This is a genomic window from Serratia sp. JSRIV004 (assembly GCF_019968705.1).
GTDB lineage: Bacteria > Pseudomonadota > Gammaproteobacteria > Enterobacterales > Enterobacteriaceae > Chania > Chania fonticola_B.
The window spans coordinates 4133227-4248569 of the sequence record NZ_CP074140.1; the positions used below are offsets into that span (position 1 = coordinate 4133227).

101 protein-coding genes, 7 tRNA genes and 1 riboswitch (1 of these 109 running past the window's edge) are annotated in these 115343 nt (G+C 54.8%); of the genes, 37 read left to right on the forward strand and 71 right to left on the reverse strand.

Annotation, left to right across the window (positions count from 1 at the left end):
• Positions 1–75: 75 nt before the first annotated feature.
• The gene (locus KGP21_RS19780; protein WP_094982003.1) at positions 76–1062 is read right to left on the reverse strand and encodes a DMT family transporter; all 987 of its coding nucleotides are present in this window, start codon (positions 1060–1062) and stop codon (positions 76–78) included.
• Positions 1063–1231: 169 nt separating this feature from the next.
• Here KGP21_RS19780 and KGP21_RS19785 point away from each other — a divergent pair, with 169 nt between their 5' ends.
• Positions 1232–2686, forward strand: a complete 1455-nt coding sequence (locus KGP21_RS19785; protein WP_223536077.1) for a PLP-dependent aminotransferase family protein — start codon at positions 1232–1234, stop codon at positions 2684–2686.
• On the opposite strand, the gene KGP21_RS19790 is transcribed toward KGP21_RS19785, so the two are convergent.
• The 4 genes from KGP21_RS19790 to KGP21_RS19805 are packed head-to-tail and all read right to left on the reverse strand — an operon-like array spanning position 2683 to position 6343.
• Entirely contained in the window at positions 2683–3183 is a 501-nt protein-coding gene (locus tag KGP21_RS19790) for a protein disulfide oxidoreductase (RefSeq protein ID WP_021178592.1), read from the reverse strand. The genes KGP21_RS19785 and KGP21_RS19790 overlap by 4 nt on opposite strands.
• Complete coding sequence (locus KGP21_RS19795; protein WP_223536078.1) at positions 3176–3892, reverse strand: DsbA family protein; 717 nt, start codon at positions 3890–3892, stop codon at positions 3176–3178. Before KGP21_RS19795 ends, KGP21_RS19790 begins: the two co-directional genes overlap by 8 nt.
• Positions 3892–5925, reverse strand: a complete 2034-nt coding sequence (locus KGP21_RS19800; RefSeq protein ID WP_223536080.1) for a protein-disulfide reductase DsbD — start codon at positions 5923–5925, stop codon at positions 3892–3894. The genes KGP21_RS19795 and KGP21_RS19800 overlap by 1 nt, the downstream gene beginning before the upstream one ends.
• Positions 5926–5974: 49 nt before the next feature.
• On the reverse strand, positions 5975–6343 hold the full coding sequence (locus tag KGP21_RS19805) for a copper resistance protein (RefSeq protein WP_166733032.1): 369 nt from the start codon (positions 6341–6343) through the stop codon (positions 5975–5977).
• Positions 6344–6523: 180 nt separating this feature from the next.
• Here KGP21_RS19805 and flk point away from each other — a divergent pair, with 180 nt between their 5' ends.
• The gene (gene flk, locus KGP21_RS19810) at positions 6524–7549 is read left to right on the forward strand and encodes a flagella biosynthesis regulator Flk (RefSeq protein ID WP_115158230.1); all 1026 of its coding nucleotides are present in this window, start codon (positions 6524–6526) and stop codon (positions 7547–7549) included.
• On the opposite strand, the gene KGP21_RS19815 is transcribed toward flk, so the two are convergent.
• Positions 7546–7998, reverse strand: a complete 453-nt coding sequence (locus KGP21_RS19815; protein WP_021806043.1) for a rhodanese-like domain-containing protein — start codon at positions 7996–7998, stop codon at positions 7546–7548. The genes flk and KGP21_RS19815 overlap by 4 nt on opposite strands.
• Positions 7999–8046: 48 nt before the next feature.
• Positions 8047–9162: an SLC13 family permease gene (locus KGP21_RS19820; protein ID WP_021806044.1), complete on the reverse strand. Its 1116-nt coding sequence runs from the start codon at positions 9160–9162 to the stop codon at positions 8047–8049.
• A gap of 145 nt (positions 9163–9307) precedes the next feature.
• Between KGP21_RS19820 and apbE the strand changes: the two genes are divergently transcribed.
• A complete protein-coding gene (gene apbE, locus KGP21_RS19825; protein WP_223536081.1) occupies positions 9308–10339 on the forward strand; it encodes an FAD:protein FMN transferase ApbE in 1032 nt (343 codons plus the stop codon).
• A gap of 50 nt (positions 10340–10389) precedes the next feature.
• Here the strand turns inward: apbE and KGP21_RS19830 are convergent, their stop codons facing one another.
• The 7 genes from KGP21_RS19830 to fabB all read right to left on the reverse strand — a co-directional run bounded on the left by KGP21_RS19830 (position 10390) and on the right by fabB (position 19994).
• Entirely contained in the window at positions 10390–13533 is a 3144-nt protein-coding gene (locus KGP21_RS19830) for an efflux RND transporter permease subunit (RefSeq protein WP_223536083.1), read from the reverse strand.
• Entirely contained in the window at positions 13530–14972 is a 1443-nt protein-coding gene (locus tag KGP21_RS19835) for an efflux RND transporter periplasmic adaptor subunit (protein ID WP_223536085.1), read from the reverse strand. Before KGP21_RS19835 ends, KGP21_RS19830 begins: the two co-directional genes overlap by 4 nt.
• The gene (locus tag KGP21_RS19840) at positions 14972–16228 is read right to left on the reverse strand and encodes a TolC family protein (protein WP_223536087.1); all 1257 of its coding nucleotides are present in this window, start codon (positions 16226–16228) and stop codon (positions 14972–14974) included. The genes KGP21_RS19835 and KGP21_RS19840 overlap by 1 nt, the downstream gene beginning before the upstream one ends.
• A 10-nt stretch (positions 16229–16238) precedes the next feature.
• Positions 16239–16559 carry a copper-binding protein gene (locus KGP21_RS19845; protein WP_059201355.1) on the reverse strand — a complete coding sequence of 107 codons (321 nt, stop codon included), beginning with the start codon at positions 16557–16559 and terminating at the stop codon, positions 16239–16241.
• Between the two features lie 70 nt (positions 16560–16629).
• Positions 16630–17058 (reverse strand): hypothetical protein, encoded by a 429-nt coding sequence (locus KGP21_RS19850; protein ID WP_059201356.1) that lies wholly within the window; start codon positions 17056–17058, stop codon positions 16630–16632.
• 191 nt (positions 17059–17249) lie between these two features.
• Entirely contained in the window at positions 17250–18260 is a 1011-nt protein-coding gene (locus tag KGP21_RS19855; RefSeq protein ID WP_021178606.1) for a magnesium transporter, read from the reverse strand.
• A 59-nt stretch (positions 18261–18319) separates the two neighbouring features.
• Positions 18320–18490, reverse strand: a riboswitch (M-box (ykoK) riboswitch).
• Positions 18491–18779: 289 nt separating this feature from the next.
• A complete protein-coding gene (gene fabB / locus KGP21_RS19860) occupies positions 18780–19994 on the reverse strand; it encodes a beta-ketoacyl-ACP synthase I (RefSeq protein WP_021806051.1) in 1215 nt (404 codons plus the stop codon).
• 170 nt (positions 19995–20164) lie between these two features.
• Between fabB and mnmC the strand changes: the two genes are divergently transcribed.
• Positions 20165–22186: a bifunctional tRNA (5-methylaminomethyl-2-thiouridine)(34)-methyltransferase MnmD/FAD-dependent 5-carboxymethylaminomethyl-2-thiouridine(34) oxidoreductase MnmC gene (gene mnmC, locus KGP21_RS19865; RefSeq protein WP_223536090.1), complete on the forward strand. Its 2022-nt coding sequence runs from the start codon at positions 20165–20167 to the stop codon at positions 22184–22186.
• Between the two features lie 42 nt (positions 22187–22228).
• On the opposite strand, the gene KGP21_RS19870 is transcribed toward mnmC, so the two are convergent.
• The 6 genes from KGP21_RS19870 to prmB all read right to left on the reverse strand — a co-directional run bounded on the left by KGP21_RS19870 (position 22229) and on the right by prmB (position 27010).
• Positions 22229–22510: a YfcL family protein gene (locus KGP21_RS19870; protein WP_021806053.1), complete on the reverse strand. Its 282-nt coding sequence runs from the start codon at positions 22508–22510 to the stop codon at positions 22229–22231.
• A gap of 32 nt (positions 22511–22542) precedes the next feature.
• A complete protein-coding gene (locus KGP21_RS19875) occupies positions 22543–23088 on the reverse strand; it encodes an elongation factor P hydroxylase (protein ID WP_021806054.1) in 546 nt (181 codons plus the stop codon).
• Between the two features lie 76 nt (positions 23089–23164).
• Positions 23165–23965: a sulfite exporter TauE/SafE family protein gene (locus KGP21_RS19880; protein ID WP_021806055.1), complete on the reverse strand. Its 801-nt coding sequence runs from the start codon at positions 23963–23965 to the stop codon at positions 23165–23167.
• A gap of 105 nt (positions 23966–24070) precedes the next feature.
• On the reverse strand, positions 24071–24898 hold the full coding sequence (gene mepA / locus KGP21_RS19885) for a penicillin-insensitive murein endopeptidase (RefSeq protein WP_021806056.1): 828 nt from the start codon (positions 24896–24898) through the stop codon (positions 24071–24073).
• A 9-nt stretch (positions 24899–24907) separates the two neighbouring features.
• Positions 24908–25993, reverse strand: coding sequence for a chorismate synthase (gene aroC, locus KGP21_RS19890; protein WP_021806057.1), 1086 nt, complete (start codon positions 25991–25993; stop codon positions 24908–24910).
• Between the two features lie 84 nt (positions 25994–26077).
• Positions 26078–27010, reverse strand: coding sequence for a 50S ribosomal protein L3 N(5)-glutamine methyltransferase (prmB, locus tag KGP21_RS19895; RefSeq protein ID WP_021178614.1), 933 nt, complete (start codon positions 27008–27010; stop codon positions 26078–26080).
• A gap of 182 nt (positions 27011–27192) precedes the next feature.
• Between prmB and smrB the strand changes: the two genes are divergently transcribed.
• From smrB to KGP21_RS19910, 3 genes are all read left to right on the forward strand, one after another.
• A complete protein-coding gene (gene smrB, locus KGP21_RS19900) occupies positions 27193–27723 on the forward strand; it encodes an endonuclease SmrB (RefSeq protein WP_021806058.1) in 531 nt (176 codons plus the stop codon).
• A 451-nt stretch (positions 27724–28174) separates the two neighbouring features.
• Positions 28175–30277 (forward strand): filamentous hemagglutinin N-terminal domain-containing protein, encoded by a 2103-nt coding sequence (locus tag KGP21_RS19905; RefSeq protein WP_223536094.1) that lies wholly within the window; start codon positions 28175–28177, stop codon positions 30275–30277.
• A gap of 160 nt (positions 30278–30437) precedes the next feature.
• Positions 30438–32099, forward strand: a complete 1662-nt coding sequence (locus KGP21_RS19910) for a ShlB/FhaC/HecB family hemolysin secretion/activation protein (RefSeq protein ID WP_223536096.1) — start codon at positions 30438–30440, stop codon at positions 32097–32099.
• Between the two features lie 55 nt (positions 32100–32154).
• Here KGP21_RS19910 and sixA read toward each other — a convergent pair whose 3' ends face one another.
• The 4 genes from sixA to KGP21_RS19930 all read right to left on the reverse strand — a co-directional run bounded on the left by sixA (position 32155) and on the right by KGP21_RS19930 (position 37017).
• A complete protein-coding gene (gene sixA / locus KGP21_RS19915; protein WP_021806062.1) occupies positions 32155–32637 on the reverse strand; it encodes a phosphohistidine phosphatase SixA in 483 nt (160 codons plus the stop codon).
• A gap of 406 nt (positions 32638–33043) precedes the next feature.
• Positions 33044–35212: a fatty acid oxidation complex subunit alpha FadJ gene (fadJ, locus tag KGP21_RS19920; RefSeq protein ID WP_223536098.1), complete on the reverse strand. Its 2169-nt coding sequence runs from the start codon at positions 35210–35212 to the stop codon at positions 33044–33046.
• The gene (gene fadI / locus KGP21_RS19925; protein WP_024485084.1) at positions 35209–36522 is read right to left on the reverse strand and encodes an acetyl-CoA C-acyltransferase FadI; all 1314 of its coding nucleotides are present in this window, start codon (positions 36520–36522) and stop codon (positions 35209–35211) included. The genes fadJ and fadI overlap by 4 nt, the downstream gene beginning before the upstream one ends.
• Positions 36523–36720: 198 nt before the next feature.
• The gene (locus KGP21_RS19930) at positions 36721–37017 is read right to left on the reverse strand and encodes a YfcZ/YiiS family protein (RefSeq protein ID WP_021806065.1); all 297 of its coding nucleotides are present in this window, start codon (positions 37015–37017) and stop codon (positions 36721–36723) included.
• 407 nt (positions 37018–37424) lie between these two features.
• On the opposite strand from KGP21_RS19930, the gene fadL reads away from it, so the two are divergent.
• Positions 37425–38747, forward strand: a complete 1323-nt coding sequence (gene fadL / locus KGP21_RS19935; protein ID WP_179245400.1) for a long-chain fatty acid transporter FadL — start codon at positions 37425–37427, stop codon at positions 38745–38747.
• An 80-nt stretch (positions 38748–38827) separates the two neighbouring features.
• Here the strand turns inward: fadL and KGP21_RS19940 are convergent, their stop codons facing one another.
• Positions 38828–40615 (reverse strand): flotillin family protein, encoded by a 1788-nt coding sequence (locus tag KGP21_RS19940; RefSeq protein WP_094982015.1) that lies wholly within the window; start codon positions 40613–40615, stop codon positions 38828–38830.
• A 51-nt stretch (positions 40616–40666) separates the two neighbouring features.
• Positions 40667–41293 carry an OB-fold-containig protein gene (locus KGP21_RS19945; RefSeq protein ID WP_166733048.1) on the reverse strand — a complete coding sequence of 209 codons (627 nt, stop codon included), beginning with the start codon at positions 41291–41293 and terminating at the stop codon, positions 40667–40669.
• Between the two features lie 83 nt (positions 41294–41376).
• On the opposite strand from KGP21_RS19945, the gene KGP21_RS19950 reads away from it, so the two are divergent.
• Entirely contained in the window at positions 41377–41547 is a 171-nt protein-coding gene (locus tag KGP21_RS19950; RefSeq protein ID WP_021806069.1) for a hypothetical protein, read from the forward strand.
• A 72-nt stretch (positions 41548–41619) separates the two neighbouring features.
• On the opposite strand, the gene mlaA is transcribed toward KGP21_RS19950, so the two are convergent.
• The 10 genes from mlaA to ccmA all read right to left on the reverse strand — a co-directional run bounded on the left by mlaA (position 41620) and on the right by ccmA (position 49494).
• Complete coding sequence (mlaA, locus tag KGP21_RS19955) at positions 41620–42381, reverse strand: phospholipid-binding lipoprotein MlaA (protein ID WP_021178624.1); 762 nt, start codon at positions 42379–42381, stop codon at positions 41620–41622.
• Positions 42382–42416: 35 nt separating this feature from the next.
• Entirely contained in the window at positions 42417–43631 is a 1215-nt protein-coding gene (gene ccmI, locus KGP21_RS19960) for a c-type cytochrome biogenesis protein CcmI (protein WP_021178625.1), read from the reverse strand.
• Positions 43631–44098, reverse strand: a complete 468-nt coding sequence (locus KGP21_RS19965; protein WP_021178626.1) for a cytochrome c-type biogenesis protein — start codon at positions 44096–44098, stop codon at positions 43631–43633. The genes ccmI and KGP21_RS19965 overlap by 1 nt, the downstream gene beginning before the upstream one ends.
• On the reverse strand, positions 44095–44646 hold the full coding sequence (locus tag KGP21_RS19970) for a DsbE family thiol:disulfide interchange protein (RefSeq protein WP_021178627.1): 552 nt from the start codon (positions 44644–44646) through the stop codon (positions 44095–44097). Before KGP21_RS19970 ends, KGP21_RS19965 begins: the two co-directional genes overlap by 4 nt.
• The gene (locus KGP21_RS19975) at positions 44643–46613 is read right to left on the reverse strand and encodes a heme lyase CcmF/NrfE family subunit (RefSeq protein ID WP_021806070.1); all 1971 of its coding nucleotides are present in this window, start codon (positions 46611–46613) and stop codon (positions 44643–44645) included. The genes KGP21_RS19970 and KGP21_RS19975 overlap by 4 nt, the downstream gene beginning before the upstream one ends.
• Positions 46610–47104 (reverse strand): cytochrome c maturation protein CcmE, encoded by a 495-nt coding sequence (gene ccmE, locus KGP21_RS19980; protein ID WP_021806071.1) that lies wholly within the window; start codon positions 47102–47104, stop codon positions 46610–46612. The genes KGP21_RS19975 and ccmE overlap by 4 nt, the downstream gene beginning before the upstream one ends.
• A complete protein-coding gene (ccmD, locus tag KGP21_RS19985; protein ID WP_021806072.1) occupies positions 47101–47352 on the reverse strand; it encodes a heme exporter protein CcmD in 252 nt (83 codons plus the stop codon). The genes ccmE and ccmD overlap by 4 nt, the downstream gene beginning before the upstream one ends.
• On the reverse strand, positions 47349–48086 hold the full coding sequence (locus KGP21_RS19990; protein ID WP_021806073.1) for a heme ABC transporter permease: 738 nt from the start codon (positions 48084–48086) through the stop codon (positions 47349–47351). The genes ccmD and KGP21_RS19990 overlap by 4 nt, the downstream gene beginning before the upstream one ends.
• Before the next feature lie 116 nt (positions 48087–48202).
• The gene (gene ccmB, locus KGP21_RS19995) at positions 48203–48862 is read right to left on the reverse strand and encodes a heme exporter protein CcmB (RefSeq protein WP_021806074.1); all 660 of its coding nucleotides are present in this window, start codon (positions 48860–48862) and stop codon (positions 48203–48205) included.
• On the reverse strand, positions 48862–49494 hold the full coding sequence (gene ccmA, locus KGP21_RS20000; protein WP_037375630.1) for a cytochrome c biogenesis heme-transporting ATPase CcmA: 633 nt from the start codon (positions 49492–49494) through the stop codon (positions 48862–48864). Before ccmA ends, ccmB begins: the two co-directional genes overlap by 1 nt.
• A gap of 237 nt (positions 49495–49731) precedes the next feature.
• Here ccmA and KGP21_RS20005 point away from each other — a divergent pair, with 237 nt between their 5' ends.
• The 4 genes from KGP21_RS20005 to KGP21_RS20020 all read left to right on the forward strand — a co-directional run bounded on the left by KGP21_RS20005 (position 49732) and on the right by KGP21_RS20020 (position 53485).
• Entirely contained in the window at positions 49732–50682 is a 951-nt protein-coding gene (locus KGP21_RS20005; protein WP_021806076.1) for a formate/nitrite transporter family protein, read from the forward strand.
• Positions 50683–50827: 145 nt separating this feature from the next.
• A tRNA-Arg gene (locus KGP21_RS20010) sits at positions 50828–50902 on the forward strand.
• A 483-nt stretch (positions 50903–51385) separates the two neighbouring features.
• On the forward strand, positions 51386–52681 hold the full coding sequence (locus KGP21_RS20015) for an MFS transporter (RefSeq protein ID WP_021806078.1): 1296 nt from the start codon (positions 51386–51388) through the stop codon (positions 52679–52681).
• A gap of 15 nt (positions 52682–52696) precedes the next feature.
• Positions 52697–53485, forward strand: coding sequence for a substrate-binding domain-containing protein (locus tag KGP21_RS20020; RefSeq protein ID WP_223536101.1), 789 nt, complete (start codon positions 52697–52699; stop codon positions 53483–53485).
• On the opposite strand, the gene KGP21_RS20025 is transcribed toward KGP21_RS20020, so the two are convergent.
• From KGP21_RS20025 to KGP21_RS20035, 3 genes are all read right to left on the reverse strand, one after another.
• Positions 53478–54377, reverse strand: coding sequence for a LysR family transcriptional regulator (locus tag KGP21_RS20025; RefSeq protein WP_021806080.1), 900 nt, complete (start codon positions 54375–54377; stop codon positions 53478–53480). The two genes, KGP21_RS20020 and KGP21_RS20025, sit on opposite strands and share 8 nt — an antisense overlap.
• A 366-nt stretch (positions 54378–54743) precedes the next feature.
• Positions 54744–57842 carry a multidrug efflux RND transporter permease subunit gene (locus KGP21_RS20030; protein ID WP_223536103.1) on the reverse strand — a complete coding sequence of 1033 codons (3099 nt, stop codon included), beginning with the start codon at positions 57840–57842 and terminating at the stop codon, positions 54744–54746.
• 76 nt (positions 57843–57918) lie between these two features.
• On the reverse strand, positions 57919–58818 hold the full coding sequence (locus KGP21_RS20035) for an ABC transporter six-transmembrane domain-containing protein (protein ID WP_223536105.1): 900 nt from the start codon (positions 58816–58818) through the stop codon (positions 57919–57921).
• A gap of 96 nt (positions 58819–58914) precedes the next feature.
• On the opposite strand from KGP21_RS20035, the gene KGP21_RS20040 reads away from it, so the two are divergent.
• Both KGP21_RS20040 and KGP21_RS20045 read left to right on the forward strand, forming a co-directional pair.
• Positions 58915–59505: a TetR/AcrR family transcriptional regulator gene (locus KGP21_RS20040; protein WP_037375551.1), complete on the forward strand. Its 591-nt coding sequence runs from the start codon at positions 58915–58917 to the stop codon at positions 59503–59505.
• A gap of 208 nt (positions 59506–59713) precedes the next feature.
• Positions 59714–60253: a DUF2058 domain-containing protein gene (locus tag KGP21_RS20045; RefSeq protein ID WP_021178639.1), complete on the forward strand. Its 540-nt coding sequence runs from the start codon at positions 59714–59716 to the stop codon at positions 60251–60253.
• Between the two features lie 172 nt (positions 60254–60425).
• Here KGP21_RS20045 and KGP21_RS20050 read toward each other — a convergent pair whose 3' ends face one another.
• From KGP21_RS20050 to KGP21_RS20080, 7 genes are all read right to left on the reverse strand, one after another.
• Entirely contained in the window at positions 60426–60635 is a 210-nt protein-coding gene (locus tag KGP21_RS20050; protein WP_021178640.1) for a hypothetical protein, read from the reverse strand.
• Between the two features lie 159 nt (positions 60636–60794).
• Positions 60795–61595: a molecular chaperone gene (locus KGP21_RS20055; RefSeq protein ID WP_223498152.1), complete on the reverse strand. Its 801-nt coding sequence runs from the start codon at positions 61593–61595 to the stop codon at positions 60795–60797.
• A 7-nt stretch (positions 61596–61602) separates the two neighbouring features.
• The gene (locus KGP21_RS20060) at positions 61603–62736 is read right to left on the reverse strand and encodes a fimbrial protein (protein ID WP_223536107.1); all 1134 of its coding nucleotides are present in this window, start codon (positions 62734–62736) and stop codon (positions 61603–61605) included.
• Positions 62727–65279 (reverse strand): fimbria/pilus outer membrane usher protein, encoded by a 2553-nt coding sequence (locus tag KGP21_RS20065; RefSeq protein ID WP_223498153.1) that lies wholly within the window; start codon positions 65277–65279, stop codon positions 62727–62729. The genes KGP21_RS20060 and KGP21_RS20065 overlap by 10 nt, the downstream gene beginning before the upstream one ends.
• Entirely contained in the window at positions 65245–66015 is a 771-nt protein-coding gene (locus KGP21_RS20070; protein ID WP_021806087.1) for a molecular chaperone, read from the reverse strand. Before KGP21_RS20070 ends, KGP21_RS20065 begins: the two co-directional genes overlap by 35 nt.
• Positions 66016–66067: 52 nt before the next feature.
• Complete coding sequence (locus tag KGP21_RS20075) at positions 66068–66613, reverse strand: fimbrial protein (protein ID WP_021806088.1); 546 nt, start codon at positions 66611–66613, stop codon at positions 66068–66070.
• Between the two features lie 463 nt (positions 66614–67076).
• A complete protein-coding gene (locus KGP21_RS20080) occupies positions 67077–67979 on the reverse strand; it encodes a transcriptional regulator (protein WP_021806089.1) in 903 nt (300 codons plus the stop codon).
• Positions 67980–68191: 212 nt separating this feature from the next.
• On the opposite strand from KGP21_RS20080, the gene KGP21_RS20085 reads away from it, so the two are divergent.
• Both KGP21_RS20085 and ypdK read left to right on the forward strand, forming a co-directional pair.
• Positions 68192–68638 (forward strand): hypothetical protein, encoded by a 447-nt coding sequence (locus KGP21_RS20085; protein ID WP_223499687.1) that lies wholly within the window; start codon positions 68192–68194, stop codon positions 68636–68638.
• 524 nt (positions 68639–69162) lie between these two features.
• Positions 69163–69237 (forward strand): membrane protein YpdK, encoded by a 75-nt coding sequence (gene ypdK, locus KGP21_RS20090; RefSeq protein ID WP_099782600.1) that lies wholly within the window; start codon positions 69163–69165, stop codon positions 69235–69237.
• 68 nt (positions 69238–69305) lie between these two features.
• On the opposite strand, the gene KGP21_RS20095 is transcribed toward ypdK, so the two are convergent.
• From KGP21_RS20095 to KGP21_RS20105, 3 genes are all read right to left on the reverse strand, one after another.
• On the reverse strand, positions 69306–69830 hold the full coding sequence (locus KGP21_RS20095; protein WP_021806091.1) for a cytochrome b: 525 nt from the start codon (positions 69828–69830) through the stop codon (positions 69306–69308).
• 376 nt (positions 69831–70206) lie between these two features.
• A complete protein-coding gene (alaC, locus tag KGP21_RS20100; RefSeq protein WP_021807019.1) occupies positions 70207–71439 on the reverse strand; it encodes an alanine transaminase in 1233 nt (410 codons plus the stop codon).
• Between the two features lie 119 nt (positions 71440–71558).
• Positions 71559–72101, reverse strand: coding sequence for a GNAT family N-acetyltransferase (locus tag KGP21_RS20105; RefSeq protein ID WP_223536110.1), 543 nt, complete (start codon positions 72099–72101; stop codon positions 71559–71561).
• A gap of 169 nt (positions 72102–72270) precedes the next feature.
• On the opposite strand from KGP21_RS20105, the gene KGP21_RS20110 reads away from it, so the two are divergent.
• The 3 genes from KGP21_RS20110 to KGP21_RS20120 all read left to right on the forward strand — a co-directional run bounded on the left by KGP21_RS20110 (position 72271) and on the right by KGP21_RS20120 (position 76046).
• The gene (locus tag KGP21_RS20110; RefSeq protein ID WP_223536114.1) at positions 72271–73515 is read left to right on the forward strand and encodes a DUF1479 domain-containing protein; all 1245 of its coding nucleotides are present in this window, start codon (positions 72271–72273) and stop codon (positions 73513–73515) included.
• Between the two features lie 108 nt (positions 73516–73623).
• Entirely contained in the window at positions 73624–75315 is a 1692-nt protein-coding gene (locus tag KGP21_RS20115) for a sensor histidine kinase (protein ID WP_059201425.1), read from the forward strand.
• Positions 75312–76046 (forward strand): LytTR family DNA-binding domain-containing protein, encoded by a 735-nt coding sequence (locus KGP21_RS20120; RefSeq protein WP_021807023.1) that lies wholly within the window; start codon positions 75312–75314, stop codon positions 76044–76046. The genes KGP21_RS20115 and KGP21_RS20120 overlap by 4 nt, the downstream gene beginning before the upstream one ends.
• On the opposite strand, the gene KGP21_RS20125 is transcribed toward KGP21_RS20120, so the two are convergent.
• Entirely contained in the window at positions 76047–76385 is a 339-nt protein-coding gene (locus KGP21_RS20125; RefSeq protein WP_223536117.1) for a DUF2502 domain-containing protein, read from the reverse strand.
• Positions 76386–76769: 384 nt separating this feature from the next.
• Between KGP21_RS20125 and KGP21_RS20130 the strand changes: the two genes are divergently transcribed.
• Positions 76770–77996: an OFA family MFS transporter gene (locus KGP21_RS20130; RefSeq protein WP_223498155.1), complete on the forward strand. Its 1227-nt coding sequence runs from the start codon at positions 76770–76772 to the stop codon at positions 77994–77996.
• A 58-nt stretch (positions 77997–78054) separates the two neighbouring features.
• Here the strand turns inward: KGP21_RS20130 and glk are convergent, their stop codons facing one another.
• Positions 78055–79017, reverse strand: a complete 963-nt coding sequence (gene glk, locus KGP21_RS20135) for a glucokinase (RefSeq protein ID WP_021807027.1) — start codon at positions 79015–79017, stop codon at positions 78055–78057.
• Positions 79018–79349: 332 nt separating this feature from the next.
• Here glk and KGP21_RS20140 point away from each other — a divergent pair, with 332 nt between their 5' ends.
• Positions 79350–80597: an ion channel protein gene (locus tag KGP21_RS20140; RefSeq protein ID WP_059201428.1), complete on the forward strand. Its 1248-nt coding sequence runs from the start codon at positions 79350–79352 to the stop codon at positions 80595–80597.
• On the opposite strand, the gene KGP21_RS20145 is transcribed toward KGP21_RS20140, so the two are convergent.
• Both KGP21_RS20145 and KGP21_RS20150 read right to left on the reverse strand, forming a co-directional pair.
• Positions 80594–81286 carry an aspartate/glutamate racemase family protein gene (locus KGP21_RS20145; RefSeq protein WP_021807029.1) on the reverse strand — a complete coding sequence of 231 codons (693 nt, stop codon included), beginning with the start codon at positions 81284–81286 and terminating at the stop codon, positions 80594–80596. The genes KGP21_RS20140 and KGP21_RS20145 overlap by 4 nt on opposite strands.
• Positions 81287–81355: 69 nt before the next feature.
• Complete coding sequence (locus KGP21_RS20150) at positions 81356–81814, reverse strand: multidrug/biocide efflux PACE transporter (protein WP_021807030.1); 459 nt, start codon at positions 81812–81814, stop codon at positions 81356–81358.
• Positions 81815–81913: 99 nt separating this feature from the next.
• Between KGP21_RS20150 and KGP21_RS20155 the strand changes: the two genes are divergently transcribed.
• The gene (locus KGP21_RS20155; protein WP_094982027.1) at positions 81914–82804 is read left to right on the forward strand and encodes a LysR family transcriptional regulator; all 891 of its coding nucleotides are present in this window, start codon (positions 81914–81916) and stop codon (positions 82802–82804) included.
• On the opposite strand, the gene KGP21_RS20160 is transcribed toward KGP21_RS20155, so the two are convergent.
• A complete protein-coding gene (locus KGP21_RS20160) occupies positions 82780–84441 on the reverse strand; it encodes an alpha-keto acid decarboxylase family protein (protein WP_209530283.1) in 1662 nt (553 codons plus the stop codon). The two genes, KGP21_RS20155 and KGP21_RS20160, sit on opposite strands and share 25 nt — an antisense overlap.
• A 245-nt stretch (positions 84442–84686) precedes the next feature.
• Here KGP21_RS20160 and mgrA point away from each other — a divergent pair, with 245 nt between their 5' ends.
• The gene (gene mgrA, locus KGP21_RS20165) at positions 84687–85676 is read left to right on the forward strand and encodes an L-glyceraldehyde 3-phosphate reductase (protein ID WP_209530285.1); all 990 of its coding nucleotides are present in this window, start codon (positions 84687–84689) and stop codon (positions 85674–85676) included.
• Between the two features lie 256 nt (positions 85677–85932).
• The gene (locus tag KGP21_RS20170) at positions 85933–86328 is read left to right on the forward strand and encodes a DUF2502 domain-containing protein (RefSeq protein ID WP_021807034.1); all 396 of its coding nucleotides are present in this window, start codon (positions 85933–85935) and stop codon (positions 86326–86328) included.
• A 243-nt stretch (positions 86329–86571) separates the two neighbouring features.
• Here KGP21_RS20170 and KGP21_RS20175 read toward each other — a convergent pair whose 3' ends face one another.
• Complete coding sequence (locus KGP21_RS20175) at positions 86572–87810, reverse strand: Nramp family divalent metal transporter (protein ID WP_223536121.1); 1239 nt, start codon at positions 87808–87810, stop codon at positions 86572–86574.
• A 378-nt stretch (positions 87811–88188) separates the two neighbouring features.
• Here KGP21_RS20175 and KGP21_RS20180 point away from each other — a divergent pair, with 378 nt between their 5' ends.
• On the forward strand, positions 88189–89376 hold the full coding sequence (locus KGP21_RS20180) for a NupC/NupG family nucleoside CNT transporter (protein ID WP_021178662.1): 1188 nt from the start codon (positions 88189–88191) through the stop codon (positions 89374–89376).
• Between the two features lie 138 nt (positions 89377–89514).
• On the opposite strand, the gene KGP21_RS20185 is transcribed toward KGP21_RS20180, so the two are convergent.
• The 6 genes from KGP21_RS20185 to KGP21_RS29645 form a co-directional block, all read right to left on the reverse strand.
• Positions 89515–89820 (reverse strand): type II toxin-antitoxin system RelE/ParE family toxin, encoded by a 306-nt coding sequence (locus tag KGP21_RS20185; protein ID WP_223500180.1) that lies wholly within the window; start codon positions 89818–89820, stop codon positions 89515–89517.
• 44 nt (positions 89821–89864) lie between these two features.
• Positions 89865–90092, reverse strand: a complete 228-nt coding sequence (locus tag KGP21_RS20190; protein WP_021178663.1) for a type II toxin-antitoxin system Phd/YefM family antitoxin — start codon at positions 90090–90092, stop codon at positions 89865–89867.
• 133 nt (positions 90093–90225) lie between these two features.
• Positions 90226–90301: transfer RNA gene (locus KGP21_RS20195), tRNA-Ala, on the reverse strand.
• Positions 90302–90363: 62 nt separating this feature from the next.
• A tRNA-Ala gene (locus tag KGP21_RS20200) sits at positions 90364–90439 on the reverse strand.
• 220 nt (positions 90440–90659) lie between these two features.
• Positions 90660–92075, reverse strand: coding sequence for a glutamate--tRNA ligase (gltX, locus tag KGP21_RS20205; protein ID WP_059201432.1), 1416 nt, complete (start codon positions 92073–92075; stop codon positions 90660–90662).
• A gap of 92 nt (positions 92076–92167) precedes the next feature.
• Positions 92168–92302 (reverse strand): hypothetical protein, encoded by a 135-nt coding sequence (locus KGP21_RS29645; protein WP_021178665.1) that lies wholly within the window; start codon positions 92300–92302, stop codon positions 92168–92170.
• A 56-nt stretch (positions 92303–92358) separates the two neighbouring features.
• On the opposite strand from KGP21_RS29645, the gene KGP21_RS20210 reads away from it, so the two are divergent.
• From KGP21_RS20210 to KGP21_RS20230, 5 genes are all read left to right on the forward strand, one after another.
• Positions 92359–92434: transfer RNA gene (locus KGP21_RS20210), tRNA-Val, on the forward strand.
• Positions 92435–92467: 33 nt separating this feature from the next.
• Positions 92468–92543, forward strand: a tRNA-Val gene (locus tag KGP21_RS20215).
• A gap of 38 nt (positions 92544–92581) precedes the next feature.
• Positions 92582–92657: transfer RNA gene (locus KGP21_RS20220), tRNA-Val, on the forward strand.
• Between the two features lie 33 nt (positions 92658–92690).
• Positions 92691–92766: transfer RNA gene (locus tag KGP21_RS20225), tRNA-Lys, on the forward strand.
• Between the two features lie 651 nt (positions 92767–93417).
• Complete coding sequence (locus KGP21_RS20230) at positions 93418–94353, forward strand: IS110 family transposase (RefSeq protein ID WP_059199132.1); 936 nt, start codon at positions 93418–93420, stop codon at positions 94351–94353.
• A gap of 195 nt (positions 94354–94548) precedes the next feature.
• Here the strand turns inward: KGP21_RS20230 and dhbA are convergent, their stop codons facing one another.
• From dhbA to KGP21_RS20250, 4 genes are read right to left on the reverse strand one after another with little or no spacing between them, the layout of a single operon-like run.
• A complete protein-coding gene (gene dhbA, locus KGP21_RS20235) occupies positions 94549–95307 on the reverse strand; it encodes a 2,3-dihydro-2,3-dihydroxybenzoate dehydrogenase (protein WP_059201433.1) in 759 nt (252 codons plus the stop codon).
• On the reverse strand, positions 95307–96161 hold the full coding sequence (locus KGP21_RS20240; protein ID WP_021807039.1) for an isochorismatase: 855 nt from the start codon (positions 96159–96161) through the stop codon (positions 95307–95309). The genes dhbA and KGP21_RS20240 overlap by 1 nt, the downstream gene beginning before the upstream one ends.
• Before the next feature lie 3 nt (positions 96162–96164).
• Positions 96165–97793, reverse strand: coding sequence for a (2,3-dihydroxybenzoyl)adenylate synthase (locus KGP21_RS20245; protein WP_223536124.1), 1629 nt, complete (start codon positions 97791–97793; stop codon positions 96165–96167).
• A 10-nt stretch (positions 97794–97803) separates the two neighbouring features.
• Positions 97804–99012 carry an isochorismate synthase gene (locus KGP21_RS20250; protein ID WP_179247703.1) on the reverse strand — a complete coding sequence of 403 codons (1209 nt, stop codon included), beginning with the start codon at positions 99010–99012 and terminating at the stop codon, positions 97804–97806.
• Between the two features lie 194 nt (positions 99013–99206).
• Here KGP21_RS20250 and fepB point away from each other — a divergent pair, with 194 nt between their 5' ends.
• Entirely contained in the window at positions 99207–100166 is a 960-nt protein-coding gene (fepB, locus tag KGP21_RS20255; RefSeq protein ID WP_021178670.1) for a Fe2+-enterobactin ABC transporter substrate-binding protein, read from the forward strand.
• Here the strand turns inward: fepB and entS are convergent.
• The gene (gene entS / locus KGP21_RS20260; protein ID WP_059201438.1) at positions 100153–101421 is read right to left on the reverse strand and encodes an enterobactin transporter EntS; all 1269 of its coding nucleotides are present in this window, start codon (positions 101419–101421) and stop codon (positions 100153–100155) included. The two genes, fepB and entS, sit on opposite strands and share 14 nt — an antisense overlap.
• A 160-nt stretch (positions 101422–101581) precedes the next feature.
• On the opposite strand from entS, the gene fepD reads away from it, so the two are divergent.
• Genes fepD through KGP21_RS20275 form a run of 3 tightly spaced genes read left to right on the forward strand, consistent with a single transcriptional unit; the run spans position 101582 to position 104479 of the window.
• Positions 101582–102655 (forward strand): Fe(3+)-siderophore ABC transporter permease, encoded by a 1074-nt coding sequence (gene fepD, locus KGP21_RS20265; protein ID WP_223536126.1) that lies wholly within the window; start codon positions 101582–101584, stop codon positions 102653–102655.
• 1 nt (position 102656) lies between these two features.
• The gene (gene fepG, locus KGP21_RS20270) at positions 102657–103682 is read left to right on the forward strand and encodes an iron-enterobactin ABC transporter permease (protein WP_209554864.1); all 1026 of its coding nucleotides are present in this window, start codon (positions 102657–102659) and stop codon (positions 103680–103682) included.
• Positions 103679–104479: an ATP-binding cassette domain-containing protein gene (locus tag KGP21_RS20275; protein ID WP_021807045.1), complete on the forward strand. Its 801-nt coding sequence runs from the start codon at positions 103679–103681 to the stop codon at positions 104477–104479. The genes fepG and KGP21_RS20275 overlap by 4 nt, the downstream gene beginning before the upstream one ends.
• 143 nt (positions 104480–104622) lie before the next feature.
• On the opposite strand, the gene KGP21_RS20280 is transcribed toward KGP21_RS20275, so the two are convergent.
• From KGP21_RS20280 to fes, 5 genes are all read right to left on the reverse strand, one after another.
• Positions 104623–106056, reverse strand: coding sequence for an FKBP-type peptidyl-prolyl cis-trans isomerase N-terminal domain-containing protein (locus KGP21_RS20280; RefSeq protein WP_223536129.1), 1434 nt, complete (start codon positions 106054–106056; stop codon positions 104623–104625).
• Positions 106053–106484, reverse strand: a complete 432-nt coding sequence (locus KGP21_RS20285; protein ID WP_179247698.1) for a hypothetical protein — start codon at positions 106482–106484, stop codon at positions 106053–106055. Before KGP21_RS20285 ends, KGP21_RS20280 begins: the two co-directional genes overlap by 4 nt.
• 251 nt (positions 106485–106735) lie before the next feature.
• On the reverse strand, positions 106736–110683 hold the full coding sequence (locus KGP21_RS20290; RefSeq protein ID WP_223536131.1) for an enterobactin synthase subunit F: 3948 nt from the start codon (positions 110681–110683) through the stop codon (positions 106736–106738).
• 38 nt (positions 110684–110721) lie between these two features.
• Positions 110722–110928: an MbtH family NRPS accessory protein gene (locus KGP21_RS20295; protein WP_021807049.1), complete on the reverse strand. Its 207-nt coding sequence runs from the start codon at positions 110926–110928 to the stop codon at positions 110722–110724.
• 10 nt (positions 110929–110938) lie between these two features.
• The gene (gene fes, locus KGP21_RS20300; RefSeq protein WP_094982038.1) at positions 110939–112291 is read right to left on the reverse strand and encodes an enterochelin esterase; all 1353 of its coding nucleotides are present in this window, start codon (positions 112289–112291) and stop codon (positions 110939–110941) included.
• A gap of 307 nt (positions 112292–112598) precedes the next feature.
• Here fes and KGP21_RS20305 point away from each other — a divergent pair, with 307 nt between their 5' ends.
• A complete protein-coding gene (locus tag KGP21_RS20305; RefSeq protein ID WP_037376376.1) occupies positions 112599–114896 on the forward strand; it encodes a TonB-dependent siderophore receptor in 2298 nt (765 codons plus the stop codon).
• Between the two features lie 125 nt (positions 114897–115021).
• Positions 115022–115343, forward strand: partial view of a nucleotidyltransferase family protein gene (locus KGP21_RS20310; protein ID WP_021807052.1) — the 5' portion only. 227 nt of this gene lie beyond the right edge of the window; the window shows 322 of its 549 coding nt (coding positions 1–322); the start codon lies at positions 115022–115024; the stop codon falls past the right edge of the window.

Consider the following 115343-nt stretch of genomic DNA (forward strand, 5'->3'; position numbering starts at 1 on the left):
GGATTAATGATCATTTGCTGTTTGCACCCTGTTGTTTCGCGGCCAATGGTAACAAACCGGCGCAGAAAGCCAAGCCTACTTCGCTCTTCTCAGCATCAATACCCCGCCCATCACCAGCGCGCTACCCAATAGCTGTAACTGGTTCATATTTTCTCCCAACAGGAAGTAGGCGATGACCGCGGTAAACACCAGCTCCAGCGACAGGATAAGGTTGGCCACCGCCAGCGGCAGGGTTTTCAGGCTGATATTGTACAGGCCAAACCCCAGCAGCGTTGGCCCTGCGGCCAGCGTGAGCAGCAACAGCCAGCCACTCCACTGAATGCCTTGAACTCCCTGGGATAGAAACCACAGGTCCCCCGCCATGCCGTGAAATGCCGCCAAGGGGAAAAATGTCAGCAAGGTGTTGAACAACCACTGATACACGGCGGAAAAACCGAATACGTACAGGATGGTATTCCACACCGGGTAGCGCCGCTCGCTGGCGATACGCCCGCCGAGGGTGTACAGGGTGTAACCAATGCCGGACAGCATGCCGACCATCAGCCCCAACAGATCAAAACGGCTGTTGCCCATGCTGTCGCCGTTACTGACCAGGAAGCAGCCACCCAGGCTGACCACGATCACCAGCAATTCGCGCAGGCTGAGGCGTTCGTTGTACATCATCCAGCCCAGGAATACGGTAAAACCGACCGAGCAGTAGGTCAAAATAGTCGCCACCGAAGCGCCATTGAGCGCCACCGACAGCGTCCATAAGCTGTTAAACAATGCCAACAGCAAACCGTAGCCAGCGTAGAACGGCACCTGTTCACGTCGCAGATAAGCCCATTGTGGTTTGAACAGCAGCAATAACGGTAACAACACCAAGGCCACCAGGGCCGCACGCCAGAAAGCCAGCACAAACGTCGGTAGATGGTAATACTCGGTCAGCGCGCGGATGATGATGGCGGTAAACGCCAACAGCATGGCACTGATTATGGCGATCACGTAACCCTGGTTGGTTCCCCGCAGGATCCCGCCACTGACCACAACTGGTTCTGCTACAACACCCGACGGTAACGACATAACACCCTCAAAATTCCACCGCTTAATTCTTTGGCGGAGATTTTAACGCGGCCAGATTTTGCCACCATAGCCACTTTGCTACGATGTTGTGCAGGCCACTTTTATCGGTGCCAAGCCTTGTTACTCTGGGATATAGTGAAAACAGACTTTTTTTGACCGGGCCAATTTCATGCACATTCCACTGGATCGTCAGCAGGACATTCCGCTGTATCTGCAGATCGAAGAAGCGCTGCGCCGCGCCATTCTTGGCGGCACCTTTGCCGATGGCGATAAATTGCCGTCAACGCGCAGCCTGGCCGCCGAGCTTTCGGTCAGCCGCCTGACGGTGGAAAGTGCCTACGCCGAACTGGCGGCCAAAGGATTGTTACAACAGCGGCGTGGCAGCGGCGCCTATGTCCGCCACCTGCAACCGGCCCCCATGCAGCAACGGCCAGCATCCAGCGAGCTATTCCCTGCGGATCGCTTCACCACCACCACGTCGCGGCTGGACGGTTATCCGGATATTCCTTTGCCGGAGCACATCATCAACTTTGCCGCTGGCGTCGGCAGCCCCAAGGTGTTCCCGCTGGAGGCGTTCCGCAAGATCCTGCTGTCGATCCTCAGCCGTCATGCGGAAGAGGCCTTCAGCTATGGTGATTATTGTGGTTACTACCCGCTGCGCGACACGCTAAGCCGGATCCTGACCGCACAAGGTATCCCCACCCGAGCCGAACAGGTGCTGATCACCAACGGCTCGCAACATGCCATCAGCCTGATTTTCCAGACGCTATTACGCCCAGGGGATACGGTGATTGTCGAAGAGCCCACCTATGCCGAAGCTCTGGGACTGCTGCGCCTGCACCAGATCAACATTGTTCCAGTGCCCAGCGATCGTCACGGTATGTGCGTTGAGCAACTGCCGGAGCTGATCGCCCGGCATCAGCCCAAAATGATCTACACCATCCCCAATTTCAATAACCCCACCGGGCGCTGTCTGAGCGAAGCCCGCCGCAGCCGCTTGCTGGCGTTGGCGCAACAGGCCGGGATAGTGATCCTGGAGGACGATTTTGTTGGCGATCTGCGTTACAACGGTAAAAGCCTGCCGTCACTGCGCGCCATGGCTCCCGCTGGCACGGTGATCTATGTCAGTACCTTCTCCAAAATGCTGCTGCCCAGTATGCGCATCGGTTATCTGGTGGCAGACAGCGAACAGTATCTGCAATTCTCACGGCTCAAACACGTCGACAGCTTTACCAGTTCTAACCTGATCCAGCGCGCGCTGGACGCCTTTGTCACCGTTGGCAGCTACGACAAGCAGCTGCGCCGGGCGGGAAGGATATACCGCCAGCACCGAGATGCTATGGTGGCTGCATTAAGCGAGCACCTGCCACCGGGCTGTCGGTTTGAAATCCCTGCGGGAGGGCTGTTTATCTGGCTGGAATTGCCACCTGCCGTAAGCACCACAACCTTGATGCCAATAGCCTGGCAACAGGGTGTCACCTTTGCCCGTGGCGAATGCTTTTATGTTGAGGAACAGCACGGCGCACATGGCTTGCGGTTGAATTTTGCCGCCAATACGCCGGAGTTGATTACCGAAGGGATCGCCCGGCTTTGCCGGGCGATTGTTGAGGTGACGGGGAATTAAACGCTGGCCCACCAGAGCCGCAGTTTCATGCCCCAATAGCTGGTCCAGCCGGTGGTGCTTTGCACCACCTTCCCCTGAGAGATCACCACGATGGTCGGCGTCACGCCAATCTGCCACTGCGCCGATAGCTTGCCCTGCTCATCGTTAACTACCGGCAGTTGCAGCTTCTTGGCCGCCAGCCATTGCTCAACCTGCTGGTCATTGCCCGAACGCAGCGCCACGGTCATTACGTTACCGCCGTTTGCCACCAGTTTGGCCACGTAAGGCGTGGTAAAGCGGCAAACCCCGCACCAGCTGGCCCAGAAATAGACCAATAAAGGCTTATCCTGGCTGAGCTGCGCCAACGACACCGGCTCTCCGTCCAGGGTTTCCAGCATTTGCTGCTCAAAGGTCAAGGGAGCCTGTGGAGCTCGCCACCAGTCCATGGCGAACGTCACGCCCAGCACGAGCAACAGCAGAATCAGCAGTTCGCGCGTCCAGCGCCGTAACCTAGCCATTTTTCACCTTCGCCAATTGCTGCTTCACTAACGCTTCCAGATCCTCATAAGACACCGCGCCCGGCAGCATCTGATCGCCAATCAGGGTGGCAGGCGTTCCCTGCACGCCAAACTGTTCCGCCAACTGCATATTGGTACGTAGCGAGGTCATGCTCTGCTCGCTAGGTGCCACCGGCTTAACGCCCGTTTTCTCTTGCGCTGCGGCGATGCTGGCGTTGTCATGAAAGCCTTTTTTCGCCATCAGGCGTTGATGCAGCGGCCAGAACTGTTCTGGATGCTGCTCCCAAGCCGTCAACGCCACCCGCGATGAGGCGATCGAGCTTTCTCCTTTGAACGGCAACAGCTTCACCACCAGCGCCACATCGGGATATTTGTTGACGATCTTCTCCAACATCGGATCAAACTGCTTACAGTACGGGCAGTTGTAATCGGTGAAGGCCACCAGCGTCAGCTTGGCATTCTTGGCCCCCAACCTTGGGCTGGCAGGATCGTCGAACAGGATTTTGCTATTTTGCTCAATCGCCTGACCGAGTTGCTGGCCGTTGGTTTGCTGCTGCCAAGCATTAACCGCTTCCGCCAGAATATCCGGGTTAGAGACCAGCGTTTCGCGGATCAGCTCTTTGATCCGCACTTCCTGCTCGGCGGTGAAAGGAGCCGCAGCCCAGACCGGGGTGACAATCAGCAGCAGTAACATCAGTAACTTGTTCATTATTGGTTTCCTTTGGCAGTAGACAGAGCTTGCAGTACGGCTTCGCGAGTGAGCAGCGGTGACAACACTTCGCCGTCTGGCAAGCCGGGGCCATAGATTTGGTTAAAGGGAACGGCAACGCTGCCGCGCTGTTGCAGGAAGGCCGAGATGCTTTCAGACGGGCGGCTCCAATCACCGCGCAGCGCCACTACATCATCAGCGCTGAGTGCTTTTTGCACATCGTCACGCAGCAATACGTTGTATTTATTCGCCTTGCAGGTCACACACCAGTCGGCGGTCACATCAACAAACACCCGTTTATTTTCAGCTAGTGCCTGTACGATCGCCTGTTCAGAAAGCGGTTGCCAGGCGATGTTGTCGTGCAACGGCTGTCGCCACTGGTTAGCGGTCAACGATCCCACCAGCAATGCCAAACCACCTACCACCAGCACGCTGGCCGTCGCGATCCCCGCTGACCGGGCACCTAACTGTTGCCACACCGCCAGCAATAAACCGAGCAGCAAGATGGCACCGACAATCAGAGTCGGCTTCACGCCGATATGGTTGGTCATCAGGCTAAGCAGCCAAAGCGAAGAAACCAGCATTAGCAAGCCCAGCGCCAACCTCATCCCGTTCATCCAGCGGCCAGGACGTGGTAGGCGTAACGCCAGCGCAGGCCAGGCGGCAATCAGCAACCAGGGCAGGCTCATGCCAATTCCCAGTGCCACAAACATGCCCCAAAGCACCGGCAACGGAGCCGCCAACGCAAACGCCACCGCCGTTCCCAGGAAAGGCGCCGAGCAAGGCGTCGCCAGCAGCGTGGCAAACGCTCCCTGCCAGAAATGACCGCTCAAGCCATGCCCGTTATGAGTAGCCAACTTGGTATTCAACGAGGAAGAGAGTTGCAGGTGGAACAGGCCGAACAGATTGGCGCTGAACAGCAGCGTCACCAGCACCATAAAGCCGATAAACCACGGGTTTTGGAATTGGATCCCCCAGCCCAGCGCGTGATTGCTCAGGCGCAACAGCGTCATCAGCAAGGCCAGCGCCATGAAGGACACCACGATCCCCAAGGAAGAGGCCAGAAATTGCCAACGCACGCTACGCCGATCGCGCTGTTCGACCTGCAATATGGAACCTAGCTTCATCCCCAGCACTGGCAGCACGCAAGGCATCAGGTTAAGAATGAAACCGCCCGCTAACGCCATCAATACCGCTTGCCACAGGGGGAAAGCCGCGGTGGAAGGCAATGCAAGCGGCCCGCCAATGGTCAGCGTAGCCTCCTGAGCGATCCCTCCATCGCTGATAACCAGCCGCAGCTGTTTACCACGCAGATCCGGTGCTGCGTCTCCCCAACCATCACTCACGGGAACTCGCGCTTGCAGACTCTCGCCATCACTGCTGACCGTTGGCTTGCCCAGATCGGCTCCTGCCAAGGTATCAAAGAACAGCTCAGGTTGTTGCCAGCCCGCGGTACGCTGCGCGCTAATCTGCAACTCACCGTTGTGATAACCGGCACGCAGGCTGTCCGCCAGCCCGCTGGCAATCGGCACCTGCCCCATCGCCTGAGCAAAGTCGTGATTGAACTTTGGATCAGCCGGGGTGGTGAGATCCAGTTTGAACGGATAATCGGTCAAGATGCAGACGTTGCTACAGGTGGATAAGGTAAGCGTACCCGCCAGTTGCTGCGGCGCAGCGCCCTTCAATACGATGGGCAGCGTAACCCGCTGCTGATAGCCCTGCGTCGAGATCCCCGCCACGTCAAAGCGCTGCGGCGTTGGCCAGAACCAGGTTGCCGGTGGTGGGTTGCCCTGCCAGGTGATTGCTGGCGCAATACCTCCTTCCCCTGGTGAGCGCCAGTAGGTTTTCCATCCTTTTTCCAGCTCAACAGCGAGCAGCACACGGGTTTCGTCCCCGTTGCTGGTGTCGGCACGCAGCCTGACTTGCGCATGATCGTTCTGCGGGCTTTGCAGCCAGCCGCTATCCGCCGCCTGTGTCGCAGGTAGCCAAAGCAATAACAGGCAAGCCAATGCCAGCCTGATGATATTCCACATAGTTGTTCTCCATAAATAAATTAGTCACTCGGTTTGGCGAGGGATTAACTCATTCACGGAACACGCATAATCGCAGATGCACCCTGAGGGTGGTGGGGGAAATAACGCGTACAGGAGGGAACGACAAGCGTGGAGCGATGATCGGGGTCAACAGGACCAGTAACATCCCCAAGCCAAACAGCACGTTTTCAAACATCACCGGTGGAGAGGCCAACAACGATTTGGCACTCAGCTCACAGGGGGTCGTGGTGGTGGCCTCTTCATCACCGCTGGCCACGGATTGGCTGACGCTGACAGAGGGCAGGCCAAGGGCCAGTTGCAAGGTATGCAAGCCCGCCATGCGCTGGGTAAGGCACGTCAGTACCACCAGGCAAGCCAGGGTTAAAAACCATTTTGCAATCCGCTGCCGATTTATCATCACGCCCTCAATGCCGTATCTGCGCCTATCTTAGCGGCGCAAACAGGATAAGCAACGATTGGCCTGTAAAGAAATGTCTGGCGGCGGTATTGATGGCACGAAATTACAGGTATCATAAGCGATTAAGCCTGTGCTTTTCGCCGGGTATGTCGACTTTATACACTGCGAAGGACTGGTGATATGCAACCGTTAAGTGGACCTGGCGCTCCTGGCGCAGCCGATCACCCTCCAACCGCTGGCAAAATCCCTCCTGCCGACGATCAACCGCTCTCCCCAGCCCAACGCACCCAGTTGGAAAAACTGATCGTCAAGATCATGGCCCTCAGCCCGGCCAAGTCCGCCGAGATCTGGGCCACGCTGCGTCATGAATTAGGGGCGGATAACCACAGCGAACTGTTGGCGCGCCATTTCCAACCGGCGGAGCAGCTACTGCAAAACCGCCTTGGCGTGGCACAACAGAGCCATGCCAGCCGCCAACTGCTGCAACAGCTCACCGAACTGTTGCCACAAGGCAATAACCGCCAGGCGGTCAGCGACTTTATCCGCCAGCAGTTTGGCCATACGGTGTTAAGCCAGTTGAGCCATCCACAGCTCCAGCAAGTGTTGAACCTGCTGCAAACCGGCGAACTGACAATCCCTCACCCGCAACAAACGGCCACCAGCGATCGTTCGCTGCTGCCTGCGGAACATCAGCACTTGCAGTTGCAGGTCACCAAGCTTAGCGCGGCCACCGGTGAGACAACGGCCAAACTCTGGCAGGCACTGTTCGATCTGGTCGGGGTAAAAATCAACGATCCGTTGCCCGCACGCCACTTCCAACTGCTCAGTCAGTTTATGCAGGTGAAATTGGCGCTCAGCCCGCAAACGGCGCCGACGCTGCAAAACCTGCTGGCGGTATTGAAACAGCCAGCAGACCAGCAAGAGCAGCAACAGCTCAATGACTATTGCCAGAGCCGCTTTAACGGCAACCTGAATACGCCGCTGACCCACGCACAGTTAAACGACGTGATCCAGCAGCTGTTTACCCGCCGTCTGGACAAGGCTGGCCACGCTCCGTCATTACACAGTGACGTCCAACAGCCACAGCCATTGCTTAACCCACTAATCGCCGCCCTGCCGCAGCCTTTACAGTCGATGTTCAGTAAGCCTCTGGCGCTGGTTGTCGGCGTTATCGTATTGATACTGGTACTGTGGGCGCTGTTTTAACAGCCGCACTCCGGTGCTTTATCCCGCCCCTGCATCGTACCCAGCTCAACACCGATGGCCACCGGATGGCCATCGCGTAGCCAGAAATCCAGCCCGCCAATCAGCTCTTTGACCCGAAAGCCAAGCTTGGCCAACTTGTATGCCCCCTGGGTGGAACCGTTACAGCCGATACCGTCGCAGTAGGTGACATAGACCTTGTCGCGATCGAGAGATGAGGTGCTGCTTTCATCCATTAAACGATGGGGAAAGCTCACCGCACCAGGAATGTGCCCGGCGGCGTACAACGCACTGGCACGGGTATCGATCACCACAATCTCGTTGACGCCATTGCGCAAATCTTCCGCCACATCCGCCGAGTCGGCGTAGAAGGCGAGCTTTGCCGCCAGATAATCCAGGCTTTGTGCCGCCGTAGCCGGGGGATAAGCCAATACCAATGAAGAGATGCTCATAATAGAACTCCAATGCATTAAGAGTGATGACAAAGTGCTTGAGTCAAATTAACCCAGTAGCAGCCAACCCACTAACGTAGCCCAGGCCAGGAACGGTATCGAATAGTAATGGAACTGCAGCCAGATCTGACGTTCTCCCGCCATCCGCAGGGCGATCAGGTTCGCCAGCGATCCGATCGCCAGGCCAAATCCCCCGGCGTTTACCGCATAGGCCACCAAGGCGCTGGACGGCACATAGTTCAGCAACAAAATGGTCGCCGGAACGTTGCTGATCACTTGAGATAAAGCGATCCCCAACGCATACACGCTACCATCCGCCAGCGAGGCAATCTGGTCAAACAGCGGTTGCACCGCCGGCAGTTGGGTCAGCAAGCCAATATTGATAAACATGGCGAGAAATACAAAGATCAGGCTCCAGTCAATCTGCAACAGCACCTGGCGAGCCAACAGCAGAAAACCGGCAAACACCAGTAACATGCCATACAACGGCACGTCCAAATCCAGGCAGATCAGAAAGGCCACGTACAGCGCGACACTGGCCAGCAACAGGCGCATTTGATAAGGATAAGGTTGGGTGTTCGGGGCTTTGACAATTTTCCGCGCCGGGAAACTGAACCAGGTGACCACCAGCAGGCTCAGCATCATGATAATGCCGAACGGTGCCATGCGCCCGATAAACTCCATAAAGGTCAGCGAAGACTTGCTCCACAGCAAAATGTTCTGCGGATTGCCAATCGGCGTCAGCAACGACCCGGCGTTAACCGCCAGTGCCTGGAAGATGATCAGGCGGCTTATCGGCAGTGAAGAGAGCTTTTTCAGCGTAATGGTCAACGGGATCACGATAAACAGCGCCACATCGTTGGTGAGGAACGACGACAGCACCGCAGCGGCACACACCAGAAACAGAGCCAGTGAGCGTTCACTTTGCAGGGTGTTCACGATCTGGCGGCCGATAAAATCGAAATAACCGCTCACCTCAACGCCTTTGGTCAGCAGCATCAACCCCAGCAGGGTCATGATGGTGCGCCAATCGATAAAGCCAGAGAGTACACTCAGCGACTGTGGCCCAATGGCGTACAACAACATCCCCATCAGCAGCAACGCATGCAGGAAGCGGTCATGCAAAAATGGCCTCAACAAACTGGTCACCGCATTTGAACTCATGGATTTACTCTTATTTTTCAAGCTAAGGCTGGAAAACGACGTTAGCCGAAGCTCTTGAATTACGCCAGTAAAAAAGCACGTTGCCCTTTCCATTTATCGTATTTTGTTTTATACCCGTCGTCTTTCCCTGCTTTTAGGATTTTCTATGGCCAATTCCATTGCCAAAAGGCTGCTGCTCAGCGCGGCGCTGATGCTGCTAGCCGCCTGTAACGATGCCAACACCCGCCCCCAGATCGACATCGAAGGCAAAACCATGGGGACGTTCTATAGCGTAAAGGTCAGCGGCACTATCACCGAGAGCAAACAACAATTGCAGCAGGAGATCGATGCGCTGCTGGAGCAGGCCAACGACGATATTTCCACTTACCGCCCCGATTCGGTGTTATCCCGCTTCAACCAGAGCACCTCTGCCGATCCGCAGCCCATCCCCCGTGGAATGGCCGATATCATCCTCACCGCTCAGCGCATTGGCCGTGATACCGGGGGCGCGATGGATATCACCGTCGGCCCGTTGGTCAACCTGTGGGGTTTCGGCCCGGATAAGCGGGCCGTCAAAGTCCCCAGCCAGCAGCAAATCGATGCAGCCCGTCAGCATATTGGTTTGCAGCATCTGAAACTGCTGAGCGACAGCCGGGGTGAATGGCTGCAAAAAGATCTGCCTGAGATGTATGTCGATCTCTCCACGCTAGGCGAAGGTTACGGCGTGGATCAGTTGGTCCAGTTGATGGCGCGCAAAGGCATCACCAACTATCTGGTATCGGTGGGCGGAGCCGTTTCATCACGCGGCGTGAATGGCCAGAACAAGCCTTGGCGGGTGGCGATCCAAAAGCCTACCGACCGGGAAAATGCGGTGCAGGCGCTGGTGGATTTGCAAGGTTACGGCATCAGCACTGCGGGGAGTTACCGCAACTATTTCGAACAGGACGGCCAGCGCTATTCCCACGTGATCGATCCCGTCACCGGACGGCCTATCACCCATAAGCTGGTTTCCGTTACGGTGATTGCCCCTACGGCGCTGGAGGCCGACGGTTGGGATACCGGGTTGATGGTGCTGGGTACGGAAAAAGCGCTGAAACTGGCCGAAGAGAAAGGATTGGCGGTGTATCTGATCAGCAAAACCGATAACGGATTCAACGCAGTGATGACGCCGCAGTTTAAGGCATTTTTAGTGCAGTAACCCTGTGAAATCCCCCCAGCAGGGGGGATTTACGCTCGTTATCGGTGAATTTACTCTACTTTCTCACCAGGTTTTTCATCCTTTCTGTGCAGCAGCGAATACACCGCCGGGATCACCAGCATCGATAGCAATGGCGCACTCACCATACCGCCAATCATCGGTGCGGCAATCCGCTGCATCACCTCTGAGCCAGCACCACCGCCCCACATAATCGGCAGCAAACCGGCCATAATGGTCGCCACCGTCATCACCTTGGGTCTGACGCGCAACACCGCCCCCTCGCTAATTGCCACCATCAGTTGCTGATGACTCAACGGCTGGCCCGGTTGACGATGTTTCGCCAGCGCCTGATTAAGGTACAGCACCATAATCACGCCAAACTCTGCCGCTACCCCGGCAAGGGCAATAAAGCCCACCGCCCCCGCCACCGACAGGTTGTAATCGAGCAGATACAACAGCCAGACTCCACCTATCAGCGCAAACGGCAGCGTCGCCATGATCAGCAGCGCATCGCTCACGCTGTTGAAGGTGACAAACAGCAACACAAAGATGATCGCCAGCGTCACCGGCAGCACAATCTTCAACTGGGCGCTGGCGCGTTCCAGATACTCAAACTGCCCGGACCAACTGAGGGAAACCCCGGCAGGCAGCTTCACCTGCTGCGCCACCACCTGTTGCATCTCCTCCACCGCCGATTTCAAATCGCGCCCGCGCAGATCGACATAGATCCAATCGGAAAGCCGGGCATTCTCGCTTTTCAGCATCGGTGGCCCTTCGGTGATGCGAATATCCGCCAGTTCTGCCAAAGGTACTTGCCCACCGGTCGCCGTCACCACCGGTAATTCACGCAGCTTTTGCAGCGAATCACGGATCTCCCTTGGGTAACGGACGTTGATCGGATAACGCGCGCGCCCTTCAATGGTTTCAGCGATGTTTTCCCCTCCCACCAACGTGGCAACCACTGATTGCAGCTCTTTCACCGAAACACCGTAACGCGCTGCACGCTGACGATCGATATCGATATCCACATAGCGCCCTCCGGCCAGGCGCTCCGCCAGCGCGGAAGTCACACCCGGAACCTGCTTCACCACCTGCTCAATCTGGCTGGCCGCCAGCTCGATATCGGCAATATTGCTGCCGTTGACCTTGATGCCTACCGGACTTTTGATGCCGGTCGCCAGCATATCCAGACGGTTACGGATCGGCGGCACCCAGACGTTGGCAATGCCGGGCACCTTGACCACGCTGTCCAGTTCGGCCACCAGTTTGTCCATCGTCATGCCGGGCCGCCACTGGTCGCGGGGCTTAAAGCGAATGGTGGTTTCCAGCATGGTCAACGGGGCCGGATCGGTTGCCGTCTCCGCCCGCCCGGCCTTGCCAAAGACCGTGTCCACTTCCGGTACGGTTTTGATCAAGCGGTCGGTCAGTTGCAGAAGCCGTGCCGCTTCACGGGCCGAGATCCCTGGCAGCGTCGAAGGCATATACAGCAGATCCCCTTCGTCCAACGGTGGCATAAACTCGCTGCCCAGACGGCTGAGTGGGAATAAGGTCAGCACCAACAGCAGAGCGGAAATCCCCAGGGTGGTTTTAGGCCGTGCCAGCACCGCCGCCAGCAACGGCTGATACATGCGGATCAACCAACGATTGATCGGATTGGCATGTTCGTCCGGAATACGGCCCCGGATAAAATAGCCCATCAGCACCGGTACCAGCGTGATGCCCAACCCCGCGGATACCGCCATCGCATAGGTCTTGGTGAACGCCAGCGGCGCAAACATCCGCCCTTCCTGTGCCTGTAGCGAAAACACCGGGATAAACGACAGGGTGATGATCAACAGACTACAGAACAGCGCAGGGCCAACCTCAACCGCCGCCTGCTCTGAGATGTGCCAGTAATCTTTTGAGGTGGGCTGCTGGCCGGGATGACGTTGCCGCCACTGCTCCAGCACCTTGTGCATGTTTTCGATCATCACGATCGCCGCATCCACCATCGCGCCGATGGCAATGGCGATCCCTCCCAACGACATGATGTTGGCGTTAACGCCTTGATAGTGCATCACCACAAAGGCGCCCAGGATCCCCAGCGGCAGAGTCACCATCGCCACCAGCGCCGAACGGAAGTGGGACAGGAACAAGGCGCACACCACCGCGACCACCAGGAACTCTTCCAACAGCTTGAATGACAGCGTATCGATCGCGTGCTCGATCAGTTGCGATCGGTCATAAACCGGTACAATCTCCACGCCCGGCGGCAGGGTGTGCTGAAGCTGTTGCAGCTTGGCCTTCAGCGCATTAATGGTTTCCAGCGCATTCTTACCGTAACGCATCACCACAATGCCGCCCGCCACCTCACCTTCACCGTTGAGCTCCGCCACGCCACGGCGGATTTCCGGCCCCTCACGTAGCTCTGCCACCTGCGACAGCAGGATCGGCACACCGTCGCGCGCAGTGATCACCACGTTATTAAAGTCGGCGAGTTTTTTCAGGTAGCCGGAGGTACGCACCATATACTCAGCCTCCCCCATTTCCAGCAGCGCACCACCGCCTTCCTGGTTGGCATCCTGAATGGCGCTCACCACCTGCTGATGGGTAATGTTCAGCGCCCGCATACTTTGCGGATTTAATATCACCTGATATTGCCGCACCATGCCGCCAACGCTGGCCACTTCCGCCACGTTAGGCACGGTTTTCAGCTCAAACTTGAGCGTCCAGTCCTGCAAGGCGCGTAAATCCGCCAGGCTGTGTTTACCAGTACGATCGACCAGCGCATACTCATAGACCCAGCCAACGCCGGTTGCATCCGGGCCCAGCGCCACTTTAACCTGTGGCGGCAGAGAGGACTGGACCTGGCTGAGTGACTCCAACACCCGCGAACGCGCCCAGTAAGGATCGGTACCGTCTGCAAACAGAATGTAGACATAGGCATCGCCGAACATGGAGAAGCCCCGCACCGTGCTGGCTCCCGGCACCGTTAGCATGGTGGTGGTCAGCGGGTAGGTCACCTGATCTTCTATTACCTGCGGCGCCTTGCCCGGATAGGTCGCCCGGACGATCACCTGCACGTCAGAGAGATCGGGCAGCGCATCCAGCGGCGCCTTCTGCAACGCCCATACGCCCCACCCGGCCAGCAATATCGAAGCCAGTAATACCAACAGGCGATTGCGTATCGACCAGCGGATCACGGAGGCGATCATTGGTGGCCTCCTTGCGGCATGATTTGGCTGATGTGCGAGCCGTTTTCATCCACGCTAAAATGGAACATCACCTTGCTGCCGATGCCAATCCCGGCGGGTAAGCCACCCGCTGGCAAGGTAAAATCCATGGTCATCGCGGGCCATTGCAACTCTGCGACCGGATCGTGCGACAGCGTGACGGTATCATTATCCACCGCCTCGACTACGCCCAGCGTCTGATACTGTTTTCCCCCCTCCTGCGTGGCCATCTGCGGCAAGGCGCTGCGCATGCTGGCTTCGGAATCAATCAGGAACTGGCCTGAAGTCACCACCTGTTGCCCGGCTTGCAGACCCTGTTTGATTTCTACCCAGCCGTCCTGTGCCAGGCCGGCGATAACATCAACCGGAGCAAAATGGCCGTTACCTTCCGCCACCAGCACCCGGTTGCGATCGCCACTGCCAATCAGCGCCTCCTGCGGGATAGCCAGCACCGGCTTGGCCCCGGCGTTTTGCGCCAGTTGCACCTGCAAATACATGCCCGGCTTCAGGCGCTGTTGGGGATTTTTCAGCACGATACGCGCTTTAAAGGTGCGGGTAAGCGGATCGACATTAGGCAGCAGCTCGCTTACCTCGCCAGTAAAACGTTCACCCGGCCAACTGGCGGAGCTGGCTGCTACCGCATCGCCCACCTGCAACAGCCCGGCCTGCGCCTGCGGGTAATCAATCACCATCCACACCGGATCGAGACTGGCCAACTCAAACAGGCCCTGCGTCGCGGTGACCTGCATCCCTTCCCGTGCGTCCAGCTTGTTGATAAACCCGCTCTCTGGTGCGGTAATGGTAATGCGGGTCTGGGGTTGGCCGCTGCGTTCAACCTGGCGAATGATGGCTTCAGGCATAAACTGCAATGCCAGGCGCTGGCGGGCGGCAGAGGTCAGTGCGCTATCGCCCAGTTTGCGGATCGCCAGGTATTCCTGCTGTGCAGCACTCCAGTCCGGGATCCATAGCTGTGCCAACGCTTGCCCTTTCTTTACCTGTTGCTGGCTGGCACGCACATAGAGTTTGTCTATCAGACCGTTGGCACGTGCGGCAATAACCTGCACGCCACGTTCATCGGTGGCAACGCTGCCATAGGCATCAAGCTGCAAATTCAGTTCACGCAGTTGTGCAGCCGTTGTACGCACACCCAGATTCTGCTGTTGGCGGGCGCTGATGGTGACACCACCGTCATCCTGCTGCTCATCGACATAGCGTGGCACCAGTTCCATATCCATAAACGGCGATTTGCCCGGCTTATCAAAACGCTGGCCTGGCACCATCGGATCGTACCAATACAGCACCTGCCGTTCGGCACCGCCGCTAGCAGGTTGCGCCGCAGTTCTTTCCCCGGCCAACCAGTAACCGCCCATAGCACCGCCCAATAAGGCGGCTAACAGCGTCAGGCTAAAACGCATTTTCATTACATTGCCTCCTGCACGGTGAGATAACGGATGGCTGCCCACAGCTGCGCCAATTCACGCGCAGCCTTACCGGCGCTCAGACGACTATCGAGCAAGGCCCGGCGCGCTTCCAACACCGAGGAGAGATCGCTTTTGCCACTGCGGTATTGCGCCAGTTGCAGTGCCACGCGCTGTTGTTGCAGTGGGATCGCTTGCTGCTGTTGACGCTGCCATTGCGCCTGTGCAGCCTGATACTGCGCCAACAGAGTATCTAGCTGGGCCTGATGGTCGCGGATCAATAACGTCAACTGATCGTTGGCCTCCATCGAACGGGAAACGTCGGCGGCATAGTCCTTATCCTGCCGCTGGGAGCGGAACAGCGGCAGATCGACGGTAAACATCACGCCCGCCATATTCTCATAGCCATCGGCCCGTTTGCCATACGACACCTCTATGCCCACATCAGGAATGGCGGCCACCTCGGACTGTGCCGATCGCGCCTTGGCCACATCGGCCTCACGGCTTGCCTGCACTACCTCCGGATGCTGTTTGATCGCTTGTCGCAACAGGTTGCTCTCGGCGGGCAGGCGCTCGAAACGTGGCAACGGCCCACCGATCCCCTCAACCTGCTGCCCGGTCAACTGGGTCAAGCGCGCCTGGGCGATGGTGACGTCACGCTGCGCCTCGCTGAGCCGGTCCTGCATCGCCAACAGCGTCAAGCGAGCATCGATGACGTTAGCGGCGGGCGAACTGCCACTGGCCACTCCGGCATGTTGGGCGGCGATTTGCTTTTCACTTTCTTTGAGCAAAGCCGTGGCATCTTTCAGCGTCTGCTGGCTCAACGCCAGTTCCAACCAGGCCTGTGCCGTCTGCTGCTGCAAGCGGGCACGGATTGTCGCACTGTTGGCCTCGGTTTTACCGGCCTCGGCACGCAGGGTATCCGCCTTACGCTGGCGCTTGGTACTGCTGACGTAATCCTGCATGATGCCAACCCGCTCCATGGTCATCCCTTCACGGGTAAAACGCCGGGCGTTACCACCTTGTACCGGCACGTTTTCAATGCCGAATTTCAGCTTGGGATCGGGCAGTTCCATCGCCGAATCCGCCATGTTTTGCAACGCATTCACCTGATGCTGGTTGGCCGAAAGCTCGGCGGAATAGCGCTCCGCCGCCGCCAACGATTGCTCCAACGTCAGGCCGGTTGCCTGCGCACTCGCCGTCCAACAGGCGAGCAGCAGCCAGCCCACCCGCAAGGGGTGAGAAAGTAGTCTGGACATGGTGCCCCCGTTAGTCTTGGCTGGCGCGGATGGCGGTCAGCTGATAGCCGCCGTCAACCTGACGGAAGCTGAACTCCACCGCAGTCCCGGCAGCCAAAGCAGGCAATGGCGGCTGTGGCTGAAGGAAATTCATGGTCATCGGCGGCCAGTTCAAGGCAGGGATGGCTGGGTGGGCGAGCGATACTTTCTGCTCACCCCAGGCCTTAACGGTCCCTTTAGAGTGATAGACGGCGGCGTCTTGGCTGGCATGTTGGTGATGTTGCATCTCCGCAGCGGAGACGAATGAAGAGAACATCAGAGAGATGAAAACGGCAGTGATCAGATTACGCATAACGATAGCTCCATAGAATAGACAAAAACAACTCAGGTCACCGTGCTGGACGGCAAAGCGGTTGGTTTGGCTATTCACGGAAGCGGCAGAAGACGATCTCTGCCGGTGGGCCTGCTATCGGAGGGGTTTGCCAATCGAGGCGGGAGAACTGTGCCTGGGGCTGAGGATCGGCAACCAACAGCTCACTGCTGGCAGGTATTACTGCCGCCAGGGCAAGATTACCGTGGTCTTGCTGTGCCGTATCTGGAACGCAGTGCTTTTCACACAGCGGCCCTTCGGCCTGCATCATCTCATTGGCTAGCGGATCGGCGGCCTGCATATGCATCGTATGCTGCGCGGCTGGCGCAACGGTGGTGAGTTGCAGGTTGCAGTGATGGCTGGCGATCGCCAGTTGGCTGTTGAGCAGTAGCCAGCAGACGGCCAATAGCCATGCTGTGGCCCGCTTCTTGGCGAAGCGCAACCGGTGCATAGATATTGAGATGGACGCCAAAGCCGACATGCAAAAATTCCAGAGTAAGAAACTGTGCTGAGTATATCGGCAGTAAATCGTCACAGGAACGGAATTTACACCCGCTGACAAAGCCGCCTCGGAACGATCCTATAAACTGAAAATGCTTTGATTTCAGTCAACTACGCTGCTTAAAAATCCCGTTAATCATAGCAAAAACCGGCTTTCGCCGGTTTCCATGATTAATTTAGTCCCAAGGTCCACTGGGCTATTTTGAAGTAGATGATCAAGCCGGTGCCGTCTATCAGCGTAGTGATAAACGGGGCAGAGACTACGGCAGGATCCACACCGAAGCGTTTCAGTGCCATTGGGATCACGGAAGAGACAATCGCGGCCCACAGCGTGATACAAACCAGGGTCAGGCTCACAATGAGCGTAATCTCATAGCCGATACCCATCATCCAGCCACGGAACGCCCCAGCACAGGCCAGCGTTAACGCTATCATGACCGAAGTCGTCATTTCCTTGCTCAGTACGCGCCCCAAATCGCGCATGCGAACCTCTCCCAAAGCCATCGCTCGCACAATGGTGGAGGTGATTTGCGTACCGCTGTTACCACCTGTACCCACCAATAGCGGGATAAAGAAGGCCAGGGCAATCGCCGCTTCCAATGACTCTTCAAAATGCTGAATAACCGTGCTGGTATAAGCCTCGGCGACGAACAGCAATAGCAGCCATACGCTACGTTTTTTCCATAGCTCGAAGGAGCTCATTTCAAGGTAAGGCTTATCAAGCGGCAGGCTTGCCCCTTGCAAATGGGCATCCTCGGTGTTTTCATCCTCGATAATCTGCGCGATTTCGCGCTCGGTTAAGCAGCCGACCAAACGGCCATTATCGACTACCGCCACAATATCTAAATTATTATTGTCCACCAGTTTGGCGATATGTTCACGTTCGTCCGTGGGTTTTACATGGAAGAAGGTGGTTTCCATCATATCCTTGATACGCTCGCCATGATGTTCTTCCTGCAATAAACGTTTAACAGAAAGAACGCCCACCAGTTTGGTGCCATCTTCAATAAAGATTTGTGCGGGAATATCGTCGTTGGAAAGTTGGTTAACGAATATTTTCCTGGCTTCGCCAACGTAAAGATCCTGATGCAGAACAGAGACTTTCTTGTTCATATAACGCGCGATGGCGTCGTCTTCAAAGTTGGCGTTTTGATAAAGGTCTTGCAATACAACATGTGACATTCTAGATACTCCCGATTGAAAGATGGAGTCTCATAGAGGCGACAAGACAGGACAGCAAAAGCCGATCCCCACGTCTTGGGTTTAGCACTATACAACGTATCCCCAGGGGGAAGTTACCTTAGCAATGCCTTGATTCGGCTAATGCTTGTTTTACCCTTGGTGGCCTCTCTCGATGCCATTAGAGCGGTAACTTGTGTTCGTATAGGAGCCTCGCCATAACGAGATCGTAAAGCTAGATAAAGCGTGGGCATTATGACTGGTTTGATTATTCGTATAGGAGAAATGGTAATTTCGTTGAGGTATTATTTATTTTTTGGGACAAAAATTAACCGGGTTAATTTATTATCCTGTCAGGCCACGGCTAAATTAAACGAAAAAACGCTCGCCGTTTAAGTTATCTGCTGTCAGTTTTTTGATCTGAGAAATCTTAATTTTCACTGATATAAGGTATCGCGTTAAAAACGCATAAAAAAACGGGCACCTATTACGGTGCCCGATTGAAAATATAACGCCTTAGGCTTACTTCTGCAGTTTACGCATTACCAGCGTAGCGTTGGTGCCGCCGAAACCGAAGCTGTTGGACATGACCGTGGTCAGCTCACGCTTGGTTGGCTCGGTCACGATGTTCATCCCTGCCGCCTTCTCATCGAGGTTATCGATGTTGATGCTTGGCGCAATGAAACCGTGCTCGACCATCAGCAGGCTATAAATCGCTTCCTGCACGCCCGCAGCACCCAGTGAGTGGCCGGTCATGGCTTTGGTTGAAGAGATGGCCGGAGTGTTATCGCCAAAGACTTCGCGGATCGCACCCAGCTCTTTCACGTCGCCGACCGGCGTGGAGGTGCCGTGTACGTTCATGTAGTCGATTGGAGTGTCTACGCCCTGCATTGCCATCTTCATGCAACGCACCGCGCCTTCGCCCGATGGAGCCACCATGTCGGCACCGTCTGAAGTCGCACCGTAACCGATGATTTCCGCATAGATATGTGCGCCGCGAGCCAGAGCGTGCTCCAACTCCTCAACCACTACCATGCCGCCGCCGCCTGCGATAACGAAACCGTCACGCGCTGCGTCATAGGTACGGGAAGCTTTTTCTGGCGTGTCGTTATAGCTGGTAGACAGCGCGCCCATGGCGTCGAATTCGCAGGCCATTTCCCAGCACAGCTCTTCACCACCGCCAGCAAAGACGACGTCTTGTTTGCCCAGTTGGATCAGCTCAACGGCGTGGCCGATGCAGTGTGCTGAAGTTGCGCAGGCAGAGCTGATGGAGTAGTTCACGCCGCGAATTTTGAATGGGGTAGCCAGGCAGGCAGAAACGCCTGATGCCATCGCCTTGGTCACCATGTAGGGACCAACGCCACGCAGGCCTTTGGCGCGCATACCGTCAGAACCCGCAACCTGGTTACGTGGAGAACCACCGCCGGAACCGACCACCAGACCGGTGCGATCGTTGGACACCTGATCGGCTGCCAGGCCGGAATCTTGAATCGCTTGTTCCATGGAGAGATAGGCGTAAACCGACGCGTCGCTCATAAAGCGCATCACTTTACGGTCAATCAGACCGGTAGTGTCGAGTTTGACATCACCCCATACGTGACTACGCATGCCGGAATCTTTCAGCTCCTGGGAGAAGGTGATCCCAGAGCGGCCTTCCTGCAGACTTGCCAGGACCTCCTGCTGGTTGTTACCAATGCTGGAGACGATTCCCAGGCCAGTAATCACTGCACGTTTCATTCAAGTACCTCTTCCACAATTTACATTCGGGATTTTGCAACGCACTTTAGCGTACAGATGTACGCCGAACAAGTCCGATCAGAATAATTTTGCATTATCTTTACCCAGTTTGCACCTCGGGACTACCCCCGTTAAAATCGCGCTATCCCTTGAGTTACGAGCAACCTACCGTGAGCAATGCCCCCATCCAAACCGCAGCGTTAAGCTGGAATGAACAAGGTACACCTGTTTCGAAACAGTTTGATGACGTCTATTTTTCCAACCAGGATGGGCTGGAGGAAACCCGCTACGTCTTTCTGGGGGGCAACCGCTTGCCACAACGCTTCAGCGATCACCCTCGCTCACTGTTTATTGTGGCTGAAACCGGCTTCGGTACCGGGCTGAATTTTCTGACTCTGTGGCAGGCCTTTGCCCGTTTTCGCCAGGAGACACCGGCGGCGAGTTTGCAGCGCCTGCATTTTATCAGCTTTGAGAAATACCCGTTGCAGTTGGAGGATCTGGCGGCAGCCCATGCCCAATGGCCAGAACTGGCTCCCTTTGCCGATGAGCTTCGCGCCCAGTGGCCTTTGCCGCTGCCAGGGTGCCACCGCCTGCTGCTTGCCGAAGGGCAGATCACGCTCGATTTATGGTTCGGTGACGTCAATACCCTGCTGCCGCACTTTGATGCCAGCATGAACGATCAAATTGACGCCTGGTTTCTCGATGGCTTTGCGCCGTCCAAAAACCCCGATATGTGGAGCGAACCGCTGTTTGCTACCATGGCGCGTTTTGCCCGCCCAGGCGGCAGTTTTGCCACCTTCACTGCCGCAGGGTTTGTCCGCCGTGGATTGCAGCAGGCCGGGTTTGAGGTTACCAAATGCAAAGGCTTTGGCCAGAAACGCGAGATGCTCACCGGTCAGCTACCTGCCGACACCCCGGCAAGCGTCAATCCAAGCCCGTGGTTCCTGCGCCCGGCAGCGGAGAATACCGACGATGTCGCCATTATTGGCGGCGGCGTAGCCAGTGCGCTCACCGCGTTGGCCTTATTGCGCCGTGGGGCCAGGGTGACCTTGTATTGCGCCGATGCACAGCCCGCAGAGGGCGCATCCGGCAATCGACAGGGGGCGCTGTACCCATTGCTGAATGGCCGGGGCGATGCGTTGGAAAACTTCTTCTGCGCCGCCTTCCCCTTTGCCCGGCGCCAGTATGACGCCTTGCTGCAACAGCGGGTTGAATTCGATCACCAGTGGTGTGGCGTCAGCCAATTGGCCTATGACGAGAAAAGCGCAGGCAAGATAACCAAGATCATGGCCGTTGCCTGGCCGCACACTCTGGCACATCCGGCCGACCGCGCTACGCTTAGCGCACTGAGTGGGATCGATACGGGGTTTGGTGGCATCCACTATTCGCTCGGGGGATGGCTGTGCCCTGCCGACCTGACGCGTGCCGCGATTGCCCTGGCCGAACGGCAGGGATTGGTTTGCCACTATCTGCATACGCTTTCCGATCTGAACCGCAGTGATGAAGGTTGGCAGTTGCATTTTGCTGGGGGGGCAACTCACCAACATGCGACGGTGATCCTGGCTAACGGGCACCAACTCACCACTCTGGAACCTGGTGCCGCTCTACCGGCCTATGCCGTGCGCGGCCAGGTTTCACATATTCCCACTACGCCAGTCTTAAGTGAGTTAAAGCAGGTACTGTGTTACGACGGTTATCTGACGCCGGTGAATCCCGGCAATCAGCAGCACTGTATAGGTGCCAGCTACCAGCGCGGTGAATCAAACACTGAATATAGCCAGGCAGAGCAAGAAGAGAACCGCGATCGCCTGCTGCGCTGTCTGCCAGAACAGGATTGGCCGCAAGAGGTGGATATCAGCGGCCAGCAGGCCCGCTGTGGCGTACGCAGCGCTACGCGCGACCACATGCCGATGGTGGGTGCCGTGCCAGACTATCAAGCCACTCTGGCGCTGTATGGCGATTTACAGCAGCAACGCCAGCGCGGCGAAGCAATTGCCGATGCGCCAATGTATCCGGGATTGTTTATGATCGGAGCCTTGGGCTCACGCGGTCTGTGCTCAGCGCCGTTGGCCGCGGAGATTTTAGCAGCTCAGCTGTTTGGCGAACCCTTACCGGGGGATAGCGAGATGTTGGCAGCGTTGAACCCAAACCGCATGTGGGTCAGGAAGCTACTGAAAGGACGCGAGGTATAGTTCATTTGAGGGGCCAGCGTGATGCTGTCCCCTTTAGAGCAATTACTCTGTCGGCAACGCTGTTTGATACAGGTTTTCCCACATGCCCAGCACCAGTACCTGATCCGGTGGGGAGAGTTCCCCGGCCTTGATGGCCTTGTCCAGGCTACTCTGCACCCGCACCTTGAGCTGTTCGGCGCTGTGTTCGGCATGTTCTTCCGATTCCGCCACCGCCAAAGTCAGATGACCGCGCAGGTAGCCACCGGCAAACAGTTCATCATCGCTGGCGTGCTCTACCATGTCATCAATCAGCGCCAGAATGCGCGCTTCAAATTCTGCGATCATCAAATTTCCTCGTTAACAAACAGACTCTGGCCTCAGAGATCTTCCGGGTAGGGAAAATGCTCGGCCGCCAGCGGAGGCGTATTGTAAAACGATTGCAGCGCCTGAATAAAGCGCGCAGGTCGTGTGGGTATTCCTTGCTCCAGCAATTCCAGCACCCGGGTACGGACTTTACGCTGGAAACCAATGCGATCCGGCTCGCAGTCTCCACTGAGATTGTCGCAGCTGACGTTGAACGGGAAACCCGCCGCCACGCAGAACATCCACTCCAGCGCCTGCGGATTAATCTCGACCGCTTCGAATTCACTTTGCGTCTGGGCATCGCGCCCATCCGGGCAATACCAGTAACCGAAGTCCACCAGCTTGCGGCGTTCGGCCCCGGCGATGCACCAATGGGAAATTTCATGCATGCCGCTGGCATAGTAGCCGTGTGCAAAGACGATGCGGTTATAAGGCAGCTCATCATCGGCAGGCAGATAGATAGGCTCATCGTCGCCTTTAACCAGGCGGGTATTGAACTCATCGCTAAAACACTGATTAAAGATTTCAATCAGTTGCGGATACTGGTGTGTGTTTGGCATAAAAAAACTCAAATAACCACAAAATTAAGGAGGCCATTATAGCCGATATCTCTCGGCTTGCCGCCCCTTTGAAATGTTAAAAATGCAACGCCAACCATTGCTGGATTTCCGCCCCGTGATTGTCGTACAGCAATTTGCAGCTCATGATCAGAGACACTATCACGATCATCGGCCGGATCAGCTTCTGGCCCTTGGTCAGCACCATGTGCGCCCCAAGACGGGCTCCGAACACCTGCCCAACCAACATCACCAGACCAATGCTCCAGATCACTTGGCCGCCAATAATAAACAGCACCAGGCTGGCCAGATTGGAGGTGAAGTTCAGCACCTTGGCGTGGGCAGTTGCCTTGGCCAGGTTAAAACCGCACAGCGTCACATAGGCCAAGGCATAGAACGAACCAGCTCCTGGCCCGAAGAAACCGTCATAGAACCCTACGCAGCCCCCAGCGACCAGGCCAAAGGGTAACGCCCCCAGCCGACGCTGACGATCGTTTTCCCCCAGCCGTGGCGTCAGCAAGAAATAGACACCGATACCGATCACCAGCAGCGGCAGCATCTGGCGCAGTATATCGGCACGCATATGCTGCACCAGGATCGCCCCGATCACCGACCCCACCAGCGTCAGGAAGATGGTCAGCTTCTGGGTATTAAGATCGACAGCGCGACGGCGGACAAAGTACAGGCTGGCGGAAAACGATCCCCCCACCGACTGCAATTTATTGGTCGCCAGCGCCTGCGTGGGAGGAACGCCAACGGCCAGCAGAGCCGGTACGGTCAACAGCCCACCGCCACCGGCGATCGAATCGATAAACCCGGCGAACATTGCTACCAAAAACAGTATCCCGAGCAATTCGGGACCTAACACCAGCCCATCCATAAGTCGTCTGCCTGCTTTTTTATTTGCGCACTTTTTATTTGCGCACACACTACGCCTTAAAACTCAAAAAATAAACGCCCCATTCGAGGCGTTTTTAGCAGGCTATCAGCGGTTGGCGAAGTGGCTATCCAGCAGCGCCTGACAGGTTGGCGGCAGCGGCGGCGGCTCCTTCTTGACCGGATTGGCATTCGGCTGATGCGGTTTGAACCAACTGGCCAACTCGGCACCACAGCCATCCCCCACCGGCGGCGCATCCTGATCCAGACACTCCAGGCTCCCCGCCGGGCAACGCAAGCGTACGTGCATATGCGCACGATGCCCAAACCAAGGGCGCACCTTATGCAACCAACCGCGATCGGCACCGGCATCCTGGCACAGGCGCTGTTTGATCGCCGGGTTAACGAAGATCCGCGTCACTTCGCTATCCTGCGCCGCCATCTTGATCAAGGATTCGATCTGCGGCTGCCACTGGCGATCCACTACCTGCTTGCCGTCGCCAGAGACCAGATCGATCGGCTGCGGTTTCAACAGTTGCTGAGCGCTCCAGCGTTGGCGCGGCAGCTGCAACCAGATGTCCACGTCCAAACCGGATTGGTGGCTGGCGTGGCCGCTGCTGAAGCGCCCACCGGCCGGCATGGCCATATCCCCGATCAACACCGTGCCCAGTGCTTTCTGGTTGGCCTGGCTGCTCAGGCGTTGAATAAACGCCAGCAGGTCAGGATGGCCAAAATAGCGCCGCTGGTCGGTACGCATCACCTGATAATCCGGTGAATTCAGTGGCAACGGGTGCGCCCCGATGATACAGCCATTGGCGAAACCGCCAACGGCCTGCGCAGTGCCACTGACCGGGTGGTCAATCTTTTGCCACGGCGTTAACGCCAAGGCAGAGCTGGAAGCGATCAACGCAGCGAAGCCCAGCAGCCATTTTTTCATCGTAGTCCCTTACCAGCGTGGTACGTCGGAAATCACATCACCGTTTTGCGCACGCTGGCGCAGCAGATGATCCATCAGCACGATCGCCATCATCGCTTCGGCGATCGGCACCGCACGGATCCCGACGCACGGATCGTGGCGGCCACGGGTGACCATTTCCACCGCTTCACCCTGACGGTTGATCGTACGGCCCGGCACCATGATGCTGGAGGTCGGCTTCAGCGCCAGATGGGCAATCACCGGCTGGCCGCTGCTGATACCACCAAGAATGCCGCCAGCGTGGTTGCTCTGGAAACCTTCAGGGGTGATTTCATCACGGTTTTCACTGCCACGCTTGGTGACTACGGCAAAACCGTCGCCGATTTCTACACCTTTAACCGCATTGATGCTCATCAGCGCATGCGCCAAGTCGGCATCCAGACGGTCGAACACCGGCTCGCCCAACCCAACCGGGACGTTTTCCGCCACTACGGTCACTTTGGCACCGATGGAGTCGCCCTCTTTTTTCAGCGCGCGCATCAGTTCGTCCAAGGCTTCCAGCTTGTCCGGATCCGGGCAGAAGAACGGGTTCTGTTCAACCTGATCCCAATCTTTCAGCTCGCAACTCACATCGCCAATCTGCGCCAGATAGCCGCGCACCTGTACGCCAAACTTCTGCGCCAGATATTTTTTGGCGATAGCACCGGCGGCAACGCGCATCGCGGTTTCACGCGCCGAAGAACGGCCACCGCCGCGATAATCACGCACGCCGTATTTCTGTTCGTAAGTGTAATCAGCATGACCAGGGCGGAACACATCTTTGATCGCGCCGTAGTCTTGCGAGCGCTGATCGGTGTTTTCTATCATCAGGCCAATGCTGGTGCCGGTAGTGACGCCTTCAAATACCCCGGAGAGGATACGCACCTGATCCGGCTCGCGGCGTTGGGTGGTATAGCGCGAAGTGCCGGGGCGGCGGCGATCGAGATCGTGCTGCAAATCAGCTTCTGTCAGCGGAATGCCGGGCGGCACACCGTCTACGATACATCCCAGCGCCACACCGTGAGATTCACCAAATGTGGTGACGCGGAAAAACTGCCCAATACTGTTCCCTGCCATCACGGCTCCTTACCGTTGGTTGTCATCCCGTTCGCGTGCAAACGGGGCATACAGGCCCGCACTATGGCGAGCCCAGGTTGTTGGTTAGCTGCGGTAGAGGCTGAAATGCTCTTTGCAGTCAATCAGCTGCTGTTTGGTCAGCATGAATACGCCGTCCCCGCCGTTATCAAACTCCAGCCAGGTGAACGGAATATCCGGATATTGTTCCATCAGATGTACCATGCTGTTGCCCACTTCACAAATCAGCACGCCGTCATCGCTCAGGAAGTCTGGCGCACAGGCCAGAATGCGGCGCACCAGCTTCAGGCCGTCGCTGCCTGCGGCCAGGCCCAGTTCCGGCTCAAAGCGGAACTCTTGCGGCAGGTCAGACATATCTTCCGCATCGACATACGGCGGGTTGGTGACGATCAGATCGTATTGGATCGCGGGGACGTCACGGAACAGATCGGAGCGGATCGGGATCACCTGATGTTCGACGCCGTGCGCCTGAATATTTCGCTCGGTCACGGCCAGCACGTCGGTGGAGATATCTACCGCGTCCACTTCCGCTTCCGGGAAGGCATAGCCGCAGGCGATAGCGATACAGCCACTGCCGGTACACATATCCAGGATATGGCGTGGCGGATGTGGGATCAGCGCGCTGAAGCGATCGTTGATCAGCTCACCAATCGGTGAACGCGGTACCAGCACGCGCTCATCGACATAGAACTCCAGATCGCAGAACCAGGCTTTATTGGTCAGGTAAGCAACCGGGATGCGCTCGTTGACACGGCGGATCACTCGCTCAACGATGCGGTGACGCTCGCTGGAGGTCAAGCGTGCAGTGCGCATATCTTCAGGAATATCCAACGGCAGGAACAGGCTGGGCAAGACCAATTGCACGGCTTCGTCCCACGGGTTATCGGTTCCGTGGCCATAGTAGATATTGGCGGCGTTGAAACGGCTTACGGCCCAGCGCAGCATATCCTGAATGGTGTGCAGCTCATTCACTGCTTCTTCGACGAAAATTTTGTCCAATTTGCCCTCCGGCAGGCACGATGATTCATGATTTAGCCCCGTAGTTTGCCATGAAGCCTGCGACAAATCAGCAGCAATAGCAGCGTAGCAGCATTCTGGTTGGCATTCAGTGCCAGTTTTGCGTCGACAGAAACCTTCGAGCAGGTAAACTAGCGCGATAAATGATAGGCGACGAGCGAATAATGAAGAATAAGCCCCCTCTGAGCAAAGATGAATTATTGCTCTTTAGAGAGTCGGTAGCGGGAGCAAAGAAGCTGCCGCAGGACACCATCGTCCACCCAAAACCGAAAATGAAAACCAAACAGATCGCGCCGCAGCGCCTGTTGCAAGAGCAGGTGGATGCCAGCTTTTACTTTTCCGATGAGTTTCAACCGCAGTTGGAAGATGAGGGCCCAACGCGCTATGTGCGTCCCGGCTACAGCCACTATGAGTTGAAGAAACTGCGCCGCGGAGATTACGTGCCGGATCTGTTCCTGGATTTGCATGGCTTGACGCAGATGCAGGCCAAGCAGGAGCTAGGGGCGATGATCGCCGCCTGCAAGCGTGAGCACGTGCATTGTGCCTGCGTGATGCACGGCCACGGTAAACACATCCTCAAGCAGCAAACGCCGCTGTGGCTAGCGCAACATCCGGACGTGCTGGCGTTCCACCAGGCTCCCAAAGAATGGGGCGGTAACGCAGCCATACTGCTGTTGATCGAACTAGCCGAATAGCGAAATAAAATGGCACTTGGCGGTGCCAAACAATCCGCAGTGACGGTGTCCAAAAGGGGCCATGAGTTGGGAACCACCTTGACGAAATAGCCCCTACCAATCCTGGCAAAAACTTAAGTCCCCTCCCCAGTACCCTATCCACTTAAATACACCAAACGCCTGTAAGCTGGGATTTCAAATAAAACATTTGTTTTAAATATGCTTAAAACAAAAATCATTGATGTGATTTAAAATTTACGAGAATGATCCTGTATTAACGCCAAAAAGTAGACAAGGGGAATATTGTCAGTAGAATGCGCATTTTGTTATACGTAGATAAAGCGTATACATTGTTATGCGCAGTTAATAACTGCTACAAATAGCCGCATCGCAAATATAGCACCTTAAGTTAATCAAATAATAGTATATACCACCTGCACAACTTGGGGATGATCCCTCATGGTTGACAGAAATGAAGTTAGCTGCAAAGCCTTTTTCCACCAGTTCGGCTATCAATATTGATAGCCTTTGCATTTCAAATATTATAGGAAATAATATTATGACCCTAAAAAACAAACAGAAGCCGTTTCTTGCCAAACTTTCGCCAATTTGTTTCTTTAGCCTGCTGGCCTTACAGGGAGTCACCGTTACCCAAGCCGCTATCGTTTCCGCACCAGGTGGCCCATCGCTCGGTGCCAGCTCCATCAAAGGCGGTACGGTTATCGAGATTAATAAGCCCGGCAGAGGGGGCGTTTCTCACAATATCTATAACCAGTTTGACGTAGACCGTGGTGGAGTGGTGCTAAATAACAGCGCACAAAACTCGACGACCCAGGTGGCGGGTGCCATTAACGGCAACAAGAATATGGCCAAAGGGGCCGCTAACGTTATCCTCAATGAAGTCAACTCCGCTAAAGCCAGCCAACTCAACGGGATGATTGAGGTAGCAGGCCAGAATGCACAGGTTATTATTGCCAACCCATCGGGGATTACCTGTAACGGCTGCGGTTTCATCAACGCCAATCGTGCGACCTTGACCACGGGCAAGGCCTCGGTGGCTAATGGGCGCGTCCTCGATTACGTTGTCAACAAAGGTAAAATTACCATTACTGGCGATGGCTTGCAGAGTTCCAGCGCCAACTATACCGATTTAATTGCCCACACCGTTGCCATTAACGCCGACGTGCAGGCTCAGGATCTAAGGGTCACTTATGGCCAAAACCGCGTTAATGTCGACAACACCAAAGCCACCCTGCTCTCTGCTGCTCGTCAGTCTGGCATAGGTCTTGACGTTTCCAACCTGGGCGGCATGTACGCCAACAAAATTACGCTGATCGGTACCGGGAATGGCGTGGGTGTAAATAACGCTGGCACCCTCGCCGCTTCTGTTGGTGATGTGACCATGAACATGAATGGTTCACTCACCAATAAGGGGACTATTTCTGCCCAAAAAGATCTCAGGGTGGTATTGACCCCCAGTAACAACAATACATACGTAATAAACAGCCCAGGTGGTTATCTTGAAGCGGGCAATGATATTGACATTAAAAGCTCTTACGTGAGAAACATCAAAGGGACCATGGTGGCCGATGGCAATATCAACATCGACATTTCCGCAGCCTCATCTTCAAATGTAGGGGTCGATAATGATAATGGTGAACTCAGCGCTGGAAAGGGGATTACGATTAGCACCAAAGGATCCTCAATCAAAAACAGCAGCGGTATCATCAGTGCCGTGGACGATGTCACCCTGGACGCCAAGTATGGTGTGAATAACTACGTGGGTAGAATTGTATCAGATGTCGGTGGCGTGACGGTTAATACCGCTAACACGCTCTTCAACGACAGAGGGATTATTGAGGCTAACTGCTGCGTGACGCTGAATGCCTACAAGATAAGCAGTCAATATGGCCTCATCCAAACCAAGGATGACGTTGTTATCAACGTCTCATCCGAACTGAATAACACCCAGGGTGAAATCCTGGCAGAAGGCAACATAGCTATAAAAGCGTCAGAGATTAAAAACAACTCAGGTAAAATCATGGCTCAAGAAGCCTTGAATATCGACGCCGCTCGTCTGGTTAATAGTGCTTATCACAATCCGACCCAAGAATACGGAATATTCAGCGGTGGTGACATGAACCTAAATTTAAGCTCCTCACTCAATAATGAGTATGGTGTCATCGCTTCTCAGGGTGATATCACCATTATCTCTAAGTATCTCATAGCCAATAAGCATGGGCATATTGGGAGCGATAAAAACATCACGCTGACTGCGGCCAACATTGGCAATCACAATGGCAATATGATTGCTGGCGAAAATCTGGTGGTTAATGCCTCACGTTTAGATAATGGCTCATCGGCCAGCACTGCTGGAAACATTGAGGCCGGTGATACTTTAGAGATCAACATGAAGCGCGGCCCGCTTTCCGGCGGTCAGCAGGTCGATGGCAGCTTCTATAATCAAGGGACCTTGGCTGGCAAAAACAAGATCAAGGTCAGTACTGATGGGAAATTCAGTAATTACGGCAAACTGATCTCAGACAATACTGTAGAAATCCATAGCAAGCGCTAATCCAGTGCTAATGCTGCCCCCCTATCACATCTATTCATCGCGAGATAGGTAATTACAAGCTGATAGCCATGTTAACAATGGCCATCAGCTGTTTTTCTTTTTTTACCTATATCCATACCGCGTCTGATTTAAGAAAAATCATATTAATAAGGAAGTTAACATGCGTTTTCGCTCTCCCCATGCTTGGCTATTGCTTATTCTCACCCCCTTGGTTCAGGCAGCTGAAAATGGCCAGTTTATTGAGCAGCAAATGAGCCACCAGCAGGAACAGGAAAAAGCACGCTACAACCAATTGGAAACCGTAGGTAAAGACGTGCGCTCCGCCGGCAACGCTGGACTAAGTACCCACATTGACTTTCCTGAAGAACAACCCTGCTTCACCATTCAACGGGTTGAACTGAATAAGGACAACAAGATCCCTCATTGGATACCCTTGCACAAACTGACAGAACAGGCGCAAGGGCACTGCCTGGGGATCCAGGGGGTGAAAACGCTCGCAACTGCCTTACAAAATGACCTGATTGGGCATGGCTATATCACTACCAGGGTCATGATCCCCCAGCAAAATTTGACCGAAGGGCTTCTCACCCTGGAGATCCTGCCCGGCACCATTGGCAACGTCAGGCTAACCGATGACAGCGATAAGTACGTCAACTTGCACACCACCTTCCCTGGCAGCCAAGGGGATCTGCTGGATCTGCGTGCTATTGAGCAGGGGTTGGAAAACATGCAGCGCATTCCTGATGTCGTTGCCAATATTTCACTCCACCCAGGCAAACATGCGGGTGAATCCGACCTGGAAATCAGCCGTGAACAACCCTCATTCTGGCGTTTGGGCGGTTGGCTGGATGACTCAGGCAGTAAACAAACCGGCCGCTATCAAAGCGGCCTGGCTTTATATATTGATAACCCGACCTCGATGAACGATCTGTTCTACGTTTCTGCCGGTCGTGATTTGCAGTTCCAATCGACCCGTCATGCTAATAATGGCTCGTTGTACTACTCGGTGCCCTACGGCTTTTGGTCAGTGGATTTATATGCCAGCCGCAGCGAGTATTTGCAAAATATCCATGGCATCTATACCGATTTTTCCTACCGCGGCAAGTATCGCAACCTTAGCTTAAAAGTTAATCGCCTGTTGTATCGCAACGCAAGCCAAAAAAACACGCTCAGTTTTCAGCTCCTCAAGCGTAACTCGCATTTTTACCTGAACGATACGGAACTGCAGTTACAACAGCGTAATATGGCCAACTGGAGCATTGAGTTCAATCACCGCCACTACGTCGGCCAGTCCATTGTCGACGCCATGTTGAGCTATCAGCGTGATACCGCCTGGTTTGGTGCCGAAAGACCGGTGGACAGTGCTCCGTCAAGCCGTATCCTCAACCTGGATATCAGCACCTATACGCCATTTACCGTGCAAGATCTCTCAATGAGTTATCAATCCCGCTTTCGCCAGCAATATAGCCCGGACCACCTGACCACTCAGGATCAATTCAGTATCGGTAACCGCTGGACCGTACGTGGATTTGACGGTGAAATGAATATGATGGCCAACAAGGGCTACTCCCTACGCAATGACCTGAACCTGAACCTGCCAAAACTGGAGCAGCAATTATATCTGGGTATGGATTATGGCCGGGTGAAAGGAGACGGTAGTAACGATTTTGCCGATGGTCACCTGCTCGGTAGCGTTGCCGGTATTCGAGGGAAGGTAAAAGCGGTCGGTTATGACGCCTTCGTTGGGGTGCCGCTGTCCAAGCCCGATAATTTCATCACCAGCCCGGTCAACCTCGGCTTTACGTTACAGTGGCAATTTTGATGAAGTTAATGACAAAGGGCGATGTTTATCATCGCCCTTTGAGGTGGGAACCAGCTCAGACCTTGGCCATCACCTGTGACGGGCTGACCTGCCATTCAAACTTGCCGATGCTGCCATCCTCGGACAGCTCGACATTAGCGATGGCGGAGGTCGCAAACATTGGCGGGCATTCCCCAGGGCACAGTTCGGCCACCAGATAACCCACCAGCGGTAGATGGGAAACCACTAACACCGCACCGATGCCCTCTTTCGCCAGCGCCTGCAGATAACAGCTGACCAGCCCAGCGTCGCCCCCTGGAGTCAGCTCCGGCAGCACTTCTTCACCTTCCGGCAGCGTTAACGCTTCGCGTACCGTTTCCAGCGTCTGCTCGGCCCGCAAATAGGGGCTGACCAGCACTCGTTCAATATCCACAGACTTGGTGTTCAACCAGGCCGCCATCTGACGTGACTCATCACGGCCACAAACGGTAAGAGGCCTTACCGAATCGCTGGCTGCATCGAGTGCCGCCTCTCCGTGACGCATAATCAAAACTTGCATATTGCACCGCTGTTGTTGACAAAATAACGCTATACAGAAACGCCGAGCGTGCTGTATCGCCGAGTTGCACTCAAGAACACAGGCCTGCTTCAAACGATAACGCGCCGTCTCTCTATGGCGGCCGGGCATTTTGCCTGAAAGTTCGCGTAAAGAAAACGCTGTTTTTTACAACATTTGCGCCCTTACACAAATTCATCGCTGACATAACAACCAATTCAACGGGTTAAATTTTAACCTTGTTGCTATGAAGTTTTGGGAGCGCTGAGTGAGCCACCCACCAAAGCGCTACGTTACCCCTCCCCAATCTCCCTGTACAGCTTCCGGGATTGCCCTGATTGCAAGGAGTGATGGCGATCACAGTGCGGCTCCTTCTCAAACTGTAGCGCAAACCGGGCCGCTATGCTGGTTAACTGCCTTGCGGATAGAAGCGTTCCCCCTGCTCAGCCATGCGCTGCAGGCGTTCGCAAGGAGCAAAATATTCACCGTATTGCTGTTGCAGATAGCGCAGGGTTTTTACCACTTTCTCCGCGCCTAGCTCATCCATATAGCGGAATGGGCCACCCAGGAACGGCGGGAAGCCAATGCCAAATACCGCGCCGATATCACCGTCGCGGGCGCTGCGGATAACGCCCTCATCCAGGCAACGCGCCGCCTCGTTGAGCATCATCATCACACAGCGTTGGGCGATCACCGCATGTTGAATATACGCCTTGGCGGTGATACCCAGCAGTGGATAGATGCTGCTGTCTGCGCTCTTGCGCTTCTGGCGTGCCCTGCTGCCCTCGGCCGGGTACAGATAAAAACCACGGCCATTCTTGCGCCCTTTGCGGCCGTCTTTCAGCACTGCGTCGAACGCCGCTGGAGCGGCAAAGCGTGGCCCCAGTTCCGCCGTCAGGATCGGGATAATTTTGGTGCCAACGTCGATACCCACTTCGTCCAACAGCATGATGGGGCCCACTGGGAAACCAAAATCGACCAAAGCCTTATCCACCGATTCGATCGGCTCGCCTTCCAGCAGGCAGCGCGCCGCCTCATTAATATAAGGGGCGAGAATACGGTTGACGTAAAAACCAGCGCGATCGGCGACCACGATCGCCGTTTTCCCCTGTTTGTGGGCCAGAGCAACGGTAGTGGCAATGGTTTGTTCGCTGGTAGTGGCATGCGGGATCACTTCGACCAACGGCATTTTATCCACCGGGCTAAAGTAGTGCAGACCAATAACCTGCTGCGGCCTGGCTGCCTGCGCCGCGATTTGGCCGATCGGTAATGATGAGGTGTTGGAGGCGAATACGGTATGCGGCGCGGCATACCGTTCAATATCGGCCACCATCTGCTGCTTGAGCGCGATATCTTCAAATACCGCCTCCACCACGATGTCGACCCGTTCAAAACCGCTGTAATCGGTGCTGCCGGAAATCAACATCATCTGTTTCTGACGCTCTGCCGGACGCATGCGTTTGCTACGTACCCGTTTGCCCAGCAGATCCCAGGTGTATTTCAACGCATGGTTGATCCCCTGCTCATTCACGTCTTTAATGCGCACCGGTAACCCACCGCGAGTCGCCGTGACGCAGGCAATACCTCCGCCCATCAAACCACCGCCAAGAACACCGATGCGCTGTAATTCATGGGGCTGAGCATCCCCGCCACGCTCTTTTTTCAGCGCCGTAGAGGCAAAGAACAGGCTGCGTAATGCAGCAGACTGTGGTGACATCGCCAGTTCACCGAAGGCGCGGGCCTCCGCTTCATAGCCGCTGGCACTACCCTGATCCAGACCGGTGCGCACCACCTGAATAATACGCTCCGCTGCCGGGTAGTTACCGTGGGTTTTCTCCAGGGTCTTCTTGCGCACGATGCTGAACAGCAGGCTTCTGCCTAACGGACCGTTGAGCAGGCGTTCTTGCCACGGTAACGCACGGCGCGACTTCCAGCCCTGTTTCACACGCTCAATGGCGGTTTGCAGCAGAATAGATTGCGGTACGGCCTCGTCCACCAGGCCCATACGCAGCGCCTGACGCGCGCGAACGTGTCTGCCCGTCAGCATCATATCCAACGCTTTGCTGGCACCAATCAGGCGTGGTAAGCGCTGGGTGCCACCAGAGCCAGGCAACAAGCCTAACTGGACTTCCGGCAGGCCGAGCGCCGTTTTGTCATCCAGCGAACAGACGCGGCTATGGCAAGCCAAAGCCAACTCCAGCCCGCCCCCAAGGCAAGCACCATGAATGGCGGCAACCACCGGCACTGGGAACGCGGCAATCTGTGCCAGCGTGCTCTGCCCCTTCTTCGCCAGCGTTTGTGCCTCTTGGGCCGTATGGCACGCGGCAATCATGGTGATATCTGCACCGGCAATAAAGGAATCTGGCTTGCCGGAGAGGATCACCAAGCCTTCCAGGGTGGCAAGCTGCTGCGCCTTGAGCAGCACGTCGTTGATCTGCTCAACAAACTCCGCCTTCAGCGTATTCACCTTCTCACCCGGCACATCGATGGTGATCACGCCAATATTGTCCGGGCGCAAGGTCAGATGAAATGCCGAAGGCTTGGCACGCTGTTCGTGCAATACGTTCTCGAAACTCATTTGTCCACCTCCACAATCATCGCCGCACCTAATCCCCCAGCCGCGCAGGCGGTGGCCAGCCCCAGACCGCCACCGCGCCGTTTAAGCTCGTGCAGCGTCTGGGTAATCATGCGTGCGCCGGTCGCGGCAAACGGGTGGCCATAGGCGATAGAGCCACCCAACACGTTGAATTTTTCCATATCCACTTCGCCGATCGCCTGCTCACGCCCCAGCTTCTGCTGGGCAAACTCGGTGCTGGCGAACATTTTCAGGTTGGCCAGCGTTTGTGCTGCAAAGGCTTCATGCATATCGATCAGGGTCAGATCGGCCAGGGTAATACCCGCACGATCCAGCGCCAACGGGGTAGCATAGGAAGGGCCGAGCAGCATATCCTCCCAAACATCAATGGCGGCAAAAGCGAAGCTGCGCAGGTAGCCTAGAGGCTCCAGGCCGAGTTCTTTCGCACGGGATTCGCTCATCATCAGCACCGCTGCCGCACCATCGGTCAGCGGCGTACTGTTGGCGGCCGTGACGGTACCGTGGCGGCGATCGAATGCCGGTTTCAAGCGGGCATAAGACTCCAGGCTGGAATCTTTGCGGACGTTGTTATCTTCGGCCAGCGGGGTTTTATAGGGCGGCACATAGGCGGTCATCACTTCATCGCGCAACAGCCCCTGTTCCCAGGCTTTGGCGGCCAGTTGATGCGAGCGGTGTGCCAAAGCATCCTGCTGCTCGCGAGTAATGCCATGGGTTTTCGCCATCTGTTCGGCGGTATCCCCCATGCGCAGACCGGTAGAGTATTCTGCCACGGCGGGCGGCACCGGCATCAGATCGCGGAACTTAAGTTTGCTGAACAGTTTCAAACGCTGCGACAACGTGCGGGCCTTGTTAACGTCCACCAACGTACGAGCCAGCGCCTTGCTAACGCCAATCGGCAGCACGGAGGAAGAATCCGCCCCACCGGCAATGCCAACACTGATGCTGCCAGCCATGATACTTTCCGCCACGTTGGCAATCGCCTGGAAGCTGGTAGCACAGGCACGTGAAACGCTATAGGCATCGGTGTGCACGCTCATGCCGGTGCCAAGCACAATTTCCCGCGCAATGTTCGGCGCTTCAGGCATTTGCACCACCTGGCCAAATACCAGTTGTTCGATCAGGGCGGGATCGATGCCGCTACGCGCCAGCAGCTCGCTCACCGCAGTCTTGCCAAGATCGACCGCAGGTATACCGTGATAAGCGGTAGCCTGCTTGGCGAAAGGGGTGCGCAGCCCTTGAACGATGGCGATACGGTCGCCGAGACGGGTAACCAGCGGCAATGCCTTACTCATAAACGCTCCTGAAGAGAGGCCGTCAATACAACGGACAAAAAGAGGTCTGACCTGATGAGGTCATTGTTAACCAAATGTTTACATTTGGCAAACCGGCAGAAGTGAAAACTGAGAGCGAGAGCAACTTTCTGGCAGGGGGTAAAGCGGTGCGGATACCAGCAGGGGCGCATATTACGCCCCTACGGGATCGGGTCGAGATTAACGCAGGCCGAGCTGGAAGATCATGGTTTCTGCCTGGCAAGAGAAGGTGAAATCCACATCCAGTTGCACGCCGCCGTCAACCGGTTTAATGCTACTGCTGATGTCACAAGGATCGGACTCCACGCCGCGCGCCTTTTCAGTCAGTGCTGCCAGGGTTTGCTCTGCATCTTGCTGATTGGCAAACACTCGGCTGTAGGAAGCGGTGCAATCGGTGTTATCCATCACGGTTCCGACATCGACACAGCAGCAGGCCGCAGTTTCCTGAGCGTTACATTTATTGATTGCATCTGACATAGTTGAAATCTCCTCACGGGCCGCGGTTACGCTCGCCCAAATAGCCATTTATGATCTGGCGCAAATAAACAAAATTCTGTGTTTATTTTACTCCTCGGGCTTGCCAATCACTAGCCTTACTTTTTGTAAGCATTTTAAGTGACGGAAATCACATAACTAAATCGCCACCTGGTAAAAAAACATAAGAGTTTTGTTATGTATCGGTCGTTTTTTGTTATGTGGATCTCCTTTCTGATATCAATTTGGAAATATTTCAAAAACAAACTTGCAACATCTTAACAGGTCGGACCTATAATTCAGCCACTGGTCTGATTTGTCAGATTGATAACGGACCCTACAATCGCGCGCTCCATGTTACTTTGTGTAACATTGTTTAAATAATAAACACATAAAATGAGGTTTTGGTCATGAGCCAGAAAAACCTATTCACTAAATCAGCTCTCGCAGCTGCAGTGGCAATTATTTCTTCGAACGTGTATGCCGCAGGATTCCAGCTGAACGAGTTCTCGGCAGTTGGTTTAGGGCGAGCCTATTCTGGCGAAGGCGCAGTGGCGGATACCGCAGCCTCAGCAAGCCGTAACCCGGCGACCATGATGATGTTTGACCGCCCTTCTTTCTCTGCGGGCGCCGTTTTTATTGACCCAGACGTTAACATTACCGGCACCTCACCTTCAGGCCGCAGCCTGGATGCGAAGAACATTGCCCCGACCGCCTGGGTACCCAACCTGCACTACATCCAACCGCTGAATGACCAATGGGCCGTTGGCGGTTCTGTGACCAGCAACTATGGCCTGGCCACCGAATACAACGAAGGCTACACCGCTGGCTCCGTCGGCGGGACTACCGACCTGACCACGGCAAACCTCAACCTGAGCCTCGCATACCGTCTGAACCAACAATTCAGCTTCGGTCTGGGCTTCGATGCAGTGTATGCCAAAGCCAAGATCGATCGCTTCGCCGGCGATTTACCACTGCTGCTGGCAGGCTCCGGCAAATTGCCTCCGGCGCTGGCTGGCCAGGTAGCCAGGATCCCTGCCGATACTCAGATCTCTCATCTGGAAGGTAACAAGTGGGGCTACGGCTGGAACGCTGGCATCTTGTATCAAGTAGACGACAGAAACCGTTACGGCTTCACCTACCGCTCTGAAGTGAAAATCGACTTTGACGGTGACTACCGCAGCAGCCTGCCTTCCGCCTATAACGGCCTGCTCGGGCAGTTTGGCCTGCCAATGGGGACCGACGGTAACAACGTCCCAGGTTCTCTGACCCTGAATCTGCCAGAAATGTGGGAGATCTCCGGTTATAACAAAGTGGCACAGCAGTGGGCTATCCACTACAGCATGGCCTACACCAGTTGGAGCCAGTTCCAGGAGCTGAAAGCGACAGACAGCAACGGCAAAACGCTGTTCCAGAAGCATGAAGGCTTCCGTGACGCTTACCGTATCGCGCTGGGTACCACCTACTTCTACGACGATAACTGGACCTTCCGTGGCGGTATCGCCTTCGATGATAGCCCGGTTCCGGCACAAAACCGCTCTATCTCAATCCCGGATCAGGATCGCACCTGGATCAGCGCCGGTACCACTTACGCGTTCAATAAAGACGCTTCTGTCGACGTGGGTGTGTCCTACATGCACGGCCAGAAAGTCACCATCAAAGAAGGCCCATATACCTTCGAATCGAAGGGTTCAGCCTGGTTGTACGGTGCTGGCTTCAACTACCGTTTCTAATCTGTTTTCCTGGACAGAAACGTAAAAACGGCGGGATTATCCCGCCGTTTTTTATTCTATTAACCCCATCCAGTCGTAACTCAGGAAAGGCTTACCGTCGTGATGCTGTGCTCAGTCGACGGAGCATACGACTCCGGCTTTTGTTCCGTAATTTCTTCTTGAACGACTACAGCGTCAGGCTCCGCCACCGGAGCAACTGGCTGCGCCTGCGGCAAAGCAGCGGTCAACGCCTGCAATGAACCACCGCTGATACCGATTTCCTGTAACAGGGAATCGATGACCGGTGCATGCGTGCGGTAGGCGAGCGCGGCAGACATCGCCTGCTCGGCCAGGTTGCCGCCGCCGACCGAAGCCGCCGTCGCCCCTGCGATACCGCCAGAACGGTTCAACCCATCCACCTGCATGATCTTGATGCCTTCGATGGCCTTCATCGGCTCAACGGACTTCTCGATGATCGCCGGCAGTGCCTGCAGCAGTGCCAGTTTGAACTTCAGGCTGGTCTGATCGCTGGAAAGCATGTTGACCGCTTCGTTCAACGCACGCTGGGTTTCCGCCTCTGCCAAGCCTTTCTTACGTGCGGCTTCGGCCAGTTCAATGATGGCAGCGGCCTGCAGTTCAGCGGCCTCTTTCTCCGCACGGGCTTTCAGCGTCAGTTGCATCGCCTCGGTTTCCGCCCCTTGACGGGCTTCAATCAGAGCAACCTGTTTGGCACGATCGGCTTCGGCAGTCTGGCGCGTGGTTTCCACGTTTTGCTCCGCTTTCACCGCTTCGGTCAACGCGTCATTGGCGCGCGCCTGAGCCTGGGACTGCTGCTCGGACTTGGCAGCAATGGCGATGGCCTTATCCTGTTCGGCGATTTCCGTCACTTTTTTCTGCTCGATGGCGGCCATTTCAGTGACTTTATTCTGCTCGATCTCTTTGACGCGGATTTCACGGTCCGCCTCTACCTTACGGGTCCGTACCGCCTGCTCACGCTCGATTTCCGCCTCCTGGATCTGGCGCTCGGCGGAGATGCGGCTCTGTTCAGCCTCGCGGCGGCGCTCCGCTTCGAAGGTGGCGATCCGGGAGCTTTGCTCGGCGCTGCGGGTCTTGACCTGCTGCTCCTGCTCAAGCGACATGAAGGCTTCCTGCTGCTCGATCTCCAGCTTGCGTGCCATGGCATCGCGGTTTTTCTCGCGTACGGCGACCTCCACGTCCTGCTCAACTTCGTTACGCTCGCGACGACGGCGTTCGGTTTCCTGCGTCAGCTTGGTCAGCCCTTCGGCATCGAAGGCGTTGTTAGGATCAAAATACTCTTTCGAGGTCTGGTTAAAGTTGGTCAGCGATACGCTTTCCAGCTCCAGGCCGTTTTTCGCCAGATCTTCGGATACCGTGCTCTGCACGCCCTGCACGAAGTTTTCGCGCGTATCTTGCAGGTCTTGCATGGTCATCTGCGCTGCGGTGGAGCGTAGGGCATCAACAAACTTGTCTTCCACCAGTTGGCGCAGATCTTCCGGTGACAGCGTACGCTGGCCCAAAGTCTGTGCGGCAGTGGAGATCCCTTCAATGGTCGGTTGCACGCGGACAAAAAATGCCACCACCACGTCGACGCGCATTCTGTCCTTGGTGATCAGGCTGTCGTGCATGGCACGGCTGACCTCCAGCTTCAGGGTCTTCATGTTGATTTCAACAATCTCATGAAACACCGGCAGGGAGATGGCACCACCGCTCAGCACCACCTTGAGACCGCCCAGACCGGTACGTACCAACGACTGTTCCGCCGAAGCGCGGCGATACAGACGTGAAAAAATCAGTCCGATAATCAGCAGGACGACAAAGATACCACCCGCAATCGAACCCCAAAACGTAAGACCATCACTAATTATCACTAGGGCTACCTCTCCATCAGTATTATCAAAATAATTCCGTTAAAACCGCGTTCACAGCAGGTCCGGCCAAGGGTTGGCGCTACCGCTGAAGCGAGAACCGGAGATGCGCGCCGTAACCAGCACCTTGGCTCCACGCACAAAGGCGGCGTCCGCCTCATCCGGCTCGATCAAAATATAATGGGTACGCCCGTGCTCGTCAGTCAATCTGGCTTCTGCCGGGGAGCCAGCCGTGGCCGTTGCGCCAGTCATGATTGCCATCCGGCCAATAAAGCTGTCCGTGGAAACGGCGCTGCTTTCGTCACGTGGCAAGTAGCGAGCAATGCCGCGGCCACACCAGCGTACGCTGAACACAGCGACGATAAAGGCAACGATCACCGCCAGCCACACCGGTAGTTCACCGCCTGCCAGCCATTGCAGTATCAGGCCACTCAGTGAAAAACCGCCGAGAAACAGCACGATGATGATCAGCAGCGGCAAACGCCCGATATGCAGCCAGCTCAGACCCTGGGCGAAAACGTTCTCACCCAGGGTAATATCCGGATGGGAGTCTATAGCCGCATCGAAATGGCTGGAAAGGGAAGCACCGAGAAACACCGCCAGCGTTTCCAGCACACCGATAAACAGCAGCAGGAGCAGAGCGATCAAGAAAGGGGCATTGCCTGAAGAAAGTAGGTCCATATTGGCGTTCTCCGTGCGCATCACAGCGAAAATATCGCGGCAGCAGAAAACCGGCAGGAAAGAGGGTACAAAACGCGGTAAAGATGATGCTGCAATCCGCTATAAACGTTCCTTGTGCCACACAAGCCGGTTCCCAAGCCACGGGCTCTGCCTTCCAAGTCACCAGCGGCAGTCGCCTGGCGCAGATTTTAGCATTTACTGCCGCGCCATCCCAGAAAATCATCAATAAAAATGATTATCATTTACATAAATAAAAAAGGATCCCTACACTTCCGGGATCCTTTTTCAAACGGTATTCACCACAGGATAAGTTGAAAGAACAATCCTTAGTTGGCGGAGTCGATCTCGTCCAGATCGCCCTGGATCGCCTTGGCATTCGGGTTTTCCTGCGGCTTGAGCACCCCGCCATTCGCCAGGAAGTCATGGCGTTGGAAATAGGCGTCACGCACCATCGCATAGGGATCGGAAGAGTTGCGCAGCAACCCATCGGAATCCAGCAGTTGAGCACGGGTTTCAACCCCTTCCACTACCCATTTCCCCGCCGACATCCAGAAGGTGAGATAACTCAGCACCGGATAAACGCTATCCGCCCAATCGCCACCGTCTTCACGAATAGTGAAGCTGCCGTAGACCGGTAAGTGGACATACGGGCCGTAACCTACGCCGTAGTTCCCCAAGGTGCCACCGAAGCGGCGTGGTTCTTCACGCGCCAGTTTCGGGTTAGCCATACTGGCCACGTCGATCAACCCGCCCATCCCCAACAGGGTGTTGAGGAAGAAACGGTTGAAGTGCTTCATGCCCTGATAAGGGTTACCACGCAGAAATTCGTTCACCATGCTGGCCGGCTCTTCCAGGTTGGAAGTAAAGTTGCTCAAGCCATTACGCGCAGGCATCGGGACGTAATCACGCCATGCCACCGCAACCGGGCGCAGCACGTAGGGATCCATCACGTTATAGTTGAAGTTAAACATCGCCCGGTTAAACCCTTCAAGAGGGTCGGAACGCCCTTGCGGATCGTCACCAGGCGAGCTGGCACAGCCTACCAATAACACCGTTGCGAAAGCCAGCCCAGTCAGGCGAAAGTTCATATTTATCTCCATGAAAACCCTTGGATTCTTTTTTATCAGGGAACCTGTTTATCTATCTGAACGCTGACCTGTTCCTTGCCGCTATAGGCTTGCAGCGTACTATCGCCAAACCAGTCGCCCGCCTGTGGCGTTGCCAAACCATCCTGTGACAGCCTGACGTGCACCTTCACCTTCTGCTGAGCCGAGAGCAGCCGCTCAGGCATCATGGCGTTGCTGTCATCCAATGTGAATGATAGCGGGAAACGACTCAATGGCAATTGCTTGACCGCTACCGGCACCGGGTTGGTGCCATCGGTAACCGAAACGATCAGCGTTCCTTGTTGTGGTAATGCTTTTGCCGCCTCTGGCGACAGCGTGACAGTGACGGAGAGTTTAACAGTTTCTGCGCCCACCTGAACTTTTGCTTGTTCAATACTGCGCTTTATCACTGCAACACGCTGGTCATCGGCAGGTAACAGTTTCAACATTACCTGCCAGGCACCGATCGCCTGTTGGTAATCGCCCTGCTCAAAGGAGTTGAACGCCAACAGGCTCAGTACACGCACGTTGGTGTGATCTTCTGCCACCATGGTGCGCAGCATTGCGGTGGCCTGCTTGTTGTCTTCCGGATCGCCCGAGCGCGTCAGCACTTCAGCATAGCCCAGGCGCACTTCCATATTGCTCGGATCCAGGCTGTAAGCTCGAGCAAAAGCCTGGGTCGCGGTGGTGGCATTATTCAACGCCATCCCGACACGGCCAAGCATCATCCAGTCGTTCAGGTTCCTGTCATCGTCCTGCAACGAGGTGCGTAAACCCAAGCCAAGACGGGCGATCTCTTCCATACTCAGCGGTTGGGCACGCTCATTCGCCACCCGCGCACGCAGTTCCGGCATTTGGGATTCTACCTGATGCCAGGCCATAACCTGAGCCAAACCGCCGGTTTTCAGATAAAAGCCAACCGATACCACCACCAACACCATCACGCCAGGCACTAAAGCCCAACGATTGATAGGCCGTGCAGGCTGCTCATCCGGTTGCCCAGGAATATCGTTCAGCAAGTTCTGTTGCAGCTCTTTGACCAGCTCCGGGCGTTCCGCAACTACCCCTTGATCTTCATCTTGTGCCAGCTCGTCAAGACGATCCTGGTAGAACGCCTTGTTGAGCGTATCGCGGCTGGCCGCCGTACTTTCTTTGCCTTGGCGCATCGCAGGCACGACCAGCAACGCGCTCGCACCGACCAACAGCACTATAATTATCAGCCAAAAAGCCATTAGGGTTTCTTCCTGTCAGTCTCTTTCAACAACGCCGCAAGACGCTGCTGCTCCTGCTCGGAGAATTCCTCGTTGACTACGCCCGCCCGCCGTTGACGAGTGCGCAATATCACCACCGCCCCGCCAATCAGCACAAACAGCAGCGGCCCGACCCACAAGATCAAGGTTGCTGGCGTCACCGGGGGTTCATAGGTCACAAAATTACCGTAGCGCGCCACCATATAGTCGATGACCTGCTGCTTGTCTTGCCCCTGCATCATCAGCTCATACACCTTAGTGCGCATATCCGCCGCGATGATGGCATTGGAATCGGCAATGCTGTTGTTCTGGCATTTAGGGCAGCGCAACTGTTCGGTCAACTCACGGTATTGCTGTTCCTGCTCCACCGAATTGAATTTGTAGGTATCGATAGCCGCAGCAGCACTCCAGCTTAGCAATGCCGCCACCAGTAAGGTTATCAGCCTCATGCGTCGCCCCCATATTTACGGTACAGCGGTAACACTTCCTGCTGCCAGACACGCTCGTTCATGTCCCCGGCGTGGCGGTAGCGGATAATGCCTTCACCGTCGATCAGGAAGGTCTCAGGTGCGCCATACACGCCGAGATCCAGCCCCAGCATGCCGTCGCCGTCGTACAGGCTCAGCGCATAAGGGTTACCCAACTGATTGAGCCACACCACCGCCTTCTGGCGATCATCTTTATAGTTTAGCCCGACTACTCGGATGCCTTTGGCCGCCAGAGTATTGAGATACTCGTGCTCCGCCCGACAGGTGGGGCACCAGGTCGCCCACACGTTCAACAATATCGGTTTGCCCGTGCGCAGCACCGCCTGATCGAAGGTTTTACCTGGATGTTCCAGGGATTCCAGCTTGAAGGTCGGCACCGGTTTACCAATCAGCGCAGACTCCAGCATGGTGGGATCTTCCCCGCCGGCGTTACGCGTCAGCTGTACCAACAAAGCCACCACCAACAGCAGGAACAGGATTAACGGAATAAATAACAGTTTGCGGTTCATGCCTGCCCCCCTTGTTTGGCTTCACGTTTGAGTTTTTTGCTCATGCGATAGCGCGGATCAAGAATACATAGCACGCCGCCGATCGCCATAAACACCCCACCGAACCAGATCCAGCGGACAAAAGGTTTGTAGTAAAGCCGTACGGCCCAGGAGCCATCGTCCAACTCTTCACCCAACGCGGCGTACAAATCGCGCGTCAGGCCACCGTCGATGGCGGCCTCCGTCATCATGCTGCGCGCCACGCTGTAATAACGTTTTTCCGCATGCAGGGTGGCTTCTGCCTTACCGTTGCGGGTGACATCGATAATCCCGACACCGCCGGTGTAGTTTGAACCGCGGATATCGTGAACGTCGCGGAAGATGAAGCGATAGTCGTGAATTTCCACGCTATCACCGGCTTTCATGCGGACATCACGCTCAACGCTGTAGTTTTGGCTGAAGGCGATCCCGATCACCGTGACCGCCACGCCCAGATGGCCTAACACCATGCCCCAATGACTACGGGAAAGGTGCCTGAGCCCCTGCCAGAATCCGTGGCGATGGGTGGCTCGCTCATGCAGCTCCATCAGAGTCAGCAGGATCACCCAGATGGCCATGATCAGCCCAACCACCGTCATGCCGACGATACTGTCTTGCAGCAGCCAAGGCAGCAGGATTGACAGCACCAGCGTGATCACCAGCGCCACGCCCAGGCGACGCCAGAGCTTGGTGGGTTCGTCACGACGCCAGCGCACCAACGGCCCGATGCCCAGCAGCAGCGCCAGCGGTGCCATCAACCAGGTAAACATGGTGTTGAAGAAAGGCTCGCCGATGGAAATACTGCCCAGCCCCAACTGTTTATGCACCAACGGCAACAAGGTCCCCAGCAACACCACCAGCATGGCGGCGATCAGCAGGACGTTGTTGCCCAGCAGGAAGGTTTCCCGCGAGAAGGTTTCATGCTGCACCCGGCTACGCACCTGCCCGCCCTTCACGGCATACAGCAACAGCGAGCCCCCAATCACGATCACCAGATAGGCGAGGATAAACATCCCGCGCGCCGGATCGGAGGCAAAGGAGTGAACGGAAACCAGCACGCCGGAACGCACCAGGAAGGTGCCCAACAGACACAGGGAGAAGGCCGTGATCGCCAGCAGCACCGTCCAGGCTTTGAAGGTCCCGCGTTTTTCGGTGACCGCCAGCGAGTGCATCAAAGCCGTACCGGCCAGCCATGGCATAAAGGAGGCGTTTTCGACCGGATCCCAGAACCACCAGCCGCCCCAACCCAGCTCATAGTAAGCCCACGCCGATCCCAACACGATGCCCATGGTCAGGAAGACCCAGGCCGCCGTAGTCCACGGACGCGACCAACGAGCCCAGGCCGTATCGAGCCGCCCGGCCATCAGTGAGGCAATGGCGAAGGCAAAGGCCACCGAGAAACCCACGTAGCCCATATACAGCAACGGCGGGTGGAAGATCAGCCCGATATCCTGCAACAGCGGGTTAAGGTCGCCCCCGTCGATCGGGAAACTCGGCAAGGTGCGGGTAAACGGGTTGGAGGTCATAATGATGAACAGCAAGAACCCGGCGGTGATCATCCCCATCACCGACAACACACGCGCCACGGCATCCTGCGGCATTGCACGGCTGCACATGGCAACCGCCAGTGACCAGCAGCTCAGCAGCAACACCCACAGCAGCAGGGAACCTTCGTGCGCTCCCCACGTTGCCGCAATGCGGTAATACACCGGTAGTTTGGTGTTGGAGTTGGCTGCCACATAGGAGACGGTAAAGTCATTGGTAATAAACGCGTACACCAGGCAGGCAAATGCCAGGGCGATGGCGATAAACATGCCATAGGTTAACGGGCGGGCTACCGCCATCATGCGCGTATCCTGGCGCGCCGCTCCCCATTGCGGGTAAATGCTCAGCAGCAACGAAATCGCCAACGCCAGGCACAGCAGAAAACTTCCAAGTTCCGGCATCATGACTTGTTGCCCCCGTCCGGCGAACTGCTATAGGTAGCGGCCGGGCTTTTATGATTCTCTTTCATGGCATCCGCGACTTCTGGTGGCGTATATTTTTCATCGTGTTTGGCCAGCACTTCACGCGCGTTGACCACATTACCTTCCCCCAGCACGCCCTGTGCCACTACGCCCTGCCCCTCACGGAACAGATCCGGCAAAATCCCGTTGTAGGTCACTTCGATGGCTCCGTGGGCATCATATACCTTGAAGCTCACCTGCAGGCTTTGCTGATCGCGTTTGACCGAGCCAGGCATCACCATGCCACCGATACGCAGGCGCTGGCCCACCTCCGGTTTTTCATGCTTTTCACCCTTGCCTTGCAGGATCTCGCTCGGGGTGTAGAACAGGTCGATATTGGAGCGCAAGGCATACAACATCAGCGTGGCGGTGAGCGCGACACCAATCAGTACGACAATGACCAGATAGAGGCGGCTTTTACGACGTGGATTCACTGTGATTTCTCCCGCGAGTTAACAGGCTGCGGTGTGGCCGCGGATTGCTTTGACTGTTGTGACTGGCGGATCCGCCGTTCACGCGACGCCTGGCGGCTGACTTCGGCCAGTAGCTGCTTACGCTGCCACAGGGTGTGGACCAGTAGCCCCAACAGGGAAAGCAGGGTTACGGCCACGGCCAACCAAACGTAAAACGCATAACCGCCCATGGCGAAAAACGCCTGCCAGGAACTGAATGCAGCATTCATGACTGACGCTCCTTGCTAACCAATTCGGCGACCCAAGGGCGCTGACGTTCCTGGAAAAGGATCAGATTGCGCAGGCGCATCAAGGTCAGCGTAATAAAGAACAACAGGTAACCGAAGATCGCCCAACGCAGCGGGTAACGCATGCTTGGCGCAATGCTCTGCTGCATATTGGTTGAGCCCTGGTGGAGGGTATTCCACCATTCGACCGAAAAGTGAATAATCGGAATGTTGATCACCCCTACCAGCACCAGAATACCGGCGGCTCGCCCGGCCAGGCGGCGATCGTCGAAAGCGTTATACAACGCAATGATGCCCATATAAAGGAACAGCAACACCAGCTCCGAGGTCAGGCGAGCATCCCACACCCACCAGGTGCCCCACATCGGTTTGCCCCAGGCAGATCCGGTGACCAAAGCAATAAAAGTGAACACCGCACCGACCGGAGCCATGGCCGCGACCACGGTATCGGACATTTTCATCTGCCAGACCAGGCCGATAAACGCCGCTATCGCCATCGAGCCATAAATGCCCATCGACCAGATGGCCGCCGGAACATGAATGTACATGATACGGAAGCTGTCACCCTGTTGATAATCTTTAGGTGCGAAACCGAAGCCCCACACCCAGCCGATCAGCAGACAGATGGCGCCCGCTATCCCCAACCAGGGGACAAAGCGGCCACAGACATGGTACAGCCGTTCCGGCTTGGCAAATTGATGTAACCATTTCCACATTGTCGTCATTGCTCACGGTAAGAAATCATTCAGTAACCGCTCCCTGATGGCAGAACGGCGAAAGTCTTGCGCACGGAAAAGCTCTTATAGGCATTCATCCGCGATTAAATTTCCAGCTAGTGTACGCTTACACGCAACGCAGCTGCTGTGGCAAAAGGTGCCAGCGTGATGCTGCCCGCCAGCATCGCGCCCAGGATGGCCAGGTAACCGTCGATCGGCATCCCCATCGAGGCGGCATCTATCGCCGCGGTAGCGAAAATCAGTACCGGAATATACAGCGGCAGCACCAGCAAACTCAGCAGCACACCGCCTTTGCGTAGCCCCACCGTCAACGCCACTCCGATAGCGCCAATCAGGCTCAGCGTTGGGGTACCCAGCAGCAGGGTCAGCGCCATCGCCATCCAGGTATTCACATCCAGCGACAGCAGCAGCGCCACCAGCGGGGACAGGATCAACAACGGCAATCCGGTCACTACCCAGTGAGCACACACTTTGCCTAACACCGTCATTGGCAGTTGCGTTGGCAATAACAATAACTGTTCCAAAGAGCCATCGAGGTAGTCATCACGGAACAATCGCTCCAGCGAAAGCAACGAGGCTAACAGCGCCGCTACCCAAATAATCCCCGGCGCAATACGCGCCAGCAATTGCGGTTCTGGCCCAACGCCCAAGGGAAACAGCGTGATCACGATCAGGAAGAACCACAGCGGGTTGACGATCTCGGAGCCTTTACGAAAGGCAATTTTCAGTTCCCGCCGCAGTATGATGAAGAACATCAGGCGATCTCCGCGCTGGTCTGTGTCAGGCGAATTTTCCTTACCGCCTGCCGTGTACCGGTTAAATCTTGATGCGTCGTTAGCAGCACCATACCGCCCTGTTGCGCATGTTGCTCAAACAGCGCGGTCAGCTCCAACACGCCCTGCTTGTCTATCGCCGTCAAGGGTTCATCCAGGATCCACAGCGGGCATTTGCTGAGCCAGAGCCGTGCCAGCGCCACGCGCCGCTGCTGCCCGGCGGAAAGCTGCGCCACCGGCAAATCCTCATAACCGACCAAGCCTACCTGCTCCAACGCCTGCCAGATGGCCTGACGATCGGATGACTGGCTAACCGCCTGGTAAAACTGCAAATTCTCAAACGGGGTCAGCATGGATTTAATCCCTGGCTGGTGCCCCAGAAACAGCAGGTCCAAATGATATTGCTCACGGCGATGGCGCGTATTTTCGCCCTGCCACAGCACTTCGCCTGCGTCTGGCTGCGCCAACCCGGCCAAAATACGCAGCAAGCTGGTTTTGCCAGCGCCATTAGGGCCTTCCACCTGAATAATGTCGCCCGGGCTCACCAAAAAACTCAACCTGTCAAACAGAGTTCGTTCATCTCGTACACAACTAAGATTTTTGGCTTCCAGCATGGAGGACTCATATTTTTCTTTGGGATAGCGAATCATAGCATAAGCCACAGTGCGCTCGTAGCCCGCAGCCTGGCTTGGATGTACTCCATTAGGGGTAATATTGCGCATCAGATCAAAATTGCGTAGAAAAAATCAGCAACGTTAAAATTTCGTTACTTTTTCATCATTTTTCCGGCGCACTTTCCTTCGCCCCATCAGCAACTACGCTTTAGTTATCAGCCAATAGGAGAATGACCATTGAGCACAAAACCAGATCGTCCAGCCAACAGCGATGAAAACAGCGTCAAGGTCGAAAGCGAAGAGCACGATCGGGGCAAATCCACCATTGAGGTCGATGAGGAAAAACTGCCCTCGCGCGCCGCTGCCGTGCATGAACAAATCCGCATGGAGGGGGAGAAAGAACTGGAGCGTGACTGGCTGGCGCTATTGCTGTCAGCCTTGGCCGCCGGCTTGTCGATGGGGGCTTCTCTGGCAGCTAAAGGAATTTTTCACGCACGGCTACCGGACGACCCAAGCCGATTTTTTATCGAGAACATCGGCTATACCTTCGGCTTTATCATCGTCATCATGGCTCGCCAGCAGCTGTTTACGGAAAACACCGTCACTGCAGTGTTGCCCATCATGCATAAACCGACGCCGAAGAACTTCGTCATTCTGTTCCGCCTATGGGGGATAGTGCTGTTGGGGAATCTGCTCGGCACTGGCCTGGCCGCGCTGGCATTTATCTATATGCCTATTTTTGATGAGAATACCCGTGCGGCCTTCACCAGTTTGTCACAGGAAATCATGCATAACACCCCGGGAGAGATGTTTGCCAACGGCATCCTGGCGGGTTGGATCATCGCCACGATGGTGTGGATGTTCCCTTCGGCCAGGGCTGCCAAAATCTGGGTGATCGTACTGATGACCTACCTGGTGGCGATTTGCGATCTGACCCATATCGTGGTCGGTTCCGTCGAGATCCTGTACCTGGTGTTTAGCGGCGCACTCCCTTGGCAGGAGTTCTTCTACCCGTTCGCCATCCCGACGTTGGCGGGCAATATCATCGGCGGCAGCTTTATCTTCGCGCTGATCAGCCATGCGCAGATCCGTAACGATATGAGTGACAAGGCCAAGGCAGAACGGTTGAAGGCACAACGGGAGAATCAACCCAGGAAGGAACTCACGGATAAATCAGACCGCGAATAAAACTTCTCCAACCCGTTCGCGGCACAGTAAAAGGTGGATAATCGGGAAAATGGGGCATAACGGGAGAAAACCGATTATATTTCAGGCAATCAGACCAATAGCCCCTTAAACCCAAGCGCAAAAATGGGTATACTGCGCCCGCCGTGTCCCCTTAGTTAAATGGATATAACGAGCCCCTCCTAAGGGCTAGTTGCAGGTTCGATTCCTGCAGGGGACACCAGTCCATCGTTCGCTACCCTCCGTATTAGTTCGCAAAATCCCTTTAAACCCAGTTCGCATCGGTTCATTGACGGCGGTACTCCATCGCAGGCAAATATCGGACAACATATTTTACCCATGCTGACCTTGAAACAGGTCGCAACCTCACGCATTAAAAATGCGGAAGTCGCTCAGATTTCTACTTTGTCCCGCTCAGTGATGTACCAGATAGTGCCCTGATCCACCCGTATTTAGCTTGTTCTTCCATTATCCTTGTATGAAGCTGGTCACAAAACGTGAATGATGTTTTTTGTGGGCCTTGTAGAAGGCTGCACACGCCAAGCTTGTTAACAAGCCGTTACCACTGTCACATCCAATTGTTAATGGCCATTGATGCATGATACGCATCAGTTCATGAGTTTATTGCGCTTAATTAGTTTATTTTCCTGTTCCAGTCTTCAGAAACAGACGCAACAAAAGCGTCAATAGCCAACTGGAGATAACGATGAATTCACCCAACATTCCCATGACGACTCGAGCAAGAGCCGACGCGATACTGCGTGTTACCTCTGGCAACTTCTTGGAGCAGTTTGATTTTTTTCTGTTCGGGTTTTATGCCACCTACATTGCACATACCTTTTTTCCTGCCAGCAGTGAATTCGCCTCGTTGATGATGACCTTTGCAGTATTTGGCGCAGGCTTTCTGATGCGCCCTATCGGTGCCGTGGTGTTGGGGGCATACATTGATAAAGTAGGCAGACGCAAAGGACTGATTGTTACCTTGTCGATTATGGCCGCAGGAACCTTCCTGATTGTGCTCATTCCGTCCTATCAGACAATCGGTCTTTGGGCCCCATTGCTGGTGCTGGGGGGGCGCTTATTGCAAGGTTTCTCGGCAGGAGCAGAGCTGGGTGGCGTATCCGTGTATCTGGCTGAGATTGCCACTCCGGGCCGTAAAGGCTTTTATACCAGTTGGCAGTCCGGCAGCCAGCAAGTGGCCATTATGGTGGCCGCGGCGATGGGCTTCGCGCTGAATGCAGCCATGGAAGAAAGCGCTATTCGCGAGTGGGGCTGGCGTATTCCTTTCCTGTTTGGCTGCCTGATTGTACCTTTCATCTTTTTCCTGCGCCGCAAACTGGAAGAAACACAGGAGTTCACTGCCCGTCGCACCCACCTGGCAATGCGTGACGTATTTAAAACCCTGTTAACGAACTGGCAAGTTGTTATCGCTGGCATGCTAATGGTTGCCATGACGACCACCGCGTTTTATCTGATCACAGTGTATGCACCAACCTTCGGTAAAAAAGTGTTGATGCTTAGCGCATCTGACAGTTTGCTGGTGACCTTGTTGGTCGCAATCTCTAACTTCCTCTGGCTGCCAATAGGCGGCGCCCTGTCAGATCGTTTCGGCCGCAAGCCGGTTCTGGTTAGCATGACACTGTTGACGTTGCTCACGGCTTATCCAGCACTCAGCCTGCTTGCGCAAGCCCCAAGTTTTTCCATGATGCTGACAGTACTGTTATGGCTGTCCTTCATCTACGGCCTCTATAACGGTGCCATGATCCCAGCCTTGACAGAGATCATGCCGGCCGAAGTTCGGGTTGCAGGTTTCTCGCTGGCCTACAGTCTGGCAACCGCGGTCTTTGGCGGATTCACACCGGTTATCTCTACCGCACTGATTGAGTATACCGGCGATAAAGCTTCACCTGGCTATTGGATGTGCTTTGCCGCCTTGTGCGCATTGCTGGCGACGCTATATCTATACCGCCGCAGCACGTTATCACTACAAACAGCACGTTAAATCAGGGATTACATCATGCAAAAGATCTCTCGTTCACTCCTTGCAACACTGGTGCTCTCCTCTGTCAGCGTGGGCGTACAGGCCAAAGACATTACCGTCATGATTTCAGGCGGCTTTCAAGCCGCACTGGAGAAACTGACCCCACAATTCGAAGCGAAGAGTGGCGACAAAATCATTTTGGTATCCGGCCCCTCCATGGGGAAGACTCCCCAGGCGATCCCTGCACGCTTGGCGCGCGGTGAAAAGGCCGATGTGGTGATAATGGTTGGAGGCGCACTGGAAAATTTAGAAAAGGATAATTGGATCCAACCAGGTTCACGCGTGGAGCTGGCCGACTCGCCAATTGGCATGGTAGTAAAGCAAGGGGACTCGATACCCAATATCGAGAAGACTGCAGATCTACGTAATGCTCTGCTACATGCTAAATCCATTGCCTATTCTGACAGTGCCAGCGGCCGCTATGTCAGCAGCCAGCTGTTCAAAAAGCTGGGTATTGAAGCCAAGTTGCAAGAGAAAACTTATATGATTGAACGTATTCCTGTGGCATCAGAAGTGGCAAAAGGAAAATATGAGCTGGGCTTCCAGCAAGTCAGTGAACTGCTTCCTGTTCCGGGCGTAACCTTTATTGGCGAACTGCCAGAAGGTGTGCAGTACATTACCCGCTTTGCTGGCGCGATCACCGCGAAAGCAGAACATCGTCAAGGGGGTAAAGCGCTGCTGGATTTCCTGTCTTCCGCCCAGGCTCAAAAGGTCATTCGGGCCACAGGGATGAGAACCGTGAAAGCTGAACAGCCGGTTAACTAGAGTGATACTGTTCAGTAATCAACTTTTCTAACTCGGCAGCAATATAGGACTGAATGCGTCCACTGCGTTTGATTAGGCCAACTGTACGCTTCACAATTGGATCGGTTAACTGCAGGTGGGTCAGTACCGAATGCTCTGAAGATGGCATTGACATAGCGGGCACGGCAGCAATGCCGATGCCCGCTTCAACCATACCCAGCAGAGTCGTCACATGACGAGTTTCGCAGACACTGGGGCGTTCGGGAATGATATGTGCCAACATCTGATCGAGCAGATTACGGTTTCCTGACGTCTTGTCCAACCCCACATAGTCCTGCTGATAAAATTCGCGCCAGGTGAGGTTTTTTTTACTGGCGATGGGATGATCGCGCCTGCAGGCAGCCACGTAAACATCCCCTATCAAGGGAAGGAATTCAATATTGGGTTGCAGGCTTCTCGCAAAACAGATGCCGAAGTCCGCCTGCCCACTCGTAACCGCTTCGATAACATTACCTACACTGCTATCAATCAGTTTAACGCGAACACGCGGATAGCGAGCCTGGAAGCGACGAATGACGTCGGGCATAAAATAATAGGCAGCCGAAGGCACCGTGGCAACAGTGACCAACCCCGTTCGAGTCTGACTGGCCTTATTGATATCCGCTAATACCAACTCAAAGTTCATCAATAGTTGATCTGAACGCTCGGCAAAGGTCTGCCCATAAAGTGTCAGCGTAACGCGCCGGGTGGTTCTGTCGAACAATTTTATGCCAAGCGCTGATTCCAGCTTCTCGATCCTGCGGCTCAATGCTGACGGTGAAAGGCAGATGGACTCCGCAGCAAGCCTAAAGTTACCGTATTCAACCAAAGCGCGGAAGGCATAAAGATCGTTGAGATCAAAATTAACGGGCATAACGATAGACAATCCTTTCAAAGGCGGCAAAAACTTAAAAGAGAGATGATAGCCAGTTATAGCACAACAACAACCTTTACAAGACCGAACAACACTCTCAACTGGCAGCACAAACAAAAATATCAATTTCACTTTGTTATGGTCGCAAAATCAATCAATAATACTGATTAGTTTTGAAACCTAAAATAGCAACACCATCGATAGATATAGGTTCGTTAGAATACGTATCACAACGCACGACAGCGGAAACGGCTTTGGCCTTTTGGGACTGTTCATGCCAGTAAACCAGAGCAGAATCATAACGGGGACAAAAAAGATTAACGCTGGCCATGATGGAAATATAACCATGGCCAGATACTGCCTTATCTATTTAACGTTGCCTTTTCTTTCTACCCATCCACTGACAAAGACAAAAAAGACGGGCACAAAGAATATTGCCAATAAAGTCCCACTGATCATGCCGCCAAAGACACCCGTACCTATTGCATGCTGAGTCTTATCGCTAGCACCAGTAGCAAGCATCAAGGGAACAACACCCAGCGTAAAGGCCAGAGAAGTCATAACAATGGGCCGTAATCTTTGTTTAGCCGCTAGCAATGTTGCAGTAACAGTATCCATCCCCTGCATACGTAGTTTCCGAGCGAACTCAACGATCAGAATGGCGTTTTTAGTAGAAAGTCCGATGATGGTGATCATGCCAACTCTAAAAAAGACATCATTTGACATACCAGCAATGATCACCGCACATACTGCACCAGCCAGCCCCAACGGAACCACCAACATAACGGCAAAAGGCGTTGACCAACTTTCATAGAGTGCCGCCAGCACCATAAAAACCACAAGAATGGACAGCAAAATAAGCATGGGAAACTGTAATGCAGATTCTCTTTCCTGCAGAGAGCTCCCGGCCCACTCGGCCTGGAATCCATGAGGTAACGAATCAGCCAATCGTTCCATTTCAGCCATCGCCGTGCCACTCGATTGGCCCGCCGCTGCGCTTCCCATTACCCTGAATGCAGGATATCCCTGATAGCGATTCAATTGACTTGGGGCTAAAGTCCAAGACGGGCTCACGAAAGACGAAAGCGTCACCATTTCACCGGTTCTATTTCTGACGGAGATTTTCAGTAAGTCAGTAAGCTGCATTCTATAATCGGCATCAGCCTGAACGATGACCTGCTGAACGCGGCCGCGTTCCGTGTAATCATTCACATAATAAGAACCAGCGGCGGCAGAAAGCGCCTGGCCGATCTCGTCAAAAGAAACGCCGAATGCTTCAGCCTTCTCCCTATCTATATTCAGTGCAACACTCACGCCTTGAGGTAATCCATCAATGTAGACATCGGTTAATAGTGGACTTTGATTAGCCTGTGCGACGAGCTTTTCTGCCGCTTGCTTTAATGCGGGATAACCTTTTCCCCCCCGGTCTTCAACATACAGCGTAAATCCTGATGATGTCCCCATATCTGAAATCGCTGGCGGCAACAAACTTAAAATTGTGGCATCAGGCACCTCGCCCAGTGTTGTCTGAACAAAATCGGCTTCTCCCTGAGCCGTCGAACCCTTTCTGTCTTTCCAGTCTTTTAATGTGGTGAATGCCATTGCCGTATTTGGGCCCGACCCCGAAAATCCAAATCCCAGAATAGAAATATTGCTCTCAATGGCGTTACGTGTCGCTATTGTCTGTTCAAACTGCTGTACGACTTCACGAGTCCGCTCCATAGTCGCATCTGAAGGAAGTTGCATTGAGGACATAAAATAGCCCTGGTCCTCTTCCGGAAGAAACGATGAAGGCAGTTTTTGCAACGCGAAAAACAGCAAGCCGCATAGAGCAACATAAAGCAGCATCATTCTTCCTGTACGCTTCAACACATACTTCAATCCAGATCCATAGCGAACAGATAAGCCATCAAACTTACGATTGAAGCCGTGTGAAAATCTACTCCCCAAACCTTCTTTTTGTCCATGAGGTTTCAACAAGGTAGCGCACAGTGCAGGTGTCAGCGTCAGGGCGAGAAATGCCGAAAAAAGGATGGACACCGCCATCGAGAGTGTAAACTGCCGATAAATAACACCGACCGAACCACTGGCAAAGCCCATAGGGATAAATACGGCGGTCAATACCAGGGTGATACCGATAATTGCCGGGGTAATTTCCGCCATCGCAATACGTGTCGCTTGCTTGGGCGGCAACTTTTTCTCCGCCATGAGACGTTCGACATTCTCAACAACCACGATCGCATCATCCACAATGATGCCGATAGCTAACACCATACCGAACATGGTCAGTACATTTATGGAAAAACCACTGAATAACATGATGGTCAATGTGCCCAGCAAAGCGACTGGCGCAACAATGGCAGGGATCACCGTACAGCGAATTTTGTGCAGAAAAAGCAGCATCACGAGAAACACCAGGATCATTGCTTCAACAAAGGTCTGGATGACTTTCTCGATCGAGAGTTTCACAAACGGGGCCGTGTCAAAAGGAACTGTAAATTGCATCCCTTGCGGCAGATTTGCGGACAGTTCATCAAGACGCATACGGATACCCTCGGCAGCACTGATTGCATTTGCCCCAGGGGAGAGCTGGATCGCCGCTGCAGTTGCAGGCAACCCATTCTCGCGGATCGCAAAAGCATAACTTTGTAAACCGGACTCCACTCGGGCAACATCCGCTAATCTCAATCGCGAGCCGTTGTTGTTTGCTTTAAGTGTAATATTGCGGAACTCGTCCAGTGAAGAAAGCTGTCCTTGAACCGTCAGTGGGTAGGTAACCCGCTGTCCAGAAAGGGCGGGCTCATCACCCATACGCCCCGGTGAAACCAGGATGTTTTGCTGACCGAGCGCCGTGAGCACATCATTAACCGACAGTTTATAGGTGAACAGCTTGATGGGATCCAACCAAACACGTATCGCCTTTTCGGCACCAAATAACTGAACTTTGCCCACGCCAGGCACTCGCCGCAATTCATCAGACACATGGCGTGCAAAATAGTCGCTCAAATCGGCTTCTTCATATTGCTCGGAAGGCGACGTCAATCCCACCATCATCAGAAACCCCGAATTGGCGGCTTCAACATTGACACCATTCTGACGCACCACCTGAGGAAGGCGAGGTTCGATCACTTTTATCTGGTTCTGAATATCCATTTGGGCAAGGTTGATATTCGTGCCAGGCTTGAACGTCACCGTAATGGATGCCATACCCGACGTGTCACTGGACGACTCAAAATAAAGCAGATTATCAACCCCTGCTATCTCGCGTTCGAGAAGTGAAATAACTGACGTATTCATCGTCTCTGGCGTTGCTCCAGGATAGGTTGCCGTTATCGACACACTGGGTGGTGCAACGGCTGGATATTGGGCCACCGGCAATTGCGGGATAGCAAGGCCCCCTCCCAGAATAATAAATAGGGCGATGACCCAGGCAAAAATTGGCCTATTGATAAAAAACTGGGACATTGAATGACATCCGTATTGATGATGATTTATTTAGAAATACCGTGTGTATTCCAAACATAATGAAAAGTGAGCGGCATTAGTCCTTTTCCACTATTTCAGTGTTGATCCTTTTACCAATATCTTTAAGTTGTGAATATTTTTCCAATAGCTGCGGACCATCATCAAGGCTTGTAGCAAACATCCACATATAGGTCATCACAGAATAGATATGACCAGCACTGATGCCCTTCGCCTGAGTCATCCAGACGATAGTTAGGCTAAACAACAGGGCAACCAGCCCCCCAATAGACAGATAGCCTATGGCTTCGCGATCGGATAGCCTTATGCGCAGCCTCGCAAGTGTCAAATAATGCCGTTCCAGGGAAAGCCTGGTGGCTGTACTGACAAAATCCACTTCTTTTTCAAGGCGGTTATTCAGTCTGTTATACAGTGCTTCATTTTTAATGGCATATCCTGGGAGGAAGCAGGCCAAAAAGGCCAATATGACCAGACAAGCCACACCGGCCCAAAATTCAATGAGCAGTAACATGACGGCAGCACCAATCATAGAGACCAGAGAAGTAATGAGCATCGGCAAATGCAACTCAAAGAAATCGACAAACTCTCTTGATAACGCTACGCGGGCCGCCACGGTAGAATAATTCAGCTTTATTTTACGCTGCGTCATCACCACAGAGACCGCCAGCGCGGCATAAATTCTGGCGAAAGCACGCGTATCCACACTCCTTCGTGTCGCACCAAGGCACCAGATAAATAAGATCATTACCCCATACAGCACAGCATTTAACGTCTGCCCTGCCAGGATGGCGTTGATGGACACACCTGCCAGTATTGGATAGAGCAGGTAGGTAACGTTCTCGGCAATCACCAGGAAAAAAGTCAGGGATAACTTTCTTCGGTGACGACTCGCCAGTGATTTCAGAGTGTTGGAAGCACTTCCGGCCACTGGAGGAGCGGGAATATTTCGACTGTTCATTGAAGGGGTTTCTGTTAAAATAATAATAGAGCAATCGCTCAAATGATAAGAACATGCTATTTGAGCAGTTGCTCAAAGTCAAGAAGGAGATGGGCCGTGAAATGTAAATCAGAACCGATGAGAGATAAAATTCTCAGTGCTGTTGTCGAACTGTTTATTGAAAAAGGCGTTGAGAATGTGAAAACACGTGATCTCACCGAGTCCTTAGGCCTCTCCCGTAGCCATATTTATCACTACTTTAAAAACTGGCAATCGCTATGTCTCGAAGCAGTAACAAAATTTATGCTTACGGAACTGGAAGAGTTTCGCATAATGCTTAAACCATTACCTGCCCATCAGAAATTGCAAGAATTTATTGATGGTAATATTTCTGCAACGCCTGACCCTACCAGGAAACTGTACGGGTCTCTATGGATACTCTCCACGCATAATGAATCTTATGCCAGTCTGATGCAGTCGATTTTAGAAGAGTGGCATCAGGTTCTTACCCAAATTATTCGATCCGGTATGGAAGAAGGAGCATTTCGCAGTGTTGAAGCCCCCCGCGTAGCACGACAGCTAGACGCGATGCTATTTGGCTACAGTGAATATCTGTTCACGCTACCTTCGGAGGGATCCTTAAAGCAGGCGAAGGAGGATGTTGAAGACTTCATAAAGCAGAACCTATTAATCCAGTCACATATCTAATTGTTTGAATTTCATGCATAATGTTCATTACCCATTGTCAGGTTGTTCAGGTTTATCGCCATGGCTGATGAGCACAGGTCTTGATTAGGTTGAGGGTATAATAGTCAATGCTATCAGTAATTTGCGTGGAAATTTTCCGTCCCCTGGCACAACCTCTTAGGTTAAGGGTATAATCCAAGGCATTATTTAATCGGTTTCGGAAACGAACATGGCAAAGCTAACATTACAAGAGCAGCTGCTTAAAGCTGGACTGGTCAACAGTAAAAAACTGGCGAAAGTGGAAAGAACGGCTAAAAAATCGCGGGTTCAGGCTCGTGAGGCAAGAGAGGCCGTGGAAGAAAACAAAAAAGCACAGATTGAACGTGATAAACAGTTGAATGAGCAGCAAAAACAGGCCGCCTTAGCTAAAGAATATAAAGCCCAGGTTAAGCAGCTTATTGAAATGAACCGCATCGTTATTGCAAATGGCGATATTGGCTATAACTTCACAGATAATAATTTAATTAAAAAAATATATGTGGATAAAACGACTCAATCTCAATTGATTAGTGGCCGCCTTGCCATTGCTCGTCTGATTACCGATAAGAATCCTGATGGCGAATACGCGATTATACCCGCGATCGTGGCAGATAAAATTGCGCAGCGTGATGCGAGCAGCATTGTATTAAATGCCGAGCTGAGCAAAGAGGCTAAAGATGAAGAAGATCCGTATGCCGATTTTGTCGTGCCTGACGATCTGATGTGGTAAACAAACTTTCCAGATGCTTACAGCGACCAGCCCCTAAGCAACAACGCCCCTTGAGCTCAACCGCAGGGGCATTTCGACCTATCTTTTCGTTTTCGAACTAAATCACAAAAAATCTTATTTAAATTAAAAAGTTAAATGAAAAAGCCCCGAAAACGGGGCCTTAGGGGTGAATTCAAGCTGGCTGGCTCTGCTTTTTGTAGATAGAACGGTAATGATTGAGCCGTTCGAAGAAGTTATCGCTCTGTTCACGCGACATATTACCCGCCACGCCGTTAGCATCGACTTCACGACCCTGAAACTCCAAGAATGCCACCGTAGAAGCGAGAAAATCCATGTTGCTGGTGTTCTTGGCATAGACATAGCACTTTTCCAAAGTTTCCATGATCTCCTCCTCAACGTTTTACAGTAAAGTTGACGTGCCACAAGCAGGATGACAATCGCTCGTTAAATGTGCTGCACTTCTAAGAATACTCGCAAAAGCTAAAAAATATACGCCATACGTGCTGTGTGATTAAAAAGTGGGCAGAGATCGCAGAAATACCTAGCGCGGCAAGGAAGATTGCTCCGCCTGCAAGACTCGCTCTGCCGTAACCACAGTGCCAAAGTCGTCAAGCACCGAGTAAAATACCTTCATGCCAGCATTCACCGGGCCTTTAGCCGCGGTTAAGGCAAAATCAGCCTGCCCTTTTGGGCTTACCATGCCATTTTCCGGTACCAGGGTAACGACGGCCTGCTGCTTATCGCGGCCCACCGTCATTTCTAATAATGTCTGGTGAAAAGGCGTGGGGTTGCTGACCAGCAACACCGGGTTGCCGCCCTGTTTTGCCAGGCTAAAGCGCAACTGCTCCTGCACGTTGGCCGTGTTCATCGTCTGTAATGACCGTGGCCGGTAGAATAATTTAATGCGGGTTCTGAACGCCATCTGCATCTGGCTGGCCGTATTGCTGGCCACTTTAGGCGGGATCTCCAACACGTTAAGCCAAAACACCGACTCACGATCGCTCGGCAGCGTGTGTTCCGCCCCGGTAAACAACACTCTCAGACGCTGTGCCCGCTTCCCGTCCAGGCGCAAGATCGGCGGCGCTACGGTAAACGGCGTGGCGATTTTCTCCGGTTCCGCCTCACTATCACCATTGTCCACCCAGACTTGCAGCAGCACCGCTGAGCGACCCTCGTTGGTCACTCGCAGCGTCGCTTCCTTATCCTTGCCGTTGACAATCAGGCGCGTGGCTCCCAGGTATATCTCGGCGTGGCTCAGTGGGATAAATAAGGCCATCACTGTAATCAATAGCCAACGGCCAAGCCTGCGATATTGTGGCGTGAAACCAGACATAGCTGCCATTTTTACCCTACTTATAATTGAGCGTAAAAGTGATTGCGGTGTTGGCCGTACCTGCGGTTACCGCATTACCCACCTGGAACAAGCCAGCCTGCATGGGAACCCGATAGTTGGCCTTGGCAGAACTATTATAGTTATCCAGCAGATAAATAGTGCCAAACGTCATCGGCAGGTTGTTGCCACGCAGTAACTGTATCCCGACGCCGCTAGCGCTTGAGGTAGCGTTCGGTGCAACTACACCATTGGCAGCATCCAGCACCTGTGTCGTGGCGGCAAAACTGTAACCAATGCTGGCCAAGCCCGCCGGGCATTGGTTGAACGCCAGCTCAAAGGCTTTACGCCCTGCCACCGAACCCACGCCGTTGAACTGACCGACGCTGGCCTCCGGCAGATCGACATTCACATTCGGAGTGGTGCAGGTGCCGCCACTGGCGATAGTCCCGCCGCTTTTGAACTGGGCAATCATGTAGGTGAGATCGCCCGGCAGAGCAATGCCGTTATACGTCTCTAAATGCCGCAGATAAATTGGATCGAACAAGGGAATTGCGCCAGCGGTCAGGCCGGTGGTCGTTTTCACAAACCGCACCTGAGCATCAACGCCCAAATAGAAGCGGTTACCGCTGTAGTTGACGGTAATGGTCTCAGGATGGGTCTGCTGCCCACCCGTGCCAATGGTCAACGGCTGCCAGTTGGTGGTTTTACCATTCAGGGTATAACGCCAACGGACGATATACCCCAGACCGGCTTTTACCGTGGTGTTATACAGCATGTAAGTTTGCCCATCGACCACGATGGTATTGCGCGTGGTGTAAGGCGGGTAACCCTGTACGCTAAACTGCACCGGCTGCTGGTAGGCGCTATTGGGGGTGCAGTTCCAGGCCGTGGAGTTGTAAGAGTTGATCCAAGGCCCCAGCACGTCACCCACAGCGCTGTCTTTGCCAATCTCAATGGTGGCCGTGTCGAAAAACTGATAATAACCGCTGTTACGCGCGCAACTGACCGCAAGCCCTTCGGCGCTGGTCGCTCCGCCGTAGCCAAATATCAGCAATAAGCCAAGAAGCAAGCGCTTACCCCGCAGCCGGAACCCTGCGCCGAGCCTCGGCGTGAACAAACGGACCAACGTCAGTCGTTGCTTCATTGGCATATTACCTCCAGGCGGCGATAGTCTGGTTCATCCCCAGGCGATACGGCGGGCAACTGATAGTTAAACCGGCAACTGTCTCCGGCCCCTTCCCCCCATTTCACCTCTAACTGGCCTTTAGGGTTGTTAACCCGCAGTAAGCCTTCACCAACCTGACCGATATACCCCACGCTACGCTGTTGTTCGTCGGACACGTTTGCGCCAAAGGGCAACGGATTACCCGCAACGTCTCGGGCCGTCACCAGGATCGAGTAGCCGCTTTCGGTCTCATAACGTAACAGCCCAACGGCACCGGCGGTCGGCGCGATCTTCTGGCTGGTGTATTTCAGCTCCACATCCCTGGAAAGCCCTTTCGGATCCAACTCCACGGTATTTTGACGGTAAGGGCTGAGGTAAGGGACCACCGCCTTTCCGCTGTTATCCAGGCGCAGACCGCTGTAGTTGGTGATCCTGGCCCCCTTGGCGTTTTCTGCCTCGACGATTGCCGACGTTTCCCCCAGCATCGGTGTAAACACCACTCCGCCGCTATAGGCAACCAGGCCACCGGACATATTGGCGCCATATTGTTGATAACCCTGGCCTGCGGAAACGCTGCCCCCAACGAAGGCATAAGGCGCGGCCCATGAGCCGTTGACGCCACCGCTAACGCTGTTGCTACCATTTTTATCATAGTCGTAGTTGGTAAAGGCGCTGTAGTTATACTGCCGGTCCTCTCCCAGGCTACCGGACAGCGAGTTCTGCAACCCCTGACGATCCTTTTGCTGGGTATAGCTGCTGGTCAGGTTAGGTGCGCGCGAGCTGGAACCCAATGGGATCGACAGGGTCAGCATGGCTTTGTTATCCCAGTTTCCGGTTGCCAGGTTGCGTGTCCGTGCGAAGTTAACCCCATAATTCAGCTTGTTATAATGATTGTTGTAGCTAAGCTGATATTCGCGGTCGGTCTGGTCATGATCCCAATAATCCTGCACGTTGGCATTCAACGCGACAGTCCCAAACCCCTCCGGCAACGACTGGCTGGCGTTAATCTGGAAACGATTACGTCGTTTCCAACTGTTATAGTCAGCAAAGCCGCTATCGTTACTGTCGCGATCGCGCAGCAACATGGCGTCATCCACGTTGTAATACCCAGAGCTGGAATAGCGGTAGCTGGCCAGCGTGATGTTGGTATCCACTACCGGCAAAATTTTCGCATAGGTGAGACGTACGCTCTGCCCCTGCTCGTTAGGACGGTGCTCAAACTGCGTTTGTGCCTGGGTAATATCCGCCGACAGCGCACCAAAATCGGTATTGAATGCCAAACCGCCCGAGGCCGCCGCATAGCCATCGGCACCGATCACACCGGTATACCCCGTCAGCAGGTTTGTGAAACCATGCCTCAAGGTGCCCACCGCAATGGCAGGTTCTTCGCTCACCGAGTTATTGCGATATTTCCCCGCCATCAGTGAATAGTGGGTTACACCTGGCCGCAGCAGTTCGGCAATCGAAGCATAGGTGACGGTAAAGCTGCGTTCAGTGCCGTCGGCTTCGGTCACCGTGACCAGCAGATCGCCGCCGCTGCCGGTAGGATAGAGATCGTCAATAACAAACGGCCCCGGCGGTACGGTGGTCTCATAAATCTGGCTGCCACGCTGGCTTACACGCACCAACGCGTTGGTATTGGCGATACCGCGCACCACCGGGGCAAAGCCACGTTGGGAATCGCTGTACATACGATCGTCCGAGCTGATCTGAGCGCCAATGAACCCAATGCTGTCAAAGACTTGACCGTCGGTGGTCGATTGGCCCAGCACCATCCGGCTACGCCAGCCAACCAGAGGCCGTTCCAGATAGGTTTCATTGCTTTGATAGCGAAAACCCTCGTCATCATTCCAATTGGCCGACGCCCGGTAACGCAGACGCCACACGTCCCAATTTAATCCGCCACGCAACCCCAGAAATTGGGTGGTTTGAGCAGATGAGTCGGAATGATCGGCACGGTAAGCGTTGTAGTCATATTGCAGGGTCGCCGCCGTGATGCCGTTATCCCACAGCTCAGGGCTGACATAACCACGGGCTTCATGCTGCAGCAAAGACTGCGGCGCACGCACGTCCAACCGTTGGCCACCGCTATCAAAATTGCCCTCCACGCCAGGTATCAGTTCACCCAACGCAATACACTGTTCCCCTTGCTGCAAGCGCGACAGCACCGCCTTGTCCAGTTTATCCAAGGCAATATCGAACAGGCTTAACAGTTTCAGATCGTAGCAAGGTTGAGCGATGCTGCTTTGCGGCGAAGCCAGGGAAAAGTTGACGTCCTGACGCCCTTTCCATTGGTCGTTAAGATAGAGATCGATGCGGTGAATGCCGGGAGCAACCGGGTTACCGCTGGAGAACTGGCTGACATCGACGGACGAACGCAGAAAAGACTCGTTGAACTCAATAGCCTCACTTTCATCCGCATAAGCCAACGTTATGGGAGCCAGTAAAATGGCTCCCGCAATATAAATCTGGTTGAGAAAAGAGGGCCGCCAATCAAGACTTACCACTGCCCGCCAACGTCCGCTCATTTTTGTTATCCCCACCGAAATCATCAATCAGGCTATAAAACGCTTTTAAGCCTGCTGACGGTGCCGATTTCATTCCTTGAATTTTCATCACCAACTCGCCAAAGGGTGCCACCATCCTTTCCTGCGTTTTCCCTAGATCGCCCAGTACTGGCGCACCTTTGGCGCTACGAATTTCAATCTGGCGGAAAGTAAGGTAATAAGGCGATGGGTTCTTGGCGACGATTTCATAACCCGCAGCCCCTTTGCGTAAGCTCAGATCCAGCTTTTCGTAAGCCTGAGCCGGGGTCATTGGCAGGTTATTCGGCCGATAGAACAGTTTGATGCGGGTGCGGAAAGAGAACTGCATCAGGTTGTCGCCCGCGGCTATTTTTTGGGTAGCCTTGGGTGGGATCTCCAACACATTGAGCCAGAACAGTGATTCACGGTTACTCGGCAATCCGCCGCCGGTACGTGCAATACGCAACGCCTGCCCTTTGCCCGGATCGATACGGGCTACCGGTGGCGTCAGGGTAAAAGGCACCTTGACGGTGTCGGGTTTGGATTTAACATCGCCGTTATCGATCCAGGACTGAATCAACACCGGGCTGGTCCCTTGGTTACGCAGTTGGGTAATCGCTTCACCGCTGTTTTCGTTATAAATAATGCGTGTGGCGTTGATGATCACACCAGCATCAGCGGCAACTGTCCATGTCAGCGCCAAGCTAAAGGCGGAAACGGTAAATAGAGTTCTTAACATGGCGCTGTCCTCTGAAAGGGATGAGGCTGCCCTCATCCCACGGCTGGATGTCTTACAGGTAGATGATGGTGTAATCCACCTGGGTATTAACCGTACCTGGCGTGACCGTCCCGTTCGCATAGTATTGCGCGTAATAATTCATTACGCCGCCACCGGAGCTAATATCAACGGCCAAATCGCCTTGGCTATGTGCGCTACCCGCCATGATGCTGCCCAGATTGGCGTTCAACAGCTGAACCTGGACGTTGGTCGCCGTGCCCGATGCCGAGTTGTTCAGGCGACCGGTGCTCTGTTCAACATAAGCGCCCGCTTCGAAGAAGGTGCTGGCAGTATTAAGTGTAGCCCCCGCACAGTTGGTCAGTGCGATGCTGAAAGGTGTTGCCCCTGCAGTTGCCCCAACGGCTGGCAGCGCAGAGATGGAAATGGTCGGCAACGTTACCGTGGCGTCTTTAGACTGGTTGTTGACCGAAATATCGCAAGTAGTGTCAGTAATGGTGCCATTGATGGTAATAGTGCCATCGGCTGCCAGGGCTGAGCCCGCAAAAGTCATACCGATAACAGCGGCCAGCAGGGTAGTTTTGGTGTTGTAAAATTTCATAATGATCCTAATCCGTTATAAGATAACTGTAGTTAACCAAGCACATTGCCGATTGGTGCGCCCGAGAAGCTTTACTGTCATCGGTCCGTTATTTACCATCCTGCCGTACTTGTTTGTTTCCACCGTTCTGCGATAACTTCGCAGGTTCCGTGGTGAGCGTCACCAGTCAGTTACTTAAGAACAATCCTAACCACCCGTTGACGAGAAAAATCTTAACCCACAAGCGGTATAAAAGAATCATTAACTATTAAATTGGAATTATTTAGGTTTAAAATCCAAATTTAATGTTTTTAATGGCCTGTTTTATGCGTAAAACTCTACACGGTCTCATTGTTAAGCACAAAAAACTTGTTTGTTTTATGTTCATTTCATACAAAAATTAAACAATTCGGCTAATTGTTGCCCACCCCACCAAAAAACCAGACTACTGTTGCAATGATCAGGCCCATTCTTTTACTTAGCCTTACTGCAACAACGGCAAACTGTCGTTCTCTAGCCCTGAGCAAAACTCTATTTTGTGCTCACGTACGATAGTGCAGCGAACAAAAAACAGGCGACTCACGCCAGAAATAAAAGAACGAACCTGGTTGCTGCGTACCACTAGCAGGTATTCATCTGCCCGGCATTCGGCTTTTCGTTGCTCCACATAGGACAACATGTCCTGATTCAGACTGGAGCTGGGGACCCCTGACTGCGTGGATGTCGACATAAATACCTTGCAACTCCCCGCCTTGCCAAGAAACACCTCCTGTCTGGCCAGTGAATTGGTGGCGTACATCGTAGATGCGATCCCCAGTACAAAAACCAAACCAGCAACCGTCGCGATCAGACCCCAACCAAGACGTTTTTTGTTGGCAGGAGCAGCAATCTCTACGCTTGTCGGCAGATCGGGCTCATCGTCTGCCTCGGAAGTTGAAGCAATATCATCGTCAGTCTCGGCTTCGGTTTCCAGCCCGCTCTCTAATGGCAAATAGGCCTCATCACTCACTGTCTGTGCAGGGACTAACGGGGTAAAATGTCCATCGTCTTCCTGGCTGATTTCAACCTGGATCTCGCGGCGCAACATAAACCCTATCTTCGGCACGGTGACAATCACCTCATCATCGATCCCCATCACCTTAAGCACCCGGCGCAACTTGCTCACGCATTGATTAAGGTTGTTATTGCTGGAGATCATGCCGTAGTCGTCCCACACCTTTTTGAAAATCACCTCACGTTCCACGGGTTTGCCATAGTTGGCGATCAGTAATAGCAAAAGACGTTTGGCGGGATTGGAAATAGCCGTGGGCTCGTCGGAAAAGTCGCTTGGACCCAACGTTCCGGTATCACCATCAAACAGCACACGATCGTTAAATCTGTATTTCATGTTAATCCGGATCATCATTGGGCTATAGGATAATTCTGGCATAAGTTGCTAATAAAACATCAGTCACCGTCCAAAAAAAATACTGCATAACCCTGTTTTCAGCTTGGCGGCCTACACAGCGATTATCCCCGTGCTTTAAGGACGCCAATCTCTGGCATTGTTGTCGCCAACCGGTCACAATGCGGCTCACTTCCCCCCAAGCAGGAAATATGATGCCTTGCCACTATCCCGCCCATTACGCCTTCGATAGCGAAAGCGATGCCTGGCAAATTACCCTACGGGATTTCCCCGAGCAGCAAGCCGCCTGCTACAAACGTGAGGATGTCGAACTGGAGGCGCAGGAAAGCCTGCTGACGGCTATCGCCATTGAAATGGAAGAAGGGCGCCCGGTGCCTGCGGCCTCCGCATTGCAAAGCGGTGACATCGCCCTGCATTTACCGGTGCTGGTGAAATTAAAGCTGGAACTGCACAACCATATGTTGAGCAGCAACACCTCAAAAGCACTGCTGGCACGCCAGATGGGCCTTAACGGTGCTCAGATCGATCGGTTGCTGGATGTGGCCTATGCCTCGAAGGTTGAGGCCCTTGAACAAGCCCTGTTTCTGCTCGGCTACGAAGTGCATACCAAGGTAGTGGCGATCCGCCAGCAATCAGAATAAATAGTTTGCCCAGAGAGTAAATTTTTACCGTTTTGCGCCGATAGGGTTATTAAACAACCACCGATTGCAAAGTGAAGGCTAAAAATGGAACTCAACCGTCGTCATGTCTGGGCCGCTATCCTGCTTTCTTGTCTGGTCTTCTGGGCTATTCTGATCGCCAGCGTCAGCGCCGTAGCCTGATGCCTTGTAACAAACTGTTACTTATGGCATTTATCAACCATCCCACCTCGTAGGGATGCTGCATACTGCGCCCGTTTCAACTCACTGCAGGGTAAAAAACCGACAAAAAATGTGATCAAAAACACAGTATTGAAATGGGTAGGATTTTGGGAGTACATTAGCGCCGATCCTGTTGTGATTCCTGGTTAACCTCAAGGAACTTGAATCGCAACGACCGGTAAATCGTAGCTCTGGACGTTGTTCCTTCTGATTGAAGAACCCGCCATCCGCCGCTGATTTGCCACAAAATACTCAGACAACAATCGGGATCGTTGGTTTGCGAGGACTCCACAAGGAGTTGTTACGTGAAATACTTTTTGATGGGCGTTTCATTCATGCTGGTTGCATGGGTAGGCACCTTCATGCTGATGGTTGCCTAACGGCAATCTCGCCAGGTACATTGATAAAGGGGCGCTTCTGCGCCCCTTTGTTGTTTCTGCAGCGCGAACTATTTGCCGGGCATCATCCGGCGCAGGGTGTCGTCACCGCGCACATAGTGATGATAAATGGCGGCCAAGGCATGGATGCCGACGATGAAATACCCCGTGTTTGCCAAGGTTTCGTGCACCATTTTCAGCGTGCGGCGTATGCCCGCGTCAGGCGTGATCCACTGCGGCACCTGCCAGCCCAGCAGCAACCACTGTTTGCCCCCATAGGCCAACGTCAAGAAGCCCAATATCGGCAACGATAAAAACAGCAGATACAGCACCCAATGGAGCATTTTCGCCCCTAGCGCCTGTAGTTTCGGCAAGGCCGGAGTGATCGGTGGAGTAGGATGCCGGTGGCGTAGCCCAAGGCGGATAAACATCAGCACAAATACCGATAGGCCGAAGTTAAAGTGCAGATCCTTCACCAATGCCGCGCTGTCATCCGGCACAGAGTCCTTCAGCAATATGGCACTGTAAGTCAGGATCACCATCACCAGCGTCAGCCAGTGCAGGAGGATTTGTGATTTTGCAAAACGAACGCTCATAGAGACTCCCACTAAATTCGGTATTAGCAGAGCATAGCGGATAACAACTGAAGATAACCTTAAGTAGAAGAAAAATCAGGATGGTGGGTACGTAAACATGCCCCTCACCCTAACCCTAACCCTCTCCCACAGGGAGAGGGGACCGATCGAGTGGGTCTGAAAATACGGTGGCACACCTTGGCTGGGGTGGCGATCGAGTTAGTTTTTGGTTTGCGTAACACCTTATCTTTCTTGTTTTTGCTCCCTACTTTCCGAAGCTGCGCGGACCAACCAAGCGCTCCGGCCAGCTCCCTCTCCCTGTGGGAGAGGGTCGGGGTGAGGGGCAACAGCGATTGCCTAATCTCAGGCAACACATCAGTCCCCTCAAGATGGGGTGTTATTTGGTAGGAGGAGTCGCCGTTTTAGCTGGCTTGATTAATCCATCAGCACGGAACATCGCCTTGATACCGCGCACCGCCTGGCGGATACGATCCTGGTTTTCAATCAAGGCAAAACGCACATGGGTATCGCCGTAATCGCCAAAGCCGATCCCCGGCGATACGCACACTTTAGCCTCCGCCAACAGACGCTTGGCGAACTCCAGCGACCCCAGATGCGCGTAAGGCTCAGGAATTTTTGCCCACACATACATCGAGGCTTTCGGATTCTCTACCATCCAGCCAGCTTCGTGCAGCCCTTTCACCAGCACGTTACGGCGCTGGCGATACTGCTCGGCAATGTCCAACACGCACTGCTGATCGCCTTCCAATGCGGCGATAGCGGCCACCTGCAGCGGCGTAAAGGTGCCGTAGTCGTGGTAGCTTTTAATACGTGCCAATGCGCTAACCAGCTCAGGATTCCCCACCATAAAGCCAATACGCCAGCCGGCCATATTGTAGCTTTTCGACAAGGTGAAGAATTCTACCGCAATGTCTTTGGCTCCCGGCACCTGCATGATCGAAGGCGCTTTCCAGCCGTCATAGACGATATCGGCGTAGGCCAGATCGTGTATCACCAGCACGTCATACTGTTTCGCCAGTGCCACTACCCGCTCAAAGAAATCCAGTTCTACACACTGCGCAGTCGGGTTGGATGGGAAGCCCAGGATCATCATTTTTGGCCGCGGAATACTTTCACGAATGGCGCGCTCTAGCTCACCAAAGAAATCCACGCCGTCCACCAGCGGCACGGAACGCACCTGCGCACCGGCGATCACCGCGCCATAAATATGGATCGGGTAACTTGGATTCGGCACCAGCACCGTATCCCCATGATCGAGCGTTGCCAACATCAGGTGCGCCAGGCCCTCTTTCGAGCCAATAGTCACAATGGCTTCGCTTTCGGGATCGATATCGACCTGATAGCGTTCCTGATACCAGTGCGAAATAGCACGGCGTAGGCGCGGAATACCGCGAGAGGTTGAGTAGCCATGTGTATCATCACGCTGGGCTACGGTACAGAGTTTCTCTACGATATGCGGCGGCGTCGGGCCATCCGGGTTACCCATGCTGAAATCGATAATATCTTCCCCGCGACGGCGTGCAGCCATCTTCAGTTCAGAGGTGATATTAAACACATAAGGGGGCAGGCGTTCGATGCGCGTGAAACGGCGCGGGTTGTTATCAGACATAGTTACCTCGAAGAGACGTTAGCGCCCGGACCATCCGAGCGACGTTGGCCACAGAATGGCCGAACATCGAACATAACTCAGGCTTGTCAGGCTGTCGAGCCCCTCGCATAACAATTTTTTTACCGTTCGGCAGCCGCAAATTCCGTCGCCAACAACCCCAACCGCCAGTCATTACACCACCGGTCCGCCAGGCGGAAATTGTCACGCAGCGTCCCTTCCAGTTGAAAACCACAGCTCTCCAACAGACCCCGTGAGGCTAAATTCCCCTCTGTCACCGTGGCATACACTTTGTGAAACCCGCAGGCATTGAAGGCAAAGTCCAAGATCACAGGCAGCGACTCTTTGCCATAACCTTTCCCCTGCCCTTCCGGCAGGCTGCCAAAGCCCACTTCGGCCTGCTGGCAAGAGGACCACTCAGGGCGAAACCCGGTCATTCCCACCGCTTGACCGCTGCTTTTTTCTCTCATCACCAGGCATAGCCAGCGATCGCAATGCTTATCCCATGTGGGCAAGCGTGCTTCGAAACGTTCGCGGATCTCGTGTTCCGGCAGCGGATCGGCAATGTAACGGATCACCTGGGGATCCTGGAACAGACGTAGGAATAACGGCCAGTCATCCGCGGTTAGCGATGTCAGCAGCAAGCGAGGTGTTTCCAATTTCATCAGATAAATCTCCGAAAAACGAAAAAGAGGAAGTTACGAATGAAAGATATCCCTTTATTTTCCCCTATTAAATCCAGATAATCATTAACCAGGTTACAACAAAACAGCAACTTTATAACGCTACCCTACCACTAACATCCTCGCCCACCGGCGGGCCAAGGAGAACACCATGGCTTCATTACTTATCGATGATGTGCCTACCGCAATAAAAAGCGTCAAGCAGCAGTTACGCCAGGCTTTACCCAACTATCGCGAAGTCTTCCTGGAACTGGAAGACAATATTCGCCAGCAGGTGGAGCAAATCCGTCAGGAACTGGCCAACGGCCAGGACCCGGTGCCGCAGGTGGACGCCGAAGATATTCTGCAACAACGCGTTACCGAACAACAAATTGCCCTGATTAAACAGCGCGGCGTGTGCGCCATTCGAGGCGTATTCCCACGCAGCAAAGCCGAGGCCTGGAATCAGGAGATTGGCGACTATCTCGAACGCAATAACTTCGTCGAGCGGTTAAAAAATGCCGCCGAAGATAACTACTTTGGCAAACTGGCCGCCAGTAAGCCACAGATCTACGGCATTTACTGGTCGAAGCCTCAGGTCGAGGCTCGTCAAGATCAGCGCATGCATGCGGTGCAGGTGTTCCTCAACAGCCTGTGGGCAACCGAGAGCAACGGCAAACAGCACTTTGACCCAACGCGCGTTGCTACCTATGCCGATCGTACCCGCCGCCGTCCGCCAAACTCCTCTTCACTGGGCCTTTCTCCGCATGTGGATAGCGGCACCATCGAACGCTGGTTGGATGAGAATTTCCGCTACGTCTATCGTCACGTGTTCTCCGGCAACTGGCAGCAATACGATCCCTTTGCCGCCGATGGCCGCACCGAAGTGCGCGAGATCGCCTCACCGGCGGTTTGTTCCATGTTCCGCACTTTCCAGGGCTGGACAGCGCTGACGCCGCAACATACCCATGCAGGAACGCTGAACGTAGTACCGATCGCCAACGCCATGGCCTATATCCTGCTGCGCGCCCTGCAAGACGATGTGGCGGATGACGATCTGTGTGGGGCCGCCCCAGGCCGGGCGTTATCAATCTCGGAACAGTGGCATCCCCTTTTATTAAGTGGGTTATCCCCTATTCCCGATCTGGAGCCGGGAGATACGGTATTCTGGCACTGTGACGTGATCCATTCGGTAGAAAACGAGCATAACGGCGAGTTCGACAGCAACGTGATGTACATTGCCGCCGCGCCGGGTTGCGAGAAGAACGATGCCTATCTGCAACGGCAGTTGCCAAGCTTCCTGTCAGGTAAAAGCCCGGTGGATTTTGCTGCAGATGATTTCGAAGTGGATTTCATTGGCCGCGCCACCGTTGAGCTGCTGACGCCGCTCGGCAAGGAACAGTTGGGGTTTAAATAACCCTGATGACCGCGGTGTACTCCGGCCACCGCGGTCATTGCCACGCTGTGATATACTGTGGTCTCCCGTTCGTCGCAGTGAGCCGCCGTTGTGCACCCTGTTTTTGAAATGTTGTTAGCGGTATTCGATCGTGCCGCCCTGATGTTGATCTGCCTGTTTTTCCTCACCCGCACCCGGCTGTTTCGCCAGCTGTTGCAAAAGGAAGATCATACTCCGCTGGAACTGGCCGCAGTCACGGCCATCTTCTCTCTGTTCGCCCTGTTCAGTACCTATTCTGGCATCAATGTCGAAGGCTCTCTGGTTAACGTACGGGTGATCGCCATCATGGCCGGGGGGATCCTGTTTGGCCCCTGGGTTGGCATCATTACCGGCATTATCGCCGGATTGCACCGCTATCTGATCGATATCGACGGTATCACCTCGGTTCCCTGCCTGATCACCAGCATTATTGCCGGGATCGGCGCCGGTTATATCAACCTGAAGGTGAAGAAAGGCCAGCGCTGGCGTGCCGGGATCTTGGGGGGCATGCTATGCGAATCACTCACCATGCTGCTGATCGTTGTCTGGGCCAAACCCACCGAACTCGGGCTGGATATCGTGTCTAAAATTGCCCTGCCGATGATCCTCGGCACGGTGTGTATCGGCCTGATCGTGCTGCTGGTGCAAAGCGTCGAAGACGAAAAAGAGGTGATTGCGGCACGGCAGGCCAAGCTGGCGCTGGATATTGCCCGCAAAACGCTGCCCTATTTCCGTAATATCAATAGCGAATCGCTGGCCACCATTTGCGAAATTATCCGCCACGATATTAATGCCGATGCGGTCGCCATCACCGATACCCAACATGTGCTGGCCTACGTTGGCGTGGGAGCAGAACATTACCCACTCGGGCGCGCAGGGCTGAGCCGAGTCACGCTGGAAAGCATCCAGCAGGGCAAAATCATCATCAAAAACAACCTCGAGAACCAGACCGCACCGCAGATCCATTCCCAACTGGTGATCCCGCTATGGGAAAAAGGTGAGGTGACCGGGGCGCTGAAAATTTACTACTGCCATGCCCATCAGATCACTAATACGCTGAAGGTGATGGCGGTTGGCCTATCGCAGATTATCTCCACCCAGATGGAGGTTTCGCGCATCGAGCATCTGCGCCAAATGGCGGACAAGGCCGAAATGCGCGCGCTACAAAGCAAAATCAATCCGCATTTCCTGTTTAATGCGCTGAACGCCATCTCGTCGTCGATCCGGCTAAATCAGGATACCGCCCGCCAGTTGATCATCAACCTGTCGCGTTACCTGCGCTATAACCTGGAACTGAACGACGAACTGATCGATATCCGTAAGGAACTGCATCAGATCCAGGACTATATCGCCATCGAGCAGGCGCGCTTCGGCAGTAAGCTGACGGTGATTTATGACATCGACGACGATATTGCCGTACGCATCCCTAGCTTGCTGATCCAGCCGCTGGTGGAAAATGCCATCGTGCACGGTATTCAACCCTGTAAAGGGAAAGGCGTGGTGGTGATCGCGGTGAAAGATCGGGGCGATCGCGTCAGGATTTCGGTGAAAGATACTGGCAACGGCATCGATCCGCTGGTGATCGAACGCGTTGAACGCAATGAAATGCCTGGCCACAATATCGGCCTGCTCAACGTGCACCACCGGGTTTCCCTGCTGTACGGTGAAGGATTACGCATCCGACGGCTGGAGCCGGGAACGGAGATCGCCTTCTACGTCACCAAAAACGGCAATAAACTGCATAGCGAAAACAGCCCACAACCTGCCGGGGAACAACTATGAAAGCCATCATTGTGGAAGATGAGTTTCTCGCCCAGCAAGAGCTGACTTATCTGATTAACAAACACAGCAATATCACCATCGAAGCCACCTTTGAAGACGGCTTGGACGTGCTGAAATATCTGCAAACCCATCAGGTTGACGCCATTTTCCTCGATATCAATATTCCGTCGTTAGACGGCGTATTGTTGGCACAGAACATCAGCAAGTTTGCGCATCGTCCGTCAATCGTGTTTATCACTGCCTATAAAGAGCATGCGGTGGAGGCGTTTGAGATCGAGGCGTTCGACTATATCCTCAAGCCGTATCATGAGGCACGCATCATCACCATGCTGCAAAAGCTGGAGGCATTGCATAACCGACCAGCGCAGACGCCAGAGCCTAGCGCACCGGCGAATCGTACCAGCCACAGCATTAACCTGATCAAAGACGAGCGCATCATCGTCACGGACATCAACGACATCTACTACGCCGCCGCCGATGAGAAAGTCACGCGGGTGTATACCCGGCGCGAAGAGTTTGTAATGCCGATGAATATCACCGAGTTTTACCAGCGGCTGCCGGAAGAGTTTTTCTTCCGCTGCCACCGTTCGTATTGCGTCAATCTATCCAAGATCCGGGAAATCGTTCCCTGGTTCAACAACACCTATATTCTGCGGCTGAGCGATCTGGATTTTGAAGTCCCGGTCAGCCGCAGCAAGGTCAAAGCGTTTCGCCAACTGATGCGGTTATAGTTACCAACGTGGGCCTCGCGGGCCGTGATCCCGTTGGTAATAGCGTGGTGGTGGTGGTGGCATGTGGTAATAACGTGGGCCATCACGCCATTCACGACGTGGGGGGCCGTAGTAAACCGCCCTTGGCGGTGGGCCGTAATATCCGCGTGGGCCATAATGCTCGTGCCACCAGCGCGGTTCACGCCAGCGATAACCATCCCAGTAATGGCCACGGTCATCACGATCGCCAATATGCAGCGACATTCCAGGCACATTGATGCCGACAGAAATATCCGCATGGCTCACCGCAGGCAATGAAAGCGGCAACAACGCAGCCAATAACAACAGCACTTTTTTCATCAGGTCTCTCCCAGAGCATGGAACGGGTCCATTTACCGATCACAGTAGTTCCGCACCGGTACGTTCTCTATAGGACGAAAGCCCAATTACGCCTTTCAGGCATATCCTTCACAATTACCACACAGTTTGCCGCAGCGCTTTGGCCATCTTTCTGACATATCTTTGATGTAGATCACGCCCGGCAGGCCGCATTCCAACGGCTTTTTAGCCCTTATTCGGCAACTCATGCAGCGATAACGGCATTTCATTCCTCGGCAGCGGCAGTTCATTCCCGATCCGCCATTGGCAACGATCGCCCCCTTTATAATAAGCCCATACCGCAGGGCTCTGGTTGCCTTGCTAATTTTGCCAATGGGCAACGCCAATACAGGAAGGAGACCGGCCATGAACAGCAAACCGGCAAATCGCAGCTTAATCGTTCTCGGCACCATCATCTGCCAGATGGGCCTCGGCACTATCTATACCTGGAGCCTGTTCAACCAGCCGCTGGTAGACAAGTTCCACTGGGGCCTTGGCGATGTCGCTACTACCTTCTCGATCACCAGCTTCTTCCTGGCCTTCGCCACGCTGTTCGCCGGTAAGCTGCAAGAACGTTTTGGTATTCGTAATCTGACGCTGGTTTCCGGCGTGCTGGTCGGCCTAGGGTTGATTGCCAGTGCCCACGTGCAATCGCTGGATATGATTTATCTGTTAGCGGGCGTGGTGGTCGGTTTTGCGGTGGGTATCGCTTACATCTCTACCCTGTCCAACCTGATCAAATGGTTCCCGGACAACAAGGGGCTGATTTCCGGCATCTCCGTCGGGGCGTTCGGCAGCGGCAGCCTGTTGTTCAAATACGTTAACGCCGCCCTGATTAGCGGTGCCGGTGTCTCTGCCGCCTTCTTCTACTGGGGCGTGATCGTGATGGCGCTGATTGTGCTGGGTTCCATGTTGCTCAAAGAACCGGTACAGGTTTACCAACAGGCTAACCACGGTACGCTGGGCAACGATTACACCGTGCGCCAGATGCTGGCCAGCAAAGAGGCCTATATGCTGTTCGTGATTTTCTTCGCGGCCTGCATGAGCGGCTTGTATCTGATTGGTATCGTTAAAGACATGGGCGTACAGCTGGCCGGGATGGATTTGGCCACCGCCGCCAACACCGTTTCCGCCGTAGCAATCTTCAATACCGCAGGCCGCATCATTCTAGGCACCCTGTCCGATAAAGTAGGTCGTATGCGCGTCATCAGCTTCACCATGCTGGTCACTATTCTGGCGATTGCCGCACTGAGCTTCCTGACGCTGAGCCATACGCTGTTCTTTATCTGCGTCGGCGCGGTCGCCTTCTGTTTCGGTGGCAACATTACCGTCTTCCCGGCGATTGTCGGTGACTTCTTCGGCCTGAAAAACCACAGCAAAAACTACGGCATCATTTATCAGGGCTTTGGTCTGGGCGCGCTGGCTGGGTCGTTTGTGGCCAACCACTTCGGCGGCTTCCACGCGACTTTCATGGTGATGGGTGTGCTGTCGGTGATTTCACTGCTGATTACCCTGTTTATCAAAGCGCCGAAAGCGGTTGAGCAGGAAGAAGAGTCTCACGCAGAGCCTGTGTTGGCCAAAGCCAACGGCTAAGAGGCGAGTAAAAAAAAGGGCGCTGCCAAACCGGTAGCGCCTTTTTTTATTGTGTTGATTACAGATGCATACCCAGCGTCTGCCGCAGATGAGCGCCAGCCCCCAGCAGCCCCGGTTGGGAATGGGTGATCATAAACACCGGAATTTCTCGCACGTAGTCTTTAAAGCGGCCCTTGTCTTCAAAAGCAGCGCGGAATCCGGAGGCCTTGAAGAACTCCATAAAGCGCGGCACGATGCCCCCGGCGATATACACCCCGCCAAACGTCCCCAGATTCAACGCCAGGTTGCCGCCAAACCGACCCATGATCACGCAGAACAGGGACAGGGCACGGCGGCAATCGGTACAGCTGTCCGCCAGCGCGCGCTCGGTGATATCTTTGGGTTGCAGCTTCTCCGGCAGGCGCTTGTCTGCCTTGACGATGGCACGGTACAGATTCACCAGCCCAGGGCCAGACAGCACGCGTTCCGCAGAGACGTGCCCCACTTCGCCACGCAGCACCTCCAGGATGATGTCCTCCTCTTCACTGTTCGGTGCAAAATCTACGTGACCACCTTCACCCGGCAAACTCACCCAACGACGGTTTACGTGTACCAGGTGTGATACCCCCAGCCCCGTACCCGCACCGTAAACGGCAATCGGTCTATCCTTTTGCGCTTTGCCCCCGCCAAACTGCAACACGTCATCTTCGGACAGCATCGGAATCGCCATCGAAACCGCAGTAAAATCGTTAATCACTTCCAGGTGCTTTAAGCCCAGGTTCTCTTTCATCGCTTTGATGGAGAAGGCCCAGGTGTGATTGGTCATGGCGACCCAATCCTCGGTTACCGGGCAGGCGATGGCGATACAGGCATCCTGAACCTCCAGTTGCAGCTCGGCTAGGTATTGGCGGATCACCGCTTCCAGGCTATCGAACTCCAGACCAGAATAGGTTTTCGCCTGGGCGATCTCGCCCGTCTCGACAGTGCACAGCGCCAGGCGGGCATTGGTGCCGCCAACATCACCTACGAGGGCATAGGTCATCGGTGTTTCTCCCTAAAATGAAAAATGCGAAATTGGGTACACTGTAAAATCACGCCGCCCAAACAACAATCGGCATTCTGCGGCCCGCTGCTCAATAGCGATCCAGATCACAAAAAACGTTTCAGCCAGACCCTATTTCACCGATTTATACCGTCGGTTACAGATTGGTGCAAAAAACATGAGATGAAAGCGATCGCGTGCGGCTACCATTAGCGAAATCGCTCCGTTGGAGCTATATACTATGCAAACCATTTCTCTGAGGCCTGGCGATTCTGCTGGCTTTACTCTCTGTTTTCCCTGCCAATCAGGGACGTGACAACAAGGGATCCCGCATGCTGCATCCGCGCGCCAATGCTATGTTGGCCTTCGCCCTGCCCGCGATCGTTATCGGTTCCGCCTCCAGCCTGATCCTTATCTTGCTGATGGAAAGTGCCAACGTGCTGCAGAATTGGCTGTGGGTTCGCCTCCCGGAGCTGCTCAATATCGATAGCCATTCCCCTTGGTGGACCATCGGCATGCTTACACTGACCGGTATCGCCGTTGGGTTAATCGTACGCTTCGTGCCGGGCCATGCCGGGCCAGATCCGGCTACCGAGTCGCTGATTGGTATGCCTTTGCCGCTGGCCGCCGTACCGGGGTTGGCATTAGCCTTGATGGTGGGCCTGGCGGGTGGCGTCAGTTTGGGGCCGGAAAACCCGATCACCGCCATCAATATTGCCCTGGTGGTCGCACTGGGTGCCAGGTTATTGCCAAAGGTGCCGAAGATGGATTGGATCATCCTCGCCGCCGCTGGCACGATTGGCGCAATGTTTGGTACACCGGTTGCCGCCGCTCTGATTTTCTCGCAAACGCTAGGGGGAAATAACGAAGTCCCCTTGTGGGATCGGCTGTTTGCCCCGCTGATGGCCGCTGCCGCCGGTGCCGTCACTACCCAGATGTTCTTTACCCCGAACTTTACCCTACAGCTTGATGCTTACAATGTGACCCGGCTACGCGATATCTTCAGCGGCTCGGTGGTCGCGCTGATCGCTATTGCCCTGGGGATGGTGGCGATCTGGTGCTTCCCACGCATGCACCACATGTTCCATTCGCTGAAAAACCCGGTATTGATGCTCGGGCTAGGTGGCCTGCTGCTAGGTATCCTTGGGGTCATTGGCGGAGATATCACCCTATTCAAAGGATTGGATGAGATGAAACTGTTGGTGGTCGACGGCAGTTTCACCACCAGCCAACTGCTGGTGATCACTCTGACCAAGCTGGCCGCCCTGGTGGTCGCAGCGGCGTGCGGATTCCGCGGCGGGCGTATTTTCCCGGCGGTATTTATCGGCGTCGCGCTGGGGTTGATGTTGCATCAGCATGTCCCGGCGGTTCCGGCAGCGATCACCGTTTCCTGTGCCATTATGGGGTTGGTGCTGGTGGTAACTCGCGACGGCTGGCTGAGCCTGTTTATGGCCGTAGCGGTGGTGCCAGAGCTGCACCTGTTACCGATACTGTGTATTGTAATGTTGCCCGCCTGGTTGATGCTGGCGGGCAAACCTTTGATGCTGGTAGTAAAATACCAGCCTCCACATGAAGACTAGGCCAGAGCATACTCGGCAGCGGCATGCGCATGAATGGCCGTGGTGTCGAATACTGGCACGGCGGCATCTTGTGCGCTAACCAACAGGCCGATTTCAGTGCAGCCAAAGATGATCCCCTCGGCGCCCTGCTGTTCCAACTTGGCAATAATCCGGCGATATTCATCGCGTGAAGTATCAACGATTTTGCCCAGGCACAGCTCTTCATAAATGATGCGGTGTACGATATCGCGATCGGCAGCATCCGGCGTAACCACTTCGATAGCAAATTTGTCCTGCAAACGCCCACGGTAAAAATCCTGTTCCATGGTAAAGCGCGTGCCGAGCAAGCCGATACGGCGGATATTTTGCTGGCGTACCTGCAATGCTGTGGCATCGGCAATATGGATCAGCGGCAGGCCGCTGGCCTGTTCCACCGCATCAGCTACCTTATGCATAGTGTTGGTACAAATCACAATGGCCTCGGCACCGGCAGCACGCAGCGAAGCGGCGGCCGCTGCCAGCAAACGACCAGCGCCTTCCCAATCACCTTGGTGCTGCAAGCGCTCCACTTCATGAAAATCCACGCTGTAGAGCACGATTTTGGCTGAATGCAGGCCACCAAGCCGCTGTTTCACCTGCTCGTTGATCATTCGGTAATAGGGGATGGTGGATTCCCAACTCATCCCGCCCAATAATCCCAACACTTTCATTCAGTTCTCCTTGGCTGTGACTCACTATCAACCAGACATTACCCGAGAACGACCTGACTGACGAAGCAATTATTTGCTGTGCGAACTGCTAACCTTCGCCTGGCGCGGCTCAAACCAACGCTGGCGCAGGGTATCGTAGACCCAGTTATACGCCATGGTATAAGGCAGGAAGAACAGGAAGAAACCGATCTCCAGCACAAAAGCCTGCCACAACGAAATATTGAGCATAAAGGCGGCTATCGGCAGACCAATCAGTACAAACCCGGCTTCAAAGCCAAAGGCGTGGCCAATACGCACTTTCAGCGTTCTGACCACTCGGCTCACCGGCCACAGCCGATCAAAGATCGAGTTATAGACGATGTTCCACAGCATGGCGACGGTAGATAACATGACCGCCAGCGCCCCGACCTGCGCCATCGAGCGGTTAAGCAGCCACGCCCCCAAAGGGGCACAGATCATCACGGCGATAGCTTCGAACCCCACGGCGTGAACGATACGTTCAACCAACGACTTGTTTTGCAACTGCATACTTCACCTGTTTTGTGACCGTTATTGAAAATGTCAGGTGATTATCATCGGTTTTTTGCGTAGATTAAAAATAGGTTCCATCGATAAAGTAGATACATCATGCGCTATTCCCCAGAAGCCCTACTGGCCTTTGTTGAGGCTGCCGCGTTAGGCTCGTTTTCTGCTGCCGCACGCAGACTGCGCAAAAGCCAGTCCACCATCAGCACCGCCATTGCCAATCTGGAGGCGGACCTTGGGCTGACGCTGTTCGATCGCCAGGCGCGCCAGCCTGTATTGACGGAAGCTGGCCGCAAGGTGCTGGGCCACGTGCAGGAAATCCTCGCAGCCAGCGAGCGACTCGATGCGCTGAGCATCCGCTTGGGGGACAATATCGAACCGCGGCTAACCATCGTATTTTCCGATACCTATCAACCCAACCATCACGATAACCTGCTGAAACATTTCGAGCGGCGTTATCAGGATATTGAGCTGGAATGCATGATCGCCGAAGGGGAGGATGTACTGGATCTGCTACAGACTGGCCGCGCTCACCTGGGGATGCTGGCGGTACAACCCACCTACCCCCCCGAGATCGCCGTCGCCAGGCTGCCAGAGCAGACTGAAATGGGGGTGTTTGTTGCTCATGACCATCCGCTGACCCGTCTCCCGGCCCTGACACAGGCCCACCTTGCCAGCAGCCGCCAACTTTACCTCAACACCTATACCAGTAACAACGCAACCAAACCGCGCGGGCGAACCTGGTCGGCGCCCAGTTATCTGATGCTGTTGGAGATGGCGGAACAAGGGGCGGGTTGGGCGATACTACCGCACTGGCTAGTCAAACAGTACGGGCGGCAACGTCTGACAGAGCTGAAAATGCGTGGCTGGCCGCAAACCATCTCAGTCGATGCCGTATGGTCCAAGCTTACCCCGCCGGGGCCGGCGGGGCTGTGGTTATTGGATCGCTTACTGGAAAACGCCGCCGATCAAGCCGCCGCATTACGCAATTGAATAGCCCGCGACACGCAATCGAGCAGTTCGGGTATGTCCATTTTCGGCAACACTACCTCGATAAAGGCCAGTTGATCGCTACCACCGACCTCATCAAGCGCCGCACGCAACTGCTCAGGTTCGGTGACACGCAGGCATTTCAACTGACGATCGAGCGAAAAAGCCTGCGATAACCGCGTCCAATTCCATTGCGCGATATCGTTATAGCGCTGTTCTGGCCCGTGGATGGCTCGCTCGATGGTGTAACCGTCATTATTCAGCAGCAAAATCACTGGCTTTTGCCCATCGCGCAACATGCTGCCCAACTCCTGCACGGTAAGCTGAGCGGCTCCATCGCCAATCAATAATATAACCCGACGCTGAGGCTCAGCAGTCTGCGCGCCAAATGCAGCCGGTAAGGTATAGCCGATCGAACCCCATAAGGACTGTACGATAAACCGGCACCCCTGCGGCAGCGTCAACGATGCCGCGCCAAAGCAGGCGGTGCCCTGCTCAGCAATCAGGATATCTCCCGGCTGCAAGAAGTCTTGGATTTGCTGCCAGAAACCATGTTGATCCAGACCGCTAGCTCTCGGATCCGGCAGCGCTGGCCGTTTGATCGACGGCAACGTCCATTTGCTGGCTAACGATAACGTTAGTTGGTGTAAGGCCTTCACAGCGTCCCGCATCGGGATCTGGCTGAACACCTGCTGGCCTACACGCGCCTCGAACGGCTGAATATCGATGCATTTATCCACCGGCAGGTTATGACTAAAACCGGCGGTGATGGCATCGGTGAAACGCACCCCAACGTTAATCACCACATCGGCACCCTCAATCTGCTGCTTGACCTGCGGATCGCTGGCGGCTCCGGCATAGGTTCCGGTGAAGCAGGCATGAGTTTCATTCAACACGCTTTTGCCTAACAACATTGTTGAATGGGGAATATTGACCTCATTCATCCATTGTTCCAGCACGAGTTCGGCACCGAAGCGTTCGGCCAGAAAATCCGCCAGCAGGGCAACCCGATGGGCGGCCTGCAGTTTTGCCCGTGCGGCAGCGATAAATGCCTGTAGGGAAACGTCGGACAGATTGGGTTGACGCAACACCAAAGGTGCCGGACGCGAAGCCAACGGCGCTTCAGCAACGTCACTTGGTAACAGCAGGTACACCGGGCGGCGCTCGTAGAGTGCGGTGGTCAATAGGCGATCGATTTCCGCTTCCGCATTGCTGGCCGTCAGGCTGGCCTGGGCGATGGTTACCTCTTTCGCCATACGAGCAAAATGGCCGAAGTCCCCATCCCCCAACGAATGGTGCAGCAAATCCCCGGCACGCTGTGCTCGCAAAGCCGGGGCGCCAACAATGTGGATCACCGGTAGGTACTCGGCATAGCTGCCGGCAATGCCGTTTATCGCACTTAATTCACCCACACCAAAGGTGGTCAACAGTGCCGCGGCTGGCTTACAGCGGGCATAACCATCGGCAGCATAGGCGGCGTTTAGCTCGTTGGCGCAGCCTACCCAGGTTATCTGCTGATGATCAATAACATGATCGAGAAACTGCAGGTTGTAATCTCCCGGTACGCCAAAAAAGTGGCGAATTCCAATCTGGGCTAACCGATCGAGAAGGTAATCTGCCACCGTATAGCTCTTGCTCATGATCATCACCTAGGTAACGGAAGAATGGTTAGCATTAAGTATTAGAGATTTAGCCGAAATCTCGAACTTTATCACCAGAGATGAACTGGAAACTCTGCTTTACATCTACGCACCAGCAGCATGCAGCAGGGATCATCCATAAGCAGTTTGAATAAATGGCGAACAATTAGCGTGATCTCACACTCTGACAACCCATGTGGAAGCGCATACACTGAATACCCTTCCCCGCTGTCGATGAGGATCTTATGGTTTATCAAGCTGAGTCTGCCCGCTACCAGAATATGGAATATCGCCGTTGCGGACGCAGCGGGCTGCAACTTCCGGCCGTTTCACTCGGTATGTGGCACAACTTTGGCGATAGCACGCTGTATGACAACGCACGCAATCTGGTGCATCGTGCCTTCGATCTTGGCATTACCCACTTCGATCTGGCCAATAACTACGGGCCACCGCCGGGTTCTGCCGAAGAGAATTTCGGCCGTATTCTGCATCAGGATCTCCAGCCTTATCGCGATGAGTTGATTATCTCTTCCAAAGCGGGCTACACCATGTGGCCTGGCCCCTACGGTGACTGGGGATCGAAGAAATACCTGGTCGCCAGCCTGAACCAGAGCCTGCAACGCATGCGGCTCGATTATGTGGATATCTTCTACCATCACCGCCCTGACCCGGATACGCCGCTGGAAGAAACCATGGCGGCGTTGGATTTGATAGTCCGCCAAGGGAAAGCGCTGTATGTCGGATTATCGAATTACCCGGCCGAACGGGCGCGGCAGGCATTTGCCATTCTGCAGCAGCTTGGCACTCCTTGTGTGATCCACCAGCCAAAGTACTCGATGTTTGAACGCTGGGTCGAACCCGAGTTGCTGGATACGCTGGAAGAACATGGCGTAGGGTCCATCGCCTTTTCGCCGCTGGCCGGAGGCATTCTGACAGATCGCTATTTGCAAGGCATTCCGCCTGATTCCCGCGCAGCGAGCGGTAGCCGATCCCTCACTCCCGAACAGATTACCGAAACGAAACTGCAAAAGGTTCGCCAACTGAACGCGCTAGCAGAGCAGCGTGGCCAAAAGCTTTCGCAGATGGCGCTAGCCTGGGTGTTGCGTAACGATCGCGTCACTTCCGTTTTGATCGGTGCTAGCAAAGTCAGCCAGATTGAAGATGCGGTCGGTATGTTGGCCAACCGTAAATTCAGCGCAGAAGAGATCGCCAAGATAGAGCAGATCCTGATGTAATCGCTTACAAGCCGCCGGTAGGGTATCGGCGGTTTTCTCACCGTTCTCCTCAGATAACTCCCAATCCCCGGTGTTCTCCATGGCTTTCAGAATTTGCCCAAAGGCGCGGCCGCCCCACGGCGTTAACATCTCTCAGATAAATACCTCAGGGATTTTACGCACAGCGTTAAAGAGCGAGGGATAACAACCGTTTGCATGGCCAAAACCTATACCGATGAACGTGCTTCATTATCGGTATTCGGCCAAGGGAGCCTAAATGTTTAAACCTCTGTTTACCGCAGCCATTCTGGCGGCGCTTTTCATGCCCATCGCCCACATCGCCCATGCCAGCAGCGTCAATATTGATTTGCTGCCGGGGGTCTCGCTGCAGATTGGTGACCAGGACAAACGCGGCAATTACTGGGACGGTTACGATTGGCGCGATCGCGATTGGTGGCATGGCCATCAGGGGCGTGATTTAGGGGAGCGCAGCCGCCGTGGCTACTATTGGGATGGCTATCGCTGGCGGGACCGCGATTACTGGCATAAAAATTATTACTACCATGATGGCCGCTACCGCAAGGCTGATAAATATTATTACAAACAGTATAAAAAGCAGCACCATAAGAATAAGCATCATCACAAAAACCATCATCACGATCATGATGATTGACCCCTCACCCCAACCCTCTCCCACAGGGAGAGGGAGCTGTCTGGAGCTTTTGATTAGCTCGTACTGCTTCGGAAAGTGATGTAAGAAGAAGAAAGGCTGAGTAAAGGATGCTAAGTGTTCAACATGCCCCCGGTCTATACACTCCCACAGGGCGAGGGAGCTGTTCGGTATAGTAATCAGGTGCAGAAGTCAGTCTGTAGCACGTTTAACCCCTCTACATAAGCTAGGGTGAGAGGAACGATCCTAAAGCAAGTTACTGATCAGCAGATAACCGTTGAGCCCAACCACCACCAACACAATCAGTTTACCGAGATTCTGGATTAGACGACCGTTGACCATATCCCCCATCAGTTCACGGTTGCCGGTAAACGCCAGCAGCGGCACCAACGCCAGGGCGATACCAAAGCTCAGCAGCACCTGGCTCAAAACCAGAATACGCGTCGCATCCATCCCCATCATGATGACAATAAACGATGGCATCATGGTGACCACCCGCCGTACCCAGATAGGGATATAGAAGCGGACAAAGCCCTGCATCACCACCTGCCCCGCCAAAGTGCCTACCACGGTAGAAGAAAGACCTGCTGCAACCAGGCTCAGGCCAAAAATGGTGGCCGCCGCATTGCCGAGCAACGGCTGCAACGTCAGGTAAGCTTGGTCAAGATCGGTAATGCCGCTGTGGCCGTTGAAATGGAATGCGGCAGCGGCGGTGGCCATCATCGCCAGGTTAACAAAACCGGCAATGGTCATGGCGATCGCTACGTCCAGCTTGGTGGCCGAATAACGTTCGGCTTTAGAGTCTTTACCGGCAGTCTGCGTCAGCGAGGAGTGCAAATAAATCACATGCGGCATGATGGTTGCCCCTAACACCCCCGCAGCAAGAAACACCGCGTCACCATTCGGCAAATCCGGGATCGCCATCCCTCTAATCAACCCGCTCAACTGCGGCTGAGAAAATACCAGCTCCACGATATAGGCCATTGCCACAAACAGCAGCAGGCCGCCAATCACCAGTTCCAGCGGCTTTTGCCCACGTTTTTGCAGCATCAGGATCAGGAAGGTGGCAATGCCGGTGAGGACTGCCCCCTGCAACAACGTTACTCCCAGCAGCAGTTTGAAACCGATCGCGGCACCGATAAACTCGGCCAAGTCAGTGGCCATCGCAATAATCTCCGCCTGCACCCAATAAGCCCAGACGGCCGGGCGCGGGAAGCGATCGCGGATATGCTCAGCAAGGTTTTTACCGGTAGCGATGCCGAGTTTGGCAGACAGCAATTGGATCAGCATCGCCATGACGTTGGCCCATACCACCACCCACAGCAGCGTGTAACCAAAAGAAGCGCCAGCTTGAATATTAGTGGCAAAATTACCGGGGTCGAAATAGCCGATGGCGGCGATAAAGGCAGGCCCCATCAGAGAAAGTTTGATCTTTCTGGACGGGCGGCTGGAGGAAGTATTGTTAACCGCGCGACTGTTCAGCATAGCGAAAACCCTTACTAATTTAGCTCACCTTCATCTTTACTTAAGTGATAATGATTATCAAGTGCATTTGCAGCGATAATGGTTATCTCTGCGATAGCCAAAAACGAAGGTTTTATCGAACAGATCGCATGAAATCCTGGCGTTTCCATCTACTCTAGATCACAAGGTTCAGAGCGGATCACGCTTGATAATAAAAATAGCACAAAAATGCCACGAACACGCATATTTATTAACATCTTGATCTTTGGTGCTTTGCCGTCATAGATTAGGACTATCTCCACTATGATTTTCCATATTTGCTATGAATGTCTCGTTTTTAAACTTGGCGTTACATAAAATGACAACCGAAATTCAGCCTGCCTCAAATTTGGAGCAAACATGTCCCATATTGCGCACTTTGCGTTAGCGTTAGTGGTGGTTGCAATCCTGGCCCTGTTAGTGTGCCGCGATCGTAAAAACATCCGCATCCGCTATGTTATTCAGTTGTTGGTTATTGAAGTGTTACTGGCCTATTTCTTCCTGAACTCGGAAGCAGGTTTAGGCTTTGTAAAAGGCTTTGCAGCAATGTTCGACAAGTTGCTCGGGTTTGCGGGGCAAGGGACTGATTTTGTGTTCGGCGGGATGGGTGACAAAGGTCTGGCCTTCTTCTTCCTGAAGGTGCTGTGCCCAATCGTGTTCATCTCTGCCCTGATCGGTATTCTGCAATACATCAAAGTGCTGCCGTTTATCATCCGCATCATCGGGACCGTGCTGTCTAAAGTGAACGGTATGGGTAAACTGGAATCCTTCAACGCCGTCAGTTCGTTGATCCTGGGCCAGTCTGAGAACTTCATTGCCTACAAAGATGTACTGGGCAAGATGTCAGAAAAACGCATGTACACCATGGCCGCTACCGCGATGTCGACAGTTTCCATGTCCATCGTTGGCGCATACATGACCATGCTGGATGCCAAGTATGTCGTGGCGGCACTGGTACTGAACATGTTCAGCACCTTTATCGTCCTGTCACTGGTCAACCCTTATGACACCAGTAAAGAAGAAGAGCTGCACCTCGGCAATCTGCACGAAGGCCAAAGCTTCTTTGAAATGCTGGGTGAATACATTCTGGCAGGCTTCAAGGTGGCGATTATCGTTGCCGCGATGCTGATTGGCTTTATCGCCCTGATTGCCGCGCTTAACGGCCTGTTCAGCGCCATCTTCGGCCTGAGCTTCCAGGAAATCCTGGGTTACTTCTTCTATCCATTTGCCTGGGTCCTTGGCGTGCCTAAGCATGAAGCGTTACAGGTTGGCAGCATCATGGCGACCAAGCTGGTTTCCAACGAATTCGTTGCCATGATGGAACTGCAGAAAATCGGTGCTGAGCTGTCTCCACGCAGCATGGGTATCCTGTCCGTGTTCCTGGTGTCCTTCGCCAACTTCTCTTCTATCGGTATCGTAGCCGGTGCGATTAAAGGGTTGAACGAGCATCAGGGCAACGTGGTTTCACGTTTCGGCCTTAAGCTGGTTTACGGCTCTACCCTGGTTAGCCTGCTGTCAGCGGCCATCACAGGCTTGGTTCTGGGCTAACAGCTTTAGCACCGACAAGTTCTAGTCTTAAGACGCCCGATGAAGTTTATCGGGCGTTTTTTATTTGATGCCGATAAAGCATGCGATTCTATTTTTTGAGGAGGACATAGTTATTGCTGGCATGACGCTCAGAAAATCTTACTGCCATTCAAGTATGCGGTTGAAAAGTAAGCTTGCAATGTCTTGCTTTTGGGACAACATCGCGTGGACGTAAATCCGCGTATCCTCTTTGCCAAACGTGGTGCTATAGAGCACTCGGTATCCGTCAGCTGTATTACATTCCCGGTATTTAGCGCACCCAAGAGCTAGCAATTCATCACAGACAGGACTTCCTTCAGGAAAAACACCGGTTTTCTCTTCAAACTCAACCAATGCTCTTTTTATAGCCGGTTTCGGGTCAATCTGGTGAGAGCGCAAAAAATACGCGATGGTTTGCATCGTCATTTTCGCGGTCCCTGAATAAATGAAAGTTACCGCTTTCGCAGTCATCAGAGTGAATCCAAGATTTGTTCACGGGAGAAGGTTCGCCCTAGCTCAATATCTTTCTCAGACAGCGTCATAAGCTTGAGCAAAGCAATACTTTCATCCCTGCGCATACGATCTCCGTAGGACTCGATAACATAAGCAGGAAGACCGTTTTGCGTCACAATCAAAGGTTCCGACAGATCGAGCTTGGCGGCATTTTGTTTCAGATAGCTGATAGTTTCTGTTTTCATAATGTCTCCAGCAGTAAATTATTGCCAGTAAAAGACCAAATATAGTCTATATAAAAACTGATAACAACAATTCAGTCCAGAGGTAAAGCCTTAGAATGCAAAAAGCCGACCCTTGGGTCGGCTTTTCAAATGGTGGTGGAGCTAGACGGGATCGAACCGTCGACCTCTTGCATGCCATGCAAGCGCTCTCCCAGCTGAGCTATAGCCCCACAAAAGTGGTACGCGTTAACCGTGCGTTACGGTATTCCCCAACCTTCCTGAGATAAAAGGTTGGTGGAGCTAGACGGGATCGAACCGTCGACCTCTTGCATGCCATGCAAGCGCTCTCCCAGCTGAGCTATAGCCCCAATCCACAATCACGAAATCCTGTGAACGGGGCGCATGATATGAAACCCCAGAAACCCTGTCAACGGCTAAATTGAATTCCTCGATCAAGCGCTGAAAAAGCCGCCAAATCAGCGCGTTTAATGCTAAAAAACCGCCGCTTCGGGTACAAAATAAACCGGCAAGAAAAAAGCCCCGCGAATCGCTTCGCAGGGCTTTGTCGGTTTAGCGGGCAACTAACGGTCAGGCTTGCGCTTCGCGCTCGGCAATATAAGCCAACGCCTGATCAATACGCTTGAGGGAGCGAGCCTGGCCGATAGCATGTACGGTAACGTCCATGCCCGGTGACTGGCCAGCGCCAGTGACCGCGACGCGCAGTGGCATCCCTACTTTGCCCATACCCACGCCCAGTTCGTCTGCAGTGCCCTGAATGGCGTCGTGCACGTTCTCTGGCGTCCAGTTGGTAATAGCGGCCAATTTGGCGCGTACGGCTTCCAGCGGCTGGCGTGCGACCGGACGCAGGTGTTTCTTCGCCGCATCGGCGTCAAACTCGCTGAAGTCCTGGTAGAAGTAATGGCAAGACTCCGCCATCTCCTTGAGGGTTTTACAACGCTCGCCCAGCAGTTTGACCAGATCTTTCAATTCTGGACCGTTGCGGGTTTCAATCCCCTGCTGCTCAACATGCCATGCCAGATAGACCGCCACTTCTTCCGCTGGCATATGGTTAATGTAGTGATGGTTCAACCACTGCAGCTTTTCAGTGTTGAAGGCGCTGGCGGATTTGTTGATCGCATCCAGAGTGAAGAACTCTTTCATCTCATCAATAGAGAAGATTTCCTGATCGCCATGGGACCAGCCCAGACGCACCAGATAGTTCAACAACGCCTGCGGCAGGTAGCCGTCATCGCGGTATTGCATCACGCCAACGGCACCGTGGCGTTTAGACAGTTTTTTACCGTCATCACCCAGGATCATCGACACGTGAGCATATTCCGGCACCGGTGCCCCCAGCGCTTTCAGGATGTTGATCTGGCGCGGCGTGTTGTTGATATGGTCTTCACCACGGATCACGTGGGTGATTTCCATATCCCAGTCATCGATCACTACGCAGAAGTTATAGGTTGGCGCACCGTCGGTACGGCGAATGATCAGATCGTCCAGCTCCTGGTTGCTGAATTCGATCGGGCCACGGATTTTATCGTCGAAGATGACCGAACCTTCCTGCGGGTTACGAAAACGCACTACGTGTGGCTCATCGGCAGTGTGGCTGCACTGGCTATCGCGGCAATGGCCGTCATAGCGTGGCTTCTCGCCGTTTTCCATTTGCTTCTCGCGCAGCGCTTCCAGGCGTTCTTTCGAGCAATAGCACTTATAGGCCGTTCCCTGTTGCAGCATGTCATCAATCACCGCGTTGTAGCGATCGAAACGCTTGGTCTGGAAGTACGGGCCTTCATCCCAATCCAGGTTTAACCAGTTCATGCCATCCATAATTGCGTCGATAGCTTCCTGGGTTGAACGTTCGAGATCGGTATCTTCGATACGCAATACAAACTCACCGCCGAAATGGCGGCTGAACAACCAGGAATAGAGCGCAGTACGGGCGCCGCCGACGTGCAGATAGCCGGTCGGGCTTGGGGCGAAACGGGTTTTGATTTTCATTGGGTTCACTGCCTTATTACGCAACGCGTGTCAGCGGAGTGCCGACGATTGCTCGGAATGTAAAATAGTGGACGACATTCTACCACTCCATGCTAATTCCTCAACGCCGACGCGCTATCGGCCACTACGCTTTGCGGCCCACTACGCAGGATACTGTGCAAAGAATCGTCCTGGTCGGCGATAAATATCGCATCCTGTCTAAATTTGCGGCGAACGATTGAAATCATTTTAAAAACCGTTGACTCACTTTCAACTATCCCTATAATGCGACTCCAACAAGACGGGGTGATTAGCTCAGTTGGTAGAGCATCTCCTTTACACGGAGGGGGTCGGCGGTTCGAGCCCGTCATCACCCACCATCTTGTTAACGCAGTAAAAAATGAGAACAATGAGGGTGATTAGCTCAGTTGGTAGAGCATCTCCTTTACACGGAGGGGGTCGGCGGTTCGAGCCCGTCATCACCCACCATCATTCTCTCATTGGGTAGTATCTGGAAGTCCTGAAGTGGGTGATTAGCTCAGTTGGTAGAGCATCTCCTTTACACGGAGGGGGTCGGCGGTTCGAGCCCGTCATCACCCACCATTTCAGCTTCAGAAAGCAGTACACCACATTCGTGGGTCGTTAGCTCAGTTGGTAGAGCAGTTGACTTTTAATCAATTGGTCGCAGGTTCGAATCCTGCACGACCCACCACCATTTAGAAAAAGGCGCCTTTAGGCGCCTTTTTCGCATATGTGCTCCCCACAACAGTGCCATCTCCTTCACCACATACGCAAAGAAGGGTCGTGTGGGTGAGAACCTGCGTTCAGGTTCGAGTCTCGCTTGCGAGACAACGGCGGCGGCCGGTCATCCTGCACGACCCACCGTACAGGTGCCAAATGCTCGCCCCCTGCTACTCTTTTGACCTACCTGGCAACCGCCCCCTTAGCCCACGGTGATGTCCCCTCACCCTAACCCTCTCCCACAGGGAGAGGGAACAGTCCGTGCTACCAGTAATATCGCCTTCAACCTGACTATCGGCGAACGCAAACAACCAATCATCCTGCTCGTCCCACCTTACCGGTGCCTAATGCACGCACCTGCGTCTTTTGACTTACCAAGCGCCTATTTAGGCCACTATGGTATCTCCCTCACCCTAACCCTTGTATGTTTAAGGTACTTTAATTACCCGCCCAAAGGCGGGTAGACTTTAACCGAGTTGTACCTGACGCTACAGCCCGATTCCCCTCTGGGACAACAAGCCCGTGGGAGAGCTTATGGCGTGGCGTCAGTTTTCCTGTTAACCCGAACAGCTGCCAGGGCGGCATCAGCCAGCCCGTATCTTACAAGGCCGGGAGACTTGAAATGACTGAACATGCAACCGTCGGTATCGACATTGCCAAAGACACTTTTGACGTATACATCGACCCAACTCGGCAGCTTCTGCATCTGGATAACACACCGGAAGGCCATCAGCAGTTGCTGAGTTCGCTCTCTGCCATCACCGTCAAGCTTGTCGTGATGGAGGCGACAGGCCGATATCACTCATTACTGGCCGCCACGCTTGAGTTGGCTGGGTTACCCGTGGCCGTGGTCAATCCACGCCAGGTAAAAAACTTCGCTCGTGCGCTAGGGACCCTGTACAAAACCGACCCGAATGATGCGCGTATCATCTGCGAGTTTGGCCGGAGAATGGAGCCCGAAGCCCGCCCCACACCGGATGAACAGACGCAGCGTCTGGCCGGGATGGTGACCCGCCGTCGCCAACTGGTCGATAACAGGACCATGGAGATAAACCGCTATAAAAGCTGCGATGACGTGGTGGTCTCAGCGGGCATCAAGCGGCATATCGACTGGCTGACCGCTGAAATCCGGGATGCAGATGACGATATCGACAGGCAAATAAAAGTGATGCCTCTGTGGCGGGAAAAGGCGACGTTGTTGGAGGAAGTCAAAGGTATCGGGCCGACAACGATGGCGGTGCTTCTTGCGATGTTGCCGGAGCTGGGGAGGCTGAATCGGCACAAAATAAGCGCGTTGGTTGGCGTGTGTCCCTATGCCCATGACAGTGGAAAAATGAAAGGGAAGCGAAGTATCTGGGGAGGGCGAAGCGCGGTGCGTTCAGCGCTATACATGGCGACCTTGTCAGCGGTGCGGTACAACCCGACAATCCGGGAGTTTTACGAGCGCCTGACAGGGCGTGGAAAACCGTTCAAGGTGGCGGTGACCGCCTGCGTGAGAAAGCTGCTAACCATCCTGAATGCGATGCTGCGGGATAATAAAAAATGGGTGACAAATTAATCATCACCCGTTGACTTTAAACACAGCTGCTCTCCCCAAGAAGAGGGAACAGTCCGTGCTACCAGTAATATCGCCTTCAACCTGACTATCGGCGAACGCAAACAGCCAGTCTTCCTGCAAAACTAACCTCCCCAAAAACAAAAAAGGGAGCCGAATAATCAGCCCCCTTCTTCAAATCAACCGCTCAACCCAAACTCAAGCCGCCAACGTCGCCCCACCATCGATCACAATATCCTGCATCGTGATATGGCTAGCCCGGTCAGACGCCAGGAACAGAATCGCATCGGCAATCTCCTGCGGTTGGGCAATCTTGCCCAACGGGATCCCCAACTTAAACTGGTCGGGGAAACCCTTGATCATATTGCTTTCTCCGTGTTCATCCTGCCACATCCCGCGCAGCATCGGGGTATTGGTCGAACCGGGGGAAACCAGGTTACTGCGTACACCATAAGGCGCCATTTCCAGCCCCACGGTTTGACACAGGCTGCGCATAGCGGCCTTGGAGGCGCAGTAGGCCGCCATGCCAACACGTGGCACATGGGCCGCGTTAGAGGCAATGCTCACGATGGCCCCCTGCTTCTGGCGGCGGAACACCGGCAAGGTATGACGGAACAGGTTAAAGGCACCACCTGCGTTCACCGCCATACAGGCCAGCCAGTCCGCATTGCTGGTTTCATCGGTGAGCCCCATGCGCAGAACGCCAGCCCCATTGACCAACACGTCCAACCGCTCATGTTCCGCCAATAAACGCTGGCAAACGCTCTCTACCGCATCGGCATCAGTGATATCCAGTACCTCGGTGCGGAACGGATAGTCCAGATCGCCAAAATGCAGATCGAAGCCGATAACCTCGGCCCCACTCTGTGCAAACGCCAATGCGGTTTGATAACCGATTCCCGCCCCGGCACCGGTCACCCAAACGCGTTTACCGCTAAATTCCTGTTCTCTGGCCATCAGGATTTCCTCTCGGAAAGCAACGCCCACCAGCTATCGATCGTCGGTGATTTGGCCAGCGCGATAAAATCGATATCTTCACGAATTTTACGCCAGCGGGTTGCCAACTCCATGATACGCACCGAGTCCAGACCGTAATCGATCAAGTTTTCATCATTGCCGATGTCTTCGCTATCTTCATCGAGCAATGGGATAATTTGCTGGCGCAACGCATCGATGCTGGCAATACCAGGGAGCAGATCGGCGGTAGTCACCACCCGACCACAGCGCCCGGCGGTGTAACGCAGGGCCATCAGGTGTTCCTCACGGGAGAAGTCCGCCAGACCGTCGGCCACCATAAACGGCTTGATGTTACGCATAAAGGCGTCGATAGCCGTGGTCATACAGCCAATATGCGCGTAGACGCCACAGATAATCAGCTGATCGCGCCCACTTTCTTGCAGGATCTCTTGCAGCGGCGAGCGGTGGAACGCGCTGTAACGCCACTTCACCAACACCGTGTCGTCAGCATCCGGCGCCAATTCGCTGACCACCGCCTGCTGCTCTGGATGCTTGTTCAGCCCCGGCCCCCACATATCATTCAACAAGGCACGGTCTTCATCACTTTGCTGGTTAGGCTGCGCGGTATAAAACACCGGGATACCCTGCTGCTTGCAGTAGCGGCGCAGAGCGGCGATGTTCTCGACCACCTGTTTGATCAGCGGGCTATCTTCACCCCAGAAATTGAGGAAATATTGCTGCATGTCGTGGATCAGCAGTGCTGCGCGCTGTGGCTCGAAGGCCCAGTTAACCTTGTTAACCGGCAGTTCGCTCGGCGTTGGCAACGCATAATCGTTAAGTTTAGGGATCGCCATGACTTATTCTCCTTTGGCCTGAGCCAGTTGTTGCGCTTCCAGGCGTTCACGCAGCAGTTTTTTATCGACTTTACCGACCGGGGTTAACGGTAGTGACTCCACCTGAATAAAGCGGTCGGGCAATTTAAATTCGGCCACGCCCTGCTCACGCAGATGGCGGCGCAGTACCACGGGTTTGACGGCCTCGTGAGCGATGACAAAGGCACAGCTTTTTTCACCCATCAGATCGTCCGGCATCGACACCAGCGCGGCGTTAATCACCGCCGGGTGGCGCAGCAGCAGGTTTTCAATTTCTTCTGCAGCAATCTTTTCACCACCGCGGTTGATTTGGTCTTTCTGCCGCCCTTGTACCTGCACATAGCCGTCCGCCGTCAGGCTGATCAGATCGCCGGAACAGTAGAAACCGTTCTCGTCAAAGGCTTCGGCATTATGCTCAGGGCTTTGGTAATAGCCGCGGAAGGTGTATGGCCCACGCGTCATCAAACGACCCGTTTCCCCTACCGGCAGCGGATTACCTTGTTCATCTGCCACCCACAGCTCGTCGTCCGGACACATTGGCGTGCCTTGGGTGGTGAGAATGTGTTGGTCGTCGTCATCCAGCAATGTGTAGTTCACCAGCCCTTCAGCCATGCCAAACACCTGCTGCAACTGGCAGCCGATCTCATTGCGTATGCGGGCCGCCAGGGTTTCCCCCAATTTGGCTCCGCCGACCTGCAGCAGCGCTAGGCTGGCTAACGGCTGATTGCTGCCCCACTCTTCGATCGCCTGCAACCACAGGGTAACCGCAGGCGGCACCAACGCGGTGACCGTGATCTGATGCTGTTCGATCAGTTTGAAACATTGGGCAGCCGCAGGATCGCTGGCAAATACCACCAGCCCGGCACCGTAAAACACCCCCAACACGCCCGGAGAACTCATTGGATAGTTGTGGGCCACCGGCAACGCACACAGATAGCGGGTAGCACTGTCAAAACGGCAAATCTCTACGCTGCGGCGAATGCTGTAGTAATAATCGTTATGGGTGCGCGGGATCAGCTTCGGCGTACCGGTGCTGCCACCGGAAAGCTGGAAAAACGCCACCCGATCGGCGGCCGTTGGCGTCGGTTCAAAAGCACCTGGATCCTCTTCCAGCCAAGCAGCCAACGCCTGTTCACCTTCGGCCTGATTACGCAGCCCAACCACCCGTAGCGAAGGATGCTGTTCTCTGAACGTATCCAGGAACTGCTCCTGCGCGAACAGGGCATGTTCGCGATCGGCAATCAGCAGCGCAGGCTTGATTTGACTGGCATAGGCGTTCAGTTCGCTACGTTGATGGCTGAACAGGGCATTCACCGGCACCACGCCGATTTTCAACAGGGCAAAGAACACCACATAGAATTCAACCACGTTGCCTAGTTGAACCAACGCGGTATCACCGGATTGTAGCCCGCGCCGTAACAGGGCGGCGGCTAGACGATCGGAAAGCTGTTCCAGTTGGCGATAGCTTAAGCTGCGTTGCGGGTCGATCGTGGCAATAGCGTCGTTATCTGCCTGACGGGCCAAGATGTCGGTCAACGGTCGATCGATCCAATAGCCGCGTTCGCGGTAACGGCGCGCGAACTCTTCAGGCCAGGGGGTAAAAGCAATAGTCATGGGGGACTCTCTATCCTTGATTAAGGCCAAACGCACGCAGAATGGTGCTGAGTTTGGTACCAGTTTCGTGCCATTCGGACTGCGGGGAAGAGTCCTGCACGATGCCCGCACCGGCAAACAGGCGTACCTGATTACCCTTCACGGTGCCGCAACGGATGGTGACGACCCACTCTCCGTTGCCCTCGGCGTCACACCAGCCGACGATGCCACCAAACAGCTGCCGGTCAAACGGCTCAAGCTGTTCGATGAGATCGCGAGCTGCCAGCGTTGGGGTACCGCATAATGCCGGCGTAGGGTGCAACAGGCAGGCCAGCGACAGGGCATTCTCTGCCCGGTCGGCCACTTCACCGTCGATTGGCGTCGAAAGATGCCACAGCGTGGTGGTACTGAGCAGTTCGGGGGTTGCGGGAATATGCAAATGACTGCAACGCCCAGCCAAGACCTGGCGCATGCCTTCGGTCACGATCTGGTGTTCATAGCGGTCTTTACCCGAAACCAACAGTTGTTCGCTGACGGCCCGATCCCGCAGCGGATCGCTTTCGCGCCGAGCCGAACCCGCCAGCGGGTTGGAATGGAACTGGTCGCCAAATTTACGTAGCAGCAGCTCCGGGCTGGCTCCCACCAATGCCCCCTCTGCCAGCGGCACGTGGAAATGGAAGCCGTGCGGATTCTGGGCAATGATGCGCGCCATCAGCGCTGCGTGGTCTACCGGCTTGCTGGTTTCAATGTCCAACAGGCGGGCGAGCACGACCTTATCCAATCGATCACCGCTAGTTGCCTGTACGGCATCGCTAACCATCTGCATAAACTGCGGCTGCGCTGGCAACTCGGTTTGGCGGACAATCTCAGGGATCGGTCCAGCAGCAGGCGCCAAGCTGGTCAGCAGGGTTTCACGATCGAACCATTGCGTCTGTTGCGGGATAAACAGTGACGAGGGTTGACGAGTATCGAAAGGGATTGCGCCGCACAGCAGCGGATCCTTGATGCCTGCCTTGCGGGCCTGCGCAAATGTCTGCTGTATCGCCTGCTGGAATTGGCCCTGCAGGTCATCGCCATCCACCGCTGGCAAGGTGATGCGGGCAAAGCATCCCTGGGTGCTCAGACTGCGAAAAGGCGAGGTAAAAAAGAAACCTGAAGTCGGGGATATTGTGGCGGCCTGTGCCAGATCTACACCCTGTTGCAGGTCCTTTTGCGCAGCGCCCTTAACGGCTACGTCCATAGGTACTTCCTCTTGTTTCATTAACAATAACCAATATAATAATGATTATCATTTGTATTGCATCCGCGATAAAGTACCTGCCAGAACTGACCATGTCAATAAACGTAACCTCTTCTGCTAACGCACATTTAGGGGTAAACTTGGTGGTTTATGACCAATGAATGATAATCATTCGGATTAAAAGGATCTCACCGATGTCAATCCCCCTGCGGCTCAGCCTGGCGCTGTTTGGCCTGCTGGCGTTGAGCGTTGCCCAAGCCGAGACTCAAGCCTGGCCGCGCAGTATCGAAACCTCACACGGCGTTATCACCCTTAAACAACCTCCACAGCGCATCGTCTCCACCAGCGTGACGGTCACCGGTACGCTGTTGGCGATCGACGCTCCGGTGATCGCCAGCGGAGCCACCAGCCCAAACAACCGGCTATCGGATCGGCAGGGCTTTTTCCACCAGTGGGGAGAGATTGCGGCCAAACGTGGAGTGAAGCGGTTATATATTGGTGAACCCAACGCCGAGGCAATCGCCGGTGAGGCACCTGACCTGATTGTGATGTCCGCTACCGGGGCCGATTCTGCGGTGCGCCTGTACGATCAGCTGTCGGCCATCGCTCCGGTGCTGGTGGTGAACTACGACGATAAAAGCTGGCAGGAACTGGCCAACATCCTCGGCGTAGCGACCGGCCATGAAGCACAAGCGGAGAAGATCGTCAGCGAGTTTGATCGCCGTGAGAAAACGCTGAAACAGCAGATGACATTGCCACCACAGCCCATAACGGCACTGGTATTTCGCAGCGATGGCAAGAATGCCAACCTGTGGACCGCAGACTCATCCCAAGGGCAACTGCTGCAACAGCTAGGCTTTACCCTGGCCACTTTGCCACCAAAACTCAACGCCAGCACCAGCCAAGGGGCGCGTAAAGATATCGTCCAACTTGGCGGTGAAAACCTGGCAGAAGGCTTGAATGGGCAAACGCTGCTGTTATTCGCCAACGATGAAAGTGATGCACAGCGGCTGATGAGCAACAGTTTCCTGGCTCATCTGCCAGCGGTGGAGAATAAGCGGGTTTACCCATTGGGGAACGACACCTTCCGCCTGGATTATTACAGCGCCAGCAACTTGCTGACGCGTCTGGAAAAGCTGTTTATTTCTCCGTAGCCGCAGCGGCGGGTTGGAGTTTATCGCTCTGCCCGCCCATGCTCACGTTGCGCAGACCACGCATGGCAAACGCCAGCACCACGGCCAGCAGCGCCGCACCAAAACCGAAGCTGGTAGAGCTCATCGCTGGCAGCATAAATGCCCCCATCGCGCCGAGCAGCAAGGCACCAAGCGCATCCCCTACAACGTTCTGCGCGGTCCACAGGCCGTTAATCCGGCCCAGAAACGCGTCCGGCGTCAGGTTCTGTATCAGGCCATATTGCAGCAGCGAGTTCAGCGCGCTGAGGTAGCCAAACACCACCAGGCACAACAGCGCCATACCGTACCAAGGCATCAGGCCAAACAGCCCCACGGCCACGAAAGCCGCTATCGCCGTTATCAACATCATCCAGCCCGGCCGTGCCACCTGAGCCACCCGGCCACTGGTAAATGCGCCAATCGCCGCCCCTAATGGCACCGCCGCATACATGATCCCCAGGCTCTGGGTAGTGACCTGCCACATACCGGAGATGGCCGGATATAACACGCGCACCGCGCTGGCCATGGTCATCAACGCACCAATCAGCGCCACCATGCCAATCACCTTGTTCTGGAACAGGAAGGTGAAGCCGCCGATCAGCGCCCGCAACGGATGTTCACGCGGCTGCGGTGGTGGTGGCAACTGAGGCAATTTTAATAGCGGGATCAAAGTGATCAGCGTCCCCAAGGCCGCCAGCGCATAGTTCCAGCTGATACCTGCCCCAGCGATCACCAACCCGCCGATAGCGGGAGACAGGATCGACCCAAAGCGTACGGTCAGCATGCTGATGGCCCCGGCCTGCACGATATTCTCACGGCCAACGATCGCCGGTGTCGCCGCCAGCAACGCCGTCACGCCTACCGCACCAAAAAATCCGTCCCATACCGCTAGCAGATAAATCGCCGTTAGCGAAGGTGCAGGCAGCGCAGCATTGAGGCACAACCCCAGAAAGCCCACACCGCAGGTTGAGCGCGCAAACAGGATCAACCGACGGCGTTCATAGCGATCGGCCAGTACCCCGCCCATCAGCAAACCGGCAAACATTCCGCCGCCCGCCAGGGTCACCGCAAGCCCAACCAACAGAGTTGACCCAGTCAGCGCCTGGATCTGCACAGGAATGGCGATCGCCATCAGGCCCAATGCCAGGATCGAAATAAAACGGGCGCAGAATACGGCCCGAAAAGCGGGGTTGGTCCTAAGCAGGCTAAAATCGAGCAAAATAGAGGGTTTATTCATTTTGTTATCACCACAACTTATATCCTTGATCTTCCACAAACAACGACACGATATTCGAGAGGCTCAGCGCTAGTGCTGGTCAGGCTGCCATGCTACCATAGATAAATACAATCAATAATGATAATAGATATCATTGATATTCAGTTAATAATGGGCTGTCATGTTCCGGCTTACACCTAATTGCTCTCCTCCGCTTCCTGACCGCAGGGGCACTCTGTTTATGGGGTTATCCCGCTCCTTCTGGCTGCGTCTGTTTGGCCTGCTGTGCGCCTTTGTCGTGCTGTTGCTGGTGATGATGCTCAGCCTGTCGCTAGGGGCTAAATCCATTTCTTTCACTAACGTCGTTGCCGCGCTGAATGGCCAATGCAGCGGCGCAGACTGCGTCATCATTACCGAAGCACGCCTGCCACGCACGCTGATCGGCGTGTTGGCTGGCATCGCACTTGGGCTGGCTGGCGCGCTGATGCAAACCCTCACCCGCAACCCGCTGGCAGACCCTGGTATCTTGGGGGTTAACTCCGGAGCCGGTTTCGCCGTGGTGTTGGGCATTACCTTCTTTGGTGCGACCGACGTCAGCCAATATCTGTGGTTCGCCTTTGCCGGTGCGCTGTTTGCCTCGCTGTTGGTAGCGCTGGTAGGCGCAATGGGCGGCAGCCGCGTTAATCCAGTGCGCCTGACCTTGGCCGGGGTAGCGCTGGCCGCCGTGCTGGAAGGGATGACCACCGGCATCGCTCTGCTCAATCCTTTGGTGTTCGATCAGCTGCGTTTTTGGCAAGCTGGCACACTGGACATTCAGAATATGGCGGTAGTGCGCAGCGTCTCATTGCCAATCCTGCTGGGCACGTTGATCACTCTGTGGCTTAGCAAGGCGTTGAACAGCTTAAGTATGGGGAGTGAGCTTGCAGCGGCGCTCGGCACCGGAATTATTCGCACCCAACTGCTTGGCCTGTTAGCTATTACGCTGCTGTGTGGCGGAGCTACCGCCGCCGTTGGCCCTATCGCCTTTGTCGGGCTGATGATGCCCCACATTGCCCGGCGGCTGGCAGGGTCAGAACTCAACTGGATGCTGCCCTGGACGCTGGTTTTAACGCCGATCCTGCTACTGAGCGCTGATTTACTGGGCCGCTTTCTGGTCGCGGGGGAACTGCGGGTCTCTATCGTACTTTCCCTGATCGGCGCGCCGATGTTGATTATGTTGGTGCGCCAGCGCCGTATGTTCCGGCGGGGAGGATAAGATGAGCCTGTTGGTTTCCCGCCAAATCCTTACCAAAAAACCGTTTCGGTTGGCGCGTCCGTTGGCGACTGCCCTGCTGTTGTTATTCGCCTGCCTTGCCCTGGCGGTATATGCCCTCGGTTCTGGAACCTTGCAACTCAGCGCGGCGCAGGTCATCGACGCGCTACGCGGCGAAGGTCCGACCAATCTTGCGGTGATCGTCACCCAGTGGCGTTTGCCTCGCGTCGCTATGGCGTTACTGTTGGGGGCGGCGCTCGGCCTGAGCGGTGCGATTTTCCAGTCATTATTGCGTAACCCACTCGGCAGCCCTGACGTTATTGGTTTCAATACGGGAGCCTATAGCGGCGTGCTGGTCGCCATCGTGCTGTTTAACAGCAGCGTTATCGGCATTACCTCTGGGGCGTTGGCCGGTGGCCTGCTTACCGCCGGGGTAGTTTATCTGTTGGCCTGGAGTAACGGGGTAGAAACCTTCCGCCTGATTATTGTCGGGATTGCCGTTCGCGCCCTGCTGCTGGCCGCCAATACCTGGATGATCATCAGCGCCTCGTTGGAAGCGTCCATGACCGCTGGGCTATGGTATGCCGGATCCCTCAACGGCATCACCTGGGCGAAAAGCCTGCCGGTGCTGGCGGTACTGCTGCTGGCGTTACTGGTATTGATGACGTTGACAAGACGTATGCGGCTGCTGGAAATGGGAGATGACACCGCCTGCGCGCTCGGCGTTGGGGTTGAACGCTCCCGGCTGATGCTATTGCTGGTCGGGGTGATACTAACCGCTGCCGCCACCGCCGTGGCCGGGCCGATTTCCTTTATTGCTCTGGTCGCCCCGCAAATTGCCCGCCGCCTGTGCGCCAACCAGCATGTCTTGCTGCTCACCGCGCTGACCGGTGCCCTATTATTGCTGGCGGCCGATGTGGCAGCGCAGCGCCTGTTTATGCCTTATCAGTTGCCGGTCGGCGTGTTGACCGTCAGCATCGGTGGCATCTATCTGATTTGGTTACTAATCCGTGAGTCGCGAAAAAAATGAATGCTGAAACCCCGTTAACCGCACCATTGCGTGCCGAAAACCTGACGCTGAGCTACGACAAGAAAATCGTCGCACGCGATCTTTCAGTGTCTATTCCTCACGGCGAACTGACGGTCATTATCGGGCCAAACGCCTGCGGTAAATCCACGCTGCTGCGCACCCTTAGCCGCCTGATGCAACCCCAGGCGGGCTCAGTATGGCTGAATGGCCGACAAATCCGCGAATATCCCACCAAAGAAGTCGCACGCCAACTGGGCCTGTTACCGCAAAGCTCAATTGCCCCAGGTGATATCACGGTGTTCGATCTGGTTGCCCGTGGCCGCTACCCTCATCAGAGCCTGTTCAGCCGCTGGCGCGACGAAGATCAGCAGGCAGTGGAGCAGGCCATGCGCTCAACCGGCGTGGCGCAGTTGGCCGATCAACCCGTCGACACCCTTTCCGGTGGCCAACGCCAGCGGGTGTGGATCGCCATGGTGTTGGCCCAGCAAACGCCGCTGCTGCTGCTGGATGAACCGACCACCTGGCTGGACATCACTCACCAAATCGATCTGCTGGAACTGCTGCGCCAGTTGAATCGGGTGAATCATTACACGCTGGTGGTGGTGCTGCACGATCTCAATCATGCCTGCCGCTATGCCACCCATCTGATCGCCATGCGCGACGGCAAAGTGGTGGCCGAGGGGGCACCAAAAGACATTGTAACGCCAGAGTTGATCGAGGAAGTTTACGGGCTGAAGTGCGTGATCATCGACGATCCGGTTTCGCATACGCCGCTGGTGGTGCCATTGGGGAAATAGCGGCCAGCAAACTCACAATGAAAAATCAGGCCACCGGCTGATAGCCGATGGCTCTACTGAGACTTCATCACCGTGAGCTGTTACTAACTATGGCCGTGCAAGGTTGAAAAACCGTTACGCAGGTAGCCACAGCCGTGCTCCATTTACTTGGCAGGTGCGACATCCAATACCGTTACGTTATAGACCATGGTCGATCCCGGCAGGATATCAGGGGGCAGACCTTTATCGCCGTAAGCCAAGCTTGGCGGGACGACCATCGTGATACTGCCGTGATTTTGCAGCTTCGAGATCGCCGTTCTGAATATCGGTGGATAGCTGCTCAGTAACTGGGTGACCGAGGTGCCTGCCGCCTGCATATCCTTGACGACTTTACCGTTAATCAGGCTCTCTTTTACCGCCACGCTGACCATGTTGTTCGCGCCAATAGTTCCTTTACCGACCTTATCGATCCGGTAAAAGTAACCTAAAGCTTCTTTCTTCACCTGTTTTTGCTTGGCGAACTGCTCGATGTAAGCTGCCCCTGCCTTTTCGGTGTCCAACTTTTGCTGCTGTGCATTACGTTGCACCAACTTTTCGCTGGCATCCAAGGCCTTGTCGATCTGCTCCGGTTGCAGCTTGAGCTTGCCCGCGAAGGTATCTTGCACCCCCGCCAGCGCCAGACGGCTATCCACTTCAACTCCCTGAGCCGCTCGCTGTTTGAGCAAGGCCAACATGTCTTCTGCCAGGGAACTGCCGATGGCATAATCACGGATCTCACGCTCTGACTTCGGCTCGATGATTTCTCGTGGCTGCGTAGCCAGCTGTTGCTGCAGCCGGCTGTTTTCCGCCTGTTGCTGTTCGTTGGCTACTTTCAGCATCGTCAGTTGGTTGTGCAGGCTTTCGTCCAGCGCAAGCTGCAAGATGGGTTTAGCTTCAGTCTTCGCCGTTAACTCGGCCAACGCCTTTTTCGCTTGCTCGGCCTGTTGACGGCTATCGTTCAACTCTGCCTGCAACGCCTTGTTTTCCTCGCTATTATCGGTGTGTGCTTTGGCCAGGGCAGCCAACTGTTTCTGCAACGCCGAACTCTGTTGGCGGCTTTGGTCCAGCGCCTGCTGTAGCCTACCGTTTTCGTTGGAGTTCTCACCTTTAGCCGTCGCCGCAGCCACCATATCCTGCTGCATCTGCTCCGTCGCCTGCAAATTCTCCTGCAGGGTCTTTTTCAACTGGCTAATCTCGGCGCGAGCATCCGCATCCTGCTGTGCTGCCTGACGCAGCTGCTGCAGCTCTTGGTCCCGTTGGGCAAGGGCAGCATTTAGCTGTTTGATTTGTGCTTGCAGGGGCGCTGACTCGCGGGTCTGGGTCTTGGTATTGGTATTGGTGGAAGGTTTACTCACTTTCCTTTCTGCGGGAGGGCTGATCTCATTGAGTTGAGAAGGGCTCAACAGCAACAACGCCGGAGCCTCGCTCTCTTGGCTGGTGATCGCTTCCAAAGCATTGATGGTGCTGGCCCTGTCATCCTTGAGTTGCTCTGCACCCAATGCGCAGCCCACCGGCAACGTCAGGCTCAAGGCCAAACCATACTTTAACCCCAACTTCATTTCACGCTCTCCATTTTGCGGATCAGTCCGTTAAGCAAGTCCTGCCCGATCTGTGTGCACAACTGATTGGTTTTATATTTATACAGTGCGTCTACCGTATTTTTGGTCAATGCGTTCACATCACCGCGTACCCCGCTGTAAAACGAGGCGTTGGCTAGCAGACTGTCAAAATTAGCCTTCCTGACGGCATAGGTCCGAGGACTAACGGTTTGCAACGCGGCAAGATCGCTCTGACACCTGCTTATAGGTGTCGGTTCTTGCGGGGATGGCGGGGTTTCAACGACAACGGGCGTAGGCTCCGCAGTCGGTGTGACAGACGAGGTGACCGGGCGTTCATTCGCGCAGCCAGCCATCAGCAGGACATTGCTGATGATCAGACAGGCAAGCAGTGGCTGCCGGTATCCACGGGGTTTCTGTAGCTGTTTCAAATTTTATTCCTTCCTGACTGGATAATGTCCGTCACCGCTGCCCGTGCGCACGCGGATCGCCTCCATTGACGGGCAATATTGCTATTGCCCGGTTGGGATGATAAGACAGGTCATACTTGGTGGCAACAGCAACAGGGCAAGTGCCGCGTTAGATCTCCTGCCACTTATCGCAGACACTCCACCAGGAAATGTTTTTTCAACGAGGACGGCTCACCGTCGTTTTTAACCTGCAGTTTGCACCACGCTTACAGTTACAGTGCCCGCAACACCCGGTTCAACAAGGGGCCTAGCACCTTGAACGAAGCCGGTGAAACGATATCCACATGCGCACAATCCAGCTCAAACACCTGCAACGCATCGACATATTCCGCCCAAGTCTGCTGCACATCCATGCCTGGTTGCAAGGTGCGCTTGGCCACAAACAGCGTCGCTTGCCCCTGGAAATGCGCCGTATGGGTGTGTGACAACAGCCTGAGCGAATCCGCATAGTTGGCTTCGATATTGTCAAACATCGCGACCCGCGCCTCTCCCAACGCAGGATCGAGCGTATCTTCTGATACCGCCAGGAACTGCTCGCGCTCGCGCTGTACCTCTTTGAGCACGTTGTCGTCCAGCATCACGTCCCAGTTCTGGGTTTCTGGCGGATAGGTATCCAGCAAGCCAAGGAAAGCCACCTCCTCCCCACGCGCCTGCAAACGCGCTGCGATACCTTGAGCCAACGTTCCCCCCAAGGAGTAACCGATAAAGTGATACGGGCCGTGTGGCTGTACCTGTAATACCGTGGCCAGATGCGCATCGCAGACCTGATCCATATCCTCACCCAGCGCCAATGGGCCATCCGGGCGTGGAGACTGAATGCCTACCAGCGACCAATGCTGATCGATATAACGCGGTAGCACGCTGAACTGCCAGGAGAAACCGGAAGCCGGGTGCAGGCAGAACAGCGTTGGGCCTTGGGTAACGCGCAGCGGTAGCACGCTGTCAAAACCGCATTGATCGGCCTCTTCCTGCGTACGTTCTTCCGCCAATAGCTGAGCCAGTTGCTCTACTTTCGAAGCGACCATCACCTGGCCAACCGACACCGCTTTACCCAGATCGCGCCGCAACTCGGCGGCCAGGCGCATCGCCAGCAATGAATGCCCGCCCAAGGCAAAGAAATCGTCATCCGCAAATACCTGCTCGCGCTGAAGCAAACGAGCGAAAACGGCAGCAATCTCGCTTTCCAACCCGGGTTCCGGCTCGCGCCCGGCCTTTCCAGCCCCGGTTTGCGGCTGTGGTAAGGCTTTGCGATCGAGCTTGCCGTTGGCACTAAGCGGCAACTCGGCCATTTCGACCAGGGCGATCGGCACCATATGCGGCGGCAAGCGATCGGCTAGCGCGGCACGTAGGGCTTCGCTATCCAGATGCACGCCGGGCTGAGGGACCAGGTAGCCTACCAGTTGCCGGGCATCGCCTCCCATCGCATCAACGACCGTGCCCTCCAATACCAAGGCATGAGCCACCGCCTGACTCACGCCCGGCAATGACAGCATGGCGTGGTCGATCTCACTGAGTTCAATCCGCTGGCCGCGAATTTTCAGTTGGTCGTCGCTGCGGCCCAGATATTCCACCGCACCGTCCGGCAGCCAGCGGGCGACGTCACCAGTGCGATACATCCGGCCACCGTTGCCCTGCGGATCGGCGACGAAGCGGCTGGCGGTCAGGTCCGGCCTGGCCAGATAACCATGAGCCAGCTGCACGCCGGTCAGATATAGATCGCCAGCTACACCCGGTGGCACTGGGCGTAAGCGAGCGTCGAGAATACGTAAACCGGTATTCCACACCGGCAGCCCGATAGGGACATTAGCACCGGTGACAGCAGCAAGGGCGTCACCATAGGCCGGATGCCAGGTCACATCCACCGCCGCCTCGGTAGGGCCGTAGAGGTTATGCAGCGGCACCTGAGTGCGGCTCTGCCACAGGCGGCACAGTTCTGCAGGTAACGCTTCTCCGCTGCAGAACACCTGACGCAGTGGCTGGCAATGGGCGATGGCGGTTGTGCTGTCCAAGGCACCAACGAATGCCGCCAGCATCGAAGGAACAAAGTGCAGGGTAGTGACTTTATGCCGATCGATTAGCGTTTGCAGTTGCTGAGGGTCGCGGTGCGCCTCCGGCGGAGCCATCACTAGCTGCGCGCCCACCATCAATGGCCAGAAGAATTCCCACACCGAGACGTCAAAGCTGCACGGCGTTTTTTGCAGCACCACATCATCTGCTGCCAGCGGGTACTGGTGCTGCATCCACAATAAACGGTTAACGATGGCCTGATGCCCAACCAGCACGCCCTTTGGCCGCCCGGTTGAGCCGGATGTAAAGATGATATAAGCCGGATGATGCGGCGTCGGGCCTTGGATCACGCTCGGTGCAGCAGCGGTGGCAACCCGTGGTGCATCGTATAACAGCACTTCCCCCTGCCCCGCAAAACGCGCCTGTTGGGAAGCATCGGTGATAATCAGGCGTGGGGCCGCGTCTTCCAGCATCATGCTGAGGCGCTCATCGGGATAGCCGGTATCCAGTGGTAAATAGGCCGCTCCCGCTTCCACTATCGCCATTAACGCCAGCGACAGGAAGACCGAACGCGGCAATGCCACCGCCACGATGTCGCCCGGCTGCACCCCCTGAGCCACCAAACGCTGGGCCAAGGCGATCACCTGTTCGCGAGTTTCGCGGTAGTTGAACCGGTGGTGCTCATCTGCCAGCGCCGGGGCATTCGGGGTCTTTTTCGCCTGCTCGGCCAACAGACCGCTGAGGGTCTGGGCTGCCACCGGATAAGCGGTGTCGTTCACCTTGGCCAGCAGCGCATGATCTTTTTCACTCAGCAAATCGGCTTCGCTCACCGGCAATGTCGGTTGGGCCGCAAACTGCCGCAGCAGCAGCGGCAAGCGCTGTAAGTGCTCCGTCAATTCGGCCAACTGATAACGCTCGGCATTGGCTAATAGCTCAATCTTCAGCGTGCCCGCCTCATCGATAAACAAGGCGATTTCCAGATCTCGCACCGGGCCAGAGGCCAGGTCGTGGGTGATCCCTTTGATACCGGCAAAATCGAGCTGGTAGTCGAACATCTTGAAGTTGAAGACGGTGCCATACAGCGGCTGGCTGTCGCCAATACGCCCCAGATCGCGCTGTACCTGTTCAGCATCATAGCGCTGATGGCGGCGGGCAAACTTCAGTTCACGGCTGATTTGTGCGGCGATATCGGCCAGCATTGCCTGCGGCGCGACGTGCATCTCCACCGGCAATACGTTAATCACCGGCCCGGTGGCACAAAGCGCAGCCGAGCCCATGCGGCGCATAAAAATAAACCCGGCGCTGTAGCGGGTTTGACCTGTCAGACGAGCCACCCACACGGCCACCAGCGCCATCGCCATATCGGCTGCGCTGAGCTGCTGTTGCTGGCCCAGACTGACCAGTGGCGCAAGATCCTGCGCGGCACAGCGCTGTGCCAAGCGGTGAATACGCGTCGAAGGTGCCTGCCCGGCCAACGGTTGCGGGCATAGGGTAGCTGGCGGGGGCAACTGCCGTGCCTTGTTCAACCAAAAATCGGCATCGCGCTGATAACCTGGGGATTGCTGGTATTGCTGATATTCCGCCACCACATCGCTAAAAGGCGTGAACGGCGTCGGCTCCGGCTGCTCGTGCTGATATAGGCGGGTATAAATATTGGCGATACGGCGAGCGATGGCGGTAAAGCTGAAGCCATCGACCACCAGATGATGGTAACGCTGATACCAGAACCAGCGATCGTCGGCCAGACGCATCAGGATATGGCGATACAGCGGTTTGCCGCTGCTCACCCGTAATTCGGCACCAAGGTCGATCTGCATCAGCGCGTGGGCCGCCGCCTCTGCATCCGCCGAGTCGCTTAAATCAACCCATTCCGGCGCAGCCAACGGCATCGTGGCGTCGTAATACTGCATCGGCACACCGTCACGCTCGACGAAACGCAGCCTTAAGGTGTCCACTTCGGCCAGTCCCAGTGAGATCGCCTGTAACAGGTGCTCTTTATCCAGCGGGCCGTTCAGTTCGATATAATGGGCGACCGCATAGGCATTGCCGTACGGTGAAATTTGATCGGCAACCCAAATACCGGGCTGCGCCGCCACCAATGGCAACTCAACGGTAACCTGTTGCCCGGTGGGTAAAATAGAGGTTTCTGACACGACGTTCGCTCCTGTTGTCGGTTCTTGCTGCGTCTCCATCACGCCTTACGCAGTGATGCGGGCCGCATATCCTGCCAATTCTGTTCTAGCCAGTTGACGCAGTGCTCCCGGGAAGCCGGGCCAAAAACGCTGACCCAACCGGCCGGTATGGCGCTGAAATCCGGCCACAGGCTGTAAAGCAGTTCTTCATTACGCAGGACGTAGCAAATTTGCTGCTCGTCATCGAACGGGTTTAAGGTTTCCATTACTTGCTCCTTAAGCATGAAGAGGGTTGGCGGACGGCTTCCATTCGGCACGGCGGTTGACCAGCTCCGACCAATGCGCCTGCAGACCATCGAGTAAACCGCCGCGCCAGCACAACGCATCGTGCCCGCCCTCCACCAGCCGATACTGCACCTGATGCCCGGTTTCACTTAACAGGGCCGCCATACGGTCATTCACCCGGTGGACCAGCTTTTCATGCGCCCCGGCCTCTAAAAATACCTTCAGCTTGCCGCGCGCACCCAACTGCCCGTCTTCTACCTGGCGGATCAACCAGCAGGCATCCTCGGGCACGGTGGGCAGTTGCAACATATCGCGGCGTGGCCACCAGAACGAGCCGGACTGGCTGATGGTGGCACCAAAATATTCCGGCCAGCGCAGGCCAGCATAGAGCGAACCCAAGCCACCAAAGCTTTGCCCTGCAACTACGGTGTTGGCAGCCTCACGGCTGTGCGGAGCCCAGTCGGCCAATTGCGGTAATAACTCTTCCTGTAGGGCCAACCAAAACTCATCGTTGCAGGTCAGTTCCCGTGCGCGGTGTTGCTGGTCAATCACGTCGATCAGCAGATAGACCGCCTCCGGCAGTTGGCCAGTACGCGTCAGTTGCATCAGCGGATCCCAGACCGGCATCTGATTGGCCCAGAATTGGCCGTCCAGCAAAATAGCCAATGGCCGCGCCGCCGGGTTACTTTCACCGGTGGAGTAGATCCAGACGTGGCGGGAGGTTCCCAATCGCTGGCTATGCCAGGTATGCCGTTGCAGTTTGGCAGGCGGTGCTGGCGTACAGCGGCCGCTGGTCACGGCATAGTTGTCAAAGTCCCGCCAGGCCGGTTGTTGGGGAGCCTGTGGCATATGCAAGCCGGAAAGCGTGTGCCCCCCGACTCCAGGCCAGGCGCGGTAAGGATTAAGCAGATCGTGAGTTGCGTGGGCAAACACCTGGTGCCACCAGTGGCGAATAGAAAGCATGTTGGCGTGAGAATTGTCCCCCTGCGGTTCGAAGGGACGATCCTCCATGCAGGGGATAAAGCAGTAGCTGCCGCGCCAGTCGCCTTGCAGCTCGGTTTGCCAATACCAGACGTCCGAACCCGCAAGCCGTTGCAGGCTCTGCGGGGGCGACGCTTGGTGATGATCGGTGAGGCAGTTGATATGGATCCAGACTCGTTGATAAGCCGAGGTCAGTTCGCCACCCTGAGGGTCGCGCCACAAGAACGTCACCTTCCATCGCCCATTATCCTGCGGTTCCACCAAGGGGGTACCACGCCGGGCGATATCCAGCCACCAACCGTGGCTCCCTGCATGCTTGCTCGCCAATAACGTACTGCTTGCTGGTTGTTGTTCAGTTTTCAAAACGCCCACTCATTGTGTTGTTGGCAAGGCACGCCGTGCGACTCACCGGTTCCCAAATGCCAAACGGCACAAGGAATACTATTGATAATTATTTGCATTTGCAATAGTGTATACAGGCTCGAAATAGAGCGGGCATTCTTCAACAGGGATGGATGCCGAATTATTGAGCGGGATCTTGCTGCCAGTCAGCCTGGCCTCTGGGTTTCGTTACTATTTTCGACTACACAATAAAACTACAACAAACCGTTCCGTTACCGGTTGTCACACAGCGCCGCATCAGGAAGGGTTGTTAGGTAGGAACCTCAAAATGAATCGGAAGTTATCTCGTTATTCTTTAGCCACACTCATCGGGTTAGGATTGGGCACATCTGCATTTTCCGTTACGGTCAATGCCGAGCAAACGGCCACTACCTCAGACAGCGCCGCGCTGGCTGAGAAAAGCAAAAAAGAATCCGCCTCTGAAGATGTCATCGTCGTCACCGCCGCCAAACAAAACCTTCAAGCTCCCGGCGTTTCCACCATCACTGCCGAAGAAATCCAAAGACGCCCTCCCGCCCGTGATATCAATGAGCTGATCCGTACCATGCCAGGGGTCAACCTGACCGGTAACTCCACCAGCGGCCAGCGGGGCAACAACCGCCAACTCGATATTCGTGGCATGGGGCCAGAAAATACCCTGATCCTGATCGACGGCAAACCGGCCAGCAGCCGTAACTCGGTGCGCCAAGGCTGGCGCGGCGAGCGTGATACCCGTGGCGATACTGCCTGGGTACCGCCGGAGATGATCGAGCGTATCGAGGTGCTGCGTGGCCCAGCGGCTGCCCGCTATGGTAACGGCGCGGCAGGTGGCGTGGTCAACATCATCACCAAAAAAGCTGGCCAGGACCTGCACGGTACACTGAACGGTTATTTCAACGTACCGCAACATAAGGAAGAAGGCGCCACCAAGCGTACCGATTTCAGCCTTTCCGGTCCGTTAAGCGATCAGTTGAGCTTCCGTCTGTTCGGTGGCTACAGCAAAACGCAGGCCGACGCCTGGGATATCAACCAGGGGCATCAGTCCGAGCGTACCGGCACCTATGCCAATACTCTACCTGCCGGTCGCGAAGGGGTGATCGACAAAAATATCGATGCCTTGCTGAGCTGGGAATTCGCCCACCTGCAGACCTTGGATTTCCAATATGCCTATGGCCGCCAGGGTAACCTGTACGCCGGGGATACCCAGAACACCAACACCAATGCGCTGGTGCAGAGCAACTACGGTAAAGAAACCAACCGTATGTATCGTGAAACCTATGCGGTCAATTATCGTGGCGCATGGGATAGTGGCGTTAGCACCAACAACTACGTCCAGTTTGAGCGCACGCGCAATACTCGTTTAGCCGAAGGGTTGGCCGGGGGCCTGGAAGGGATCTTCGCCAACGACAGTTACAACACCACCCGTCTGGACGATTTCCTGGCCCACAGTGAAATCAGCATTCCGTTCGATATGTGGGTGCCACAAACCGCCACGCTGGGTACCGAGTGGAACCAGCAGAAGATGAAAGATCCTTCTTCGACCACCCAATCGCTAACCGGCACTAATACCGGGGGAGCGATCCCAGGTACCGATAGTAGCAACCGCAGCCCGTATTCCTCCGCGGATATCTTCTCGCTATTTGCCGAAGATAATATCGAGCTGACCGATACCACAATGCTGACTCCAGGCCTACGTTACGATCATCACTCCATGGCCGGTAACAACTGGAGCCCGTCGCTTAACCTGTCACAGGAATTGGGCGATCTGTTTACCCTGAAAATGGGTATCGCTCGCGCCTACAAAGCACCTAACCTGTTCCAGAGCAACGGCGATTACATTCTCTACAGCAAAGGCCAGGGCTGTGCTGCCAGCGCAACGGGAACCGGCTGCTATCTGATGGGTAATGACGATCTTAAGGCCGAGAACAGCATCAACAAAGAGATCGGGCTGGAATTCCACCATGAAGGCTGGCTGGCAGGTATCACCTACTTCCGTAACGATTACCGCAACAAGATCGAAGCGGGCTATTCGCCAACGGCCTCTAACACCAGTAAAACCGATATCTATCGCTGGGAGAACGTGCCGAAAGCGGTGATCCAGGGTCTGGAAGGTACGTTGAACGTGCCGGTGAGCGAAACGGTAGCCTGGAATAATAACGCCACCTATATGATTGAGAACGAGAATAAAACCACCGGTGATTACCTGTCGATTATTCCCAAGTTCACCATCAACTCTACCCTGAGCTGGCAGGCCACGCAGGATCTGTCTTTGCAGACCACCGCGACCTGGTATGGCCGTCAAAAGCCGAAGAAATACAACTACCGTGGGGAGCCAACCACCGGGCCGGAAACTCGTGAGGTCAGCCCTTACGCAATCTTTGGCCTGAGCGGCACCTATGCGTTGACTAAAAATATCAGCGTAACAACGGGGATCGAGAACCTGTTCGACAAACGCCAGTTCCGTTCCGGTAACTCGCAAAACGTGGGTAACCCAGTCACTGGGGCCGTCAATATCTATGGAGCCGGGGCGGCAACCTATAACGAACCGGGCCGGACTTACTTTATGAGCCTGAATACCCAGTTCTAAATGTATGCTACCGAGCCAATCTCAGCGCGGCGCTTATGCCGCGCTTTTTTTTGCCGTTTTCCACACTCATCCCGATCCCGCTGCTGCCCATTTCGGGTTAGAGTAACGGTGACAAAGGAGAAATGATGGATCCACAGCAACAAATTATTGATTGGTTACGCCAAGACAGCGAACGTATGCAGATATTAGCCACCGCCCGGCGGCTCGGGCTGAACGATTGGTGCCTTGGCGCAGGCTTTGTGCGTAATCTGGTGTGGGACCGGCTGCATGGTTTTACAACCAGCACGCCGCTCAACGATATCGATGTGATCCATTTCGATGCGCGCCATAGCGATGCCGAGCGCGACCAGATGCTGGAATCGCGCCTGCTGGAATGGTCGGCACACCCTTGGTCGGTAAAGAATCAGGCGCGTATGCACCTGCGTAGTCATCGCGCGCCCTATCTCG

Coding starts and splice junctions, on each gene's coding strand:
- KGP21_RS20080 (WP_021806089.1), bottom strand. CDS start 67,979: ATGAAATACAGATTTAACGATCGTGTGCTGTTTGATGGTGATACCGGA.
- fadL (WP_179245400.1), top strand. CDS start 37,425: ATGAGCCAGAAAAACCTATTCACTAAATCAGCTCTCGCAGCTGCAGTG.
- KGP21_RS20175 (WP_223536121.1), bottom strand. CDS start 87,810: ATGCTGAACAGTCGCGCGGTTAACAATACTTCCTCCAGCCGCCCGTCC.
- KGP21_RS19845 (WP_059201355.1), bottom strand. CDS start 16,559: ATGCGTAATCTGATCACTGCCGTTTTCATCTCTCTGATGTTCTCTTCA.
- KGP21_RS29645 (WP_021178665.1), bottom strand. CDS start 92,302: ATGATTTCAATCGTTCGCCGCAAATTTAGACAGGATGCGATATTTATC.
- KGP21_RS20050 (WP_021178640.1), bottom strand. CDS start 60,635: ATGGAAACTTTGGAAAAGTGCTATGTCTATGCCAAGAACACCAGCAAC.
- KGP21_RS19945 (WP_166733048.1), bottom strand. CDS start 41,293: ATGGACCTACTTTCTTCAGGCAATGCCCCTTTCTTGATCGCTCTGCTC.
- KGP21_RS20120 (WP_021807023.1), top strand. CDS start 75,312: ATGAAAGCCATCATTGTGGAAGATGAGTTTCTCGCCCAGCAAGAGCTG.
- KGP21_RS20170 (WP_021807034.1), top strand. CDS start 85,933: ATGTTTAAACCTCTGTTTACCGCAGCCATTCTGGCGGCGCTTTTCATG.
- fabB (WP_021806051.1), bottom strand. CDS start 19,994: ATGAAACGTGCAGTGATTACTGGCCTGGGAATCGTCTCCAGCATTGGT.
- KGP21_RS19910 (WP_223536096.1), top strand. CDS start 30,438: ATGCGTTTTCGCTCTCCCCATGCTTGGCTATTGCTTATTCTCACCCCC.
- KGP21_RS20035 (WP_223536105.1), bottom strand. CDS start 58,818: ATGAACAGTCGAAATATTCCCGCTCCTCCAGTGGCCGGAAGTGCTTCC.
- KGP21_RS19805 (WP_166733032.1), bottom strand. CDS start 6,343: ATGATAAATCGGCAGCGGATTGCAAAATGGTTTTTAACCCTGGCTTGC.
- smrB (WP_021806058.1), top strand. CDS start 27,193: ATGAAGAATAAGCCCCCTCTGAGCAAAGATGAATTATTGCTCTTTAGA.
- KGP21_RS20030 (WP_223536103.1), bottom strand. CDS start 57,842: ATGTCCCAGTTTTTTATCAATAGGCCAATTTTTGCCTGGGTCATCGCC.
- fadJ (WP_223536098.1), bottom strand. CDS start 35,212: ATGAGTTTCGAGAACGTATTGCACGAACAGCGTGCCAAGCCTTCGGCA.
- KGP21_RS20065 (WP_223498153.1), bottom strand. CDS start 65,279: ATGAGCGGACGTTGGCGGGCAGTGGTAAGTCTTGATTGGCGGCCCTCT.
- KGP21_RS20130 (WP_223498155.1), top strand. CDS start 76,770: ATGAACAGCAAACCGGCAAATCGCAGCTTAATCGTTCTCGGCACCATC.
- KGP21_RS20280 (WP_223536129.1), bottom strand. CDS start 106,056: ATGAAGTTGGGGTTAAAGTATGGTTTGGCCTTGAGCCTGACGTTGCCG.
- KGP21_RS19830 (WP_223536083.1), bottom strand. CDS start 13,533: ATGATCGCCTCCGTGATCCGCTGGTCGATACGCAATCGCCTGTTGGTA.
- KGP21_RS20245 (WP_223536124.1), bottom strand. CDS start 97,793: ATGACTATTGCTTTTACCCCCTGGCCTGAAGAGTTCGCGCGCCGTTAC.
- KGP21_RS20070 (WP_021806087.1), bottom strand. CDS start 66,015: ATGTTAAGAACTCTATTTACCGTTTCCGCCTTTAGCTTGGCGCTGACA.
- KGP21_RS19970 (WP_021178627.1), bottom strand. CDS start 44,646: ATGAACCGCAAACTGTTATTTATTCCGTTAATCCTGTTCCTGCTGTTG.
- KGP21_RS20055 (WP_223498152.1), bottom strand. CDS start 61,595: ATGGCAGCTATGTCTGGTTTCACGCCACAATATCGCAGGCTTGGCCGT.
- KGP21_RS19875 (WP_021806054.1), bottom strand. CDS start 23,088: ATGCCAAACACACACCAGTATCCGCAACTGATTGAAATCTTTAATCAG.
- KGP21_RS19990 (WP_021806073.1), bottom strand. CDS start 48,086: ATGTGGAAATGGTTACATCAATTTGCCAAGCCGGAACGGCTGTACCAT.
- KGP21_RS20115 (WP_059201425.1), top strand. CDS start 73,624: ATGTTGTTAGCGGTATTCGATCGTGCCGCCCTGATGTTGATCTGCCTG.
- flk (WP_115158230.1), top strand. CDS start 6,524: ATGCAACCGTTAAGTGGACCTGGCGCTCCTGGCGCAGCCGATCACCCT.
- KGP21_RS19965 (WP_021178626.1), bottom strand. CDS start 44,098: ATGAGGCTGATAACCTTACTGGTGGCGGCATTGCTAAGCTGGAGTGCT.
- apbE (WP_223536081.1), top strand. CDS start 9,308: ATGGCCAATTCCATTGCCAAAAGGCTGCTGCTCAGCGCGGCGCTGATG.
- aroC (WP_021806057.1), bottom strand. CDS start 25,993: ATGGCAGGGAACAGTATTGGGCAGTTTTTCCGCGTCACCACATTTGGT.
- ccmI (WP_021178625.1), bottom strand. CDS start 43,631: ATGGCTTTTTGGCTGATAATTATAGTGCTGTTGGTCGGTGCGAGCGCG.
- gltX (WP_059201432.1), bottom strand. CDS start 92,075: ATGAAAATCAAAACCCGTTTCGCCCCAAGCCCGACCGGCTATCTGCAC.
- entS (WP_059201438.1), bottom strand. CDS start 101,421: ATGAATAAACCCTCTATTTTGCTCGATTTTAGCCTGCTTAGGACCAAC.
- KGP21_RS20110 (WP_223536114.1), top strand. CDS start 72,271: ATGGCTTCATTACTTATCGATGATGTGCCTACCGCAATAAAAAGCGTC.
- KGP21_RS20150 (WP_021807030.1), bottom strand. CDS start 81,814: ATGCAGTTGCAAAACAAGTCGTTGGTTGAACGTATCGTTCACGCCGTG.
- KGP21_RS20125 (WP_223536117.1), bottom strand. CDS start 76,385: ATGAAAAAAGTGCTGTTGTTATTGGCTGCGTTGTTGCCGCTTTCATTG.
- KGP21_RS20295 (WP_021807049.1), bottom strand. CDS start 110,928: ATGGAAACCTTAAACCCGTTCGATGACGAGCAGCAAATTTGCTACGTC.
- KGP21_RS19855 (WP_021178606.1), bottom strand. CDS start 18,260: ATGTCACATGTTGTATTGCAAGACCTTTATCAAAACGCCAACTTTGAA.
- KGP21_RS20085 (WP_223499687.1), top strand. CDS start 68,192: ATGCCTTGCCACTATCCCGCCCATTACGCCTTCGATAGCGAAAGCGAT.
- fadI (WP_024485084.1), bottom strand. CDS start 36,522: ATGAGTAAGGCATTGCCGCTGGTTACCCGTCTCGGCGACCGTATCGCC.
- KGP21_RS20045 (WP_021178639.1), top strand. CDS start 59,714: ATGGCAAAGCTAACATTACAAGAGCAGCTGCTTAAAGCTGGACTGGTC.
- fepG (WP_209554864.1), top strand. CDS start 102,657: ATGAGCCTGTTGGTTTCCCGCCAAATCCTTACCAAAAAACCGTTTCGG.
- KGP21_RS19880 (WP_021806055.1), bottom strand. CDS start 23,965: ATGGATGGGCTGGTGTTAGGTCCCGAATTGCTCGGGATACTGTTTTTG.
- KGP21_RS19850 (WP_059201356.1), bottom strand. CDS start 17,058: ATGTCGGCTTTGGCGTCCATCTCAATATCTATGCACCGGTTGCGCTTC.
- KGP21_RS19835 (WP_223536085.1), bottom strand. CDS start 14,972: ATGAAAATGCGTTTTAGCCTGACGCTGTTAGCCGCCTTATTGGGCGGT.
- mlaA (WP_021178624.1), bottom strand. CDS start 42,381: ATGAACTTTCGCCTGACTGGGCTGGCTTTCGCAACGGTGTTATTGGTA.
- KGP21_RS20185 (WP_223500180.1), bottom strand. CDS start 89,820: ATGACGATGCAAACCATCGCGTATTTTTTGCGCTCTCACCAGATTGAC.
- KGP21_RS20160 (WP_209530283.1), bottom strand. CDS start 84,441: ATGAGCAAGAGCTATACGGTGGCAGATTACCTTCTCGATCGGTTAGCC.
- ccmB (WP_021806074.1), bottom strand. CDS start 48,862: ATGTTCTTCATCATACTGCGGCGGGAACTGAAAATTGCCTTTCGTAAA.
- KGP21_RS19785 (WP_223536077.1), top strand. CDS start 1,232: ATGCACATTCCACTGGATCGTCAGCAGGACATTCCGCTGTATCTGCAG.
- KGP21_RS19795 (WP_223536078.1), bottom strand. CDS start 3,892: ATGAACAAGTTACTGATGTTACTGCTGCTGATTGTCACCCCGGTCTGG.
- KGP21_RS20075 (WP_021806088.1), bottom strand. CDS start 66,613: ATGAAATTTTACAACACCAAAACTACCCTGCTGGCCGCTGTTATCGGT.
- fepB (WP_021178670.1), top strand. CDS start 99,207: ATGTCAATCCCCCTGCGGCTCAGCCTGGCGCTGTTTGGCCTGCTGGCG.
- ccmD (WP_021806072.1), bottom strand. CDS start 47,352: ATGAATGCTGCATTCAGTTCCTGGCAGGCGTTTTTCGCCATGGGCGGT.
- KGP21_RS19780 (WP_094982003.1), bottom strand. CDS start 1,062: ATGTCGTTACCGTCGGGTGTTGTAGCAGAACCAGTTGTGGTCAGTGGC.
- KGP21_RS20145 (WP_021807029.1), bottom strand. CDS start 81,286: ATGAAAGTGTTGGGATTATTGGGCGGGATGAGTTGGGAATCCACCATC.
- KGP21_RS19950 (WP_021806069.1), top strand. CDS start 41,377: ATGATGCTGCAATCCGCTATAAACGTTCCTTGTGCCACACAAGCCGGT.
- KGP21_RS20140 (WP_059201428.1), top strand. CDS start 79,350: ATGCTGCATCCGCGCGCCAATGCTATGTTGGCCTTCGCCCTGCCCGCG.
- dhbA (WP_059201433.1), bottom strand. CDS start 95,307: ATGGCCAGAGAACAGGAATTTAGCGGTAAACGCGTTTGGGTGACCGGT.
- ccmA (WP_037375630.1), bottom strand. CDS start 49,494: ATGCTGGAAGCCAAAAATCTTAGTTGTGTACGAGATGAACGAACTCTG.
- KGP21_RS19930 (WP_021806065.1), bottom strand. CDS start 37,017: ATGTCAGATGCAATCAATAAATGTAACGCTCAGGAAACTGCGGCCTGC.
- mepA (WP_021806056.1), bottom strand. CDS start 24,898: ATGAAAAAATGGCTGCTGGGCTTCGCTGCGTTGATCGCTTCCAGCTCT.
- KGP21_RS20015 (WP_021806078.1), top strand. CDS start 51,386: ATGAATTCACCCAACATTCCCATGACGACTCGAGCAAGAGCCGACGCG.
- KGP21_RS20095 (WP_021806091.1), bottom strand. CDS start 69,830: ATGAGCGTTCGTTTTGCAAAATCACAAATCCTCCTGCACTGGCTGACG.
- KGP21_RS19840 (WP_223536087.1), bottom strand. CDS start 16,228: ATGTCCAGACTACTTTCTCACCCCTTGCGGGTGGGCTGGCTGCTGCTC.
- KGP21_RS20105 (WP_223536110.1), bottom strand. CDS start 72,101: ATGAAATTGGAAACACCTCGCTTGCTGCTGACATCGCTAACCGCGGAT.
- KGP21_RS19905 (WP_223536094.1), top strand. CDS start 28,175: ATGAAGTTAGCTGCAAAGCCTTTTTCCACCAGTTCGGCTATCAATATT.
- KGP21_RS20275 (WP_021807045.1), top strand. CDS start 103,679: ATGAATGCTGAAACCCCGTTAACCGCACCATTGCGTGCCGAAAACCTG.
- KGP21_RS20180 (WP_021178662.1), top strand. CDS start 88,189: ATGTCCCATATTGCGCACTTTGCGTTAGCGTTAGTGGTGGTTGCAATC.
- KGP21_RS19870 (WP_021806053.1), bottom strand. CDS start 22,510: ATGATCGCAGAATTTGAAGCGCGCATTCTGGCGCTGATTGATGACATG.
- KGP21_RS20240 (WP_021807039.1), bottom strand. CDS start 96,161: ATGGCGATCCCTAAACTTAACGATTATGCGTTGCCAACGCCGAGCGAA.
- KGP21_RS20020 (WP_223536101.1), top strand. CDS start 52,697: ATGCAAAAGATCTCTCGTTCACTCCTTGCAACACTGGTGCTCTCCTCT.
- KGP21_RS20230 (WP_059199132.1), top strand. CDS start 93,418: ATGACTGAACATGCAACCGTCGGTATCGACATTGCCAAAGACACTTTT.
- glk (WP_021807027.1), bottom strand. CDS start 79,017: ATGACCTATGCCCTCGTAGGTGATGTTGGCGGCACCAATGCCCGCCTG.
- KGP21_RS20060 (WP_223536107.1), bottom strand. CDS start 62,736: ATGCCAATGAAGCAACGACTGACGTTGGTCCGTTTGTTCACGCCGAGG.
- KGP21_RS19800 (WP_223536080.1), bottom strand. CDS start 5,925: ATGTGGAATATCATCAGGCTGGCATTGGCTTGCCTGTTATTGCTTTGG.
- KGP21_RS19815 (WP_021806043.1), bottom strand. CDS start 7,998: ATGAGCATCTCTTCATTGGTATTGGCTTATCCCCCGGCTACGGCGGCA.
- sixA (WP_021806062.1), bottom strand. CDS start 32,637: ATGCAAGTTTTGATTATGCGTCACGGAGAGGCGGCACTCGATGCAGCC.
- KGP21_RS20305 (WP_037376376.1), top strand. CDS start 112,599: ATGAATCGGAAGTTATCTCGTTATTCTTTAGCCACACTCATCGGGTTA.
- fepD (WP_223536126.1), top strand. CDS start 101,582: ATGTTCCGGCTTACACCTAATTGCTCTCCTCCGCTTCCTGACCGCAGG.
- KGP21_RS19790 (WP_021178592.1), bottom strand. CDS start 3,183: ATGGCTAGGTTACGGCGCTGGACGCGCGAACTGCTGATTCTGCTGTTG.
- KGP21_RS20190 (WP_021178663.1), bottom strand. CDS start 90,092: ATGAAAACAGAAACTATCAGCTATCTGAAACAAAATGCCGCCAAGCTC.
- KGP21_RS20155 (WP_094982027.1), top strand. CDS start 81,914: ATGCGCTATTCCCCAGAAGCCCTACTGGCCTTTGTTGAGGCTGCCGCG.
- KGP21_RS20025 (WP_021806080.1), bottom strand. CDS start 54,377: ATGCCCGTTAATTTTGATCTCAACGATCTTTATGCCTTCCGCGCTTTG.
- mgrA (WP_209530285.1), top strand. CDS start 84,687: ATGGTTTATCAAGCTGAGTCTGCCCGCTACCAGAATATGGAATATCGC.
- alaC (WP_021807019.1), bottom strand. CDS start 71,439: ATGTCTGATAACAACCCGCGCCGTTTCACGCGCATCGAACGCCTGCCC.
- KGP21_RS19820 (WP_021806044.1), bottom strand. CDS start 9,162: ATGAGTTCAAATGCGGTGACCAGTTTGTTGAGGCCATTTTTGCATGAC.
- KGP21_RS19975 (WP_021806070.1), bottom strand. CDS start 46,613: ATGATGCCGGAACTTGGAAGTTTTCTGCTGTGCCTGGCGTTGGCGATT.
- KGP21_RS20250 (WP_179247703.1), bottom strand. CDS start 99,012: ATGGACGTAGCCGTTAAGGGCGCTGCGCAAAAGGACCTGCAACAGGGT.